This is a genomic window from Pantoea sp. AS142 (assembly GCF_037152305.1).
Lineage (GTDB): Bacteria > Pseudomonadota > Gammaproteobacteria > Enterobacterales > Enterobacteriaceae > Pantoea.
In genome coordinates this window covers 1-114,274 of sequence record NZ_JBBCMO010000013.1, presented here as the reverse complement: position 1 = coordinate 114,274, position 114,274 = coordinate 1, and the positions used below count along the sequence as shown (strand labels likewise).

110 protein-coding genes, 1 rRNA gene and 1 riboswitch are annotated in these 114,274 nt (G+C 53.9%); of the genes, 50 read left to right on the top strand and 61 right to left on the bottom strand.

Translation table 11 applies throughout. The annotated features are described in order from the left end of the window. Positions 1-109: ribosomal RNA gene (rrf, locus tag WFO64_RS20225) — 5S ribosomal RNA — on the top strand; the annotation flags it as partial. A gap of 85 nt (positions 110-194) precedes the next feature. Here the strand turns inward: rrf and mobB are convergent. Further along, the gene (mobB, locus tag WFO64_RS20220) at positions 195-701 is read right to left on the bottom strand and encodes a molybdopterin-guanine dinucleotide biosynthesis protein MobB (RefSeq protein WP_337013815.1); all 507 of its coding nucleotides are present in this window, start codon (positions 699-701) and stop codon (positions 195-197) included. Between the two features lies 1 nt (position 702). Beyond that, positions 703-1,272 (bottom strand): molybdenum cofactor guanylyltransferase MobA, encoded by a 570-nt coding sequence (mobA, locus tag WFO64_RS20215; protein ID WP_337013814.1) that lies wholly within the window; start codon positions 1,270-1,272, stop codon positions 703-705. Positions 1,273-1,316: 44 nt separating this feature from the next. On the opposite strand from mobA, the gene WFO64_RS20210 reads away from it, so the two are divergent. The 5 genes from WFO64_RS20210 to WFO64_RS22625 all read left to right on the top strand — a co-directional run bounded on the left by WFO64_RS20210 (position 1,317) and on the right by WFO64_RS22625 (position 6,775). Beyond that, on the top strand, positions 1,317-1,592 hold the full coding sequence (locus tag WFO64_RS20210) for a YihD family protein (RefSeq protein WP_337013813.1): 276 nt from the start codon (positions 1,317-1,319) through the stop codon (positions 1,590-1,592). A 45-nt stretch (positions 1,593-1,637) separates the two neighbouring features. Continuing rightward, entirely contained in the window at positions 1,638-2,624 is a 987-nt protein-coding gene (locus WFO64_RS20205; RefSeq protein ID WP_337013818.1) for a serine/threonine protein kinase, read from the top strand. 26 nt (positions 2,625-2,650) lie between these two features. Then, a complete protein-coding gene (dsbA, locus tag WFO64_RS20200; protein WP_337013812.1) occupies positions 2,651-3,280 on the top strand; it encodes a thiol:disulfide interchange protein DsbA in 630 nt (209 codons plus the stop codon). Between the two features lie 376 nt (positions 3,281-3,656). Then, entirely contained in the window at positions 3,657-6,443 is a 2,787-nt protein-coding gene (polA, locus tag WFO64_RS20195) for a DNA polymerase I (protein WP_337013811.1), read from the top strand. Positions 6,444-6,727: 284 nt separating this feature from the next. Then, positions 6,728-6,775, top strand: coding sequence for a spot 42 RNA, inhibition of DNA synthesis (locus WFO64_RS22625; RefSeq protein WP_071892919.1), 48 nt, complete (start codon positions 6,728-6,730; stop codon positions 6,773-6,775). Between the two features lie 85 nt (positions 6,776-6,860). On the opposite strand, the gene yihA is transcribed toward WFO64_RS22625, so the two are convergent. Continuing rightward, the gene (gene yihA, locus WFO64_RS20190; RefSeq protein WP_337013810.1) at positions 6,861-7,496 is read right to left on the bottom strand and encodes a ribosome biogenesis GTP-binding protein YihA/YsxC; all 636 of its coding nucleotides are present in this window, start codon (positions 7,494-7,496) and stop codon (positions 6,861-6,863) included. A gap of 550 nt (positions 7,497-8,046) precedes the next feature. On the opposite strand from yihA, the gene yihI reads away from it, so the two are divergent. Continuing rightward, a complete protein-coding gene (yihI, locus tag WFO64_RS20185; RefSeq protein WP_337013809.1) occupies positions 8,047-8,571 on the top strand; it encodes a Der GTPase-activating protein YihI in 525 nt (174 codons plus the stop codon). A 233-nt stretch (positions 8,572-8,804) separates the two neighbouring features. Beyond that, the gene (gene hemN, locus WFO64_RS20180) at positions 8,805-10,178 is read left to right on the top strand and encodes an oxygen-independent coproporphyrinogen III oxidase (protein WP_337013808.1); all 1,374 of its coding nucleotides are present in this window, start codon (positions 8,805-8,807) and stop codon (positions 10,176-10,178) included. A gap of 41 nt (positions 10,179-10,219) precedes the next feature. On the opposite strand, the gene glnG is transcribed toward hemN, so the two are convergent. The 3 genes from glnG to glnA all read right to left on the bottom strand — a co-directional run bounded on the left by glnG (position 10,220) and on the right by glnA (position 14,234). Beyond that, positions 10,220-11,629, bottom strand: a complete 1,410-nt coding sequence (gene glnG, locus WFO64_RS20175; protein WP_337013807.1) for a nitrogen regulation protein NR(I) — start codon at positions 11,627-11,629, stop codon at positions 10,220-10,222. A gap of 7 nt (positions 11,630-11,636) precedes the next feature. Next, complete coding sequence (gene glnL / locus WFO64_RS20170) at positions 11,637-12,686, bottom strand: nitrogen regulation protein NR(II) (protein ID WP_337013806.1); 1,050 nt, start codon at positions 12,684-12,686, stop codon at positions 11,637-11,639. 138 nt (positions 12,687-12,824) lie between these two features. After that, positions 12,825-14,234 carry a glutamate--ammonia ligase gene (glnA, locus tag WFO64_RS20165; protein ID WP_337013805.1) on the bottom strand — a complete coding sequence of 470 codons (1,410 nt, stop codon included), beginning with the start codon at positions 14,232-14,234 and terminating at the stop codon, positions 12,825-12,827. A 437-nt stretch (positions 14,235-14,671) separates the two neighbouring features. Here glnA and typA point away from each other — a divergent pair, with 437 nt between their 5' ends. From typA to fabY, 5 genes are all read left to right on the top strand, one after another. Continuing rightward, entirely contained in the window at positions 14,672-16,495 is a 1,824-nt protein-coding gene (typA, locus tag WFO64_RS20160) for a ribosome-dependent GTPase TypA (protein ID WP_337013804.1), read from the top strand. Between the two features lie 209 nt (positions 16,496-16,704). After that, positions 16,705-17,301, top strand: a complete 597-nt coding sequence (yihX, locus tag WFO64_RS20155; RefSeq protein ID WP_337013803.1) for a glucose-1-phosphatase — start codon at positions 16,705-16,707, stop codon at positions 17,299-17,301. A 3-nt stretch (positions 17,302-17,304) separates the two neighbouring features. Then, entirely contained in the window at positions 17,305-18,174 is an 870-nt protein-coding gene (locus tag WFO64_RS20150; RefSeq protein WP_337013802.1) for a virulence factor BrkB family protein, read from the top strand. After that, positions 18,171-18,608, top strand: a complete 438-nt coding sequence (dtd, locus tag WFO64_RS20145; protein ID WP_337013801.1) for a D-aminoacyl-tRNA deacylase — start codon at positions 18,171-18,173, stop codon at positions 18,606-18,608. Before WFO64_RS20150 ends, dtd begins: the two co-directional genes overlap by 4 nt. A gap of 59 nt (positions 18,609-18,667) precedes the next feature. After that, positions 18,668-19,615: a fatty acid biosynthesis protein FabY gene (fabY, locus tag WFO64_RS20140; RefSeq protein WP_337013800.1), complete on the top strand. Its 948-nt coding sequence runs from the start codon at positions 18,668-18,670 to the stop codon at positions 19,613-19,615. 32 nt (positions 19,616-19,647) lie between these two features. Here fabY and WFO64_RS20135 read toward each other — a convergent pair whose 3' ends face one another. From WFO64_RS20135 to gmk, 7 genes are all read right to left on the bottom strand, one after another. Further along, positions 19,648-21,327 carry an AsmA family protein gene (locus WFO64_RS20135; protein ID WP_337013799.1) on the bottom strand — a complete coding sequence of 560 codons (1,680 nt, stop codon included), beginning with the start codon at positions 21,325-21,327 and terminating at the stop codon, positions 19,648-19,650. A gap of 118 nt (positions 21,328-21,445) precedes the next feature. Continuing rightward, a complete protein-coding gene (locus tag WFO64_RS20130; RefSeq protein ID WP_337013798.1) occupies positions 21,446-22,819 on the bottom strand; it encodes a nucleobase:cation symporter-2 family protein in 1,374 nt (457 codons plus the stop codon). Positions 22,820-22,924: 105 nt separating this feature from the next. Continuing rightward, complete coding sequence (gene recG, locus WFO64_RS20125) at positions 22,925-25,003, bottom strand: ATP-dependent DNA helicase RecG (protein ID WP_337013797.1); 2,079 nt, start codon at positions 25,001-25,003, stop codon at positions 22,925-22,927. Beyond that, positions 25,000-25,698 (bottom strand): tRNA (guanosine(18)-2'-O)-methyltransferase TrmH, encoded by a 699-nt coding sequence (gene trmH / locus WFO64_RS20120; protein WP_337013796.1) that lies wholly within the window; start codon positions 25,696-25,698, stop codon positions 25,000-25,002. Before trmH ends, recG begins: the two co-directional genes overlap by 4 nt. Positions 25,699-25,701: 3 nt before the next feature. After that, complete coding sequence (spoT, locus tag WFO64_RS20115) at positions 25,702-27,810, bottom strand: bifunctional GTP diphosphokinase/guanosine-3',5'-bis pyrophosphate 3'-pyrophosphohydrolase (RefSeq protein ID WP_337013795.1); 2,109 nt, start codon at positions 27,808-27,810, stop codon at positions 25,702-25,704. A 20-nt stretch (positions 27,811-27,830) separates the two neighbouring features. Then, on the bottom strand, positions 27,831-28,106 hold the full coding sequence (rpoZ, locus tag WFO64_RS20110; RefSeq protein ID WP_003851346.1) for a DNA-directed RNA polymerase subunit omega: 276 nt from the start codon (positions 28,104-28,106) through the stop codon (positions 27,831-27,833). Between the two features lie 54 nt (positions 28,107-28,160). Then, positions 28,161-28,784, bottom strand: a complete 624-nt coding sequence (gene gmk, locus WFO64_RS20105; protein ID WP_337013794.1) for a guanylate kinase — start codon at positions 28,782-28,784, stop codon at positions 28,161-28,163. 239 nt (positions 28,785-29,023) lie between these two features. Here gmk and ligB point away from each other — a divergent pair, with 239 nt between their 5' ends. Continuing rightward, positions 29,024-30,775 carry an NAD-dependent DNA ligase LigB gene (gene ligB / locus WFO64_RS20100; protein ID WP_337013793.1) on the top strand — a complete coding sequence of 584 codons (1,752 nt, stop codon included), beginning with the start codon at positions 29,024-29,026 and terminating at the stop codon, positions 30,773-30,775. Here ligB and WFO64_RS20095 read toward each other — a convergent pair. The 7 genes from WFO64_RS20095 to WFO64_RS20065 all read right to left on the bottom strand — a co-directional run bounded on the left by WFO64_RS20095 (position 30,713) and on the right by WFO64_RS20065 (position 37,548). Then, complete coding sequence (locus WFO64_RS20095) at positions 30,713-31,354, bottom strand: trimeric intracellular cation channel family protein (protein WP_337013792.1); 642 nt, start codon at positions 31,352-31,354, stop codon at positions 30,713-30,715. The genes ligB and WFO64_RS20095 overlap by 63 nt on opposite strands. Positions 31,355-31,806: 452 nt before the next feature. After that, a complete protein-coding gene (locus tag WFO64_RS20090) occupies positions 31,807-32,451 on the bottom strand; it encodes an oligosaccharide flippase family protein (RefSeq protein ID WP_337013791.1) in 645 nt (214 codons plus the stop codon). A gap of 82 nt (positions 32,452-32,533) precedes the next feature. After that, on the bottom strand, positions 32,534-32,800 hold the full coding sequence (locus tag WFO64_RS20085) for a hypothetical protein (protein ID WP_337013790.1): 267 nt from the start codon (positions 32,798-32,800) through the stop codon (positions 32,534-32,536). 432 nt (positions 32,801-33,232) lie between these two features. Next, positions 33,233-33,628 carry a polyketide cyclase gene (locus WFO64_RS20080; protein ID WP_337013789.1) on the bottom strand — a complete coding sequence of 132 codons (396 nt, stop codon included), beginning with the start codon at positions 33,626-33,628 and terminating at the stop codon, positions 33,233-33,235. Positions 33,629-33,763: 135 nt separating this feature from the next. Then, a complete protein-coding gene (locus WFO64_RS20075; protein WP_337013788.1) occupies positions 33,764-34,906 on the bottom strand; it encodes an alanine racemase in 1,143 nt (380 codons plus the stop codon). A 234-nt stretch (positions 34,907-35,140) separates the two neighbouring features. Then, positions 35,141-36,064, bottom strand: coding sequence for a kdo(2)-lipid IV(A) palmitoleoyltransferase (gene lpxP / locus WFO64_RS20070; protein ID WP_337013787.1), 924 nt, complete (start codon positions 36,062-36,064; stop codon positions 35,141-35,143). A gap of 620 nt (positions 36,065-36,684) precedes the next feature. Further along, on the bottom strand, positions 36,685-37,548 hold the full coding sequence (locus WFO64_RS20065; RefSeq protein ID WP_337013786.1) for a YicC/YloC family endoribonuclease: 864 nt from the start codon (positions 37,546-37,548) through the stop codon (positions 36,685-36,687). A gap of 155 nt (positions 37,549-37,703) precedes the next feature. Here WFO64_RS20065 and WFO64_RS20060 point away from each other — a divergent pair, with 155 nt between their 5' ends. Further along, on the top strand, positions 37,704-38,129 hold the full coding sequence (locus WFO64_RS20060) for a DUF3574 domain-containing protein (protein ID WP_337013785.1): 426 nt from the start codon (positions 37,704-37,706) through the stop codon (positions 38,127-38,129). Between the two features lie 38 nt (positions 38,130-38,167). On the opposite strand, the gene WFO64_RS20055 is transcribed toward WFO64_RS20060, so the two are convergent. Continuing rightward, complete coding sequence (locus tag WFO64_RS20055; protein ID WP_337013784.1) at positions 38,168-39,352, bottom strand: NupC/NupG family nucleoside CNT transporter; 1,185 nt, start codon at positions 39,350-39,352, stop codon at positions 38,168-38,170. A 150-nt stretch (positions 39,353-39,502) separates the two neighbouring features. Here WFO64_RS20055 and rph point away from each other — a divergent pair, with 150 nt between their 5' ends. Together rph and pyrE are read left to right on the top strand one after the other, a co-directional pair. Further along, the gene (gene rph / locus WFO64_RS20050; protein WP_337013783.1) at positions 39,503-40,219 is read left to right on the top strand and encodes a ribonuclease PH; all 717 of its coding nucleotides are present in this window, start codon (positions 39,503-39,505) and stop codon (positions 40,217-40,219) included. A 49-nt stretch (positions 40,220-40,268) separates the two neighbouring features. Continuing rightward, positions 40,269-40,910, top strand: coding sequence for an orotate phosphoribosyltransferase (gene pyrE / locus WFO64_RS20045; RefSeq protein ID WP_337013782.1), 642 nt, complete (start codon positions 40,269-40,271; stop codon positions 40,908-40,910). Positions 40,911-40,946: 36 nt separating this feature from the next. Here pyrE and slmA read toward each other — a convergent pair whose 3' ends face one another. From slmA to coaBC, 3 genes are all read right to left on the bottom strand, one after another. Next, a complete protein-coding gene (gene slmA / locus WFO64_RS20040; RefSeq protein ID WP_010258372.1) occupies positions 40,947-41,543 on the bottom strand; it encodes a nucleoid occlusion factor SlmA in 597 nt (198 codons plus the stop codon). Positions 41,544-41,661: 118 nt separating this feature from the next. Then, positions 41,662-42,120, bottom strand: a complete 459-nt coding sequence (gene dut, locus WFO64_RS20035; protein WP_337013781.1) for a dUTP diphosphatase — start codon at positions 42,118-42,120, stop codon at positions 41,662-41,664. Continuing rightward, positions 42,098-43,318 carry a bifunctional phosphopantothenoylcysteine decarboxylase/phosphopantothenate--cysteine ligase CoaBC gene (gene coaBC, locus WFO64_RS20030; RefSeq protein WP_337013780.1) on the bottom strand — a complete coding sequence of 407 codons (1,221 nt, stop codon included), beginning with the start codon at positions 43,316-43,318 and terminating at the stop codon, positions 42,098-42,100. The genes dut and coaBC overlap by 23 nt, the downstream gene beginning before the upstream one ends. A 181-nt stretch (positions 43,319-43,499) precedes the next feature. Between coaBC and radC the strand changes: the two genes are divergently transcribed. The 4 genes from radC (at position 43,500) to mutM (ending at position 45,700) form a co-directional block, all read left to right on the top strand. Continuing rightward, positions 43,500-44,156 (top strand): RadC family protein, encoded by a 657-nt coding sequence (gene radC, locus WFO64_RS20025; RefSeq protein WP_337013779.1) that lies wholly within the window; start codon positions 43,500-43,502, stop codon positions 44,154-44,156. 241 nt (positions 44,157-44,397) lie between these two features. Next, positions 44,398-44,634, top strand: a complete 237-nt coding sequence (gene rpmB / locus WFO64_RS20020) for a 50S ribosomal protein L28 (protein WP_337013778.1) — start codon at positions 44,398-44,400, stop codon at positions 44,632-44,634. 19 nt (positions 44,635-44,653) lie between these two features. Then, complete coding sequence (gene rpmG, locus WFO64_RS20015) at positions 44,654-44,821, top strand: 50S ribosomal protein L33 (protein WP_003024094.1); 168 nt, start codon at positions 44,654-44,656, stop codon at positions 44,819-44,821. A gap of 69 nt (positions 44,822-44,890) precedes the next feature. Continuing rightward, the gene (gene mutM / locus WFO64_RS20010; protein ID WP_337013777.1) at positions 44,891-45,700 is read left to right on the top strand and encodes a bifunctional DNA-formamidopyrimidine glycosylase/DNA-(apurinic or apyrimidinic site) lyase; all 810 of its coding nucleotides are present in this window, start codon (positions 44,891-44,893) and stop codon (positions 45,698-45,700) included. Here mutM and coaD read toward each other — a convergent pair. The 11 genes from coaD to rfaD all read right to left on the bottom strand — a co-directional run bounded on the left by coaD (position 45,697) and on the right by rfaD (position 56,423). Then, positions 45,697-46,176, bottom strand: coding sequence for a pantetheine-phosphate adenylyltransferase (coaD, locus tag WFO64_RS20005; RefSeq protein ID WP_337013776.1), 480 nt, complete (start codon positions 46,174-46,176; stop codon positions 45,697-45,699). The two genes, mutM and coaD, sit on opposite strands and share 4 nt — an antisense overlap. Then, positions 46,173-46,949 carry a glycosyltransferase family 2 protein gene (locus WFO64_RS20000; RefSeq protein WP_337013775.1) on the bottom strand — a complete coding sequence of 259 codons (777 nt, stop codon included), beginning with the start codon at positions 46,947-46,949 and terminating at the stop codon, positions 46,173-46,175. The genes coaD and WFO64_RS20000 overlap by 4 nt, the downstream gene beginning before the upstream one ends. Then, complete coding sequence (waaA, locus tag WFO64_RS19995; protein WP_337013774.1) at positions 46,949-48,223, bottom strand: lipid IV(A) 3-deoxy-D-manno-octulosonic acid transferase; 1,275 nt, start codon at positions 48,221-48,223, stop codon at positions 46,949-46,951. Before waaA ends, WFO64_RS20000 begins: the two co-directional genes overlap by 1 nt. A gap of 92 nt (positions 48,224-48,315) precedes the next feature. Further along, on the bottom strand, positions 48,316-49,449 hold the full coding sequence (locus WFO64_RS19990; RefSeq protein ID WP_337013773.1) for a glycosyltransferase family 4 protein: 1,134 nt from the start codon (positions 49,447-49,449) through the stop codon (positions 48,316-48,318). After that, complete coding sequence (gene rfaQ / locus WFO64_RS19985) at positions 49,442-50,518, bottom strand: putative lipopolysaccharide heptosyltransferase III (protein ID WP_337013772.1); 1,077 nt, start codon at positions 50,516-50,518, stop codon at positions 49,442-49,444. Before rfaQ ends, WFO64_RS19990 begins: the two co-directional genes overlap by 8 nt. Positions 50,519-50,591: 73 nt before the next feature. Next, a complete protein-coding gene (locus tag WFO64_RS19980; RefSeq protein ID WP_337013771.1) occupies positions 50,592-51,041 on the bottom strand; it encodes a glycosyltransferase in 450 nt (149 codons plus the stop codon). Between the two features lie 324 nt (positions 51,042-51,365). Continuing rightward, positions 51,366-52,370: a glycosyltransferase family 8 protein gene (locus tag WFO64_RS19975; RefSeq protein ID WP_337013770.1), complete on the bottom strand. Its 1,005-nt coding sequence runs from the start codon at positions 52,368-52,370 to the stop codon at positions 51,366-51,368. A gap of 9 nt (positions 52,371-52,379) precedes the next feature. Beyond that, positions 52,380-53,456, bottom strand: coding sequence for a glycosyltransferase family 9 protein (locus WFO64_RS19970; RefSeq protein WP_337013769.1), 1,077 nt, complete (start codon positions 53,454-53,456; stop codon positions 52,380-52,382). Next, positions 53,453-54,430: a lipopolysaccharide heptosyltransferase RfaC gene (rfaC, locus tag WFO64_RS19965; RefSeq protein WP_337013768.1), complete on the bottom strand. Its 978-nt coding sequence runs from the start codon at positions 54,428-54,430 to the stop codon at positions 53,453-53,455. Before rfaC ends, WFO64_RS19970 begins: the two co-directional genes overlap by 4 nt. Next, positions 54,418-55,473 carry an ADP-heptose--LPS heptosyltransferase RfaF gene (rfaF, locus tag WFO64_RS19960; protein ID WP_337013767.1) on the bottom strand — a complete coding sequence of 352 codons (1,056 nt, stop codon included), beginning with the start codon at positions 55,471-55,473 and terminating at the stop codon, positions 54,418-54,420. The genes rfaC and rfaF overlap by 13 nt, the downstream gene beginning before the upstream one ends. A 17-nt stretch (positions 55,474-55,490) precedes the next feature. Then, positions 55,491-56,423: an ADP-glyceromanno-heptose 6-epimerase gene (gene rfaD / locus WFO64_RS19955; RefSeq protein ID WP_337013817.1), complete on the bottom strand. Its 933-nt coding sequence runs from the start codon at positions 56,421-56,423 to the stop codon at positions 55,491-55,493. A 230-nt stretch (positions 56,424-56,653) separates the two neighbouring features. On the opposite strand from rfaD, the gene WFO64_RS19950 reads away from it, so the two are divergent. Beyond that, positions 56,654-57,850 carry a glycine C-acetyltransferase gene (locus WFO64_RS19950; protein ID WP_337013816.1) on the top strand — a complete coding sequence of 399 codons (1,197 nt, stop codon included), beginning with the start codon at positions 56,654-56,656 and terminating at the stop codon, positions 57,848-57,850. A 10-nt stretch (positions 57,851-57,860) separates the two neighbouring features. Then, a complete protein-coding gene (tdh, locus tag WFO64_RS19945) occupies positions 57,861-58,889 on the top strand; it encodes an L-threonine 3-dehydrogenase (protein WP_337013766.1) in 1,029 nt (342 codons plus the stop codon). Between the two features lie 27 nt (positions 58,890-58,916). On the opposite strand, the gene WFO64_RS19940 is transcribed toward tdh, so the two are convergent. The 4 genes from WFO64_RS19940 to envC form a co-directional block, all read right to left on the bottom strand. Then, positions 58,917-59,828 (bottom strand): hypothetical protein, encoded by a 912-nt coding sequence (locus tag WFO64_RS19940; RefSeq protein ID WP_337013765.1) that lies wholly within the window; start codon positions 59,826-59,828, stop codon positions 58,917-58,919. Further along, positions 59,821-61,050 carry a glycosyltransferase gene (locus WFO64_RS19935; RefSeq protein ID WP_337013764.1) on the bottom strand — a complete coding sequence of 410 codons (1,230 nt, stop codon included), beginning with the start codon at positions 61,048-61,050 and terminating at the stop codon, positions 59,821-59,823. Before WFO64_RS19935 ends, WFO64_RS19940 begins: the two co-directional genes overlap by 8 nt. Positions 61,051-61,154: 104 nt before the next feature. Continuing rightward, positions 61,155-62,057, bottom strand: a complete 903-nt coding sequence (locus WFO64_RS19930; protein ID WP_337013763.1) for a divergent polysaccharide deacetylase family protein — start codon at positions 62,055-62,057, stop codon at positions 61,155-61,157. A gap of 3 nt (positions 62,058-62,060) precedes the next feature. Beyond that, positions 62,061-63,362, bottom strand: a complete 1,302-nt coding sequence (envC, locus tag WFO64_RS19925) for a murein hydrolase activator EnvC (protein WP_337013762.1) — start codon at positions 63,360-63,362, stop codon at positions 62,061-62,063. A 252-nt stretch (positions 63,363-63,614) separates the two neighbouring features. Between envC and WFO64_RS19920 the strand changes: the two genes are divergently transcribed. From WFO64_RS19920 to cysE, 5 genes are all read left to right on the top strand, one after another. Next, the gene (locus tag WFO64_RS19920; protein ID WP_337013761.1) at positions 63,615-64,046 is read left to right on the top strand and encodes a rhodanese-like domain-containing protein; all 432 of its coding nucleotides are present in this window, start codon (positions 63,615-63,617) and stop codon (positions 64,044-64,046) included. 19 nt (positions 64,047-64,065) lie between these two features. Further along, positions 64,066-64,320 (top strand): glutaredoxin 3, encoded by a 255-nt coding sequence (gene grxC, locus WFO64_RS19915; RefSeq protein ID WP_337013760.1) that lies wholly within the window; start codon positions 64,066-64,068, stop codon positions 64,318-64,320. 38 nt (positions 64,321-64,358) lie between these two features. Beyond that, entirely contained in the window at positions 64,359-64,829 is a 471-nt protein-coding gene (gene secB / locus WFO64_RS19910; protein ID WP_279772211.1) for a protein-export chaperone SecB, read from the top strand. Further along, on the top strand, positions 64,829-65,845 hold the full coding sequence (gene gpsA, locus WFO64_RS19905; protein ID WP_337013759.1) for an NAD(P)H-dependent glycerol-3-phosphate dehydrogenase: 1,017 nt from the start codon (positions 64,829-64,831) through the stop codon (positions 65,843-65,845). Before secB ends, gpsA begins: the two co-directional genes overlap by 1 nt. A gap of 68 nt (positions 65,846-65,913) precedes the next feature. After that, entirely contained in the window at positions 65,914-66,735 is an 822-nt protein-coding gene (gene cysE / locus WFO64_RS19900) for a serine O-acetyltransferase (RefSeq protein ID WP_090967199.1), read from the top strand. On the opposite strand, the gene trmL is transcribed toward cysE, so the two are convergent. The 3 genes from trmL to cpxR are packed head-to-tail and all read right to left on the bottom strand — an operon-like array spanning position 66,732 to position 69,315. Continuing rightward, positions 66,732-67,205 (bottom strand): tRNA (uridine(34)/cytosine(34)/5-carboxymethylaminomethyluridine(34)-2'-O)-methyltransferase TrmL, encoded by a 474-nt coding sequence (gene trmL, locus WFO64_RS19895; RefSeq protein WP_337013758.1) that lies wholly within the window; start codon positions 67,203-67,205, stop codon positions 66,732-66,734. The genes cysE and trmL overlap by 4 nt on opposite strands. Before the next feature lie 35 nt (positions 67,206-67,240). Beyond that, positions 67,241-68,620, bottom strand: coding sequence for an envelope stress sensor histidine kinase CpxA (gene cpxA, locus WFO64_RS19890; RefSeq protein ID WP_337013757.1), 1,380 nt, complete (start codon positions 68,618-68,620; stop codon positions 67,241-67,243). Beyond that, the gene (gene cpxR, locus WFO64_RS19885; protein WP_337013756.1) at positions 68,617-69,315 is read right to left on the bottom strand and encodes an envelope stress response regulator transcription factor CpxR; all 699 of its coding nucleotides are present in this window, start codon (positions 69,313-69,315) and stop codon (positions 68,617-68,619) included. The genes cpxA and cpxR overlap by 4 nt, the downstream gene beginning before the upstream one ends. A gap of 148 nt (positions 69,316-69,463) precedes the next feature. Between cpxR and cpxP the strand changes: the two genes are divergently transcribed. The 6 genes from cpxP (at position 69,464) to WFO64_RS19855 (ending at position 74,970) form a co-directional block, all read left to right on the top strand. Beyond that, positions 69,464-69,973, top strand: a complete 510-nt coding sequence (cpxP, locus tag WFO64_RS19880; RefSeq protein WP_337013755.1) for a cell-envelope stress modulator CpxP — start codon at positions 69,464-69,466, stop codon at positions 69,971-69,973. A 454-nt stretch (positions 69,974-70,427) separates the two neighbouring features. Beyond that, positions 70,428-70,583 (top strand): general stress protein, encoded by a 156-nt coding sequence (locus WFO64_RS19875; RefSeq protein ID WP_337013754.1) that lies wholly within the window; start codon positions 70,428-70,430, stop codon positions 70,581-70,583. A 240-nt stretch (positions 70,584-70,823) separates the two neighbouring features. Continuing rightward, complete coding sequence (gene fieF, locus WFO64_RS19870) at positions 70,824-71,726, top strand: CDF family cation-efflux transporter FieF (RefSeq protein WP_337013753.1); 903 nt, start codon at positions 70,824-70,826, stop codon at positions 71,724-71,726. A 207-nt stretch (positions 71,727-71,933) separates the two neighbouring features. After that, complete coding sequence (gene pfkA, locus WFO64_RS19865; protein ID WP_003851263.1) at positions 71,934-72,896, top strand: 6-phosphofructokinase; 963 nt, start codon at positions 71,934-71,936, stop codon at positions 72,894-72,896. Between the two features lie 143 nt (positions 72,897-73,039). Further along, on the top strand, positions 73,040-74,029 hold the full coding sequence (locus WFO64_RS19860) for a sulfate ABC transporter substrate-binding protein (RefSeq protein ID WP_337013752.1): 990 nt from the start codon (positions 73,040-73,042) through the stop codon (positions 74,027-74,029). 167 nt (positions 74,030-74,196) lie between these two features. Then, the gene (locus WFO64_RS19855) at positions 74,197-74,970 is read left to right on the top strand and encodes a CDP-diacylglycerol diphosphatase (protein WP_337013751.1); all 774 of its coding nucleotides are present in this window, start codon (positions 74,197-74,199) and stop codon (positions 74,968-74,970) included. Between the two features lie 28 nt (positions 74,971-74,998). On the opposite strand, the gene tpiA is transcribed toward WFO64_RS19855, so the two are convergent. Both tpiA and WFO64_RS19845 read right to left on the bottom strand, forming a co-directional pair. Further along, positions 74,999-75,766, bottom strand: a complete 768-nt coding sequence (tpiA, locus tag WFO64_RS19850; protein ID WP_337013750.1) for a triose-phosphate isomerase — start codon at positions 75,764-75,766, stop codon at positions 74,999-75,001. A gap of 120 nt (positions 75,767-75,886) precedes the next feature. Beyond that, positions 75,887-76,477 (bottom strand): DUF1454 family protein, encoded by a 591-nt coding sequence (locus WFO64_RS19845; protein WP_337013749.1) that lies wholly within the window; start codon positions 76,475-76,477, stop codon positions 75,887-75,889. Between the two features lie 98 nt (positions 76,478-76,575). Between WFO64_RS19845 and WFO64_RS19840 the strand changes: the two genes are divergently transcribed. Then, positions 76,576-77,010, top strand: coding sequence for a DUF805 domain-containing protein (locus WFO64_RS19840; RefSeq protein WP_337013748.1), 435 nt, complete (start codon positions 76,576-76,578; stop codon positions 77,008-77,010). On the opposite strand, the gene fpr is transcribed toward WFO64_RS19840, so the two are convergent. Further along, the gene (gene fpr, locus WFO64_RS19835) at positions 77,001-77,747 is read right to left on the bottom strand and encodes a ferredoxin--NADP(+) reductase (protein ID WP_337013747.1); all 747 of its coding nucleotides are present in this window, start codon (positions 77,745-77,747) and stop codon (positions 77,001-77,003) included. The genes WFO64_RS19840 and fpr overlap by 10 nt on opposite strands. Positions 77,748-78,019: 272 nt before the next feature. On the opposite strand from fpr, the gene emrD reads away from it, so the two are divergent. Continuing rightward, positions 78,020-79,213 (top strand): multidrug efflux MFS transporter EmrD, encoded by a 1,194-nt coding sequence (gene emrD / locus WFO64_RS19830; RefSeq protein ID WP_337013746.1) that lies wholly within the window; start codon positions 78,020-78,022, stop codon positions 79,211-79,213. Here the strand turns inward: emrD and glpX are convergent. The 3 genes from glpX to WFO64_RS19815 form a co-directional block, all read right to left on the bottom strand. Further along, positions 79,203-80,213 (bottom strand): class II fructose-bisphosphatase, encoded by a 1,011-nt coding sequence (gene glpX, locus WFO64_RS19825; protein ID WP_337013745.1) that lies wholly within the window; start codon positions 80,211-80,213, stop codon positions 79,203-79,205. The genes emrD and glpX overlap by 11 nt on opposite strands. Positions 80,214-80,308: 95 nt before the next feature. Next, the gene (glpK, locus tag WFO64_RS19820) at positions 80,309-81,820 is read right to left on the bottom strand and encodes a glycerol kinase GlpK (RefSeq protein WP_010672072.1); all 1,512 of its coding nucleotides are present in this window, start codon (positions 81,818-81,820) and stop codon (positions 80,309-80,311) included. A 30-nt stretch (positions 81,821-81,850) separates the two neighbouring features. Then, positions 81,851-82,705, bottom strand: a complete 855-nt coding sequence (locus WFO64_RS19815; protein WP_337013744.1) for an MIP/aquaporin family protein — start codon at positions 82,703-82,705, stop codon at positions 81,851-81,853. A 405-nt stretch (positions 82,706-83,110) separates the two neighbouring features. Between WFO64_RS19815 and zapB the strand changes: the two genes are divergently transcribed. After that, positions 83,111-83,350, top strand: a complete 240-nt coding sequence (gene zapB, locus WFO64_RS19810; RefSeq protein ID WP_003851242.1) for a cell division protein ZapB — start codon at positions 83,111-83,113, stop codon at positions 83,348-83,350. A gap of 58 nt (positions 83,351-83,408) precedes the next feature. Here the strand turns inward: zapB and rraA are convergent, their stop codons facing one another. The 6 genes from rraA to priA all read right to left on the bottom strand — a co-directional run bounded on the left by rraA (position 83,409) and on the right by priA (position 90,524). Beyond that, complete coding sequence (gene rraA / locus WFO64_RS19805) at positions 83,409-83,894, bottom strand: ribonuclease E activity regulator RraA (protein ID WP_337013743.1); 486 nt, start codon at positions 83,892-83,894, stop codon at positions 83,409-83,411. A 158-nt stretch (positions 83,895-84,052) separates the two neighbouring features. Further along, a complete protein-coding gene (gene hslU, locus WFO64_RS19800; protein WP_337013742.1) occupies positions 84,053-85,390 on the bottom strand; it encodes an HslU--HslV peptidase ATPase subunit in 1,338 nt (445 codons plus the stop codon). 10 nt (positions 85,391-85,400) lie between these two features. Next, a complete protein-coding gene (gene hslV, locus WFO64_RS19795) occupies positions 85,401-85,931 on the bottom strand; it encodes an ATP-dependent protease subunit HslV (protein ID WP_094119934.1) in 531 nt (176 codons plus the stop codon). A gap of 88 nt (positions 85,932-86,019) precedes the next feature. Next, positions 86,020-86,976, bottom strand: coding sequence for a cell division protein FtsN (gene ftsN / locus WFO64_RS19790; RefSeq protein WP_337013741.1), 957 nt, complete (start codon positions 86,974-86,976; stop codon positions 86,020-86,022). 151 nt (positions 86,977-87,127) lie between these two features. Continuing rightward, positions 87,128-88,165 carry a DNA-binding transcriptional regulator CytR gene (gene cytR / locus WFO64_RS19785; protein WP_337013740.1) on the bottom strand — a complete coding sequence of 346 codons (1,038 nt, stop codon included), beginning with the start codon at positions 88,163-88,165 and terminating at the stop codon, positions 87,128-87,130. 163 nt (positions 88,166-88,328) lie between these two features. After that, complete coding sequence (priA, locus tag WFO64_RS19780) at positions 88,329-90,524, bottom strand: primosomal protein N' (protein ID WP_337013739.1); 2,196 nt, start codon at positions 90,522-90,524, stop codon at positions 88,329-88,331. A gap of 225 nt (positions 90,525-90,749) precedes the next feature. On the opposite strand from priA, the gene rpmE reads away from it, so the two are divergent. Continuing rightward, a complete protein-coding gene (gene rpmE / locus WFO64_RS19775) occupies positions 90,750-90,965 on the top strand; it encodes a 50S ribosomal protein L31 (protein WP_003851227.1) in 216 nt (71 codons plus the stop codon). Between the two features lie 77 nt (positions 90,966-91,042). Here the strand turns inward: rpmE and metJ are convergent, their stop codons facing one another. Further along, the gene (metJ, locus tag WFO64_RS19770) at positions 91,043-91,360 is read right to left on the bottom strand and encodes a met regulon transcriptional regulator MetJ (RefSeq protein ID WP_009088019.1); all 318 of its coding nucleotides are present in this window, start codon (positions 91,358-91,360) and stop codon (positions 91,043-91,045) included. A 273-nt stretch (positions 91,361-91,633) separates the two neighbouring features. On the opposite strand from metJ, the gene metB reads away from it, so the two are divergent. Both metB and WFO64_RS19760 read left to right on the top strand, forming a co-directional pair. Beyond that, positions 91,634-92,794, top strand: a complete 1,161-nt coding sequence (gene metB / locus WFO64_RS19765) for a cystathionine gamma-synthase (RefSeq protein WP_337013738.1) — start codon at positions 91,634-91,636, stop codon at positions 92,792-92,794. A 2-nt stretch (positions 92,795-92,796) separates the two neighbouring features. Further along, positions 92,797-95,232, top strand: coding sequence for a bifunctional aspartate kinase/homoserine dehydrogenase II (locus tag WFO64_RS19760; RefSeq protein ID WP_337013737.1), 2,436 nt, complete (start codon positions 92,797-92,799; stop codon positions 95,230-95,232). Here the strand turns inward: WFO64_RS19760 and WFO64_RS19755 are convergent. Beyond that, the gene (locus tag WFO64_RS19755; protein ID WP_337013736.1) at positions 95,200-95,385 is read right to left on the bottom strand and encodes a hypothetical protein; all 186 of its coding nucleotides are present in this window, start codon (positions 95,383-95,385) and stop codon (positions 95,200-95,202) included. The two genes, WFO64_RS19760 and WFO64_RS19755, sit on opposite strands and share 33 nt — an antisense overlap. Positions 95,386-95,452: 67 nt before the next feature. Between WFO64_RS19755 and metF the strand changes: the two genes are divergently transcribed. Further along, complete coding sequence (metF, locus tag WFO64_RS19750; RefSeq protein ID WP_337013735.1) at positions 95,453-96,352, top strand: methylenetetrahydrofolate reductase; 900 nt, start codon at positions 95,453-95,455, stop codon at positions 96,350-96,352. 95 nt (positions 96,353-96,447) lie between these two features. Here metF and ppc read toward each other — a convergent pair whose 3' ends face one another. Both ppc and argE read right to left on the bottom strand, forming a co-directional pair. Next, on the bottom strand, positions 96,448-99,099 hold the full coding sequence (ppc, locus tag WFO64_RS19745) for a phosphoenolpyruvate carboxylase (protein ID WP_337013734.1): 2,652 nt from the start codon (positions 99,097-99,099) through the stop codon (positions 96,448-96,450). A 352-nt stretch (positions 99,100-99,451) separates the two neighbouring features. Further along, positions 99,452-100,600 (bottom strand): acetylornithine deacetylase, encoded by a 1,149-nt coding sequence (argE, locus tag WFO64_RS19740; RefSeq protein WP_337013733.1) that lies wholly within the window; start codon positions 100,598-100,600, stop codon positions 99,452-99,454. A gap of 167 nt (positions 100,601-100,767) precedes the next feature. On the opposite strand from argE, the gene argC reads away from it, so the two are divergent. The 4 genes from argC (at position 100,768) to argH (ending at position 105,269) form a co-directional block, all read left to right on the top strand. Beyond that, the gene (gene argC, locus WFO64_RS19735) at positions 100,768-101,772 is read left to right on the top strand and encodes an N-acetyl-gamma-glutamyl-phosphate reductase (protein ID WP_337013732.1); all 1,005 of its coding nucleotides are present in this window, start codon (positions 100,768-100,770) and stop codon (positions 101,770-101,772) included. Positions 101,773-101,786: 14 nt separating this feature from the next. Beyond that, positions 101,787-102,563: an acetylglutamate kinase gene (argB, locus tag WFO64_RS19730; protein ID WP_337013731.1), complete on the top strand. Its 777-nt coding sequence runs from the start codon at positions 101,787-101,789 to the stop codon at positions 102,561-102,563. A 24-nt stretch (positions 102,564-102,587) separates the two neighbouring features. After that, on the top strand, positions 102,588-103,805 hold the full coding sequence (locus tag WFO64_RS19725; protein WP_337013730.1) for an argininosuccinate synthase: 1,218 nt from the start codon (positions 102,588-102,590) through the stop codon (positions 103,803-103,805). Positions 103,806-103,895: 90 nt separating this feature from the next. Then, positions 103,896-105,269 carry an argininosuccinate lyase gene (argH, locus tag WFO64_RS19720; RefSeq protein ID WP_337013729.1) on the top strand — a complete coding sequence of 458 codons (1,374 nt, stop codon included), beginning with the start codon at positions 103,896-103,898 and terminating at the stop codon, positions 105,267-105,269. Positions 105,270-105,387: 118 nt separating this feature from the next. On the opposite strand, the gene WFO64_RS19715 is transcribed toward argH, so the two are convergent. Next, positions 105,388-106,122, bottom strand: a complete 735-nt coding sequence (locus WFO64_RS19715; RefSeq protein WP_337013728.1) for a glutathione peroxidase — start codon at positions 106,120-106,122, stop codon at positions 105,388-105,390. A gap of 125 nt (positions 106,123-106,247) precedes the next feature. Here WFO64_RS19715 and oxyR point away from each other — a divergent pair, with 125 nt between their 5' ends. Further along, a complete protein-coding gene (gene oxyR, locus WFO64_RS19710; RefSeq protein WP_337013727.1) occupies positions 106,248-107,165 on the top strand; it encodes a DNA-binding transcriptional regulator OxyR in 918 nt (305 codons plus the stop codon). Here the strand turns inward: oxyR and sthA are convergent. Continuing rightward, complete coding sequence (gene sthA / locus WFO64_RS19705) at positions 107,148-108,548, bottom strand: Si-specific NAD(P)(+) transhydrogenase (protein WP_337013726.1); 1,401 nt, start codon at positions 108,546-108,548, stop codon at positions 107,148-107,150. The genes oxyR and sthA overlap by 18 nt on opposite strands. Positions 108,549-108,740: 192 nt before the next feature. Between sthA and fabR the strand changes: the two genes are divergently transcribed. After that, the gene (fabR, locus tag WFO64_RS19700) at positions 108,741-109,385 is read left to right on the top strand and encodes an HTH-type transcriptional repressor FabR (RefSeq protein ID WP_337013725.1); all 645 of its coding nucleotides are present in this window, start codon (positions 108,741-108,743) and stop codon (positions 109,383-109,385) included. A 17-nt stretch (positions 109,386-109,402) separates the two neighbouring features. Continuing rightward, a complete protein-coding gene (locus WFO64_RS19695; protein WP_337013724.1) occupies positions 109,403-109,756 on the top strand; it encodes a YijD family membrane protein in 354 nt (117 codons plus the stop codon). A gap of 40 nt (positions 109,757-109,796) precedes the next feature. Here WFO64_RS19695 and trmA read toward each other — a convergent pair whose 3' ends face one another. Beyond that, positions 109,797-110,900 carry a tRNA (uridine(54)-C5)-methyltransferase TrmA gene (gene trmA / locus WFO64_RS19690; protein WP_337013723.1) on the bottom strand — a complete coding sequence of 368 codons (1,104 nt, stop codon included), beginning with the start codon at positions 110,898-110,900 and terminating at the stop codon, positions 109,797-109,799. A gap of 110 nt (positions 110,901-111,010) precedes the next feature. Then, positions 111,011-111,193: riboswitch (cobalamin riboswitch) on the top strand. A 69-nt stretch (positions 111,194-111,262) separates the two neighbouring features. Here trmA and btuB point away from each other — a divergent pair. Together btuB and murI are read left to right on the top strand one after the other, a co-directional pair. Then, positions 111,263-113,137, top strand: coding sequence for a TonB-dependent vitamin B12 receptor BtuB (gene btuB / locus WFO64_RS19685; protein WP_337013722.1), 1,875 nt, complete (start codon positions 111,263-111,265; stop codon positions 113,135-113,137). Further along, positions 113,082-113,933 (top strand): glutamate racemase, encoded by an 852-nt coding sequence (gene murI, locus WFO64_RS19680; protein ID WP_337013721.1) that lies wholly within the window; start codon positions 113,082-113,084, stop codon positions 113,931-113,933. The genes btuB and murI overlap by 56 nt, the downstream gene beginning before the upstream one ends. The last annotated feature ends 341 nt before the right edge of the window (positions 113,934-114,274 follow it).

Genomic DNA, 114,274 nt, shown 5'->3' with positions numbered 1-114,274 from the left:
GCTGTAGCGCGGTGGTCCCACCTGACCCCATGCCGAACTCAGAAGTGAAACGCCGTAGCGCCGATGGTAGTGTGGGGTCTCCCCATGCGAGAGTAGGGAACTGCCAGGCATTAAATAAGTGAAGAAGCCCCGCACTGCCGTGCGGGGCTTTTTTACGTCCGCAGATCGTGGAAAACTGCATCACAAAATCCATTTCAGCGTTTCTCAAGCCAGTCAGCAATGAAGTCTGCAACGCTGTCCGGACGATTTATATCCAGAACTGGCACGTTCAGAGTTAATTTCTGGTCACTGGCGACAGCGATCACCTGCTCATCAAGCAGTTCCTCGATTCCACCCTTGATTCCGACACGCCATAAAACAATTTTAGGTACATGTTCCTCTTTGAAGCCTTCGACCAGCACGACCTCAAGCGTAGAGTGATCCATGCGGCTGAGCAGATAAGGCAGATTAATCAACTGCTTTTCCGGCGTCTCACACATCAATGCCCATCGCTCTGAGCTGGCCACTATCACCTGATTTGCGCCCGCTTTTCTGAGCAGATAGCTATCTTTACCTGGCGTATCAACGTCCATCTGATGATGCGTATGCTTAATCAGCCCGGCGCGAATCCCTTTACTACTAAGAATCGGTATCACCTGCTGCAACAGCGTTGTTTTCCCGGTTCCACTCCAGCCCACAATGGCAAGTATAGGTAATGACATATCAGCAGCCTCTGTCGTTCAGGTCATCAGGCGTATTGATATTGCGGAAGGCAGCCTCATCATCATCCATCTGGACAGCATGGCCACCGTGGTCGCGCAGAAAATACATCAGACGCCGTTCACCAGCCTGAAGATAGTCATAAAGAGGAGCAGCCATCTCCCGATGAATCAGCGCCAGTGTCGGATGATCGCGCGACTGTGAACGTACCCAGACTGCCGGTGCCTCTCCGCGTTGATCGACCAGTTTTTCCACGAGGTTGAGAGGTATTGCAGGCGTATCACAGGAGCAAAAAGCGGCCCATTCACCATCGATGGCGAGCAACGCGCTGTAAATGCCAGCCAGCGGACCGGGATAATCATCAAAAACATCCTGAACAACCCGACACCCGCTTAACTGATAGCGATCAATATTACGATTCGCATTAATCATGACAATGTCGACTTGTGGCCTGAGCCGTTCAAGGACATGCTGATAAAGCGGTCTGCCATCCAGTTGTACTAACCCTTTGTCCTGACCACCCATACGGCGGCCCTGACCACCGGCCAGTATGATGCCGGTTAATATTGTCATGACGGTGCCCTCGCTGATGACGCACTGTGAAAGGAGAAATCTGAATGAAATGCCATCGTTTAAACGAGTTAATCGAGTTGCTACAACCCGCCTGGCAAAAAGAGCCTGATCTTAATCTGGTCACATTTTTGCAGAAACTGGCTCAGGAATCTGGTTTCCGTGGCCCGTTAAGTGAATTAACCGATGACGTATTAATTTACCATCTCAAGATGCGTGACTCAGCCAGTGATGATGAGATCCCTGGCCTGCAAAAAGACTATGAAGTGGATTTCAAAACAGCATTGCTCCGCGCACGAGGTGTCATTAAACAAGACGAGTAGTGTTATCCTTGGCAGCTAAATGCAAGGGCAACTACAGGTAACATGATGAGCGACGCTGCTTTTAACTTCCAGACATTGAATCCCGACGTATTACTTGATGCGCTCTGGGATACCGGAATTCGCGTCGAATCAGGTCTGACAGCCCTAAACAGCTATGAGAACCGGGTTTATCAATTCAGCGATGATGAAAAACGCCGCTATGTTGCGAAATTTTATCGCCCACAGCGCTGGCGTGTCGAACAGATTGCTGAAGAGCATCAGTATGCACTCGATCTGCTGGCTGACGAGGTGCCCATCGCGGCGCCGCTGCGATTGAAGGGTGAGACCTTACACAGCCACGCTGGCTTCTTCTTTGCCGTATTCCCCAGCCTGGGCGGACGGCAATATGAGACAGACAACGAAGATCAGATGGAGTGGGTAGGCCGCTTCCTGGGCCGCATTCATCAGACCGGGCGTAAAACGCTGTTCAGGCATCGGCCTGCCATTGGTCTGGATGAATATCTGCATGAACCCCGGCAGGTGCTGGAGCACTCTCTGTTAGTGCCTGCATCGCTTAAAGTCGCACTGCTACAGGCTATCGATAAGCTGGGAAACACGCTGCAACAACAGTGGCACACCACGTGGCAGCCGCTACGATTACATGGCGACTGCCATCCGGGTAATATCCTGTGGCGTGACGGACCGCTGTTTGTCGATCTGGATGACGCCCGTAATGGCCCTGCGATACAGGATTTATGGATGCTGATCAGCGGTGATCGACAGGAACAGCGTATTCAGTGGGATATCCTGCTGGAGGCGTACAATGAATTCAGTGATTTTGATATTAATGAATTGTCACTGATTGAACCTTTACGTGCCATGCGCATGGTTTATTATCTGGCCTGGGTTGTACGACGCTGGCAGGATCCCGCTTTTCCGCGCGCTTTCCCCTGGATGACAGATGAAGATTTCTGGCGCAGGCAAATTTCACTCTTTACCGAGCAGGAGAAGCTGTTGCAGGAACCTCCTCTGCAGCTGACACCGCAATATTAATAACGTAGTCAGGAGAATTTTTCACGATGAAAAAAATTTGGTTTGCACTGATGGGTTTAATGCTGGCATTCAGCGCGTCTGCTGCCCAGTTCACTGAAGGTAAACAATATGTGAGTCTGCCAAAACCTGTGGCTGGCGAACCTCAAGTGATGGAGTTCTTTTCCTTCTTCTGCCCGCATTGCTATCAGTTTGAACATATTTATCACGTCAATGACGCGGTGAAAAAGAATCTGCCTGCTGACACCAAAATGGTGAAATACCACGTCGACTTTCTCGGTGGCGAACTGGGGCCGGTCGTGACCCAGGCCTGGGCTGTGGCGATGGCGCTGGGCGTTGAAGATAAAGTGACGGTACCCATCTTTGATGGCATTCAGAAAACGCAGACCATCACTGATCCTGCCAGTCTGAAAGAGACCTTTGTCAAAGCGGCCGGTATTTCCGCTGCTGACTACGATGCTGCCTGGAAAAGCTTCGCTGTCAAAGCGTTGGTTGCCCAGCAGCAGAAAGCCGCTGCTGATGTGGATCTGCGCGGTGTGCCAGCTATTTTCGTGAATGGTAAGTACATGGTTAACAACGGCGGTCTGGATACCAGTTCTATGGATAATTTCGTCGCGGACTATGCGAACGTGGTTAAATTCCTGGTAAGCCAGAAGTAATCAGCCTCACACTTCAGTTAAACGCCAGTTTTGCTGGCGTTTTTTATGCCTTTGAACAATGGCACCCTTTTTGTCCATCTCCAGGGCATAAATTTAATATCCACACAAGAGATCGCGCTATTAAAAATAGCGATCGGGTCACGGAAATTAAATAACTAACTGAAATATATGTTTTTTATTGAAGGTTAAATTGTTTATTTTTCTGAGGAACAGCGCGTTATAATTTTTACGCACAAAGTTATCCACAGAACGATCATTGCGATCCTGGCCCTAAAAGCGTGAAAAGCGCCAGACGTGGCACGCCTTAGTTCACCATTCCTGCCAGGTTGTGGCATCCTTATAGTCCAATTCATAGCAACGAAGACTACACAGACTTATGGCGCAAATAGCAGAAAATCCTCTGATTCTGGTTGATGGTTCATCCTATCTTTATCGTGCGTATCACGCGTTTCCGCCGCTGACCAATAGTGCAGGTGAACCCACTGGTGCCATGTACGGCGTGCTCAACATGCTGAAAAGTCTGCTGGCGCAATACAAACCGAGTCACGTTGCTGTGGTATTCGATGCCAAAGGCAAAACCTTCAGAGATGAGCTGTTTGAGCATTATAAATCTCACCGTCCCCCTATGCCTGACGATCTGCGTGCACAAATTGAGCCGCTGCATGAGATGGTGCGGGCGATGGGCCTACCGCTGCTGGTTGTGAGCGGCGTTGAAGCCGATGATGTGATTGGTACGCTGGCACTCGAAGCGGAGAAAAAGGGTCTTTCAGTACTAATCAGTACTGGCGACAAAGATATGGCGCAACTGGTCACGCCAGCCATAACGCTGATTAACACCATGAACAATACCATTCTGGGACCGGAAGAGGTTGAGCAAAAATATGGTGTACCACCAGCCTTAATCATCGATTTTCTGGCTATGATGGGTGATAGCTCGGATAACATCCCTGGCGTGCCGGGTGTTGGTGAAAAAACTGCGCAAGCTCTGCTGCAGGGATTGGGCAGCATGCAGACGATCTATGACAATTTGGATAAAGTGACCGATCTCGGGTTTCGTGGCGCAAAAAACATGGCGACCAAACTTGAACAGAATCGCGATGTAGCGTTTCTCTCATATCAGCTGGCGACGATTAAAACGGACGTTGAACTAGCGCTGCCCTGTGAAGAACTCACGGTCACTGAACCTGATGTTGGAGCATTGCAAACCCTGTTCAGCCGTTATGAGTTTAAACGCTGGCTGAGTGATCTGCAGGACGGTACATGGCTGCAGGGTAAAAAGAGCAATACTCAGGCGCAAAAAGCGCTGTCCGGTGAGCCAGTTCCTGCGGTTGAAACCAGCAGCGTGTTACCGACCGAGGGCTATATCACCATCCTGGATCAGGCAGTCTTTGATAGCTGGCTGAAGAAGCTGAAAAAAAGCCCGGTCTTTGCTTTTGATCTGGAGACCGATGCACTGGATACCCTGAGCGCTAACATCGTTGGTCTCAGCTTCGCGGTGGCGCCCGGCGAAGCCGCCTATCTGCCGGTTGCCCATGACTATCTCGATGCGCCTGATCAACTTGATCGCGCGACCGTTCTGGCACAGCTCAAGCCCCTGCTGGAAGATGACAGCGCCTGGAAAGTTGGCCAGAACCTGAAATACGATCGCGGTGTGCTGAAGAACTACGACATTGAACTAGCCGGTATCAAATTCGACACCATGCTTGAGTCATATATTCTCAACAGCGTGGTGGGTAAACATGACATGGATAGCCTGGCTGCTCGCTGGCTTAACCATAAAACGGTCACCTTTCAGGAGATCGCCGGTAAAGGCAAAAATCAGCTGACGTTCAATCAAATCGCGCTTGAGCAAGCATCCCATTATGCTGCCGAGGATGCCGATGTGACCCTGCAGCTGCATCTGAAGATGTGGCCAGAGCTGGAGAAAGAAGCAGGTCCGAAAAAAGTCTTCGAACAGATTGAGATGCCATTACTGACCGTTATCTCCCGGATAGAGCGCAATGGCGTGTTGATCGATCAATCAATTCTGGCACAGCATTCGAAAGAGCTGACCACCCGACTGGCTGAGCTTGAGTTAACAGCGCATGAACTGGCGGGCGAACCCTTTAACCTCTCATCTACCAAGCAGCTACAGGTGATCCTGTTTGAAAAGCAGGGCATTAAACCCACTAAGAAAACACCGGGCGGGGCGCCGTCAACCAGTGAAGAGGTTTTAGCTGAGCTGGCACTCGATTATCCGTTGCCCAAAGTGATTCTGGAGCATCGCGGCTTATCTAAACTTAAGTCGACTTATACGGATAAATTACCGCTGATGATCAATCCGGTGAGCGGGCGGGTGCATACCTCTTATCATCAGGCGGTTACCGCAACCGGACGCTTATCCTCTGCCGATCCGAACCTGCAAAACATTCCGGTGCGTAATGATGAAGGGCGCCGTATCCGTCAGGCCTTTGTTGCGGCCAAAGGCCATCGCATTGTGGCGGCAGACTATTCACAAATCGAACTGCGTATAATGGCACATCTCTCTCAGGACAAAGGATTACTGGACGCTTTTGCCCAAGGCGAAGATATTCACCGCGCCACAGCATCCGAAGTGTTTGGTGTGTCGCTGGGTAAGGTGAGCGGCGAACAGCGTCGCAGCGCCAAAGCGATCAATTTTGGTCTGATTTATGGTATGAGCGCATTTGGCCTGTCGCGTCAGCTGAATATCGGTGCAGGAGAAGCGAAAAAGTATATGGACCTCTACTTTGAACGCTATCCGGGCGTACTTCGCTATATGGAAAACACGCGCCAGCTGGCTGCCAGTAAAGGCTATGTCGAAACGATTGAAGGGCGTCGACTGTGGCTGCCAGATATTAAATCCAGCAATGCCATTCGCCGTAAAGCCGCAGAGCGTGCCGCGATCAATGCGCCGATGCAGGGAACGGCAGCGGATATTATCAAGCGGGCGATGATCGCCGTGGATGACTGGCTTGAGCAGCAAAATGACAATGCAGTCAGAATGATCATGCAGGTTCACGATGAACTGGTGTTCGAAGTGAAGACGGAGGCGGTTGAAGAGGCCAGCCAGAAAATCCGTGCGCTGATGGAAGGTAGCGTGCAGCTCGACGTACCTTTACTGGTTGAAGTCGGTGTGGGTGACAACTGGGATGAAGCCCACTGATTCGCTACTTCTGGTCGGGTCGGAATCGAGAAATCGGCCCGGAATCAGTTATAAGTAAATCGTTGAGTTAACCGGTTTAGCGTAGTCAACGCTGGCACTGAGATAAGGCGCTTTCCTAACTGCTTATCGTCCAAACACTTTTTCCGTCATTTAACTACATCGCAACGCTATTTTTGTGACGAGTATGGTAAAAAAAGTCCTGTTTGATGTAAGTAAGCAACAAAAAAGCCTTTGTCACGCACAGAAAATCAGGTAAAGTTCGTCGCGTAGGGTACAGAGGTAAGATGTTCTATCTTTCAGACCTTTTACTTCACGTAATCGGATTTGGCTGAATTTAGCCGCCCCAGTCATTCTGTGACTGGGGCGTTTTTTATTGGGCTTTTTGTACCGCCCGCTTCAACGGCACAGGGGCGCCACTCACTCTTCCGCGTCCTGACCCTCAACCGCCGGTTCAAGCGTATTAAACCAACTGTCCAGCTTCTGACGAACCTTATCCACACCGATTTTCTTCAGCGATGAGAAGAGCTCTACCTGTACATCACCGACAAAACTCAGGGCGGCTTCACGCACAACGTTCAGCTGCGCTTTACGGGCGCCTGAAGCGAGTTTATCGGCTTTGGTAAGGAGCAACAGAACCGGAATGTCGCTTTCCACGGACCACTGAATCATTTGTCGATCGAGATCTTTCAGCGGATGGCGAATATCCATTAACACGACCAGCCCTTTCAGGGCCTGGCGTTTTTGCAGGTATTCCCCTAATGCACGCTGCCACTTCAGCTTCATCTCTTCCGGTACTTCGGCATAACCGTAGCCGGGCAGGTCGACCAGACGCTTACCTTCTTTTACTTCAAACAGGTTAATCAGCTGCGTACGTCCCGGTGTTTTACTGGTACGCGCCAGGCCCTTCTGATTGGTTAACGTATTCAGCGCACTCGATTTTCCCGCGTTTGAGCGGCCAGCAAAAGCCACTTCAATTCCGGTATCAGCAGGCAGATGACGGATATCCGGCGCGCTCATGACAAAGTGGGTAACGTGATAATTCAATTCAGACAAGGTGACACTCCAGAAAACGCATTAAGGCAATGGCGGCGATTATACGCGTTATGACGCGAAAGTGCCCAATCGTATCTCGGTAACAACGTTTGTAAGAGATTTGCCATTAACGCTGCGGGTTATTTCTCTTTTTACGTTAATTAATGAAAATAAAAAACAATATAATTCAAATAATTACTGATAAATGCTCTTTTTTTGAGCTAACTATTTTTGACGCTGACTTGAGGCTTTTACCCGTTGGTCTACATTAATGTGCAGTGCACGGCAGCACACATCAGGATGATGCGCTCAGGGATGTCAGGATGGCAATGAGCGGTGGAATGGAATAGGTCAGGGATACGGCCAGACAGGGATAAGGAAAAGCTCAGGAGTTGAGCAGGCGCGGGATTAACCGGGATGTTACGAGCCGAAAAGGATTTAAAACATGATTCCTTCTTGTGAAGGTATGAAATAAGGCGACAGCTTGAGCTGTCGCCTTTTTTCTTTGTCTACTTTCTGCTAGATTTCGCCGCAATTCTATACTGAATAAAAAAAGCCGGGACCGAATACTATGAAGCAACCTGCACGAGCTGCTCACGGCAAACCTGCCGTTAAAGCCAAACGCAAATCGCGTGACGATATCAACCATGAGGCACGCGATCGCAAACGTGATAAAAAGCATCGCGGACATGCATCGGGCAGCCGTGCTAATCCAGCTGCGCCCGAAAGTAACGGCGGACGTCAGGCTAACAGCCCTAAAGATCCGCGTATCGGGAGTAAAAAACCGGTGGCCTTGGTTGCTGACGGGAAAACCGCAGCCGTTAAGCCAAAGAAAAGCGCGGAAAAACCGGCAGCAGAAAAGAAAGTACGCCTGACACCAGAAGAAGAGCTGGCGAAGCTGGAAAATGACGAGCGTCTGGATATGCTGCTGGATCGGCTGGAAAATGGCGAAACGCTATCGGCAGAAGATCAGGGCTGGCTGGATGCCTCGCTGGATCGTATCGACGAACTGATGGAGCAGTTAGGCATTGTGATGGATGATGCCGAAGATGATCAGGCAGAAGAAGATATGTACCGTCTGCTAAAAGGTAACTAAGCAAATTTGATCGGCATGCGGGAACCGCATGCCGCGCTTATCAGATAAACAACAATGTTTTGGCCTGGATCAATTTTCGCGCTGCTGGCGACATTTTATCTGCTGTGGTTATTGTTTAAACTACGACGCCTGTCGCGTCTGAAGCAACGTTTACGTCGGGTCTCATCCCGCTCACCTTTCATCTCTTCTTCTTCGCGACCTTCTCTCAGACGATGTCACCGGAAGGAGTGAGCATGCCATCGCAGCAGATTGAGTGGGATCAGGCATTAATTGAAAAGTATAATTATGCTGGCCCGCGTTACACCTCTTATCCCACTGCGCTGGAGTTCAGCGAGCACTACGCGGAAACTGATTTCCAGCGTGCTGTGGCGCGTTACCCTGATCGTCCGCTGTCGCTCTATGTCCATATCCCCTTTTGCCATCGTCTCTGCTACTTCTGTGGCTGCAACAAGATTGTGACGCGTCAGCGCCATAAAGCTGATCGCTATCTGGATGTGCTTGAGCAGGAGATTATTCAGCGCGCGCCACTGTTTCGTCAGCGGCAGGTCATGCAGCTTCACTGGGGCGGCGGCACGCCAACCTTCCTCGACAATGCGCAGATTTCCAGGCTGGTGGGTTTACTGAAGCAGCATTTCAGCGTGGCCGATGATGCCGAAATGTCGATCGAAGTTGATCCCCGGGAGATTGAGCTGGATGTGATTGATCACCTGCGATCGCTGGGATTCAATCGTCTGAGCATGGGGGTGCAGGACTTCAACAAATCGGTGCAGGAGCGGGTCAACCGGGTACAGGATGAAGAGGTGATTTTCGGCCTGATGGCGCGTGCCCGTGAGCAGGGTTTCAGCTCGACCAGCATTGATCTGATTTATGGTTTGCCTCTCCAGACGCCCGCCAGCTTCGCCTGGACGCTGGAGCGGGTACTGGCGCTGAGCCCGGATCGTCTTAGCGTCTTTAACTATGCGCATCTGCCGGTGATGTTCGCGGCACAGCGAAAAATCAAAGAGGATGAACTGCCATCGGCTCAGCAAAAGCTGGATATTTTACAGCAGACCATCGCAACCCTGACTCAGCAGGGCTACCAGTTCATTGGGATGGATCACTTTGCGAAGCCGCAGGATGAACTGGCCATCGCGCAGCGCAAAGGGCAGCTGCATCGAAATTTCCAGGGATACACGACGCAGGGCGACAGCGATTTGCTGGGGCTTGGCGTCTCTGCCATCAGCATGATTGGCGACAGTTATGCGCAGAACCAGAAAGACCTCAACACCTGGTACAGTCATGTGGAACAGCAGGGAAATGGCTTGTGGCGTGGCATCGCCTTGACCGACGATGATTGCCTGCGTCGGGACGTGATAAAAACGCTGATTTGTAACTTCTCGCTGAATTTCGCCGCGACAGAAGCGCAATGGGGCATTCGCTTCAGCGACTATTTTTCTGAGGACCTGGCGCTGTTGAAACCGTTGATAGCCGATGGGTTGGTGGAACAAACCGCTACGGGGCTGGAGGTGACGGGCATTGGCCGGTTACTGATCCGCAATATTTGCATGTGCTTTGATCGCTATCTGCGTCAGAAAGCGCGTCAGCAGCAGTTCTCCCGCGTTATCTGAAGAAACGGGCTGGCAGACTACACCAGCCCGTATTGAACCGCTTATTCCATGCCCAGCTCTTTGAGCTTGCGCGTCAGCGTGTTTCGTCCCCAGCCCAACAAACGTGCCGCTTCCTGTTTGTGGCCCTGCGTATGACGCAGCGCAGTAGTGAGCAGCGTTCGCTCCATCTCCGGCTGTGCTTCTGACAGCAGATTCTGATGACCGGAACGCAGAGCGCGATCGGCCCACTGTGCCAGCAGCGTTGCCCAGCTGTCAGGCAGCGACTGCACCGGATTCTCCGGGGTGCTGGATTCAAATAGCTCCCCAGGCAGATCCTGAATCAGTACTTCCTGACCCGCAGCCATCACGGTCAGCCAGCGACAGGTGTTCTCCAGCTGACGCACGTTACCTGACCAGTGCAGCCGCGTTAACGCTGTTTCGGTTTCCGGATGCAGAATCTTCGCTTCCACACCCAGCTCTCGGGCCGCCACCTGCAGGAAATAACGCGCCAGACGCGGAATGTCCTCACGACGCTCACGCAGTGGCGGCAGATGCACGCGAATCACATTCAGACGGTGAAACAGGTCCTCACGGAACTTTCCTTCCTGAACGCGTAACTCCAGATTCTGGTGGGTAGCCGCGATAATACGCACATCCACTTTGACCGGCGCATAGCCACCAACGCGATAAAACTGGCCATCGGCCAGCACGCGCAGCAGACGCGTCTGCACATCCAGCGGCATATCACCGATCTCATCCAGAAACAGTGTACCGCCATCAGCCTGCTCAAAACGGCCCTGACGAATCTGGTTCGCCCCGGTAAAGGCACCTTTCTCGTGACCAAACAGTTCTGACTCAATCAAATCTTTAGGAATCGCAGCCATGTTCAGTGCAATAAAGGGTGCTTTGGTGCGCGGGCTGTGGCGATGCAGCGCATGGGCCACCAGCTCTTTACCGGTGCCTGACTCGCCGTTGATCAGTACACTAATCGAAGAGCGCGACAACCGCCCGATGATGCGGAACACATCCTGCATGGCGGGTGCTTCACCAATGATGTCGGTGGTCGGTCCGCTGACCGGCTGATTACGCGGCTGCTGCTGCTCCTGATAGTGACTGATAGCACGCTCTACCAGCGCAACGGCTTCATCGATATCAAACGGTTTAGGCAGGTAATCAAAGGCACCCTGCTGATAGGCGCTGACAGCGGCATCCAGATCAGAATGCGCCGTCATTATGATGACCGGAAGCATCGGGTGACGCTGTTTAATCTGTTTCAGCAGCGCCAGTCCATCCATACCGGGCATGCGAATGTCTGACAGTAAAACGTCCGGGGTTTTGGTTGAAAGGGCATCCAGCACTTCTCTTGCGCTGTCAAAGGTCGCACAGCTCAAACCGGCTCCAGTGAGCGCGCGTTCAAGCACCCAGCGGATGGAGCTATCGTCATCGACGATCCAGACTATCCCTCGTTGCATAGAAACCTCACTGGCGAATAGGCAGGTAAACCGAGAATTCGGTGTGTCCCGGCCAACTGTTAAACTCTATTTTTCCTGAATGTTGATCAATCAGGCTACGGGCGATGGAGAGGCCTAAACCGGTACCGCCTTCACGTCCGCTGACCATCGGATAAAACAGCGTATCCTGCAGCTGGGCCGGAATGCCGGGGCCATCATCTTCAATATCAATACGTGCCACCAGGCGATAACGCGAGCCGTGCAGCGTCAGCTGGAAAGCTGTGCGGGTGCGGATAACAATGGTGCCGCCATCGTCGCCCAGCGCCTGAAGCGCATTGCGGACCACATTAAGCAGCACCTGTTCGATCTGATCGGGGTCGTGCGGCAATTCCGGCAGGCTGGGATCATAATCCCGAACCAGTGAGACATTCTCCGGCAGTTCCATTGACACCAGATTGACCACCCGCTCGGCCACCTGATGAATGCTCTGGGTGATGTGCATGCCCGGCTGCTGTGGCCCTAACAGACGATCTACCAGATTCCGCAACCGGTCGGCCTGTTCAATAATCACTTTGGTATATTCGTTCAGCGAGGGATCGGGCAGGGCGCGAGATAAAAGCTGTGCCGCGCCGCGCAATCCACCCAGCGGATTTTTAATCTCATGGGCCAGGCCGCGAACCAGATCGCGAGCGGCGACCTGCTGGGCGTGCTGTAACTGCTCCTGACTGAGGCGACGCTGATTATCCATCGGCGCCATTTCCATCAGAATTAAGCCATCAGGTAACCGCTGGGCGGTCAGCGACATAATGTGTGCGCGACCATCTACCACCAGCGTGACTTCACTGTCAGTAAATCCCTGGCCAGCCTCAAGACTCTCGCGCATTACCTCGATATTCAGCGAAAAGTAGCCGGTTAACTCCGGTAACGGCGTGCCGAACAGTTTGCGTGAGCTTTGCGCCAGTAATTGCTGCGCCGCCGGGTTGGCGTAATGAATAACCAGATCGTTATCCACCAACAAAATACTGTTGATTAACGCGTTGAGAATCTGCCCTGCATCGGGCAGAGAGCCAGTTGCCATACAACGTTCCTCTGCACTAACCAGGTGCATTTTAGTCTTTAAGCCGGAAACAGGGTAAATGAACAGTGAATTCGCGGAGAAAAAAGCCCATCCGAAGATGGGCTAAAAGTTTCCACGGCAACAAAAACGTCTGACCAGTTAAACGCTGTAGTAGAGCTCAAACTCAACCGGGTGTGGCGTCATACGAACACGATCCATCTCTGCTTTACGCAGTTCGATGTAAGCATCGATCGATTCGTCAGTGAATACACCGCCGCGGGTCAGGAACTCGCGGTCTTCATTCAGTGCATTCAGCGCTTCTTCCAGAGAGCCTGCAACTTTTGGAATCTCAGCTTCTTCTTCCGGTGGCAGGTCATACAGGTTCTTGTCCATCGCATCGCCAGGATGGATTTTGTTGATGATGCCATCCAGGCCAGCCATCAGCAGTGCGGTGAAGGCCAGGTATGGGTTAGCCGCTGGATCCGGGAAGCGCGCTTCGATACGACGGGCTTTCGGGCTGGCAACAACCGGGATACGGATAGAGGCTGAACGGTTACGGGCAGAGTAAGCCAGCATAACCGGTGCTTCATAACCCGGGACCAGACGCTTGTAAGAATTGGTGGTCGGGTTCGCCAGGGCGTTGATCGCTTTAGCGTGTTTGATGATACCGCCGATGTAGAATAGCGCCATTTCAGACAGACCGCCGTACTTATCGCCGGCGAACAGGTTCTGGCCCCCTTTAGAGAGTGACATATGGCAGTGCATGCCTGAACCGTTGTCGCCAAATATCGGCTTCGGCATAAAGGTCGCGGTTTTGCCGTAAGCGTGCGCAACGTTGTGGACGACATATTTGTAGATCTGAATTTCGTCCGCTTTTTTGGTCATGGTATTGAAGCGGGTTGCCACTTCGTTCTGACCCGCCGTCGCCACTTCGTGGTGATGCGCTTCAACAACCAGGCCCATCTGCTCCATGGTCAGACACATGGCAGAACGGATATCCTGTGATGAGTCAACCGGTGGAACCGGGAAGTAGCCGCCTTTCAGCCCTGGACGGTGACCTTTGTTACCGCCTTCGTACTCTTTACCGGTGTTCCATGCCGCTTCGATATCGTCGATAGCAACGTGTGAACCAGAAGTCGAGGAACCGAAACGTATGTCATCGAACAGGAAGAATTCGGGCTCGGGTCCAAACAGCACGGTATCAGCGATGCCGGAAGAGCGCAGGAAATCTTCAGCGCGCTTAGCGATGGAGCGTGGATCGCGATCGTAACCCTGCATGGTGCCTGGCTCAAGAATGTCACAACGGATGATCAGCGTAGAGTCTTCGAAGAAAGGATCCATGACCGCCGTAGTGGCGTCAGGCATCAGCACCATGTCTGATTCGTTAATGCCTTTCCAGCCGCCGATAGACGAACCATCGAACATTTTGCCTTCTTCGAAGAAGTCAGCGTTAACCTGGTGAGCAGGTATCGTAACGTGCTGTTCTTTACCTTTGGTATCGGTAAAACGCAGGTCAACAAACTTAACTTCATGCTCGTTCATCATCGAGAGAACGTGTTCAGCGGACATACTCAACTCTCCTGGAAATGGTCTTTCATTATCTACATGGCGAGGAAACGTCGTTTCCGGCGTGTTGCGGGAAAATAACTCCCTGACCAACCTCATTCCGGTACGCTCTTCAACCGACATATGACTGGCGTTTGCGCTTATGTAAGACAAAGCGAATTCTGTGCCAACTTTTTTGATGTTGCTTAAATCGCCTTGTGATGCACCTTATTGTCATAAGGTGGCTGCACTACGATGGTTTTATTGCACCATAAAGGTGCTTTGTGATGATCCTTTGGCACTAAGTTGGTGCAAAAGACCAACTTAGTGCATTTTCTGCACCGGGAACAGAGCGAATTTGCGTCAATGCAATAAACTTGCAGTGAAAAGTGTGATCGTGTTCAGTCTTCCGCTTAATCCGTGTACAATAGCGCGCTATTTCTAATGCCTGAGGCAAAGCTGTGATCGAAAATTTGCGTAACATCGCCATCATCGCGCACGTTGACCATGGAAAGACCACCCTGGTTGACAAACTGCTGCAACAATCCGGTACTTTTGATGCCCGTACCGAAGCAACAGAGCGCGTGATGGACTCCAATGATTTGGAGAAAGAGCGTGGGATTACCATCCTCGCAAAAAACACCGCCATTAAGTGGAATGACTACCGTATCAACATCGTTGATACCCCAGGACACGCCGACTTCGGTGGTGAAGTTGAGCGCGTCATGTCCATGGTGGACTCGGTGCTGCTGGTTGTAGATGCGATGGATGGCCCTATGCCGCAAACCCGCTTCGTGACCAAAAAAGCGTTCGCGCATGGTCTGAAGCCGATTGTGGTTATCAACAAAGTAGACCGCCCTGGTGCGCGTCCGGATTGGGTTGTTGATCAGGTATTTGACCTGTTCGTTAACCTGGATGCCACTGATGAACAGCTCGACTTCCCTATCATTTTCGCCTCTGCGCTGAATGGTATTGCAGGCCTTGAGCATACCGACATGGCTGACGATATGACCCCGCTGTATCAGGCGATCGTTGACCACGTTGCGCCTCCGCAGGTTGAGGCTGACGCCCCACTGCAGATGCAAATCTCTCAGCTGGACTATAACAACTACCTGGGCGTGATCGGCATCGGCCGCATCAAACGCGGTAAAGTTAAGCCTAACCAACAAGTCACTATCATCGATAGCGAAGGCAAAACCCGTAACGGTAAAGTCGGTAAAGTCCTGACTCACCTGGGTCTTGAGCGTATCGACAGCGATCTGGCTGAAGCAGGCGATATTATTGCTATCACCGGTCTGGGCGAGCTGAACATCTCTGACACCATCTGTGATCCACAGAATGTGCAGGCGCTGCCAGCACTGAGCGTCGATGAGCCAACAGTAACCATGTTCTTCAACGTCAACACCTCACCGTTCTGCGGTAAAGAAGGTAAGTACGTGACTTCACGTCAGATCCTTGAGCGTTTGAATAAAGAACTGGTTCACAACGTGGCACTGCGCGTTGAAGAAACCGAAGATGCTGACGCGTTCCGCGTATCAGGTCGTGGTGAGCTTCATCTGTCAGTTCTGATCGAAAACATGCGTCGTGAAGGTTTCGAACTGGCGGTATCCCGTCCGAAAGTTATCTTCCGCGAAATCGATGGCCGTAAACAAGAGCCATTCGAGAACGTGACGCTGGATATCGAAGAGAATAACCAGGGTTCAGTCATGCAAGCCATGGGTGAGCGTAAGGGCGATCTGAAAAATATGGATCCGGATGGTAAAGGCCGCGTACGTCTCGACTACGTGATCCCAAGCCGTGGCCTGATCGGCTTCCGTAACGAATTCATGACCATGACTTCCGGTACCGGTCTGCTCTACTCGACCTTCAGCCACTACGATGATATTCGTGCGGGTGATGTAGGCCAGCGTCAGAACGGCGTACTGATCTCTAACGGTCAGGGTAAAGCGGTTGCGTTTGCACTGTTCAGCCTGCAGGACCGCGGTAAGCTGTTCCTGGGTCACGGTGCAGAAGTCTATGAAGGCCAGATCATCGGTATTCACAGCCGTTCTAACGACCTGACAGTTAACTGTCTGACCGGTAAGAAACTGACCAACATGCGTGCTTCAGGTACTGATGAAGCCACGACGCTGGTTCCGCCAATCAAGATGACTCTTGAGCAGGCGATCGAGTTCATCGATGATGACGAACTGGTAGAAGTTACACCACAGTCAGTGCGTATCCGTAAACGTCACCTGACTGAAAACGACCGTAAACGTGCATCACGTGGTCCTAAAGACGCATAATTGTGTTTTTAAACAATAAAGAGCCCCGCATGCGGGGCTTTTTTTTGCCTGAAATTCCGGCTTCTCCAGCCGGGCCAGCGAATATTCGTGTGTTATGCCGCGCTTTTTACCCGCCTTCTGGCGTTTACGCTTTTCTCTCCGCGACTGCCTGTTCAGCCTGCACTTTTGCCGCTAGAGTGAATACTCCAGGGAACAGAAGGAGACACACCATGCTGTATATCTTTGATTTGGGCAATGTGATTATCGATATCGATTTTAACCGCGTGCTGGGTGTCTGGAGTGACCTTAGTCGTGTGCCGCTGGCCTCGCTGCAAAGCCATTTCCAGATGGATGAGGTGTTTGAACAACACGAACGAGGCGAGATCAGCGATGAGGATTTCGCGCTGGCCCTGTGTGAAAGGCTGGAAATCGCGCTGAGCTATGAACAGTTTACCGCTGGGTGGCAGGCGGTATTCGTCGACGTGCGTACAGAAACACTGGCGCTGATGAACCGACTGCGGCTGGAAGGCCATCGGGTAGTGATCCTCTCTAACACCAACAAACTGCATTGCGAATTCTGGCCGACACAGTATCCGGACGTGCAGCAGGCGGCAGACAAGCTTTATCTGTCTCAGGAGTTGGGCATGCGTAAACCGGAAGCCCGGATTTATCAGCATGTGCTGGACGCAGAAGGTGTGACTGCCGATCAGTCGGTATTTTTTGACGATAATCCACAGAACATCGAGGCGGCCCAGGTGTTGGGTATTGAAAGTGTACTGGTTACTGACAGTAAAACGGTACTCAACTGGTTTGCAGGTCAACAGTAACTCATGATGTCACGTAAATTTCGTCCCGGGCTGCATGCCTTCTGGTTGTGGCTCAGGCTGTTGTGGAAACGCATTGATGAGGATGGCATGACGACACAGGCCGGTAATCTGGCTTATGTTTCACTGCTGGCGCTGGTGCCGCTGATTGCGGTGGTGTTTGCCCTGTTTGCGGCGTTTCCGGTCTTCTCTGATATCAGCGTGCAGCTGAAGCAGTTTGTCTTTAACAATCTGATGCCAGCCGCAGGTAACACGCTGCAACGCTATCTTGAGCAGTTTGTCGCTAACGTAAACCGGATGACGGCGGTCGGGGCGGTGGGCCTGATCGTTACCGCCTTACTGCTGATGCATTCGGTCGATACCGCGTTAAATACTATCTGGCGCAGCAACAAGAAGCGACCGATGGTTTACTCCTTTGCGGTCTACTGGATGATCCTGACGCTCGGCCCGCTACTGGCGGGAGCCAGTCTGGCGATCAGCTCCTATTTGCTGTCGTTGCGCTGGATTAACGCTACCGGTGTTACCAGCCTGGTCGATCAGATGCTGCGCCTTTTTCCGCTCCTGCTGTCGTGGCTCGCCTTCTGGTTGCTCTACAGCATTGTTCCCACCCAGCGGGTGCCGCCGCGCGATGCGCTGATTGGCGCGCTGGTGGCGGGAGCATTGTTTGAGCTGGGTAAAAAGGGCTTTGCGCTCTATGTTACTATGTTCCCCTCTTATCAGCTGATCTACGGTGTACTGGCCGTGATCCCCATTCTGTTCCTCTGGGTCTACTGGACCTGGTGTATTGTGTTGTTAGGCGCGGAAATTACCGTTGCGCTAGCCGACTACCGGCAGTTAAAACAGCAGCACAGAGAAGAACAACGCGAGGAAACATGATTGCATTGATTCAACGCGTGCAGCGCGCTAGCGTCAGCGTCGAGCAGGAAGTGACCGGTGAAATTGGTACTGGATTACTGGTTCTGCTGGGTGTGGAAAAGGGCGATGACAGCGCGCATGCGGAACGTCTGGCAGAACGCGTATTGGGCTATCGCATTTTTAGTGATGAGCAGGGGAAAATGAACCTGAGTATTCGCCAGGCGGGCGGAAGTGTGCTGGTGGTGTCGCAGTTTACGCTGGCCGCAGATACGCAAAAAGGGATGCGCCCCTCCTTTTCGGGTGGCGCTGAGCCTGCTGAGGCCGAACGTCTTTATGAATACTTCAGCGACTGCTGTCGCCAGCAGGGCATCACCACGGCGAACGGCCGTTTTGCTGCAGACATGCAGGTCTCGCTGGTCAATGATGGTCCTGTGACGTTCTGGTTGCAGGTGTGAGGTCGTCAGCTGAGCGGCAGGGAACAGGCCACGCAAGCTCCGAACGGGAGAAACATTATATGTATCACCTTCGCGTGCCACAGACGGCGGAAGAGCTGGATATCTATTATCAGTTCCGCTGGGAGATGTTGCGTAAACCTCTGCGTCAGCCGCAGGGGTCGGAACGTGACGCCTGGGATGCCCTGGCACATCATCAGATGGTGGTTGATGAGCAGGGTAATCCGGTCGCCATCGGTCGTCTTTATATTAATGCCGACAATGAGGCCGCTATCCGCTTCATGGCCGTTCACCCTTCTGTGCAGGGCAAAGGGCTGGGTACGCTGGTGGCGATGACGCTGGAGTCGGTGGCGCGTCAGGAAGGGGCTAAGCGGGTAACCTGTAGCGCCCGCGAAGATGCAGTCGCTTTCTTTGCTAAACTCGGCTACGTCAATCAGGGCGAGATTACCGCGCCGCAGACGACGCCGGTACGCCACTTTCTGATGATAAAACCAGTGGTGACGCTCGATGATATCCTGCATCGTGCTGACTGGTGCGGTCAGCTGCAACAGGCCTGGTATGACCACATCCCGCTTAGCGAAAAGATGGGTGTCCGTATTCTGCAATTTACCGGGCAGAAATTTATTACCACCATGCCTGAAGCAGGCAATCAGAATCCACATCAGACGCTGTTCGCTGGCAGCCTGTTCTCACTGGCAACGCTGACCGGCTGGGGGTTGATCTGGCTGCTGCTGCGCGAGCGCCATCTCGGTGGCACTATTATTCTGGCGGATGCGCACATTCGCTACAGCCACCCAATCAGCGGACGACCTGGCGCGATTGCCGACCTGGGCTCATTAAGCGGCGATCTCGACCGCCTGGCGCGCGGACGCAAAGCACGTGTGCAGCTTGAGGTGGAGCTTTTCGGCAATGATGAGTGCGGCGCTGTGTTTGAAGGGGTCTATATCGTCTTGCCCGCCGATCCAGACGGGCCGCTGGAAGAGGGCGGTTCTGGCGCGTGTATCAATTAATCATCAGGGCCGCACCCGCGGCCCTGATGTTGTTAACGTACTTCACCTGCCTGCATCGTCTGCTGCACCTGCTGATTGTCGGTTGTCACCGACAAACGGGCATTAATCGTGGGGCGCAGTGGCTGATCGGCGGTTAATGCTCCGCTCAGTTGCAACTGCATATTGCTGTCACCGGTTAATGGCAACGCGGGCCATCCCCAGTTCTGCAACACATTCACTGGCACAGCACGACCTGTCAGTTGCAGCGTCAGCAGACGGGCTGGTTGCTGGCCTAAGGTGGCAGTCCCTTCGAGCAGGCCCTTATTACTGAACGCACTCAGCTCGGTAACCTGAATCTGCTGGTGGTCAGCACTCAGCGCAATCGATGGATGACGCAGATCGGTGCGGTTAAAGGTCGACTCTGCCGCGTTCAGGCTGAGCTTACCCGACCAGATCCCCCACTGGTGCTGCTGCGCCAGCAGCAGGTTTTCGCCGGTGCCATCCAGTGAGGTCAGCTGGAAGGGAAATGCCGGATTAATGTCGATAATCAGGTTACGGTTAGAGGTGAGACGCATTACCTCTACGCTATCCAGCCACGCGGGCAGTGTCGCCTGCCAGCGGTCGCGCCAATCCTGCGGCAGGGTATATTCCAGTCCGGCAACGGCTAGATGTTTCAGCGTCAGGCGTTTATCGTTACGTGACCAGTCACCGTCAGCCCGAATCACCCCATTCGCCCAGCGTGAACTGAACTGCGTCAGCGCCACGCCCTGCGGTGAGAAATCCAGGTTAACGATGGGGTCATTAAGTTCGAATCCACCGTTGATAAAATTGCTGGCATTCAGCGCCAGCGAACCATCGTTACTCTGCCAGTCATCACCCTGCCAGTTAACGTTTCTCAGCGTCAGATCCAGATCCGTCACTGCCCAGTCAGGCCCCTGCAGTCGGGCATCGGTCATGTCAAGCCGTGTAATGGCAATCGAGGGGACAGCCTGCAGGCTACGCAGGAAATCTTTCAGGCTGCTGGCGGTCTGCAGACGAATGTCGTTCAGTCGCAGCTGATTAATTTTCCAGTTGCCCTGAGCATCGCGCTCACCATTGCCGGTCATGGAGCCACGCGCCAGATCAGCACCAATATTGTCAAAGCGCATCCGGCCCTGGGAAACGCTTCCCTGAATCAGGACGTTTTTACCCGGAACATTGTTCAGCGTCATGCTGCCTGCACTCATCTGGAAGCGGGCATCGCGACCCAACATATCTCTGGCGGTGGGCTTCCATGGCAGAATGCCGCCATTAACCTGCTGAGCAAACAGCGGTAACGCGCTGTTGGGACTGTCGATACGCACATTATTGAGTTGCAGGCGATCCGCCTGAATCGGTAGCGCGCTAGCGGGCGACAGATTGGCCAGATTCACTTCCCCATCGCGAAGCTCAAGGCTGCTGAAATGCAGCGGATCGCTGAACTGAATCAGTGCCAGACCGAGATCGACCCGTTTCGCCACCAAAACCGCAGGCTGTCCATCGTGACCAAAGCTGAAGTCATCCAGAATGATGTGAGAGGGAGAGGAGAAATTGTGTTCAATTTTACTCAGGGAGAGATGCCATTCGGTTTTGTCACTCACCCAACGGCTAAACCAGCCTGCACCCCACTGTGTCTGCAGCAGAACATAGATCACGACCAGGGTGAAAAGCAGCAGCAAAAGTAAGGTGAGGAAAAACTTTCCAAGAAATTTCATAGCATCCTTCCCGAGTTAAATCCGGTGAGAGGTTGTTATGCCTGAATTACCGTTACAGCTCAACAGCCTGGATGTAAATCCGAATAATTAGCAGGCAGGCCGAAGCCTGCCTGTGATCTTACTTCTCAGGCGGAAAAATCAGGTTGAGTACGATAGCGGTAATACCGCCCGCTGCAATGCCGGAAGAGAGCAGGGTTTTCAGCCAGTCAGGCGCAAACTGCAGGATCAGCGGCTGCTGAGAAACGCCCAGTCCAACAGCCAGCGACAGCGCGATAATCATGATGGCGCGACGGTTAAGCGGCTCGCGTGACACAATGCGAACACCCGAGGCGGCGATAGTGCCGAACATCACAATGGTGGCGCCGCCGAGTACCGGTTCAGGGATAAGCTGCACCAGCCCGCTGACCGCCGGGAACAGCCCCAGCACAATCAGCATCAGCGCGACAACAAAACCTACGTAGCGGCTGGCAACGCCGGTTAACTGAATCACACCATTGTTCTGACCGAAGCAGGAGTTAGGAAAGGTATTAAACAGCGCGGAGACAAAGGAGTTGAGGCCATTAGCCAGCACGCCGCCTTTCAGGCGTTTCATATAGAGTGGTCCGCTTACCGGCTGCTCTGACACATCTGAGGTAGCGGTGATATCGCCGATGGTCTCCAGGGAGGTCACCATAAACACCAGCATCAGCGGGATGAGCAGATTCCAGTCGAAGCCTAGTCCGTAATAGAGCGGGGCTGGCACCACGATCAGCGGCTGATCAGCGGGGATGCCAGCTGCAGGCAGCATGCCCATCGCCCAGGCCAGCAGATAGCCGACTGCCATGGCAATCACCAAAGACGCAACACGCAGGTAGGGATTTTTCTGCCGGTTAAGTAGCACGATCACCAGCAGCACGGCGCCTGCCAGCATCAGATTTTTCGGCGCACCAAAGGTATGATCGTTCATCGCGCTGAAACCGCCACCAATTGAGGTCAGCCCTACCTGAATCAGTGACAGACCGATAATCATCACGACGATCCCGGAAACCAGTGGCGTAATAATCCGGCGTGCCACGTGCAATACGCGAGACAGCACCATTTCGGTACAGGACGCCACCATCAGTGTGCCAAACAACGCCGCCATCATGGTGGGAACGTCAGCGCCACCATTTTTCAGCGCCATACCGCCCATAATCAAAGGCGTAACGAAGTTGAAGCTGGTGCCCTGAATTGACAGCAAACCTGAGCCCACTGGCCCCCAGGTTTTGATTTGCAGCAGTGATGCCACGCCCGATGCAAACAGCGACATGCTGATTACGTGGCGGGTATCCTCTGCGGGCAGGCCCAGCGCCTGACAAATCAGGATCGCTGGCGTAATGACCGCGACAAACATCGCCAGCAGATGCTGACCCGCGGCAAACAGCGTTTGCGGCAGGGGGGGACGATCTTCAAGACGGTAAATCAGTTCGCTTTGCGTGGCGGAAGGCTGGTCTGGCTGCGGATTGGTGGACATCTTCTGTTCTTCCCGAAAAATAGTGTGGCGATTGTAATCATCCGCAGGCTAAAAGCAATCGTTTGCCCGGCGAGGATAAAAAAGGCCGAATCAGATAGGGTTCACTCAGACGTTAGTATAGCGGGTGTTCTCCGGCAGCCAGCGTTCAATCAGTGCGCTGGCCTGCTCGGGATAGTGCTGGTGGATGTGGCGCGCCACACGCTGAACTTCTGGCACCATCGCCTGGTCGCGCAGCAGGTCGGCCACTTTAAATTCAGCGTTGCCGGTCTGACGCGTACCCAACAGTTCACCCGGCCCGCGAATCTCCAGATCGAACTGGGCAATGACGAAGCCGTCATTGCTGTCGCGCAGTACCTGTAAACGCTTCTGCGCCGTTTTGCTCAGCGGCGCTTTGTAGAGCAGCACACAGTGCGATGCCACGGCACCACGTCCAACACGGCCCCGCAGCTGATGCAGCTGCGCCAGCCCTAGCCGCTCCGGGTTTTCGATAATCATCAGGCTGGCATTGGGTACGTCCACCCCGACCTCAATCACGGTTGTCGCCACCAGCAGTTGCAGTTCATTTGCTTTAAACGCCTGCATCACTGCCTGTTTTTCTGCTGGCTTCATCCGGCCATGTACCAGTCCGATATTTAGATCGGGCAGTGCCGTTTTCAGAACTTCCCAGCTGGCTTCTGCCGCCTGTGCTTCCAGCAATTCTGACTCTTCAATCAGGGTGCAGACCCAATAGGCCTGGCGCCCTTCGCGGCAGGCATGCTCAACCCGCGCCACAATTTCATCGCGTCGGGTATCGGGGATTGCTACGGTAGTCACCGGTGTACGTCCCGGCGGCAGCTCATCGATGGTTGAGGTATCGAGATCGGCATAAGCGGTCATCGCCAGCGTGCGTGGAATCGGTGTGGCGGTCATGATCAACTGATGCGGGTGGAAACCCTGCTCTTCGCCTTTTTCCCACAGTGCCAGTCGCTGATGGACGCCAAACCGATGCTGCTCATCAATAATGACCAATGCCAGACCGTTGAAATGCACCTGCTCCTGAAACAGAGCGTGGGTGCCCACCACCATCGCCACCTGACCGCTGGCTATCGCTTCCTGCTGGGCCTGGCGGGCTTTGCCTTTCTGTTTTCCAGCCAGCCAGCCAACCTCGATGCCCAATGGCGCAAACCACTGGCGGAAGTTACTGGCGTGCTGTTCAGCCAGCAGTTCGGTCGGTGCCATTAGCGCGACCTGCTTACCATGTGCGATAACATTCAGCGCAGAGAGCGCGGCCACCAGTGTTTTACCCGAGCCGACATCACCCTGCACCAGCCGCATCATCGGAAAGTCATTCGCCAGATCTGTTTCTATCTCCGCCACCACGCGTTTCTGCGCATTGGTTGGTGAGAAAGGCAGCGCTGCCAGCAGCTGATCGCTAAGAGTGTGCCGCGGAGTCATCGGTAACGCGTAATAGCGTTGTGCGCCGGCGCGCACTGCCAGCATGCTGAGGTTGTGCGCCAGCAGCTCTTCCAGAATCAACCTGCGTTGTGCCGGATGACGACCACTCTCCAGCTCACTAAGTCTGAGATCGGGTGGTGGACGATGCAGCGTGCGGAGCGCATCCGGCAGGCTGATTAAACCGCTGCTCAGTTCCTGCGGCAGCAGTTCGGCAATCGGACAGCTCTCCAGCAGCGTCAGCGCCTGATCGGTGAGATTACGCAGCGTGGCCTGACGAATACCCTCGGTAGTGGGATAAACCGGGGTTAAGGTCTCTTCCAGCGTTACATTGCTCTGTTCGCCCTGAATCCGGTATTCGGGATGAATAATCTCGGCGCCGCGCTGACCACGTTTAATCTCACCATACGCGGTGACGCGACGGCCCGGCGACAGGTTGTTCTTCATCCCGGCATTGAAATTGAAGAAGCGCATCGTCAGTACGCCGCTGCCATCGCTTATCTGACACACCATCATCCGCCGGCGACCAAAAGTGATGTCAGTGTGCAGGACTTCGCCTTCTACTGTGGCCCAGATACCGGGCAGCAGATCATCAATGGCATAGAGTTGGGTACGATCTTCGTAGCGTAGCGGGAGATGAAGCAGGAGATCCTGAATGGTATGCAGGTCAATTTTGGCCAGTTTTGCTGTCTGGCTGGCACCGACGCCGGTCAGGGTACTGAGCGGGATGGCATCCAGCAGACGGCCTTTCATCGTCTTATACCGGTCGATTGCATGGTTGCCCACCAGCTGGGATCGGCGTCGACTTCGCCCTGCGCATTGATGCGCGGATAGGGTAAACCTTTTTGTTTTGCGACCCGCGCCAGCACCGGGAATCCGCCTTCGAACAGTAAGCGTTGCTGCTCATCGTCGTCCAGCAGACTATAGTCGCGCAGGTACAGTCCTGCGTTCTGCCGTTGCCGCTGTGCTTCATAGAGGATCAACGCGCAGGCGACCGAGACATTCAGCGACTGCACCATACCCACCATTGGAATCACGATCTGCCGATCAGCCAGCGCCAGTGCTTCCTCGGTAATACCGGTTTTTTCCTGCCCCATCAGGATGCAGGTCGGAAGGGTATAATCGATCTCACGGAAATCAACGGCATCAGCGGAGAGATGGGTAGCTAAAACCTGCATCTTCTGTTGTTTGAGCTGTTTTACGGCGTCACCGATAGTGGGATGAGTAACCACTTTCACCCAGCTGTTGCTCCCGGCAGAAGCGGAAGCCTGAGTGCGCATCCGCTGGCTCGGCCAGACCGCATGCACTTCGTGGATACCAACGGCGTCAGCCGTGCGGATCACCGCGGAAACATTATGCGGTTTATGCACCTGCTCCATACAGACCGTGAGATCGTGCTGGCGCAGTGCCAGCATCGCCTGAATTCGGGCAAAACGTTGATCGTTCATGCACTAATTACGGTTACGGTGGACTTTGATCACATCCGGCATCACGCGAATTTTCCGCATAATATTCGCCAGATGGATGCGATCGCGTGCGGTCAGGCGGATAAAAGCGCTATAGACGCGGCCATCACGCTCTTCGGTATTCAGGCTCTGAATATTGGAACCGGCAGTATTGATTGCAGCCGTCAGGTTAGCCAGCGCGCCCTGATGGTTAAACATGTCCACTTTGATTTCCGCCACGAACTCCTGCTCGGTGATTATGTCCCACTCGACCGGCATGAATTTCTCCGGCTCTTTCTGGTAGCCGCGAATATTCCGACAGGATTCGTGATGCACCACCAGCCCTTTGCCGGGACTGACATGGGCAACAATTGGGTCACCGGGAATTGGTCGGCAACATTTGGCGAAGGTAATCAACACACCATCTGCGCCTTTGATCGGCAGTTTACCGCGTTTGCTGTGACTGCTGATGGCGTTACTGTCAGCCTGCAGCAGATTTTTCGCCACCACCACGCTCATCGCATTGCCCAGACCGATTTCCGCCAGCAGATCGTCAAGCGAGGTCAGCTTCATGCGATCCAACTCCTGCTTGATATTCTCAGCCGGGATCTCAGCCAGTTTACGGCTACCGCCCAGCGCATGGCTGAGCAGGCGGCGACCCAAATTAACTGAGTCTTCGCGCTTGAGGTTTTTCAGAAGCTGGCGAATTTTGGCGCGGGCTTTGGAGCTGACGACAAAGTTCAGCCAGGCGGCGTTAGGACGGGCGCCTGGCGCGGTGATGATCTCAATTGTCTGACCGCTGGTCAGGGTCTGCGACAGCGGATAAGGCTGACGGTCAACGCGTGCGCCGACGCAGGCATGGCCGATATCGGTGTGAACCGCATAGGCGAAGTCCACCGGCGTCGCACCAGTTGGCAGCTCAACAATGCGGCCTTCAGGCGTAAAGACGTAGATCTCATCAGGGAAAAGATCGGACTTCACACTTTCAATAAATTCAAACGAACTGCCTGCACTTTGCTGAAGCTCCAGCAGGCTTTGCAGCCAGCGCTGGGCGCGGATCTGTGCGGTAGTGCCACTTTCGCCCGCCTGTTTATAAGCCCAGTGCGCAGCGACCCCCATTTCCGCCATCTGATCCATATCCTCGGTGCGAATCTGTACTTCGACCGGCACGCCGTGCGGACCGATCATTGAGGTATGGAGCGATTGATAGCCGTTGGCTTTGGGGATGGCGATGTAATCTTTGACCCGACCCGGACGCGGCTTATACAAGCTGTGCATCTGGCCCAGAACGCGATAGCAAGTATCCAGATCTTTCACAATGACGCGAAAGGCGTAGATATCCATGATCGAGTGAAAACGCTGCTCTTTCAGCGTCATTTTGCGGTAGATCGAGTAAAGGTGCTTTTCACGACCGCTGACGCGGCACGGAATGCCCGCTTCCTGCAAACGGCCATCGATCTCAGACAGAATCTTCTGGATCATCTCTTTACGATTACCGCGCGCGGCTTTCACCACCTCTTTAATCACCCGATAACGGTTCGGATAGAGGGCCTCAAAACCGAGCTCTTCCAGCTCTGTTTTAAGATGGTGAATACCCAGTCGGTGCGCCAGCGGACTATAAATCTCTAACGTTTCCAGCGCAATGCGGCGACGTTTGTCCGGGCGTAAAGATCCGAGGGTACGCATATTGTGGGTGCGATCAGCCAGCTTGATGAGAATGACGCGGATATCCTGCACCATCGCCATAATCATCTTGCGGAAGTTCTCTGCCTGCGCCTCTTTCTTGTCGCGGAATTTCAGCTTATCCAGCTTTGAAACACCTTCGACCAGCTCCGCTACGCTTTTACCGAACAGCTGTTCCATGTCCTGGTAAGTGGCGGGCGTATCTTCGATCACGTCATGCAGTAGCGCGGCCATGAGGGTTTCATGGTCGAGCTTCATTTCCGCCAGAATACAGGCCACGGCAACCGGATGGGTGATATAAGGCTCACCGCTGGAGCGTGTCTGTCCCTCGTGGGCATCACGTGCAACAAGGTAGGCTTGCTGGAGGCGCTTGATCTGCTCCTCTGGCAAGTATTTTTCAATCAGTTGATTGAGACTTTCAAACAGATACAAGGGCGACCTGCAGGTGGCTGTTAACGACGACCTTCAGCGATAGCGGTAACGGCCTGTAACTCAGCGGCTTCCTGCTCTTGCTGTTCCTGACGATCACGCACATCTAAAATCTGATTGGTGACCAGACCTTCTTCGATTTCGCGCAGGGCGATAACGGTAGGTTTGTCGTTCTCTTCCGGAACCAGCGGATCTTTGCCGCCTACCTGCATCTGACGTGCACGACGTGCAGCGACCAACACCAGGTCAAAACGATTACCAACTTTTTCTACTGCGTCCTGAACGGTTACGCGTGCCATAGGTGTGCTACTCCACAGATGAAGAAATGACTGCGCATCATACTGAAACTGTATTCAGACTGCCAACAGTTTGCTGATTAAAGCATCGTGACGCGCCTTCTGACGCGCCATACGCAGACGTTCTGCGCGAATAATGGTTTTAAGGTCGGACAGCGCCAGATCAAAATCATCATTCACAATTAAATAGTCATACTCGGCGTAGTGGCTCATTTCCGCTACTGCCTGAGCCATGCGGCGCGTGATCACCTCTTCGCTGTCCTGGCCACGACCGCGCAGACGGCGATCGAGCTCTTCTTTCGAAGGCGGCAAAACGAAGATGCTGCGCGCGCCAGGCATTTTGGTGCGGATTTGCTGCGCACCCTGCCAGTCGATGTCGAGAAACACGTCAACGCCGGTTGCCAACACCTGCTCAATAGCATGGCGCGAGGTACCGTAGTAGTTGTCGAAAACGTTGGCATGTTCGAGGAAAGCCTCTTCCGCGATCATCTTCTCAAACTCATGTTTTTCAACAAAAAAGTAATGTTCTCCATGGGTTTCACCCGGACGCATACTGCGCGTCGTGTGCGAAACAGAGACCTGCGTGTCATATAACGGCTGGGTCTTTAACAGTGCCTGAATCAGACTGGATTTACCTGCGCCGCTGGGAGCAGAAACAATATAGAGCGTGCCTTGAGCCATGGTTTTCTTGAATTGATTAAAAGCGGAGTCGATTTCCTGCACAGTATACACAGCTTCACGTGGCCACGCAGCGTTTGCGCAGCGGCAACACCCAACTTTTGCGCATCTTCGCGCAAAAGTCTGTTGGATCAATGTAATGACTCCCTGATTGCAACGGCACCTCTTCCGTAACTGCACATTATCTCTGGCTGACGCTAAAGCAGGCGTGTTGAATGCTGCAAAACGTCAGGAGAGAGATTATGACAGGATTCGGCTGGTCAATCTTTGCGGCTGCTCTGTGGATCGCTATATGGCCTGCGCATAGCGCCGTTTGTCCGGTCTGGACACCCACCCGCGCGACAGAGGAAATCCGCCGTCTGCAACAGCAACTGCAAGACTGGGATGATGCTTACTATCGTCAGGGGCAGAGTCCGGTGGCTGATGCGGATTATGACAGTCTGCAGCAGCGACTGAATCAGTGGCAGCACTGCTTTAGTCCTTCGCAGCCCGCTTACGCACCCCAACTGCCAGCCAATGGTGAGCACCTGCATCCAGTTGCCCACACTGGCGTAAAAAAGATGCGCGACAAGCTGACACTGGCTTACTGGATGCAGGGGCGGCGTGATCTCTGGGTCCAGCCTAAAGTCGATGGCATTGCCGTTTCACTGGTGTATCGCCATGGCAGGCTGGTCTCGCTGTTGAGTCGTGGCGATGGATTACGCGGTGAGGAGTGGCTGGCTAAAGCGGCCTGGATCCCTGCGATTCCTCTTAATATCGAAACCGGGCTCGATGAGGTTGTGCTGCAGGGCGAGCTGTTTCTGTCGATGACCGGTCATCGACAAGCGATTGATGGCGGTAAAAATGCGCGCTCAAAGGTGGCTGGGGCCATGATGAGCAAACAGCGGGTTTCTCTGCTGGATGCGCTCGATGTTTTTATCTGGGCCTGGCCTGATGGCCCCGCCACGATGACGGAACGCCTTCAGCAACTCAGCCGCTGGGGACTGGGCATTGCCGCAAAATGGAGCCACAGTGTTAAAGACGAAGAGGAAGTCGCCGCCTGGCGGGAGCGCTGGTTTCATGCTGCGTTGCCCTTTGTGACTGACGGTGTCGTGGTTCATCAAAGCCTGCGTCCTGCGGGCAAAAACTGGCTGCCGGGAGAGGGAACATGGGCCGCTGCCTGGAAGTATCAGCCTCCTGAAGTCAGCGCAGAAGTGCTCTCCGTCGATTTTCCAGTCGGCAGAACCGGAAAAATAGCCGTGGTACTTAACCTGCAACCGGTGCAGCTGGATGATAAGACGGTCAGGCGGGTCAATGTCGGATCGCTGCGTCGCTGGCAGGAGAGTGATATCGTCGCGGGCGATTTGATTACGTTGAGTCTGGCGGGCCAAGGTATTCCCCGCCTGGAACGGGTTATCTGGCGAGTAGCAGAACGGCACTATCCTCAGCCTCCCGACGCGTCGCGTTACACGCCGCTGAGTTGTTATACCTTCAGCGCAGAGTGCCAGAAGCAGCTAGTGGCAAAATTACGCTGGCTCAGCCAGAAAACGGTGCTGAACATTCCGGGCGTTGAGCGAAGTACCTGGCTGCGCTTACTGGAAAGCGGCAGTGTGACGCACCTGTTTGGCTGGCTGATGTTAACTCCGGAACAGATTGCCGTCGCAACGGGTCTCTCTCCGAAACGGGCTGGTCAGCTCTGGCACCGCTTTAATCTCACCCGTCAGCAGCCGCTTCGTCGTTGGGTGGATGCCTTAGGTGTTTCACTCCCACGCAAGGCCCTGAATACGCTTCCCGATCAGCAATGGGAGAGCTTAATGCAGCGGGATGTTGTGGCCTGGCAAGCTTTACCGGGTGTCGGCGCGGCGCTGGCTAAGCGCCTGGTTACGCAGTTTCATGATGCCCGATTACAGGCATTGATCGCGTTCCTGCAACAGCAGGGTATACCTGCATCCTCAATGCTCGGGATGGGGATAGTTGAAAATCGGCAAACCGAGACGGAAGCGCAGCGCCAGTAAACGGGCGAAAAATCCGAACAGCAGGGTAATGATGATTACTGCTTCATGCGCCAGCGTGGTTTTCAGCAGCAGGATATACATCCAGCCAGAGGCGAAAGCGATACCGGCGTAGAGTTCTTTCTGAAACACCAGCGGAATGCGATTACAGAACATGTCACGTAGCACGCCGCCAAAGACGCCGGTAATGACTGCGCTGATCGCAGCAATAATCATGGCGTGTCCTGAATCAAGCGCAACCTGGGCGCCGATAATGGAAAAGACCACGAGTCCCAACGCATCAAGCACCAGGAACACTTTGCGCAGGTGCGTCATGAGGGGCGCCAGGAAAGTGGTCACCACCGCCGCCAGGAAAGTGGTCACCACCGCCGCGACCGCCACAATCATGATGTATTCAGGATGTTTCACCCAGCCCAGCGGATAATGACCGAGCAGGATGTCACGCACTGAACCGCCACCAATGGCGGTCACTGACGCGATAATGATGACACCGAACAAATCCATTTTGCGACGACCTGCCGCCAGCGCACCAGTCATGGCTTCAGCAGTAATACCAATAATATAGAGAACAGTCAGTAACATAGCAGACTCCAGTAAGACGGCGGCAAGGATACGGCATTGCTTAAGAGACGGCGACTGAGGTTTTCTGGCGATCGACGTCCGGGATTAGCGCAGTTTATACCAGCCAGCCCCGGCGTCAGCATAGAAAGACTTTTTTGCAAAGGGTCTGCGATAGACGCATGAGAAAATTGAAAGTAAACAACGTCCAAAGAGTTTGCACATTCCTGCCTGGCGTTTTCCAGTTCAGGATTGACGGACGGTTGACTGAACGCGATCGCCAGACAGCGGCTGGCTGGCTGGAAACCAGTATATAAAGGAGATAAAAAGATTGGATGCTGCGGATTGCGGATGAAGAAATGAATCAAGCAGAGGAATAAAGCAATAGACGAAATAAAAAAGAAAAGGCGTGCTGGTTAACAGCACGCCAACGCATCGTTTCTGATGCTCAGAGCCCACCATACAGACTTATTTTATTATTTGTTTCTTGCACGAATTTTAGCAAATGTATTCAGGTTAAAGTGGTATTCCGGCTGGAACCATGAACGGCCATAATAGCAGTAAATGAGCATGCGAATGGAGGCCATCGCCAGATAACCCCAAATTGCACACAATACTGACGGTGTAAGCCATACGGTAAATAAGGTTACGGCAAGGCCGGCCAATACTGAAGAGGTTTCAGCAAAAGCGATACGGGTATATTGTTTTTCGCGCTGTAATATCGCCCGGTAATGTTGACCCTGTGGGATGATAATAAACACCACTGAAACCATTTGCAGCATTAATGCCAGTTCAGGTTGATTAAACAGGCTGTTCAGCAGGTTGCTGCCCGTAAAGAACAGACCAAACACCGCGACGCCCATCAACATATTACCCCAGTAGATCGTGGAGAGGTCGTTGATAGAGAGTATACAGCGGCGGATCAGCGTATTTGAGAAGCTGCGATCGGCCAGAGTGTCGATCGCCAGTAAGGCAATCACGGCGGTCGCCAGCAGGTTCAGTTCATTCGCCTGTAGGATCTGCGCCAGTAACGAGAGTTGCAATACGCCGATGCCAATAATTTTTATTGAAGAGAGCAGAGACCATTTTGCGCTATTAAGACTGCTTTCACGTATTGCCATAATATACTCGTTAGAGTCCATCGACCCTGTGAGAATTAAATAGTTGTGTAACGGCAAGGAGAGGTTGCTGTAACACCGTTCGTTAGTGCAATTTTTCCGGCCGAAGTCCTGAGATACCATTCCAGGCTTGCCATGTTATTATAGATTCGATCAAATGATGCTCGGATAAAAAATAGATACCCCGGGTAAAGCCCCTGTTTCGCGTCATGGCGGAATCCCCTGCAGCTAATAGGAATTCCGCCAGATCACGAATAAATCCTTTTGTAGTTGTATATTCTCCCGCCAGCATCCTTGCGGCAATCTCAACGAATTCTTTTTCTGATAACAAAGGATACGTTGAGCGGTCCATGACTTTTTTCCTGCTTTATCATTATGCGTATTACTGTGTGTGAAATGATTTATACATTGTTTTATTTAATTTAACACCATAAGAAAATTCTGATTATGCAACAACAGAAATAAATGGTTTCACTTTGTGCATGATAAATATTAAATCCTCAACGGAACGGTAATAAACGATTGTTAATGATTAATGTATGCGTTTGAAAGAAAGTGTTTACGCGGGAGGCAAAAAGGCATGAAATCAGGGAGATCGCTGCATGCTATGGGAGGTTGCCAGGAATTTTCCTGGCAACGATGCTTAAGCGGGGTTGGTGGTAAATACGTAAAGGCAGAGAGTAATCAGATAAGCGCTTTATGCTTTATCGTCGGAAGTTTTTCTATTTTTTTTCATTAACGGCCAGCGATAAGTACAGACAAGAAATCAAGCTAAGTCATTGATTTACTGTGTCAGAAGCTGGTTAAGTTTCTCAAGATCATTACTAACCCATTCAATATCCTGCTTAAATTTCTCATCTGAAGTAAATGGTTGGCGATAGACCGTTACCATCACCTCGGCACCCTGTTCGTTAGCTATCACACGCATCGGCACGTAGATTTCCTTTCCTGAGCCGCTATCAATCCAGTGATCCATTACGCCAAACGGATTATGTGGCGAGAACCGGAGCTTTACATTGCCCTGCGGGCCTTTAGCGCGCCAGCGATTACCATCAGGTTCTAACGCGCTGTGTGTCAGCCCGGAAGCCCACTTTGGGAAAAATTCCGGTTTCCAGATGGTTTCATAAAGATCTAACCAGTGACGTGGAATCGTCAGGCTCAGCGTGCGAGAGGAGAACATGTAACCTCCGATGAATAAGTGAAAAGGCATTAAAGCATGGGGCTGGGTTTGTTAAAACCTTGTAACATCAGAAGTGTGGTGTTGACAGGGTTTCGTACAAACGGCAGACAACTGATGAGGCTGTCTGCCGCAGACTTAGATGAAATTGCCACGCGCAGAGACTGCATGCTTTTCGCTATGGCCATTAGCGTGACGCAGAACAAAGCCATCCGACTGTGCCATCACTGCGCAACTGTGATTAGGGAAGATGCGCAGTAGCATGCCGACTTCAGGGCGGCGATTCTGATAAAGCAGAAAACCGTGCTCCTCAGATAATTTCGTCACCTCATAAGTGTGGCCCGCTTCGTCGGCTGCCACACCAAAGCCGCTGGCATTGGTGCCGTGTGGTCCTTTGTCCGAACTCAATATTTTTGATCCAGCATCCACAATCGCGAAATGATCGTTCACTGCAACCACGCGAGTAATGACGCTCATTGCCAGCTGATCGACGTGACTTAACCCGAGGCGGCAGGCGGTAAGATCCAGTAGGGCATAGTTGCCGGGCCGAATTTCACTAACGCAGGGCGCAATCTCTGCTGCCAGTGCAGTAGGCGTTGAACCCACAGAGAGCGGACAGTCAGTAAAACCCGCAGCCTGTAGTTTTGCCTGTAGTCGCTGCATCAATGCCGTTTCCTGCCGGGCGACATCAACAATCGCCGCGGCATTACCGGCACCATAAGCGTGACCGGCATGTGACACTAATCCGGCAAAGCGTAAGCCCCTATCCCGCAGCGCCTGAGCAATCAGTACAGCTTCGTCAGAATCGGGATTGACACCAATCCGATGTAATCCAACATCAACTTTAATCGCTACCGCCAGTTCACATCCCGGTTGCTGCTGACAGGCATCCGCAATCGCCGCCACGCCCTGCAGCCTGTCCGCGATCAGGGTGAGTTTTGCCTGATGAAGCACGGCAAGGCGCAACAATGCAGCCACGCTTTGCGGTTGCACAATCGGGTAAGCTAACAGCAGATCACGAACGCCACCCAGAATAAAGCTGATGCCTTCACTGGGTTTAGATACGGTGACACCCTGTGCGCCAGACTCAAGTTGACGCTGCGCAATCCAGACGCTTTTATGTGTTTTGATATGCGGACGTAACGCGACGCCTGCCGTACTGGCTTTGCGCTGCATATGCTGCAGGTTCTGCTCCAGTCGCGCTGCATCCACTTCAATATAGGGCGTAAGGTGGTCATCAATCAGCGGACGTTGCCACTGCTGTGTATCGTTGATATTCATAACAGAGTCCGGCGTTGACATGATAAGAGGGGTCATCATTCCTTAATTATCTCTCTGATACCAGCCTGCTAGCCGCAGACCGGCGTGCTGAATAGCAGAAACCGCAGCCAGAGCTATAAAGCCAGACGCATTAACAAAGCACGGCCATCGGGGAAGAGGGAGCGGACGCAAAGCAGGAGTGGACCAACAGGTTAAAACAATAAAGCAGGCTCGAGGCCCGCTTTATTCGTTAAATCAGACGTAGAGTGACTCTTCACCTGGTGGCCGGGTTTTGAATCGGCGATGCAACCAAAGGTATTGTTCGGGCGCGCGCAAAATCTGATTCTCGATCACTTTATTCATATAAGCTGCAGCAGCGGACTCGTCCGTATGAGGATAATTTTCCAGCATCGGTTCGATAATCAAATGATAACCATCATTATGCGGATTGCGAATCAGCATAATCGGCACCATCGCGGGCTTCGCCAGACGCGACAGAACAAAAGTCCCGTTAGTGGTAGCAGCTTTTTCTACCGCAAACAGCGGCGCAAAGGTACTGCCTTTAGGGCCGTAATCCTGGTCAGGCGCAAACCAGACAGACTCACCCTGTTTCAGGGCATTGACCATACCGCGCAAATCACGACGGTCGATCATCGCTTTATTCGAGCGCATACGGCCTTTGGTCTGCACATACTCCATCGCCTGATTATTATGCGGTCGATACATCGCCATCATTGGCTGACAGAGTCCACTGATGCGTCCACCCAGCTCCAGTGACATAAAATGCACGCCAATCAGCATCACGCCACGCTTTTCGTTCTGCGCGGCGTGGAGATTATCCATACCTGAGACTTTAAACAGACGTTTTACTGCACGGTCAGACCAGAACCAGGCAATACCCGTTTCAGCCAGCGCCATGCCTAATGACGCAAAATTACCGGCGATCATATGTTCGGTTTTTTCTTCACTGATGCCAGGAAAGCAGAGTTCGATGTTTCGCCGGGTAATACGTTCACGGCGTTGCAGGAAATGACGGGAGATTTTGCCGGCACCGGCACCGAGACGCATAAGAACAGGGTAAGGAAGCTGGACCAGAAGCCAGAGCACGCCCAGGCCAAACCAGGTAAACCAATAACGCGGATGCAGCAGCGAACTGCTAAATTTTCCGGTGTTTTTCATTAACAACCTTCATGGGATAGAGGGATGCATCGCATAAAGAGCACTTCCATGAGTCTTAAGGCGGTACAGCTGTACTGATTTCGACCAACACTTTATCAAAAAGTGCCTTTAAAGAAAGGGAAACTCAGTAATCTACAGGATTGACCCGTTTCATGGACCCAGCGCTTTGGGGGCAGAAAAGGGGGGTCACCAGAAAATATATAATAAATTCATAAGATTAAAAAAACAGTCCTGAATGGCTGAGTGTGAAAAACGGGCGTTCAGGAAGAGTCCGGAAATGATTATTTATCTATCTTTACGTAATATTGAGACCAGTCACACGACTAAAACGCCATTTGCGCTAATGAATGTCAAAAGACAGCGCCTGAAAATAGAACAAAGCGCCATCGCTGACCTGTGTGATTAGGTCTTACTTAATAGGGTGGATCTGAAAGTTGATTTATTATAAATTTATCAATTGTTTATGGTGTTTTTTAAGGCCAATTTCAAATTAACTCACCAAACCACTCTTCACAAAATTGTGGATTTTGGTGGAGAGTTATGTTCATTTCTGGAAAGTAAACTGAATAAAAAAGCCCATTTAACATGGGCTTATGGTTCTTCGTGGATGTGAGCGGAAATTATTCGATATTCTGAATCTGCTCACGCATCTGTTCAATCAGCACTTTCAGTTCGATCGCTGAGGTGGTGATTTCGGCATTAATCGACTTAGAGGCCAGCGTGTTCGATTCACGATTAAACTCCTGCATCATGAAATCGAGACGTCGGCCAACGGCCTCTTTCTTTTTCAGAATGTTGTAAGTCTCTTTAACGTGCGCATCCAGACGATCCAGCTCCTCGGAGACGTCAACACGCTGCGCCATCATCACCAGTTCCTGCTCGAGGCGATTATTTTCCAGCTGGACTTCAGCATCTTCCAGTTTGGCGACCAGGCGTTCGCGCTGCCATTTGATCACCTCAGGCATCTGCGCACGCACTTTGCTGACTTCCTGCGAAACACCTTCCAGACGCTGCTCAATCATCGCTTTCAGTGCTGTGCCTTCGCTTTCGCGTGCCGCAATAAAATTATCCAGCGCACTATCCAGTGCCTGTAACAACTGCGTGTTGATGGCATCCAGATCCTGTTCCTGCGCAGACATCACACCAGGCCAGCGCAGAATATCCAGCGGGTTGATAGCACCTTCGTCGCTCTGCATTTTTACCCAGTTGGCAGCCTGCACCAGCTGTTTCGCCAGGGTTTCGTTCAGCATCAGCTCGCCCTGAGCGCTGGGATCGGCATCATAACGCAGGTTGCACTCAATTTTACCGCGCGTCAGACGCTGCCGAATGCGCTCGCGGATAACCGGCTCCAGCCCACGAAACTGTTCCGGCAGGCGGATGTAGGTTTCCAGATAACGCTGGTTAACGGAACGCAGTTCCCATGCGGCGCTGCCCCATTCGCCTTTGGCTTCGCTACGGGCATAAGCGGTCATACTGCGGATCATAAGCGGTACTCATTTGCGGAAAGAGGGGTGAAGTATAGCGAGGCGAGCCACGGCATAACAGGCATAAGCGTCTCACAGGAAAATAACGAACCATTTCCGCTTTCATCGACAGCCACTTATGATGATCGCTAACCCCTTTTGAGGATGACTGATCTATGTCTCGCGCTATTATTCTTCCTGTTGTGATGGTTCTGCTGCTGGCCGGTTGCCAGACGCGCTACTCACCGCCCACTAAACCGCAACCCATCTGTGCGGGGGGTGACATGATGATGCAGACCACGTTGTGGTTTGGAATGAGCAAGCCAGATGGTGGCAGGGTGAGTTCACTCGACTGGATGAACTTTGTGGATCGTGAGGTCACGCCACGCTTCAAAGCGGGGCTGTCGGTTTATGACGCCAAAGGGCAATGGCTGGGCGAGAACGGTAAGCTGGCACGAGAAAACAGTAAAGCGTTGATGCTGATCCACGGCATCGATCCCGCCACCAACCAGAATATTGAGGCGTTACGCAGCCTCTATAAAAAACGGTTTGGTCAGGAGTCGGTGATGCGGGTGGATGCGCCCGTCTGTGTCGGATTCTAGGGCGAGAGCGGGCGGCAGCGCTGCCGCCCGCTAAATAATCAGATAAACAGACCGGCAAAGGCCGCAGAGAGCAGGCTTACCAGGGTGGAGCCATAGACCAGCTTCCAGCCAAACCGGGAAACCACATTTCCCTGTTTCTCATTCAGGCCTTTTATCGCCCCCGCCACAATGCCAATTGAGGCAAAGTTAGCAAAGGAGACCAGGAATACCGACAGAATACCCAGCCCACGCGCACTCATGCCCGCAGCGACTTTCTGCAGTTCAATCATCGCCACAAACTCATTCGCCACCAGCTTGGTCGCCATGATGCTGGCCGCCTGCAGCGCGTCGGCTTTGGGAATCCCAATCAGCCAGGCCAGAGGATAGAACAGGTAGCCGAGCAGTTGCTGGAAACTGTAGCCGAACACCGCCGCAAACAGCGCATTGATGGCAGCAATCAGGGCAATAAAGCCAATCAGCATGGCCAGAATGATCATCGCCACCTTGAAGCCTGCCAGGATGTACTCGCCCAGCATTTCAAAGAAACTCTGCTCTTCATGCAGTTTCTCCAGCGCGATAGGCTGCTCATCCTGGCTTTTCATCGGGTTAATGATCGACAGGATAATAAAGGTACTGAACATGTTAAGCAGCAGTGCGGCAACCACATACTTCGGTTCAATCATCGACATATAAGCACCGACAATCGACAGCGAAACGGTAGACATCGCGGTCGCCGCCATGGTGTAGAGCCGGCGCGGCGGAATATCACCCAGAATCCCTTTATAGGCGATGAAATTCTCTGACTGGCCGAGAATCAGCGTGCTGACGGCGTTGAACGACTCCAGCTTACCCATGCCGTTAATTTTCGACAGCAGCGTCCCGAAAATACGGATCAGCAGCGGCAGAATGCGCCAGTGCTGCAATATGCCGATCAGTGATGAAATAAAGACAATCGGGCAGAGCACGCCAAGGAAGATAAACGCCAGCCCCTGTTTGCTCATTCCGCCAAAAACGAATTCTGTACCCTGTGCGGCAAAGCCCAGCAGCGTCTCAAAGAAACCGGCGAACGAGCCGACCAGCGCCAGCCCCCCGGCGGAATGAAGGAAGAACCAACCCAGCGCGGCTTCTACCACAATCAGTTGAACAATAAAGCGCAGGCGAATCTGTTTACGGTCATGACTGACCAGCAGCGCAAGGGCGAAAATCACCACCAGCGCCAGCAGGAAATGAAGAATGGTGGCCATATGTCTTTTTTATCAGAGAGAAAGGAAAGCGCATTTAGCCACAGCTGGCGGGGAATTTCATCTGATGCCTGCGTCAGACCGGCGCAAGAGACAGCGGGCAAGGAAGTCCGTATAATGCGCAGCCAATCATTAGCAAGCCGGAGATTACCCATGCGTCCAGCAGGCCGTAGCGCACAACAGGTGCGTCCAGTCACATTGACCCGCAATTACACCAAACACGCAGAAGGTTCCGTTCTGGTGGAATTCGGCGAAACGAAAGTGCTTTGCACTGCCTCCGTAGACGAAGGGGTTCCGCGTTTCCTTAAAGGCCAGGGCCAGGGTTGGGTAACGGCCGAATATGGGATGCTGCCGCGCTCAACCCACAGCCGTATGGCGCGTGAAGCCGCAAAAGGTAAGCAGGGCGGCCGTACGCTGGAGATTCAGCGTCTGATCGCCCGCTCACTGCGCGCCGCGGTTGACCTTAAAGCATTGGGTGAATTTACCATTACGCTCGACTGTGACGTGATACAGGCCGATGGTGGCACCCGCACGGCATCCATCACCGGCGCCTGCGTGGCGCTGGCTGATGCGCTGAACAAGCTGGTGGCCAGCGGCAAACTGAAAGCGAACCCGATGAAGGGCATGGTTGCGGCGATTTCAGTCGGTATCGTCAAAGGCGAAGCGCTGTGCGATCTGGAGTACGTTGAAGACTCAGCCGCCGAAACCGACATGAACGTCGTGATGCTGGAAGATGGCCGCATGATCGAGGTGCAGGGTACTGCCGAAGGCGAACCGTTCAGCCATGAAGAGTTGCTGACGCTACTGGCGCTGGCACGCGGCGGAATTGAGGAATTAATTCAGGCGCAGAAAGCAGTGCTGGAAAATTGATATAACAGGCGACCACAGAGTCGCCTTTTCTTTATTTGAGGAGTGAGAAATGAAAGCCTGGCAGCGTCAGTTTATTGAATTCGCCCTGAATAAGCAGGTGCTGAAGTTCGGTGAGTTCACCTTGAAGTCCGGGCGTAAAAGCCCCTATTTCTTTAATGCCGGTCTGTTTAACAGCGGGCGGGATTTAGCGCTGCTGGGACGCTTCTACGCGCAGGCGCTGGTGGATGGCGCTGTCGATTTCGATCTGCTGTTCGGGCCGGCCTATAAAGGCATTCCCATTGCGACCACTACTGCGGTGGCGCTGGCAGATCATCATGACCGCGATGTACCTTACTGCTTCAACCGTAAAGAAGCCAAAGATCATGGTGAAGGTGGCCTGCTGGTTGGCAGCCCGCTGCAGGGCAAAGTAATGCTGGTGGATGATGTGATCACCGCGGGCACAGCGATTCGTGAGTCGATGGATATTATCGGCACACACAACGCCACCCTGGCGGGCGTGCTGGTTTCGCTTGATCGTCAGGAGCGTGGGCGCGGCGAAATGTCGGCGATTCAGGAAGTGGAACGTGATTACGGCTGCAAAGTTACCGCGATTATCACGCTGGCAGACCTGATTGCATGGCTGGAAGAGAAGCCCGAGATGGCCGATCATCTGGCCCAGGTATGTGCCTATCAGAAAGCGTACGGGATTTAATAGGGGCGGGCGTAATGCCCGCCTTCTTTTATTTTTTTACGCCAGCTGGGCGGCAATCAGCGGCCAGCGAGCCTCAAAGTCGGCGGTAGGACTGAAACGAAACTCAGAACGGACATACCGCGACAGTAAGCCTTCACAGAAGGCCAGCAACTGACTTGCCAACAGCGCCTCATCAGCCTGAAAAGCCTCGCCCTCACGCATTTTCCGCTCTCGCATCACTTGTCGCAGTTGCACTTCAATCCGCTCAAACAGCTGATTGATGCGCCCCTGCAGTCGGTCCTGCTCAAACATCAGCGCATGGCCGGTGAGAATGCGCGTCAGTCCCGGATTACGCTCACCAAATCCCAGAATCAGTTGCACGATCAGACGCAGGCGCGTCATGGTCTCTTTTTCATCCTTGAGGATCAGATTGATGCGGGTAATCAGACTGTCTTCGATAAACTCAATCAGGCTATCGAACATTCGTGTTTTGCTAGGGAAGTGACGATAGAGCGCCGCTTCGGATACCCCCACAGTGGCTGCCAGTTTGGCTGTCGTAATACGCTGACTGCCATCACCCGACTCCAGCATCTGCGCCAGCGCCTGCAAAATTTCTTCGCGACGATTCCGCTTCGCGACTTTTTTTTCTGCCATGACCTTAAAGACCCCTGAAATTCACCTAAAACAGGCAACACCTACGCATCTGCCACAAGAACGCGTCTCATGGCGATGAGGAAAAATAACGGGCGTAAGTGAAAGTCGGTAATGTGGGTTACTGGCGACCTGAGTGGCCGAAGCCGCCTTCGCCGCGCAGGCTGGCGTCGAAATCTTTTACCAGGTTAAATTCCGCCTGCACCACCGGTACAAAGACCAGTTGTGCCATGCGGTCGCCGGGCTGCAGCGAGAAGCTTTCCTGACCGCGATTCCAGACCGATACCATCAGCTGTCCCTGGTAGTCGGAGTCAATCAGGCCCACCAGATTGCCCAGCACGATGCCATGTTTATGGCCAAGGCCCGAGCGCGGCAGGATCACTGCGGCCAGATCGGGGTCGGCAATATGAATCGCCAGGCCGGTCGGAACCAGCGTAGTGGTGCCTGGTGTGATGTCGAGAACATCATCAATGCAGGCGCGTAAATCTAACCCAGCGGAACCTGAAGTGGCGTAGGTCGGCAGTGGAAACTCTTTGCCGACACGCGCGTCCAGGATTTTAACGTCTATTTTTTTCATCATAACGGCTGACAATCTCGTCTATTAATTGTTGGCCAAGAAGAGACTTATCGCTGAGCGGTAAGCGTTTTTCTCCATCCTGCCAAAAAAGGTGAAGAGCATTGGTGTCGCTATTAAACCCCTGTCCGGCTTTAGCGACGTCGTTAGCGCAGATCAGATCCAGATTCTTGCGCACTCGTTTTTGCCGGGCGTATTCTTCCACATTCTGTGTTTCAGCAGCAAATCCAACGACGAATGGCCGGTTTTCCTGAAGTGCGGCGACGGCGGCAACAATATCGGGATTCTTTACCAGGTTCAGCGTGACATTATCATCGCCGCCCTGTTTCTTGATTTTATCGGCCGCAATATCGGCTGCCCGGTAGTCTGCCACGGCTGCGCTTGCAATGAAAATATGTTGTTTATCTATCTCACTCATGACGGCAGCCTGCATTTCAAGCGCACTGGTGACATCAATTCGCCGCACACCCGCAGGCGCAGACAATGTGACCGGGCCGCTGACCAGGGTTACCTTTGCACCGCATCTGGCTGCGGCGGCGGCAATAGCAAAGCCCATTTTGCCAGAGCTGTGATTCGTGATATAGCGCACCGGGTCCAGCGCCTCATGAGTCGGGCCGGCGGTAATCATAATGTTGAGATGTTGCAGATCGTTGACGGGCGCGGCCCATTGCACCGCATGGTCAACAATCGCCAGCGGGTCGAGCATCCGGCCCGGCCCGATATCGCCGCAGGCCTGGCTGCCGCTGTCCGGCCCCCAAATCAGCACGCCACGCTCCTGCAGCCTCTGCAGATTGTGCTGTGTCACCGCCGCACGATACATCTGCTGATTCATGGCGGGCACCACCGCCACGGGTGAGGCCGTTGCTAACACAGCGGTCGTCACCAGATCGTTTGCCATACCGGCAGTAATACGGGCGATCAGGTCGGCAGTTGCCGGCGCAAGCACAATGAGCTCAGCCCATTTTGCCAGTTCAATATGACCCATCGCCGCTTCCGCTGCCGGATCAAGCAGATCGTCAAACACCGGATGGCCGGAGACAGCCTGCAGGCTGAGCGGGGTAATAAATGCTTTAGCGCTTAACGTCATCATCACGCGGACATCAGCGCCGCGATCGCGCAGGCGGCGCACCAGCTCTGGTGCTTTATACGCAGCAATACCGCCGCTCACGCCAAGAAGAATTTTTTTGCCGGCTAATCCCATCATGATGTTGGCCTCATTTAAGCTCTCTGCCGCTCGCGGCGGCGAATGCACGGACTTTATCACAAAAGCGCAGATGCGCCTTTTCACAGACTGCGTTTGCGAGCCGCCTCGTAGATTGTTGTTTCACTCATAGCGGGACTCTTCAGGATGGGGCATTCTGATGCTCATCTCAGGGAGAGCGAACATGAAAATCAAGGGACCACGGGAAAAACTTCAGAAGCTGGGCGCGCATTCGCTCAGCGATACCGAACTACTGGCCATTTTTCTCCGCACCGGATCGCCTGGGCAGAACGTCATTGAACTGGCCGGACAGATGCTGCAGGATTTTGGCTCGCTTTATCAGCTCATGACGTCAGGCAAAGCGGCATTCAGTGAAATTAAAGGTGTTGGCGATGCCAAGCTGGCGCAACTGCACGCGATTGTCGAACTGGCGAAGCGCTTTTTCGCCAGCAAGCTGGTTCGCGAAAGCGCAATGGAAAATCCACAGATCACGCGCCAGTATGTGCAAAGTATGCTCGCCCATCAAGAGCGGGAAATTTTTATGGTACTGTTTCTGGATAACCAGCATCGGGTGCTGCGGGCACAAAATATGTTCTCTGGTTCCATTAATAGCGTAGAAGTTCACCCACGCGAGGTCGTCCGGGAAGCGCTGAGGCTCAACGCAGCAGCCTTGATACTGGCACATAATCACCCGTCGGGCATGGCGGAACCGAGCCGGGCAGACCGCGAAGTGACTCATAAAGTGAGAGAAGCCTGTCAGCTACTCGACATCCGCTTGCTCGATCATCTGGTGATTGGGCATGGCGAATATGTCTCCTTTGCTGAACGAGGATGGCTCTGATACCGGGTAATTTGGCGCCAGGTGGCGGCTTTTTGCCCGATCATTCGGGATCTTTATCTGTTCGGGACTTGAGCACTTGGGCTGAGCGGCGTATACTACGCCACCTTTGAGAATCTCGGGTTTGGCGGTTAGGCCAGCTTAGCGGGTTCCATGGAACTCGCCTGGCGGGCTGCAAGCCTGACGAGGCGGCCAAAACCTAATTTTTAAAGCTCGAGCTGATTTGATTTTTGGAGATATAGACATGTCACGAGTCTGCCAGGTAACTGGAAAGCGTCCGGTGACGGGTAACAACCGTTCCCACGCAATGAACGCGACGAAACGCCGTTTCCTTCCGAACCTGCACTCACACCGTTTTTGGGTTGAGGGCGAGAAGCGCTTCGTTACTCTGCGTGTATCTGTTAAAGGTATGCGTATTATTGATAAAAAGGGCATTGATACGGTGTTAGCCGACATGCGTGCCCGTGGTGAGAAGTACTAAGGTACTAAGGAACTGAATCATGGCTAAAGGTATTCGTGAGAAGATCAAGCTGGTTTCCTCTGCTGGTACAGGTCACTTCTATACCACCACGAAGAACAAACGTACTAAACCAGAGAAGCTGGAACTGAAAAAGTTCGATCCGGTTGTACGTCAGCATGTGCTCTACAAAGAAGCTAAAATTAAGTAATTTTAGTGTTCTGCTAAAAACCCGGCTCCGGCCGGGTTTTTTGTTTGTGTAAAACGCTGAGGAGAGGGTATGCCAGAGTTGCCAGAGGTTGAAACCAGCCGTCGCGGTATTGAGCCGCATTTGGTTGGTGAAACCATCCTTCACGCCGTGGTGCGTAATTCACGTTTGCGCTGGCCCGTTTCGCAGGAGATCCTGGCGCTGAGCGATCAGCCGGTGCTCAGCGTACAGCGCCGGGCAAAATATCTGCTGCTGGAGCTGCCGCATGGCTGGATTATTATCCACCTTGGCATGTCCGGCAGCCTGCGCGTATTGTCAGAAGAGCTGCCCGCGGCGAAGCATGACCATGTTGATTTGGTCATGAGTAACGGCAAAGTGCTGCGCTACACCGACCCGCGCCGCTTTGGTGCCTGGCTCTGGAGTCGCGACCTGGCGGGCAGCAGCGTGCTGGCACATCTCGGGCCTGAGCCGCTTAGCGAGCAGTTTGACGGGACTTACCTGTTTGAAAAGTCACGCGGCAAGCGGACGCTCATCAAGCCGTGGCTGATGGATAACAAAGTGGTGGTGGGCGTGGGCAACATTTACGCCAGTGAGTCACTGTTTACCGCCGGGATCATTCCCGATCGTGCTGCCGGAAGCCTGTCGCAGGCTGAAGCGGAGCTGCTGGTAAACACCATCAAAGCGGTGCTGTTACGCTCCATTGAGCAGGGCGGAACCACGCTACGTGATTTCTTACAAAGCGACGGTAAGCCGGGCTATTTTGCACAACAGTTGCAGGTTTATGGCCGGGCGGGTGAACCCTGTCGGGCATGCGGCACGCCAATTGTCAGCGGCAGGCATGGGCAGCGTAGCACCTACTGGTGCCCGAAGTGCCAGCATTAAGCCAGTTTAGCCAGCAATGCCTGATGCACCGGCGCGGGCAGGAAGGCGGTAACATCGCCGCCATGACGCGCCACCTCTTTAACCAGCGAAGACGAGATAAACGAGAAGCCCTCAGACGGCATCAGAAAAACACTCTCCAGCGTCGGCAGAAGGTGACGATTCATCTGCGCCAGCTGCATTTCATATTCAAAGTCTGATACCGCACGCAATCCACGGACCAGCACATTTGCCTGTTGATCGCGGGCAAAATTCGCCATCAGGTCGCTGAAGCCGATTACCTCAACGTTGGGCAGATGATCCACCACCTGACCGGCCAGCGCCACGCGTTCATCCAGGCTGAACATCGGTTTTTTGCTGGGGCTGGCGGCAATGGCCAGAATGAGCTGATCAAACATTTGCGCTGCCCGCATCACGATGTCGAGATGGCCAAGCGTCACAGGGTCAAACGTACCGGGATAAATGGCTTTAGTGGTCATAATCGCCCTTTTGCCGAAGCATGATTCAGCGCCCAGAGGGCTGAATATTTATTGAAGGTATATTGCGCGTTGACCACCGCCAGAATCCAGCCCTGCTTACCATCAAGAAAACCGGCACGTAGCAGCAGCGTTTTCATAAACGCGCCCAGCGTGTGGCCGAACAGAGAAAAAAGGCTGCAACGCTTACCCCGCTGATGGCGTTCCGTAGCCCAGGCCTCGGCATAGGCCAGCTGCTTGCGCTGAAAGGCGATTAAATCGCGGCAGGTCAGATGCTGCAGATCGCCGGGCAACGCCACCACCGGCGCGCCGTCACTCTGCAATGATTCATGCACCAGATTGTCATTGTAGCGGAAGGTGCGCGGATAGAGGCGCATCACGCGGTCGGGATACCAGCCGCTATGGCGCATAAAGCGGCCGAGGAACAGATTACTGCGGCCCAGGCTATAAACCGTAGGGCTGGGTGGGGCGACCAACACCTGCTCAATCGCGGCGCGCAGTTCAGGTGAGACGCGCTCATCTGCATCGATCATCAGAATCATGTCGCCGGTGGCATAGCGCTGCGCGCGCTGGCGCTGGATGCCATAGCCCTGCCAGTCATCATTGTGGTAGACCTGCGCCCCGGCTTGCGTGGCGATTTCGACACTGTCGTCATTGCTGCCAGAGTCCAGCACGATAATTTCATCGGCCCAACTGACTGAGGCCAGGCAATCGGGCAGCAGTTGCGCTTCATTTTTGGCGATCATCACCACAGAAAGACGTTGGCGTACTGACATTAGTGGGCCCGGGGTGGCAGATGCGGTTCGAGTAACTGTAGCAAACGCTGTAGCGCACCCTGGTTTTGGTGCAGCACGTCTACCGCATGGCGTCCGTAATAACGGCGGTAATCATCATCCTGTAACAGGTTGGTGACCTCTTTTTCCAGCGAAATCACGTCGGTGACGGTAATGAGTCCCTGGCCTTCCTGCAACTTGCTGCAGATATCTTTGAAGTTCCAGATATGAGGTCCCATCAGAACCGGAAGAGCGTGGGCAGCAGGTTCCAGTGGGTTATGTCCACCCCGTTCAACCAGGCTGCCACCGACAAAGGCCAGATCGGCAATGCCGTAGAGCAGCATCAGTTCGCCCATTGAATCGCCGATGACCACCTGCGTTGAACCAGAAGGTATCTCGCCGCTGCTGCGCAGGATAAAACTGAAGCCGCGCTCGTGCGTCAGTTCACGTGCATCGTTAAAGCGTTCAGGATGACGGGGAACCAGAATTAGCAGTAGATCCGGAAACGTCTGCAGCAGGCGGCGATGGGCATCCAGCACAATGGCCTCTTCACCTTCGTGCGTGCTGGTGGCGATCCACACCGGACGGCGTGGCGCCCACTGACGACGCAGCGTTACCGCTCTGGCGGCCAGTTCTGGTGTCACGGAAATATCAAACTTCAGGCTGCCGGTAATCGCCAGTTGTGAACGTTTCAGCCCCAGCCCCAGGAAGCGGTCACCATCTTCCAGGTTTTGCGCCGCGATTAACGTGATGCTCTGCAACAGCTGGCGCATGAATTTACCCAGCTTGCGGTAGCCTTTGGCGGAACGGGCGGAGAGACGAGCATTGGCGATCACCAGCGGAATATTACGCTGGTGGAGAATACGGATAATGTTCGGCCACAGTTCGGTTTCCATGATGATTACCAGCCGTGGATTGACCGTATCCAGAAAACGATTAATCGAACCCGGCAGGTCATAAGGCAGATAGACGTGATGCACATCTTTGCCAAAAGCAGATTGTGCCCGTTCAGAGCCGGTAGGCGTCATGGTGGTGACGGTAATCGGCAGGGTCGGATAACGATGACGTAGTGCGCGCACCAGCGGAATCGCAGCCAGGGTTTCACCTACAGAGACCGAGTGCAGAACAATACCGTCGGGCTTAACTTTGCCGGCACAATAGCCATAGCGTTCTGCCCAGCGTTTGCGATAGGCAGGCGCTTTACGACCGCGCAGCCACAGGCGCAGCCAGATCAGTGGCTGAATTAAGTAGAGCAAGGCGGTGTAAATGGTCGTCATAGTTACCGTTACAGCAGGTTCGCGTCTGAAAACAGATTAAAATAAGATGGCGGCATGTTATCAGAAACACCGCATGCACTCATCCCACATTGTCAGTTGCTGCTCAGTACCTGTTGATAAAGCGAAGTCAGCGCCTGCGCCAGGCGTTGTGGGCCGTAAGGTTCAATTTTTCGCCGCGCTGCGTTGCCCATTTGTGAATCGATGGAAAGCGCCGGGATAGCGTTAACAGCCTGATTTAACCCATTGATATCCAGTGCATCGCAGACGAAACCTTCCTGACCAGCAGTAATAAATTCTGCACCGCCGCAGCCCGTGCTGGTAATCACCGGTAGGCCGCAAGCCATCGCCTCCAGCACCACATTAGGGAATGGATCGTAGAGCGTGGGCAGCAGCAGGCCATCTGCCGCGTGATAGAACTGCTGAACATCCTGTTGTACGCCAACAAAGCGCAGACGATCCAGGCAGTTAAGCTGGTTTGCCAGCTGCTGATAACGTTGCAGTTGCTTATCCTGTCCCACCACTATCAGATAACGATCGCTGGCGGCCAGCGCCTGTATCGCCGCTTTTAGCCCCTTGCGCTCAAAACCGGAGCCGACATAAATCAGTACGGTAGCGGCATCGGGCAGCGCCAGCTGCTGACGGGTCGCATGACGGGTCGCTTCCGTGGCGGGCTGGAAACGGCGGGTGTCGATAGCGTTATGGATAACGTGGATTTTCCGGGCGTCGAGTGAGAAACAGCGCAGGATATCCCGCTTTACCATGTCAGAGTTGCAGATCACCGCTTTCAGCGTCGGGGAGTTAAACATCTCCGCTTCTGCCTGCAGAACATAACGGTGATAAGGACTGAGTGCAGCACTCAGCCGTTGCCACGATGAGACGATACGCGCGCGCTGTTCCAGCCAGACGCGATGAACACCATCACCCGCGCGAAAAATGTCACAGCCAGCGATGCGTTCATGGCTTTGCACAATATCGAATTTTTCGCGCTCCCAGCAGGCGCGGGCTGCACGGGCAAAACCGCGCTCGCGGGAAACCCGTCCCAGCTTTGCGGGATTACAGATATGCAGATGCCAGTCAGGATTGGGCGCGCCCTGCCAGCTGCGGGTAATGATATTGAGATCGAGCTGTTCACTGCCCAGCGCCTCCAGTGCGCGTGAGATAAAACGCTCGGCACCCCCATCCGGACGATATTTCTGCCTGACAATCGCCAGCCGTAACTTACTCATTCAGGTAGCTCCTCGCTGCCGCGACCACATCCTTCACCGGAATGGCCGAGAGATAACGCTGGTCAGTTTTGGTGTCGATAGAATCGGGTGAGGGCAGCGGGCCATAATCGCCCGCCCAGATAACATGATTGTTGTCGCCCCAGGGCCGCCAGTGCTGCAGTTTGGTCGGGCCAAACAGCGCAATACAGGGTGTTTCAAGCGCGGCGGCCATATGCATCGGTGCGGAGTCGACACCAATAAACAACCGGGCATGATCGATAAGCGCCGCCAGCTGCGGCAGAGTAAACTGACCCGCCAGCGAAACCACATCCGGCGACGCACATAGCGCCCGGATGCGGTTAATCATTGCCAGCTCCTGTTTGTCCGGCCCGGCGGTCAGCACCACTTTCCGGCCCGGCTGTGCCAGCTGATCAAGTGTGGCAGCCACGCTCTCCTCTTCCCAGCATTTAAAGCCCCAGCGTGAGGTCGGCTGCACCACAATATAGGATGCGGTGACATGATGTTCCGCCAGTCTGGCCAGCACAATTTGCTGGTCAGAGTCGCTGTAGTGCATTGAGACGCGGGCGCCGTCGCTGCTAATTCCGAGGGGGGCCAGCGCCGACATATTCTGCTCAACGGTATGCAGTTTGCTGTGATTGTGTGTGGGGACGAGTCGGTTATGACACCATTGCCACAGGATGTTATCCCGTTTTTTAAAAGCGAAACCGATGCGAACTGGCGCCGCGGAGAGCCGGGTAATCAGAGCAGCGCGCCACTGATCGGCCAGATTAATCACCAGATCATAATGTGCGTCACGTACGGCGCGAATTAATGCACGTTCATGGCCCAGCTTGCGCCAGGTGCCCTCCTGTTTCCATTTGCGATCGATGACGTGCAAATGGCGGATAGCCGGATGAGCTTCCAGTATCGGGCGCGTCTCCTGATAGAGTAATACGTCGATGCAGGCCTGCGGATAGCGCTGGCGAAGCGCGTTGATGGCGGGCGTTGTGAGCAGCATGTCACCATGATGGCGCAGCTTAATAAGTAATATATTTTTTGGAGAGATGTTTGCTGGAGTCAGGCTGGCCATAAACAAGAGTTCTCAGAATTCAGTGAACCGATTGTAGGGCAAACCCTTTTTAGGATAAAGCCAGCCTCAAAGGTTATTTAGCACGCCAGCGATAGAGCCGGGCCAGCCACAACAGCAACTGATACCACTGCTTAATCCCCCGGGCATTGCGTAACATACGCAGGTGGGTTCGGGTCGCATCCAAATCATCTGCTTCCGCCAGCGTCACCAGCGTCTGATACATATCGGGTTGCAGGGTGTCATCCGCATCCGGGAAGGTGACATATTTCCCGCGGGCTATCGCCAGACCGCTGTTACGGGCGCGCGACACGCCGCCATTTTCCTGATGAATCACACGAATGTGAGAATAGTGTTGTGCAAACTGGTCGGCGCGCTCGCCTGATCCGTCGGTAGAACCGTCATCGACAATAATGATCTCCAGCGCGGTCAGCGTCTGCGCCAGCAATGACTGCATGAACTCATCAAACATGCTGCCCGCGTTGTACATCGGCGTAATGATACTCAGCAGAGGAGAAGTACTCATGACATCTGCACCAGCGTTGTATTCACTGCGAAAGGGCCTGGCCTCGTCATAAATCATTTCCAAAACAGCAGAATGAAATCAGGACGTTCACGATTATAAAACGGTGTGGCATCCCTGCTTTACTAAAAACCACGCCCGGCAGTGATAGGGCGTGATATGTGCTTTTTTTAGGCAAAGTGGTCTTGCAGGTAAACGGATTATTATGCCGGTTTTCTGTCAGTGTCGTTTTTATGAAGGCTGTGGCAAAGTGCAGGCGGGATGAATTGCGGGAAAGTCAGGCGCTGAAATAACAGCGCCTGCATCAATCTGATAAGCCCGTGAGCGCTATTGCTCGCTCTGTTTAAAAAACTTTAGCCTGACATAATTCATCATCCAGCTGATGCTTTCAGCATACTGTTTCTGATGCCATTTTATGCGGGCGAATCGCTTCATCTCTTTATAATGTTTTGGTGTGTCAAGGGGTTGTGAAGCCCAGGGTGAGCGTTGGTAATAGCTGTAGTAGTGCTGGGAAAGATCGCTGCCGGCCCATGCATGCCAGGGTTTGCATTTACCGGTGTAATGAATCATCACAGTGTCCTGAGGCACGCCAGAGTGATCCCAGACTTTATTGGCGATGATGTCGTAAATGTGGTTATAGCGGTCCGGCAGGATCAGGATCTCCTCCTCCAGCACGATATTCAGCGCATCCTGATCGGGAAAGCTAAACTCTGCGCCCCGCGTCACCAGCACGTCGGTAATGCGCGCGGTAGTCTGCCTGGAGAGCCAGCGGGGAATATTAATCAGCATAAAGCCGGAGTTGAAATAGTGATGATGCTTCAGTCCCAGCCTTGCGCACTGGTTCTGCCGCGCACGCGGTGTGTCATTACAGGCCGCCAGCGTGTAATCAGTGATATCCAAAGTGAACAGAGGAGAGTAGTCGCCCACCACCAGAGTATCAGAATCAATATAGATCACCCGATCGCTGTAGCTCGCCACGGTTTCAGGGATCAGGAAACGATAGTGGATACTTTTGGGGTAGCGACCGACCGCAGGCAGCTGATCAACCCAGGCACTGTTAAAGATATGCAGTGTGATCGCCAGACGGTGGCCCGTGCCCAGCGAACGCAGTTTCTCCACATCCTCTTCGCGTAGCGAGTCTGAGAAAATATGGGCATGGAAAGCGGTATCAGGATGATGGCTGAGAAGTGAAAACAACGTAATGCCCAGACCGCGTGCGTAGGCATGGTTTATGCCAAACGCAACGTGAACCGGATTGTCATCCGTGTCAGCAAGCGTATTAACCAGTAGCTGACTTTGCTGAACGGCGTCAGCAAGAGGGGAAATTGCCATTACGCTTCACTATTCCAGATTATGAGTAATAAACGTTTGTATTCTAGTCAGTTTGTCGTGATCCAGCCCAAATAATTTTTCAGCAGGCTGATCAAACTGAAAACGGGTGGCAAAAACGAACGTCGACGCAGTAATATTATCCGGTCCGATGAACAAAACGTTATTGACCGGACGCTGTTCCCTGACTTCACATGGCCCATAAAGCATGATCACCGGTACCCGCTGTGCGTCAGCAATATACGCATTGCCAGAGTCAGATGAAATATAGAAATTCATCTGCGCAATTGCCCACGGAACCTCTTCCAGTTTTAGCTCACCAATCAGACTGACGATATTTTCTGTTGGGCCGGTCAGATTCAGTAATTCATCCAGCCACGGCTGCTCAGCTGGGGGGCCAAAAACATAAAAGGTGCAGGGCAGGTCAGCCAGCGACGCCATTAGCTGCTGCCAGATACTGGCAGGAATGGTTTTGGCGCGATTACCGGCCGAAATACTGATGCCTATTTTAATGCCGTTGCGCGGATTCAGCAGAACGGCGGGCGGCGAGGGCGGCTGCCAGAGTGGTGAGGTCGCATGCTTGGGAAAATCGGTGTAGCGGTAGTCGCGGTTAATCAGCTTCAGGTAACTGTCGAGCGTTAAATCCGTTTTAGCGTGGTCGACGATGCCGCTGGCGCTGCGATAAAAGGTCGCATGGTAGGATTTACGCACATAGGTACGCAGAAACTGCTTGTTTGGTGCGTTGCATAACGCTGCAAAAAACAGGTTTATGCTGTTTGGCTGTACCAGATAGACGTTGTCATAACGGTTCATCAGGGTAAATGCGAGCTTCAGTTTGGCAAAAAAGCTGCGCTTTGCTTCTTCAATCAGAAAATAGCGGCTGACTGTGTCATCGTGACGCGCCAGCGGTTCCACCGCTTTGCTGATCAGCAGTTCAGACTGACCCAGCGCGCGCAGCATCGGGGTGATATTAATAAAATCACCGATCTTCGCCGTCTGAATGATCAGGCTGCGGCCGGTTGGCCGGTAGAACAGCCGTATCAGGGTCCGCAAAGGCAGCAGGAGCAGGTAGATCAGCACATAGTTCATGGCATATTTTCCGTAATAACGGCCTGCAGTTTTTCTGCCACCGTGTCCGCAGTCAGCTCCGCCAGATTATGATTCGGGGCGCTCAGTGCCCGTTGGTTCTGGCCATAACCGCCAATCAATCCGGGATCGGTCGGGCCATACAGCGTGAGGTTGGGTCGATCCAGTGCCGCCGTCAGATGGCTTAATCCGGTGTCCACCGAGACTACCGCTCGTGTGCCCGCCAACTGCTTTGCTATCGCTTCCAGCGTTAGCTTAGGCAGCACATCGACATGGTCGAATCCTTCAGCAAGGCGCTGCGCACGCTGATGCTCATGTTCAGTACCCCAGGGCAATTTCACCCGTAGCCCGTTGGGCTGCATCTGCTCAATCAGCTGTCGCCAATGCGATTCCGGCCAGTGCTTGTTGTCACGTGTCGTGGCATGCAGAAAGACCAGGTAACGATGGGCGTCAGCGGGCAGATGAGGCAGGAAGTGCCCGGCAATCGCATAGTCACCCTGGTTTTGCGGCTTTTCATAGCCCAGGCTTTTGGCGAACAGTTCGCGCGTTCGTTCAACCGCGTGTTGTTGCTTACTGATCTCATGGCGGACGTCATACCACCAGCTGGCAAACGGCTCACGGGCGCTGCGGCTGTCCTGCCCATGCTTCACCCCTTTCGCTAAGCGGGTGACCAGCGCGGCACTTTTGATCAGCCCCTGAGCATCAATCACAATATCGTACTTACGTGACTGTAACGCGCGCTTAAACAGCACACGCTCTTCACGCTGCTGGCTGCCAAACCAGTGTTTGCGCCAGCGGCGAATTGCGACCGGTAATACCTGATCTACCGCGGGATGCCAGCCTGGGATCTGTGCGAAATTCTCTTCCACCACCCAGTCAAAACGGATGCCGGGAATGGCATGCATCGCATCGGTCAGTGCCGGGAGCGAATGCAGCACATCACCCATTGAAGAGGTTTTAATAATCAGGACGTGCATGGCACCTCCTGTAGCGCGAGCAGTTCGCTCAGTGTCTGATGCACGCGCTCAGGCTGAATCGCGATCAGGCTCTGGTGATAACCCTGTTCGGCATCGCCTTTACGCACTTTGTGATAGCCGGTAATCAGGCGAATAATACGCGCCTGGCGCGCCAGCGGTGGCGTAAAATCAGGGCTGCTTGGTCCATAGAGCGCCACCAGCGGACGTTCCAGCGCTGCGGCGATATGCATCAGGCCAGAGTCGTTGCTGACTACGGCACGGCATTGCGCCAGCAGAATCACCGCCTGTTCGAGCTGGGTTTCACCGGCCAGATTTCGGCAGTGGCCGCGAGCCTCTTCGGGAAGCGCCGCGATTATCTCTTCGCCGGTCGGGCGATCCCTGGCTGAGCCAAACAGCACAATCTGGAAGCCTTCAGCAATCAACTGACGGGCTAGCGTGGCATAGTGGTAGTGAGGCCAGCGTTTAGCCGGGCCAAATTCAGCACCCGGACAAAAACCGATGAGCGGACGGGTCGCCGCAAGCTGAAACTGTGCGGCCGTTTCAATCTTTTCCTGCTCTTCAACCCGCAGTTTTGGCCACAGCAGCGGCTGTGGCAGCTGTGCTGCTGAGGCAATGGGGGTGTCGTAGCCCAGTGCGATGTAGCGCTCAACCATCAGCGGAAACGCGGCTTTATCCAGCGCCCGCATATCATTCAGCAGGCCGTAGCGCATTTCACCGCGCCAGCCGACGCGGCGTTTTATGCCAGCAAAGAAGGGAACCAGTGCCGACTTAAAGGAGTTAGGCAGTACATAAGCACGGTCATAGTGACTGGCGCGCAACACGTTGCCCAACCGGCGACGCTCACCAATTTGCAGCGCGCCATGCCCAAGCGGCATCGCCAGCGCCTGATTCACCTCCGGCATGCGTGACAGCAACGAACGGCACCACGCCGGTGCCATCACGTCAATCACTGCATCAGGATGTTCGGCCTTGAGTGTGCGATAGAGACTTTGCGACATCATCATATCGCCGACCCACGACGGGCCAATTACCAGAATTTTCATCGCCGGAGCAGCTTCCTTTATGCGTTACGGTTCAGCCAGACCATATATTCAGCGACGCCTTGCGCCACCGTTTTGAATGGCTTGTCGTAGCCGGTGGCACGCAGTTTAGTGAGATTGGCCTGGGTATAGGCCTGATAGCGTCCTTTGAGTTTTTCCGGGAACGGGATGTACTCGATCTGACCCTTTTGATGGAACTTCAGTACCGCGTCAGCCACTTCCTGGAAAGATTCGGCGCGGCCTGTGCCACAGTTGTAAATCCCTGAGACGCCATTTTCCCAGCACCACAGGTTCACTTCCGCAACATCATCAACGTGAATGAAATCACGTTTGAAGCCGTCGCTGCCTTCAAACAGTTTTGGATTTTCATCATTGCTGATCTGAGTGTTCAGATGAAAGGCAACGCTTGCCATGCTGCCTTTGTGGGCTTCATGCGGGCCGTAGACGTTGAAATAGCGGAAGCCGCATACCGGCGAATTCGCTTCCGGCAGCATCTGACGGACATAATGGTCGAACAGCATCTTGGAGTAGCCATAAACATTAAGCGGCTGCTCATACTGACGCTCTTCAATGAAATTCTCGTTGCGTCCGCCGTACGTTGCCGCGGAAGAGGCGTAGAGGAATGGAATCTCGCGCTCAAGACAGAAGTGGAGCAGCTCTTTGGAGTACTGATAGTTGTTCTCCATCATGTACTTGCCATCCCACACGGTGGTGGAGGAGCAGGCGCCCTGATGGAATACGGCTTCGATCGGGCCTAAATCATCGCCCGCCATCACGCTCATCAGGAACTCTTCTTTGTCCATGTAATCGACGATATCGAGGTCGACTAAATTGGCAAACTTGGTGCCATCCTTCAGATTATCCACCACCAGAATATCGGTGTGACCGCGATCGTTCAGCGCTTTGACGATGTTGCTGCCAATCATTCCTGCGCCGCCAGTTACGATAATCATGTTGTTACCTTCAACGTTGTAGGGTGAAACAGGAGGTTTCACACACGAATACCTCACATCATAACATTTCATCAGAGTGCAGACAGCCAGATGACTCTGTAACGCTGTGTGCATACATCCTCGTGGCGTGAACTATGCTGCAAAAATGACATTATGTTGGGTGATTTATCGTGAGGAGGCGATCTGTTCAGTAAGATATGCCAGGTTTTTGCCATCTGAGGAGAGCAATGATGCCTGCGCAATTTTATCAACAACTTCGTCAGCAACTTGATGACGCACGTCAGGAAGGACTGTTTAAACAGGAGCGGATCATCACCTCTGCCCAGCAGACGGATATAGCGGTTGGCAGCGATCCGGCAGTGATTAACTTCTGCGCCAATAACTACTTAGGTTTAGCGAACCATCCGGCGCTGATTCAGGCGGCAAAAGAAGGGATGGATTCGCATGGCTTTGGCATGGCGTCGGTGCGTTTTATCTGCGGTACGCAGGACAGCCATAAGCAACTGGAAAAAAGGCTGGCAAAATTTCTCGGTATGGAGGATGTCATTCTCTACTCCTCCTGTTTCGATGCCAACGGCGGCCTGTTTGAAACCCTGCTTGATGCGCAGGATGCGGTAATCTCTGATGCGCTGAACCACGCTTCCATTATTGATGGCGTCCGGCTATGCAAAGCGCAGCGTTACCGCTATGCCAATAACGATATGGCGCAGCTGCGCGCCTCGCTGCAGGAAGCGCGTGATAAAGGTGCCCGTCATATTCTGATCGCTACCGATGGTGTGTTCTCAATGGATGGGGTGATTGCTAATCTGCCAGCCATCTGCGATCTGGCCGATGAGTTCTCCGCGCTGGTCATGGTGGATGATTCCCATGCGGTTGGCTTTGTCGGGAACGCCGGACGCGGAACCCATGAGTATTGCGACGTCATGGGCCGGGTCGACATTATTACTGGCACGCTGGGTAAAGCGCTGGGTGGCGCGTCCGGTGGCTACACTGCAGCAAAAGCAGACGTAGTGGAGTGGCTGCGCCAGCGTTCACGTCCTTATCTCTTCTCTAACTCGCTCGCCCCAGCCATTGTTGCCGCCTCGCTGCGGGTGCTGGATCTGCTCAGCGAAGGCGACGGACTGCGTCAGCGCCTGTGGAACAACGCCCGTTACTTCCGGGAGCAGATGACGGCGGCGGGCTTTACCCTGGCCGGTGCCGATCACGCCATTATCCCGGTGATGCTGGGTGAAGCCAGCATTGCCCAGGAGTTTGCGCGCCTGCTGCAAAAGGAGGGCATCTACGTTACCGGCTTCTTCTATCCGGTAGTGCCAAAAGGTCAGGCCCGCATTCGCACCCAAATCTCTGCGGCGCACACCCAACAACAGTTGGAACGTGCGGTGGCGGCCTTTACCCGTATCGGCAAACAACTGGGCGTCATCGCCTGAGGAGGCCGTCATGAAAGCACTCGCCAAACTGAAGAAGGAAGCGGGCATCTGGATGGTGACTGATGCGCCGTTTCCTGAGCCGGGTCACAACGATCTGCTGATTAAAATTCGTAAAACCGCCATCTGCGGCACCGATGTCCATATCTACAACTGGGATGACTGGTCGCGTAAAACCATTCCGGTGCCGATGATTGTCGGTCATGAATATGTGGGTGAAGTGGTCGCGATAGGACAGGAAGTGAAAGGCTTTACGATTGGGGATCGGGTCTCGGGCGAAGGGCATATCACTTGCGGACATTGCCGCAACTGCCGCGCCGGACGAACGCATTTATGCCGTAACAGTATGGGCGTGGGCGTTAACCGCCAGGGATGCTTCGCGGAGTATCTGGTCATCCCGGCCTTCAATGCGTTCAACATTCCCGACAACATTTCCGATGAGCTGGCGGCAATCTTTGATCCGTTCGGCAACGCCGTACATACCGCACTATCGTTCGATCTGGTGGGTGAGGATGTGCTGATCTCCGGCGCGGGTCCTATCGGCATCATGGCCGCTGCGGTCTGTCGCCATGTCGGTGCCCGTAACGTGGTGATCACTGACATCAATGAGTATCGACTGGCCCTGGCGCGGAAAATGGGCGTCACGCGCGCAGTCAATGTGGCGAAGGAAGACCTTCGTGAAGTGATGCATTCGCTGGGCATGACGGAAGGATTTGATGTTGGGTTGGAAATGTCCGGTACGCCCCCCGCGTTCCGTTCGTTGTTGGAGGTGATGAATCATGGTGGACGGATTGCACTGCTAGGCATCCCGCCAGGGGAAATGGCGATTGACTGGAACCTGGTGATCTTCAAGGGGCTTTTTATTAAGGGAATTTATGGCCGGGAGATGTTTGAAACCTGGTACAAAATGGCGGCGCTGATACAGTCCGGTCTCGATTTAACGCCGGTTATTACCCATCGCTATGGGATTGACGATTTTCAGCAGGGTTTTGATGAGATGCGTTCTGGACGCTCGGGAAAAGTGATACTGAGCTGGGATTAAAGCAACGGCCGCCGGGCGGCCGCAGGATCAGCTTTGCTTTTTCTCTTCGTCGGTCAGGTAGCGCACTTTGCGCGTGTAATCCTGGCCTTTAAAGTTCAGTGGCTGTTGTGGATCGGCAAGGTATTTTTGCCATTCCGACAGTGGAAAGCCGCCATGTGCGCCTACCACTTCAGGCGGGATCACCGCTGACTGACCGCCAATTTTCTTTGAGACCGGCCAGTTAGCCCATTCCCCCAGATTGACAGTTTTAATATCCAGCATGTCCAGCAACGCCGCGAGCGGCAGCTGGTCAGTAGGCGGCTGGCTGTCGTTCATTAAATTCCAGGTATCATTAAACAGCGTCAGCCACAGCGGTGAAATGCGCTGCCAGACTTCACGCGTGGCAGCCAGGTAAGCCCCATTAACGTGATCCACCAGATACGGTCGGATGCTGTGCGGGTAGTAGGCGGGAATCGCCTCTTCCGGCGTATCAGCCAGCTTGGCAATCATTTTCCCCTGGCGAAAGCTGGAATAGAGATGGCCTGGCTTCATCATGATCTCAGGCATCTTAAGCAAATTGAGGTCGGAATCGATCATCAGAATGCCGTTACCTTTTGCCTGTAAGGGTGCCTGCAATTTGATCAGGCGACTGCGATAGATCTGTTTGTAACGATAACTCTCCTCCCGATGCGGAACATCCAGCGTCGCAACGCGGGTTTTTACTGGCAGGCTGCCAAAGGCATGAGCTGGCTGATCGCTGACAATCACGATCTCGTCTACCAGTGTCGCAAAGCGCGCCGCAAAATCGGCACTGAGCAAGGCTTCTTCAATATAGTCCGCGCCAGTGCAGGGAATCACGACAGACGTGACCGGCACAGTACCCTGAACTGCTGTATTCGAATAAGGCAGGTTATGGCTCGCCCTGATGTGGCGATGACGGGGATTTAAAAAATTAAGCATGAGGTCTCTGTTTGACGACGCTTTGCAAAATATTCTCGACGCCGCTGATATAGGTTTCGATGGCGTACTGTTCACGTACGCGTTTTGCTGCCGAAATGATCAGGCTTTGACGTAAATCCGCATCCTGCCACAGCGCGGTTAGCTGCTGGGTAAGCTGCACCACGTTGCCATAATCAAACAGCAGCCCGGTTTCGCCATGACTGATCAATTCGGCAGTGCCGACCACACGGGATCCCACTACGGCGGTATTGACCAGCATCGCTTCCAGCACAACCCGGGGTAAGCCTTCACTGCGTGAGGCAAGAATAAACGTATCAAAGGCAGTGAGGTAATCCAGCGCATTGTTCTGAAAGCCCGTAAAGACTACGTGATGCTGGATGTTCTCCGCGGTCGCGAGTTGCAGCAGATGCTGAAGTTCCGGACCCGCTCCGACAATCACCATCCTCCAGTCTGCGTCGGGGTTAGCGCGTTTAAAACGGCCCAGCGCCTGCAGAATATGGTGATTTGATTTACGTAGTATCAGGGAGCCTATCGTGCCAAACACAAAGGTCGAAGGAAACAGCTTAAAACGTTGGCGTACTTCAAGGCGGTCAGGCAGAGGCTGGTGGATATCGATAGCGTTATTGACAGTAAAACAACGTTCAGCATCAATACCATGGCTGCGCAGGGTGTTATTCACGCCCTGCGACACAGCAATGACCGCCTGGCAATCCTGATTGACCATGTTTACCAGTCGCGGTTCCAGTTCTGGATCGATACGGCAGTGTTGTACCACCGCGACCTCCAGGCTGCGCGCCGCCAGATAACCTTCCACATTGGTGCTGGGCTGGTTATTCATATAGAGCGTGTCAAACTTTCCCAGCTGCAGCAGTGAATTGATTTTGCTGGCATTGGGCATGATACGCCAGCGTGTATCAATCTGGTCGATGGCGAGCTTCTTGAGCCTTTTATTGAAAAACAGCAGTGCCCGCGCCGTCTCTTTAACAAATTTTGCCCAGCGTGGCTGTTTAATTTGCGGAATAAAAAAGACCGGAATGGCCAGCGCATTCAGCGTGGCCTCGATGGTTTCGTCGTTGCCACGCCTGTAGTTGTGATAGAAGCAGCAGGTGATATCAAACTTTTGACGATCGATACGCTTCAACAGCTCCAGCATACTGTTGGTGCCGCCGCCCCACTCTCTGCCGTTATCCAGCAGCAGGATTTTTTGTTTATTAATCGTCATCCCTATCACTGTTCCCGCAGAGCCCGTTGTTGTCTGACCCAGGATTATAGTAATTTCTGCGTATAAATGAACGCTAAGCTGAATACTTAGCATTCGTAGCAAATTCAGAACAGATTTTTTAGCGTGTTAAATAGCGGGCTGTGATTCACGCTTTCAGCAATGACTGTTAAGGCTCTGGTGGCAGGAACAGGCGCCAGCGGTTGTTTCGCTTTACACAGCCCAGCAGGCTGGAAGCGCGGTGTCACCGGTTTTGCCGGAGCAACAGGCATCCGGGGGCTGTTGCGGAGCGATTCGTTCAGCAACTGGCTGGGGCGAACCAGTGTAATGTCGGCTGGCAATGTGGGTAACATCTGCTGCAGTACCCGCACGGTCGTAGGGTGGGGATGACCAATGGCAATGGCGTAACCGTCGCGCTGTGCCAGCTTCACCGCCTGACTGAACTGCTGGCGGATGGCGTTAATATCCTGGATGTCATCGAGGAAGACCCGGCGTTTGAGTACTTTGACCTGGGTACCCTGCGCAGCAGGAATAGCCTGACTGTTGGCGATTGTCATGCTATCCAGAAAGTAGAGATTGTAATGGTTCAGCGCCTGCATCACCTTTTGCATTCCGGGCAGGCTTGAGGTCATCCTGCTGCCCATATGGTTGTTCAGACCCACTGCATAAGGCACGTTGTTAACCGCATTACGCATGATGCGGGTAACCTCTTCGCTGCTCATCTCCGGTGTTAACGTATCTTTTTCCAGTGGCTGTTTGCTCAGCGGCGCCATCGGGAGATGGATCAACACTTCGTGACCACTCTGATGTGCTTTAGTCGCCATTTCACGGGCATGGGGCGCGTTGGGCAATACAGCCACTGAAATGGCCTGCGGCATCTGTAGGACCTTGTTCTCTTCGGCAGGGCGATAGCCTACGTCATCGATGACAATGGCCAGTTTGGCAGCCTGAGCCGCGTAGCTGAACAGCAGGGCGCTCAACAGCACGGGAATTTTTCGACGTTGTAGCAAAATCTATTTTCCTAACCACGGGAGTGGATTGACGGCCTGTCCCTGACGTCGGATTTCAAAATAGAGCGACGGGGTGCCACGGCCACCACTGGTGCCGACCAGCGCGATAGGCTGTCCTGCCTTCACCTGAGTACCCACGCTCACCAGCGCACTTTGGTTATAGCCATACAGGCTCATATCGCCTTTACCATGCTCCAGCACAACCACCAGACCATAGCCCTGTAACCAGTCGGCCATCAGCACACGACCATCGGCGATAGCTTTTACCTCGGTACCTTCGCGTGCATCAATTACCAGCCCTTTCCAGCGCAGTTCCCCCTGCAGCTGTTCACCAAAGCGATGTTCAATGCGCCCGTGTACCGGCCACAAGGCCTGTCCGCCCGCGCGACCAAGTCCACCGGTGCGGGCCACCAGTTCGCGTTCGCTCTGGGTCGGCTGATAGCTGGAGCCTTTAGCTTTCGCCTGCGCCTGGCGCTGACGCACTTTTTCCGCCTCACGCGCTTCACGGGCTGCGCGCTCACGCGCCTCGCGTTCCGCCCGGGCGATCTTATCCTGCAGACGGCTTTCATTCTGACGCATCTCGACCAGATCGGCCTGATCTTTTTCCAGCGCGCTTTCCAGTGAAGCCAGGGTCTTTTTACGCGCGTCGCTCGCCTGTTGCAATTTCTGTTGCTGGCCCTGCTGCTGCGCCAATAAGCCCTTCTGCTGCTGCTGCTTCAGCTCCAGCGTGGCGCGTTGCTGATCTAAGTCCTGGCGTGTCTTTTGCAGCGATTCGATACTTTTCTGGCGGGCAGCATTAAGATAGCCGAAGTAGGCCAGAATACGCTCACTACGCTGACTCTCTTCACCGCCCATCAAAAGCTGTACGCCGTTGTGCTTCCCTTGACGAAACGCCGCATCAAGTTGCTTTGAAAGCAAGCTTTCCTGCTGGGTTTGCTGTTTTTCAAGCCGGACGATGGAGGTGGCGAGCTGTTTGATCTCGTCATTCAGCGCGGTAAGACTGTTGCGGGTGTCACGCAGTTGACGGCTTGCCTGAGCGATGATTTTTTCCTGGCTTTGCAGTTGATCCAGTAATTTGCTGCGCTGCACCTTCTGCGTTTTGACGCTTTTCTCTTTTTCAGCAATGTTTTGCTGAATAGATTGCAACTGAGATTTGCTATCTTCTGCACCAGGGGCGGCGATGGGCAATAACAATGCCCCCGCACAAAGCAGGCTAAGGGAGAGGCTGGACAAGTGTGTGAACAACGGCAGGTTATGGCCGTTGGGACGGGTCCTTGTGTGCGAAACGGTTGTTTTTCCCTTCATAGGCCAATGATTATTCCACGATGAACCGCCGCTTACCAGTGCTCCCCACGGGCATTTGCTTTTCCAGTTATGTCCACTTTCGCCATGAGATGGATTAAGCCTTACGCCATTTTTGCTATTCAGCCACTTTTTTTGGAAAATGGCGCACAAATCGATACTCTGGCCGCATAGCATCTGTACATGCGAAGTGGCGCAGGTATACTCAGAACCCTTGTTTTAGCTTATTAGCCCGGTCTGGAGTCGTTACCCCTCATGCAAGAAATTATGCAGTTTGCAAGCAATCACCCCATCCTGAGTCTGGCATGGGTCGTTTTACTCGTTCTGGTGATTGTGACTACCGTTAAAGGAATGTTCTCTAAGGTAAAAACGATCAGCCGCGGTGAAGCCACCCGCCTGATTAACAAAGAGGACGCGGTAGTGGTAGACGTGCGTTCGCGCGACGATTTCCGCAGGGGGCATATTTCAGGTGCGCTGAATGTGGCAGCCGCTGAGATTAAAAAAGGCAACGTAGACGAACTGGCAAAGCATAAAGCGCAGCCCATAATTGTGGTATGTGCAACCGGACAAAGCGCGGGTGATTCTGCTGCGCATTTGAGCGCTGCAGGCTTTGAGCAGGTTTCAGTGCTGAAAGAGGGTATCAGTGGCTGGAGCGGTGAAAATCTGCCCTTAGTTCGCGGCAAATAATTTTACAGAGGTGCTGATCATGGCAAATGTTGAAATGTATACCAAAGCCACCTGTCCCTACTGCCATCGGGCGAAGGCGCTGTTAACGCAAAAAGGCGTTACGTTTCAGGAGATCCCCATTGATGGAGACACGGCAAAACGCGAAGAGATGATCAAGCGTAGCGGCCGTACTACCGTACCTCAGATTTTTATTGATGCGCAGCACATTGGTGGCTGCGATGACTTATTCGCACTCGATAATCGCGAAGGTTTAGATCCCTTACTGCAGGCGTAATTTTACGCCGGACAATCTCATATATAGGATTTGGTCACATGTCAGAACATAACACCAACGAAATGCAATTCCAGATTCAGCGCGTATTCACTAAAGATATCTCTTTTGAAGCGCCAAATGCACCGCAGGTTTTCCAGAAAGAGTGGGAACCGGACGTTAAACTGGATCTGGACACTGCATCTTCTCAGCTGGCTGACGAAGTTTATGAAGTGGTACTTCGTGTGACTGTAACCGCCACCGTGGGCGAAGAAACCGCTTTCCTGTGTGAAGTTCAGCAGGCCGGTATTTTCACTATCAGCGGTATTGAAGGAACGCAGATGGCACATTGCCTGGGTGCATACTGCCCGAATATCCTGTTCCCGTACGCACGTGAATGCATTACCAGCCTGGTATCACGTGGTACCTTCCCGCAGCTGAACCTGGCACCGGTTAACTTTGATGCGCTGTTCATGAACTACCTGCAGCAGCAGCAAGGTGAAGAAGGTGCTGAACAACATCAGGATGCCTGATGACAACTCACGCTTCGATTAGCGTCATCGGTGCCGGCTCCTACGGCACCGCTTTGGCGATTACGCTGGCCCGTAACGGCCATCCGGTGCTGTTGTGGGGACATAACCCGGCGCATCTGGCACAACTCCAGACTGACCGCTGCAACACTGCTTTTCTGCCCGATGTACCGTTCCCCGACAATCTTTCCCTTGAACCTGATCTGACCAAAACCATTGCTGCCAGCCGCGACTTATTAATCGTGGTCCCGAGTCATGTGTTTGGCGATGTGCTGCAGCAGATCAAGCCTCATCTGCGGTCAGACTCGCGTATTGTCTGGGCGACCAAGGGTCTGGAAAAAGAGACCGGCCGTCTGCTGCAGGATGTGGCGCGTGAAATTGTGGGCGATGCTATTCCGCTGGCAGTGATCTCCGGACCAACCTTTGCGAAAGAGCTGGCCGCAGGCTTACCCACGGCCATCGCGCTAGCCGCCACGGATGCCCAGTTTGCTGACGATCTGCAACAGAAGCTGCACTGCGGTAAAAGTTTCCGTGTTTATAATAACCCTGACTTCATTGGCGTACAGCTGGGCGGCGCGGTGAAAAATGTGATTGCTATCGGTGCCGGGATCTCTGACGGGATTGGTTTTGGCGCGAATGCTCGTACCGCATTGATCACGCGTGGTCTGGCTGAAATGAGTCGGCTGGGCGCAGCACTGGGTGCCGACCCCACGACCTTCATGGGTATGGCGGGTCTGGGCGATCTGGTGCTGACCTGTACTGATAATCAGTCACGTAACCGTCGTTTTGGCATGATGCTGGGCCAGGGCGAGAATGTCGATAGCGCGCAACGCATTATCGGACAAGTTGTAGAAGGTTACAGAAACACTAAAGAAGTCAAAGCGTTGGCTGCGCGTTTTGGTGTGGAAATGCCGATTACCGAGCAGATTTATCAGGTGTTGTATTGCGAAAAACCGGCGAGAGATGCAGCATTGAGTCTGCTGGGACGCACAAGGAAGGACGAAAACAGCACTGGCTAACGCAGGACGCGTAGCATCATCACCTGCAGCGCCCATTCAGGCGCTTTTTTTATCGGGAGAAAACAGCAATGTCGTCTGATGAGTTAGAACTGGTCTGGAATAATATCAAAGCAGAAGCGCGAGCCTTGGCTGATTGTGAGCCAATGCTGGCCAGTTTCTTCCACGCGACATTGCTCAAGCATGAAAATCTCGGTAGCGCACTGAGTTATATGCTGGCCAACAAACTGGCTAACCCGATTATGCCCGCCATCGCCATTCGTGAAATTGTTGAAGAAGCCTACCGTGAAGATCCGTCGATGATTATGTCTGCGGCTTACGATATTCAGGCAGTACGCCAGCGCGACCCGGCAGTCGATAAATATTCCACGCCGCTGCTCTACCTCAAAGGTTTTCACGCCTTACAGGCCTACCGCATTGGCCACTGGCTGTGGAATGAAGGCCGACGCGCGCTGGCGGTTTATCTGCAAAATGAAATCTCCGTTTCCTTTGCAGTCGATATTCATCCTGCCGCCAACATAGGCCACGGCATCATGCTCGACCATGCCACAGGCATTGTGATTGGTGAAACTGCCGTCGTTGAGAATGATGTTTCGATCCTGCAATCGGTGACGCTGGGCGGTACCGGCAAAACCAGCGGCGACCGTCATCCGAAAATCCGTGAAGGGGTGATGATTGGTGCCGGTGCAAAAGTCCTGGGCAATATTGAAGTCGGCAGGGGAGCAAAAATCGGCGCCGGTTCCGTGGTGTTACAGCCAGTGCCGCCGCACACCACGGCAGCAGGCGTACCCGCGCGCATCGTCGGTAAGCCAGGCAGTGAGAAGCCGTCGATGGATATGGACCAGCACTTCAATGGCAGCCTGGCGGGTTTTCAGTTTGGCGACGGCATCTAGTCTTTAATCAGCGCGCCCCCGTAATCCAGCTGGCGCCACGCTTCATAGACCACCACCGATACAGCGTTCGACAAATTCATACTGCGGCTTTCCGCTCTCATCGGGATACGGATTTTCTGCTGAGCCGGTAACGCTGCCAGTATTTCCGTTGGCAGTCCACGGCTCTCCGGCCCAAACAGCAGATAATCGCCAGCCTGATATGCGACAGCACTGTGTGCAGGCGTGCCTTTGGTCGTCAGTGCAAACAGACGCTCAGGTGACTCTGAGGCGATAAACGACGGATAGTCGTGGTGGAATTTAATGGCAGTGAATTCGTGGTAATCCAGTCCGGCACGGCGTAAGCGCTTGTCATCCCAGGCAAAGCCGAGCGGCTGAATCAGATGGAGTTGAAAGCCTGTATTGGCGCACAGGCGGATGATATTGCCGGTATTAGGCGGAATTTCTGGTTCAAACAAGACAATATTAAGCATAAGGCCCCCGGTGACAGGGGCCGAAGCATAGCAAATTATTGACGACCAGAGGAGTAGAGCGGCAACCAGAGGGTCAGACGCAGGCCGCCCAATGGACTGTCATCGGCTTTAACCCAGCCGCGATGTTGCTGCACTGCCGTTTCGACAATGGCCAGGCCGAGACCGGTGCCGCCTGATTCGCGATCGCGCGCTTCATCGGTACGGTAGAAGGGACGGAAAATCTGTTCACGATCTTCCGGACTCACGCCTGGACCATCATCATCAACATGTACCGTGATGCCGGAAATATCGACAGAGAAGCTGACGCTAATATGTGTGTGTGAATAACGCAGCGCATTGCGAACGATATTTTCCAGCGCACTCTCCAGCGCATGAGGATTGCCATAAAGCGGCCACGGGCCTGGCGGATAGGGAATGTCCATTTTCTTGCCCATCTGCTCAGCTTCGAAACGGGCGTCTTCCAGCACCCCACTCCACAACTGATTAGCCTTCATCGCTTCGCTGACCAGCGCATTTTTATGCTGGGTGCGCGACAGCACCAGCAGATCGTTAATCATGCCATCGAGACGCTGTGCTTCCATTTCAATGCGGCCCAGCTCTTTACCTTCGCCCTGACGCCGACGCAGTAGCGCGGTAGCAAGTTGCAGACGGGTAAGCGGGGTACGAAGCTCATGGCTGATATCAGATAACAGGCGTTGCTGACCGGTCATCATCCGTTCCAGCGCACTGACCATCTGGTTAAAGCTGGAACCTGCAGCCAGAAATTCCTGTGGGCCAGATTCCAGTTCCGGATGCTGGCGTAGGTTCCCGCTTGCGACTTCATCGGCGGCATATTTCAGCTTACGCGCCGGACGTGCCAGGCTCCAGGCCAGCCAGAGCAGCAGCGGTGAGCTGATGAGCATGGTGACGATAAGCAGCAGCAACGGACGGTCAAACAGCAGATTGACGAAATCGAGCTGGGAACTGTTGGCGGGACGGATCATGTAAAGCTGGTAATTATCTTCGCCATCGCGAACGGCAAAAGGCCCTACCAGCTCAACACGACCATATTTCTTTTTCTGCGGATGATCGGCATTGTCAGACTGGCCGATAAAATTGCGGATAACCTGCATTTCATTGTGTTGCGCGCCGATCACCCGACCTTCACTGGTCACTAACAGTAGCCGCTGACCCGGCGGTGCCCACTTTTCCACGGCCCGAAACAGACGACGCCACCACATCAGATCATTAGGGGGATCCTGCGACAGCTCTGCTTCGACGTGTTGCTCAATCATAATGCCTTGCCGCTCTTCACTCTCCAGCAGCGAGGTCATCTGTCGTGAATCGAGCTTCGGCACCATTAGCACCAGCATCAACACCAGCGCCAGCGTTAACCAGAAGATGGCGAAGATACGGGTGGTCAGACTTCCAATCATGATGCCGAAACCATCAGGTAGCCGCGGCCACGTAAGGTTTTAAACCAGGGATGACCGTCGCGGCGCTCAGGGAGCTTGCGACGCAGATTCGAGATATGCATATCAATCGCGCGGTCAAAAGGTGTCAGGCGTTTGCCCAGCACTTCCTGACTCAGATGTTCACGCGACACCACCTGACCCAGATGCTGTGCCAGCAGATAGAGCAGGGTGAACTCAGTACCGGTAAGATCCAGCGTAACATCATCAAAACTGGCCTCCTGACGGCCGGGATTGAGACGCAGGTAGTCCACTTCCAGCGTGGGGGAGCTATTGTCTTGTTGCTGCTGCTGTTCACTCCAGTTTGAGCGCCGCAGAATAGCGCGAATACGCGCCACCAGTTCGCGATCGTTAAACGGCTTAGGTAGATAGTCATCTGCACCCAGTTCGAGGCCCAGCACGCGATCCAGCTCGCTGCCACGCGCCGTTAGCATGATGACGGGAGTTTGATGTTGCTGACGCAGTTCTTTCAGGGTGTCGATACCGTTTTTCTTCGGCATCATGACATCCAGTAAAAGCAAATCAATAGAGTTATTAAGCAGGTTCAGCGCTTGTTCACCATCACTGGCTACCACCACTTCAAACCCTTCCATTTCTAACAGTTCTTTTAAAAGCGAAGTTAATTCGCGGTCGTCATCTACCAACAGGATTTTATTCATTTTTGTAGCCCTCCGCAGGCAAAATACCGTGTTCCTGGCGCACCTATCCATCGCTTTACGTAGTTTTACACCCCCTGACGGATGTTTGCAGCTGTCGCCGTACACTGGCTCCCGTTGAATCGCAAAACGGAACGAACTGGAGTACACGATGCGCAAATTAACCGCCGTCGTCCTTGCCTCAGCGATGGTTCTGAGTGTCGCCAGCGCAGATGCTAAAGATGCGACGACGATTGGCGAGATGCATCACGGCGGATTGCCGACAGGCAGTATGACGCAAAATCCGCAAAGCCACATGTTCGATGGCATCGAGTTGACGGAAGAGCAACGTCAGCAGATGCGTGACCTGATGCAACAGGCCCGACACGAACGCCCGGTAGTTCATATTGACGATATCGCAGCCCTACACGAGTTAGTGACTGCAGACCAGTTTAATGAAGCGGCCATCCGCGAGAAGGCGGAAGTCATCGCCAGAGTTCAGGTTGAACAGCAGGTCGAGATGGCGCGCGTACAGAATCAAATGTTTCAACTGCTAACGCCAGCTCAGCAGTCGGCGTTACATAAGAATTACCAGCAGCGACTTAATGAGCTGCGACAGTTTTCGAATTTGCAGTCGGTGTCATCGCTGCAGGCAGTGAGTAGTACCAGCAGTAACCAGTAACATAGTATCCCTGTTTTCCTTGCCATAGACACATCCCTGTCTTCCCCCACCATGATGGTGGGGGTTTTTTTTATCTTTTTTTCACTTTTTTTATTTTGACTGGAATCATCACCGCGCAACAAAACCCCTGTTTTATTAGCGCTTGATGATCTTTAATTCGTCAGGCCCGCCGATTCCTTACTATTCAGGTCATCGCTTAGATTTAAGCGTACCGGCAAGAGTTTTGCAGAGATTTAAATATTATAACTGTCTGAAAATAAAAGATTTCCAGTCATGCTTCATAAGCTTTGTTTTGATTTTCAGGGAGATAGAACCACCGCGTTACGCTTGCTGGTTCATGCGTACCCTCTATACTTAATTCTGTCACTGCAGGGAAGTTTAGTGTCTTTGCGAAGTCTCAGGGAGCAACAACCACATTATGTCGTCCTGAATGAATCTATTAACGGAGTAAGTTATGGCAGAGCATCGTGGTGGTTCAGGTAATTTCGCAGATAATCCGCAAAAAGCGTCTGAAGCCGGTAAGAAAGGCAGCCAGAACAGCGGTGGCGGAAACTTCAAAAACGATCGTGAAAAAGCATCAGAAGCCGGGAAAAAAGGCGGCAAAAAGTAATCGCTGACCCTTTCTCAACATAAGCCAGAGCCTGAATGTGTTCTGGCACTGATGTGTATGACACTTTGCCCCGTCCTCCTACAGAGGCCGGGGCTTGTTTTTTTACCTGCCGCGCTTTCGCGAAAGAAACTGAACCGTTCAATGACCCGCTAAGCACTGCCCGCCTCACGGTGTTAAACTTCAGCCATACATTCATTCATTTAGTGCGCATCCTCACTGATGTTGCCCAAGGAATCTGGCATGCAACCCTCTTATGGCCGACTGGTAAAGCGCGCTGCGATCGCCGCCACCATTCTGGCGTCTATGCTGCTACTCGTGAAAATTTTTGCCTGGTGGTACACCGGTTCAGTGAGTTTACTGGCCTCTCTGGTTGATTCACTGGTAGATATCGCCGCATCGCTGACCAATCTGCTGGTGGTGCGTTATGCGCTTCAGCCTGCCGACGAAGATCATACGTTTGGACACGGTAAAGCGGAGTCGCTGGCGGCACTTGCGCAAAGTATGTTTATTTCCGGCTCGGCGCTGTTTCTGTTTCTGACCGGCCTCCAGCATCTGGCGACGCCCAATGTGCTGCGGGCACCCGGCATCGGCATCGTGGTGACCGTTGTCGCGCTGAGTTCAACGCTGGTACTGGTGGCCTTTCAGCGCTGGGTGGTTCGTAAAACCCGCAGTCAGGCGATTCGGGCTGACATGCTTCACTATCAGTCTGACGTCATCATGAATGGCGCTATTTTGATTGCGCTGGTGCTGAGCAGCTATGGCTTTGCCCGGGCGGATGCCCTGTTCGCGCTGGGGATTGGCATTTTTATTCTCTACAGCGCATTGCGTATGGGCTACGAGGCGGTTCAGTCATTGCTGGATCGTGCGTTACCGGAAGAGGAGCGGCAGCAAATCCTGACACTTGCGACAAACTGGCCGCAGGTGCAGGGCGTTCACGATCTGCGAACCCGACAGTCCGGGCCGACCAAATTTATACAGCTTCATCTGGAACTGGAAGATCAGCTGCCACTGGTGCAGGCACATCGTGTGGCAGATCAGGTTGAGAAAGCGTTACGTAAAGAATTTCCCGGCTCAGACGTAATTATTCATCAGGATCCTTGTTCTGTGGTACCGTTCGAGAGAGAGGATTCCCTGGGTTTTTAACTTAAATGAATCAAGTCGATACGTAAGGGATGACGTAACGCTAACATTGCTGCAAAAAATAGTGAAAAGTTGTCTGACCTGAATCAATTCAGCAGCAAGCCTTTGATATACTATCTGCCATCACGTGTCGCGCGAGTCGTAAAATGATCTTCAGCAGCGATCGACAGGCAGGATTAACCCTTAGTTTTGAACAATCCAGAGGTTGTCATGATCAAAAAAATTGGTGTATTAACCAGCGGCGGTGACGCCCCAGGCATGAACGCAGCTATTCGTGGAGTGGTACGTTCCGCGCTGAGTGAAGGACTGGAAGTTTTTGGGATCTATGACGGCTATCTGGGACTGTACGAAGATCGCATGATCAATCTTGATCGCTATAGCGTCTCCGACATGATTAACCGCGGTGGCACTTTCCTGGGCTCAGCGCGTTTCCCTGAATTCCGTAATGAAGATGTACGTCAGGTTGCCATTGAAAACATGAAAAAACGCGGCATCGATGCGCTGGTTGTTATTGGTGGTGACGGTTCCTACATGGGTGCTAAGCGCCTGACTGAAATGGGCTTCCCCTGCATTGGTCTGCCAGGCACCATCGATAACGACGTTGCCGGAACGGATTACACCATCGGCTATTTCACTGCGCTGGAAACTGTAGTTGAAGCGATTGACCGCCTGCGTGACACCTCTTCATCGCATCAGCGTATTTCAATTGTTGAAGTGATGGGCCGCTACTGTGGCGATCTGACACTGGCTGCGGCGATTGCCGGTGGTTGTGAGTTTATTGTACTGCCGGAGTTCCCGTATACCCGCGAAGAGCTGGTAGCAGAAATCAAAGCGGGCATCGCCAAAGGTAAAAAGCACGCTATCGTTGCGATTACTGAGCATATCTGCGATATCGACGATCTGGCGCGTTTCATTGAAACAGAAACCAAACGTGAAACTCGTTCTACCGTTCTGGGCCATATTCAGCGAGGCGGTGCACCCTGCGCGTATGACCGTATTCTGGCGTCACGCATGGGAGCTTACTCTATTGAACTGCTGATGCAGGGTTACGGCGGCCGTTGCGTCGGTATTCAGAACGAGAAGATGGTGCATCACGACATCGTTGACGCGATTGAAAATATGAAGCGTCCGTTTAAACGCGACTGGCTCGACACCGCGAAAAAACTCTATTAATTCCTCCGTGGGGTGTGCTGCGCAGCGCGCCCCGGCATTTCGCTTATATATTCCCCGTGGTTATAACAGCTTATTTTTAATTCTTTTAGCTCTGTATTGGTTTATGTCACGCTTAGCCCATAACGACATTGGGAGAGTGCTTAATGAACAAGTGGAGTATTGGCGTTACCCTGTTGCTGGCCTCAACCAGCGTTCTGGCGAAAGACATTCAACTGTTAAACGTTTCCTACGATCCAACGCGTGAGCTTTACGAACAGTACAACAAAGCGTTCAGTGCGCACTACAAACAGGAAACCGGCGATAATGTCGTTGTCCGTCAGTCTCACGGCGGTTCCGGCAAGCAGGCGACTTCAGTGATTAACGGCATCCGTGCGGATGTGGTCACACTGGCGCTGCAATCGGACGTTGATGCTATTGCAGAACGCGGTCGTATTGATAAAAACTGGATTCAGCGTCTGCCCGACAACTCCGCGCCTTATACCTCGACCATTGTTTTCCTGGTGCGCAAAGATAATCCTAAAGGCATCCATGACTGGGGCGACCTGACGAAGCCAGGTGTATCCGTTATCACTCCTAATCCAAAAACTTCCGGCGGTGCCCGCTGGAACTATCTGGCGGCATGGGGCTGGGCACTGGATCATAACAATGGCGATCAGGCGAAAGCCCTGTCTTACGTCAGAGCGCTGTTTAAAAATGTTGAAGTGCAGGATTCCGGTGCTCGCGGCGCAACCAACACCTTTGTTGAGCGTGGGATTGGTGATGTACTGATCGCCTGGGAAAACGAAGCCTATCTGGCGGTAAACAAACTGGGCAAAGACAAGTTTGAGATTGTCACCCCAAGCGAATCCATTCTGGCTGAACCGACTGTGTCGGTGGTCGATAAAGTGGTGGATGAAAAGGGAACGCGCAAAGTCGCAGACGCTTATCTTAAATATCTCTACTCGCCAGAAGGCCAGACTATTGCTGCACAGAACTACTATCGTCCGCGTGATGCTGAAGTCGCGAAGAAATTTGCCAGCACCTTTGCGCCAGTGAAATTGTTTACCATTCAGGACAAGTTTGGTGGCTGGACGCAGGCTCAGAAAGCGCATTTCGCCGATGGCGGCAGCTATGATCAGGTTATGAAACCGTAATTCATTGCGGCCAGCGCGTCCTGCGCTGGCCGCTTATCGTTTTGTCCGCCACCCTCACGCCTTTCTCCTTTCTGTCCAGTCGCTGGGTTATCTGCCCGAATTCTCCGTGACATTCTTTTCTCACCAGGCGAGGATGCAGGCTACTAAGCCTTTCAGGAAGCCTTGTTATGCCGACAAATCGTCGTGCAGCCAGCCGGGTTGCGATTCTGCTGGTGCTACTCATAGTGGGGATGCTGGCTGCCGCAATACATTTCAAAAAGAACAGTGACGCGCTGTGGCAAATCGTCAGCGAAAAATGCGTGCCTCACCAGCAGAGCCGTGGAGAACCTGGGCCCTGTCAGCGTGTCGATCTGCCGCATCGCTATGCTATGTTGAAAGACCTGCACGGGCCGTTGCAGTATCTGCTTATCCCACTCGACAGGATCACCGGCATCGAAAGCCCGCAGTTACTGCAACCCGCTGCGCCCAACTACTTTGCCCTTGCCTGGCATGAGCGAACCCTGCTTGCACAGCGACGCGGCTCACCTGTTGATGATTGGGCCCTGTCACTGGCTATCAATGCACAGTATGGCCGTACGCAGAACCAGCTCCATATTCATCTCTCCTGTCTGCGACCCGATGTGCGTCAGCAGCTTGATCATCTGACGCCGCAGCTTACTGCGCAATGGCAGAGCACTACGCTGCGTAAACACCGCTACTGGCTGCGTGCCTTGACGCCAGCCGAACTGACTCAGCAGAGTGCATTTATCCGCCTGGCAGATGAGCGGCCAGAGGCACGTACAGAGATGGGGAAATATGGACTGGCGCTGGCTGAATTGGGGGACGGGCGACTGGTGATGATGGCGATCGAACGAAACTGGCTGCTGCTGAACAGCGGTTCGGCGGAGGAGTTGCAGGATCACGCCTGTCAGCTGATTCCGCCCATAAAAAAGGCGGCTTAAGAGCCGCCCTTAACCTGTACGTTAATGCTTAGGCGCTTTTTGCCGCCGCCGCAGCTTTAACGATTACCGAGAAAGCGTCCGCTTTCAGTGACGCGCCGCCAACCAGCGCGCCATCGATGTCAGGCTGGGTGAACAGCTCAGCAGCATTCTTATCGTTAACAGAGCCGCCGTACTGAATGATGACCTGTTCCGCGATAGCCGCATCTTTCTTCGCGATATGATCACGAATGAATTTGTGGACGGCCTGTGCCTGAGCAGGAGTTGCTGATTTACCGGTACCGATGGCCCAGACTGGCTCATAAGCGATGACCGCATCTTTAAACGCTTCAGCGCCCTGCGTTTCCAGTACGGCATCCAGCTGACGTGCGCAGACTTCTTCGGTTTTACCCGCTTCGTTTTCCGCTTCGGTTTCACCAATGCACAGCACTGGTATCAGACCCACTGACTTCAGCACGGCGTATTTCTTTGCAATGAATTCGTCGCTCTCTTTGTGGTAAGTGCGGCGTTCTGAATGGCCGATGATGATATATTTCGCGCCGATATCTTTCAGCATTTCTGCAGAAACCTCACCGGTAAACGCACCAGACAGGTTAACGTCTGTGTTCTGTGCACCCAGTGCGATGTGGCTACCGGAGAGGGCGTGTTTTGCCTGCTCGAGATAGAGAGCTGGCGGTGCAATGGCAACGCCACAACCCTCAACGCCAGACAGTTCCTTGCGCAGACCGGCGATCAGTTCAGTTGTGATCTGCTTGCTGCCATTCAACTTCCAGTTACCCATAACCAGTGGATGTCGCATTCTATCCTCCGCATAACGCGATACATGAAAAATCGCTGCCATCTGGCAGCGTTGTCTGCCAGACAGTATAGAGATCAAATGTAGTGATGGCTTTGCTTTTCGTCATTTTCAGCCACATCCTCAGGGGGGCGCGAGCGCCAGTTTTACCGGCTCAACGGCGAAGGTTAGCCCCTTGTCGCCGTTGTCAGCTACCACAAAACGGAGCGCGCCTTCGACCTGTGCAAAATAGGGTAAATCCTTACCCTGCTTCAGCAAAGCCTCCAGCTTTTTACGTCCCTCATCAGCGCTTAACCCCGGTACAAAGAAGCGCAACATGGCTGTCATGTAGGTCAGTGCTTTTTGCTGCGAGGCATTCTGATCCGGGCCAGGCAATGGCAGCCAGGTAATCTGCAGCGTTTTGATTTTGCCGGTACCGGGCTCCAGCGCGGTAGACGCATAGAGGGTTTCGTTGATTTTGCTGGCGGCGCGCGTCAGGTTGCTTTTATCGCCCCGATTATCAATGGCGCGATATTCTGGCAGCATTAGCGCCATATTGGTCAGATTATACTTTTCGCGAAACTGGCCGATAGTCATATCAAAGGTAGGCGCACCCGCCAGCAGATAAGGTGCGGTGGGCAACGCATCAGCCTGTTCCTGCGGTGGCGGATCGGCGGCAAATACCGGAACCGTCAGCGCAAACGATAATAGTAGTGCGCCAGGCAAATTCTTCATTTTGTCGATCCTAACCCGTAAACTCAGGCGCAAATTAAAACGGTTTTTATCCGCCAGGTCAAAAGCGCGGCGGTTTTCTTCTCTCTGGATGATAATGCATGACGTTACAACAATGGTGTTTTTCCTGGCGCGGTCGGCTGGGACGACGTGATTTCTGGATCTGGCAGGCGGTTTGGTTGCTGACAACGACACTGTTATTCGCCTTAGCGGCAAACGACTGGCTCGATACTCAGATGGCGGCCTTTGGTGTGGTCTGTCTGCTGTGGCCCGCCAGTACAGTCATCGTAAAACGGCTGCACGATCGCAATCGTCGCGGCTACTGGGGTTTACTGGTGATTGTTGTCTGGTTGCTGGTGGCAGGGAACTGGAGCATGCTGGACGGCATTCTGCCCTGGGTGCTGGGTCGCGCCATTCCGTTCGTGTTACTGTCCGGTCTGCTGCTCGATCTCGGTGTCTTTCGCGGTACCTCCGGCGCTAACCGGTTTGGTACCGCGACCCAGCCGGTGCGATACCGGCAAACAGGTCACCAGTAATGTTCGCTGGTGATATGACCTGGCTTGCGCTTCAGGTGCTTGCGCATTTCGCGCGTCTCTTTCAGCAATTGCTGGGTATCTCGCACCATCTGCGGGTTGCCGCACAACATCACATGGCTGCTTTCGACATCCAGCGTTAATCCGGTGGCACGCTCCAGCTCACCATTTTCGATCAGCGCCGGGACCCGGCCAGTCAGCGAACCGGCGATCTCCTCACGGCTCACAACCGTCTGGATGTGCAGCTTGCCGTAATAGCGCTGTTGCAGTTGCTGCATCAGAGGCAAAAAGCTCAGGTCTGCAGCATAGCGTGCGGCATGCACCAGCACGATGTTTTCAAAGCGATCCAGACCTTCGCCCTGCTGTAGCATGGAAAGATAGGGGCCAATAGCGGTGCCGGTTGCCAGCATCCATAAGGTTTTGCACGTCGGGACTTCATCCAGCACAAAGAATCCTGCGGCTTCTTTGGTGACTATCACCTGATCGCCAGGCCGAAGTGCCTGCAGATACGGACTCAGCTTGCCCTCTGGCACGGTGACCAGGTAAAACTCCAGCAGGTCATCTTTCGGCGCATTGACGTAAGAGTAAGCGCGCTGTACCCGCTCACCGTCGATTTCCAGTGCCAGTTTGGCAAATTGCCCGGCGATAAAGGGATCGATGGGCGCTTTTACCCGGAGACTGAACAGCGCATCCGTCCAGTTTTTCACTTCCTTTACTTCAGCATTGACCCACTCAGCCATAATCACTCCCTGGTTGTAGATTATTCAGGCAGGTCACTATTTTCGCGGCTGACCGGTGAGATTGCCAGTCTGCAGCCAGGCAAAGGCTCTAATCGACAAACTGTTGCTTTGTCTTTACAGGCTGGTGCGTAAACTTGACAGATGCAAGTCGGGACCTTTTCGTTCACCTCTCGCTTTGTCATCTAATCCTGATATTTTGCCCGGCATAACAAGATGACTGGCGGGTGAACCGCTGTTTTAACCTCCTTTCACAGAAAGAAATTTTGCATATTATGATTAGTAAACTGGAAAACCGCCCGCTGCTGGTGATGCTCATTGTACTGGTGGCAGTAGGTCAGATGGCACAGACTATCTACGTCCCGGCAATGTCGGTGATGGCGGACGCACTGAATGTGCGGGATGGCGTGCTGCAGCGTGTGATGGCGGCCTATCTGATGACCTATGGCGGCTCCCAGCTGATTTACGGCCCGCTGTCAGACAGCGTGGGTCGGCGTCCGGTGATCCTGACGGGCATGGTGATCTTTATGATCGGCGCAATCACGGCACTGATGGCAACATCGCTCGATATGCTGGTGCTCGGCAGCGCTATTCAGGGACTGGGAACCGGCGTGGCAGGTGTGATGGCCCGCACCATGCCGCGTGATCTCTACGAGGGGCACGCACTGCGTCGCGCTAACAGTCTGCTTAATATGGGCATTCTGGTCAGCCCGCTGCTGGCGCCAGTGATTGGCGCACTGCTGACTCAGCTCTTTGGCTGGCACGCCTGCTTTGCTTTTCTGCTGCTGCTCTGTCTGGCGGTAACCGTATCCATGGCGCGCTGGCTGCCTGAAACCCGGCCACAGAGTGCGGAAGTGACACCTTTCTTTAAGCGCTACGTTCGCCTGCTCAGCGACGTAAATTTTGTTCGCTACATTGTGCTACTGATTGGTGCGCTGGCGGGCATTGCGGTATTTGAATCAAGCTGTGGCGTTCTGCTGGGCGGCGTGCTGGGCCTGCACAGTCTGACCGTCAGCATCCTGTTCATCCTGCCGATTCCTGCAGCATTTTTTGGTGCCTGGTTTGCGGGGCGCGAACAGGGTTCATGGCACAGTCTGATGTGGTGGGGGGTCAATAGCTGCCTGCTGGCGGGCATTCTGATGTGGATCCCGGCGTGGTTTGGCGTGATGAATACCTGGACGCTGCTGGTTCCGGCCGCGCTGTTCTTTTTTGGTGCCGGTATGCTGTTCCCGCTGGCAACTTCAGGCGCGATGGAGCCTTATGCCTGGCTGGCTGGTAGTGCGGGGGCGCTGATTGGCGGGATGCAGAATCTGGGATCGGGACTGGTGGCGTGGCTGTCAGCCATGATGCCACAGCGCGATCAGTTCAGCCTTGGCATGCTGATGTTCTTCACAGCGCTGGTGATGCTGCTCTGCTGGTTGCCGCTCTCACGTCAGCCGGAGCGCGGCAACCAGCCGGTTACAGGATAAACGGATGGAGCACTGAATCTTTGCGGTCGAGATAGTGAATAGACTGAATTCGGCGAATGGTGCCTGATTTACCGCGAATCAGCAGAGTTTCGCTGGTGGCGATAGTGCCCTGACGCGTAATGCCTTTCAGCAACTCGCCACTGGTAATGCCGGTGGCGGCAAACACAACATTGTCGTTGCGCGCCATCTCACTCAGCGTTAGCTTTTTACCCGCTTCAATCCCCATCTCTGCACAACGCTGCAGTTCCTGCTCGCCGAGCAGACGGTTTTCAGCGCTGTCGCCTTTTACATGATGACGGGCCAGTAACCGACCCTGCATATCGCCATCCAGCGCGCGGATAACCGCCGCAGAGACCACGCCTTCCGGTGCGCCGCCGATGCCATACATCACATCCACTTCGCTGTCCGGCATGCAGGTCAGAATCGAGGCGGCGACATCGCCATCCGGGAAGGTAAATACCCGTACGCCCAGTTGCTGCAACTGGCTGATCACCGCATCATGGCGTGGCTTTGCCAGAATCGATACGGTTAGCTGTGACAGCGGTTTATTCATCGCTATCGCGATTTTACGCAGGTTAGTTTCTAGCGGCAGGTCGAGATCGATCTCTCCACGGGCAGCCGGGCCAACAATCAGTTTCTCCATATACATGTCGGGAGCATGCAGAAAGCTGCCTTTATCACCCACGGCCATCACGGCCAGGGCATTAGCCTGGCCAAGCGCCGTCATGCGCGTGCCTTCAATCGGATCGACCGCAATGTCGACCGCATCGCCGCGACCAGTACCGACTTTTTCACCAATATAGAGCATCGGGGCTTCGTCGATTTCGCCTTCACCGATCACAATCTGACCGTCGATTTCAATGGAGTTCAGGACATGGCGCATGGCATGCACAGCTGCGCCGTCAGCCGCATTTTTGTCGCCGCGTCCTAACCAGTGGTAGCCTGCCAGGGCGGCGGCTTCGGTTACGCGGGAAAATTCAATGGCAAGTTCTCGTTTCATGGCATCTACCTGACAAAAACAGGCAGGCAGTGTAACACAGCGGGGCAGAGGGGCGGGGAAAAGGCCCGCGACAGTCAGCGTCGCGGGCATTGATATTACTCTTGTTCTTCCCACGCTTGTGCGCGGGCAACCGCTTTTTTCCAGCCGGCATAACGGAAGTTACGCTCGGTGGTTTCCAGGCTTGGACGGAACTCACGCTCAATAACCGCTTTAGAACGCACTTCATCCAGATCCTGCCAGAAGCCGACAGCCAGACCAGCCAGATACGCAGAACCCAGCGCGGTCACTTCACGCACTTCCGGACGCTCAACCCGGGTGCCGAGGATGTCAGACTGGAACTGCATCAGGAAGTTGTTGGAAACCGCGCCACCATCCACACGCAATGCCTGCAGGCGGGTGTTGGCATCATTCTGCATCGCTTCCAGCACATCACGCGTCTGATAAGCGATCGACTCCAGGGTGGCGCGGATGATGTGGTTGGCGTTTGCGCCGCGCGTCAGACCGAAGATCGCGCCACGGGCATAAGGGTCCCAGTAAGGTGCGCCCAGGCCGGTGAAAGCAGGCACCATGTAAACGCCGTTTGTATCTTTCACTTTCATCGCAAAGTATTCAGAGTCAGCGGCTTCGCTAATTAGCTTCATCTCATCGCGCAGCCATTGAATAGAGGCACCCCCGATAAACACGGCACCTTCCAGCGCATAGTTTACTTCACCGCGCGGGCCACAGGCGATAGTGGTCAGCAGGCCATGCGTCGAGGTCACCGCTTCAGTCCCGGTGTTCATCAGCATAAAGCAGCCGGTGCCGTAGGTATTCTTCGCCATGCCAGGCTGTACACAGAGTTGGCCATACAGCGCGGCTTGCTGGTCACCAGCAATACCGGCGATAGGAATACGTGTACCACCTTTACCGCCGATGTTGGTCTGACCGTAGACTTCAGAAGAAGACTTCACTTCTGGCAGCATTTCGCGCGGAATATCCAGGATATCCAGCATGCGCTGATCCCACTCCAGCTTGTGAATGTTAAACATCATGGTACGGGAGGCGTTGGTATAATCGGTGATATGCACCCGGCCCTGGGTCATTTTCCAGACCAACCAGGTATCGACGGTACCGAATAGCAGCTCGCCACGTTTCGCACGCTCACGCGAGCCTTCAACGTGATCCAGGATCCACTTCACTTTAGTACCGGAGAAGTAGGGGTTAATCACCAGACCGGTGGTGTGCTGGATATACTCTTCCAGTCCCTCTTTCTTCAGTTTGTGACAGTAGTCGGCAGTGCGGGGATCCTGCCAGACGATGGCGTTATAGATCGGCTTGCCGGTCTCTTTTTCCCAGACGATAGCGGTTTCGCGCTGGTTGGTGATACCGATTGCCGCAATCTCATCAGAGCGGATGTCGGCATGTGCCAGGACTTCAACCAGCGTAGAGCTTTGTGAAGCCCAGATATCCATCGGGTCATGCTCAACCCAGCCCGCTTTCGGGTAGATCTGGGTGAATTCGCGCTGCGATACCGCGACGATATTGGAATCGTGGTCGAGAACGACGGCGCGTGAACTGGTTGTGCCCTGATCGAGCGCGACAATATATTTTTTATCTGTGGTAGTCATAAATTCAGTCCTGATGATAAAAGGTGAAACTTACGCTTTACGCTGCTGAGCGCGTGCAACCGGTTTGTCTGCTGGAACGCTTGCAGGTTCCTGTGCGGTCCCTGGCAGGTAGCGGCCAATCAATGTGCGATAACCTACAGCCCCCAGGCAGGCACCAACGAGCGGGCCAAAAATCGGCACGAGGAAGTAAGGGATGTCACGACCACCGGTAAAGGCCACGTTACCCCAGCCTGCCAGCCATGCGAAGATCTTCGGTCCGAAATCACGAGCTGGGTTAAGGGCGAAGCCGGTCAGAGGACCCATTGAGCCACCGATAACCGCGACCAGCAGGCCAATCAGTAGAGGAGCCAGTGGACCACGAGGAATGCCGTTACCGTCATCCGTCAGACCCATAATGACAGCCATTAATACTGCCGTGATGACCATCTCAACCAGGAACGCCTGGCCTACACCGATGTGGGGGTTAGGGTAGGTTGAGAAGATGCTTGCCAGGTCGAGACTTTCAACCGTGCCGCGCACCATCTGGTGGCTCTGCTCGTAATCAATAAACAGGCTGTAGTAGAGACCGTATACCAGCGCCGCTGCACAAAAGGCACCGGCAATCTGCGATACGATATAAGGCAGAACTTTACGTCCTTCAAAATTAGCAAACAGGCAGAGTGCAACGGTAATTGCCGGGTTCAGGTGCGCACCCGAAATGCCTGCGGTAAGGTAGGCGGCCATGGAAACGCCCAGACCCCAGATAATGCAGATTTCCCACTGACCGAAAGCGGCACCGGCGAGTTTCAGTGCAGCCACACAGCCTGCGCCAAAGAAAATAATCAAGCCTGTCCCCAGAAATTCGGCAATACACTGACCTTTGAGCATGTTAGTTGTCTGACTCATAATAGTGGTTCCTGAAGCGAGGTTAAATTTTATCAGTTTTTGTTCTCATTCCATGAGGCACCCGGCTTTAATGTAGGGCTGATGTGAATTTATCGTTAACGAACATAAACGAGAAATAGCGAAATCGTTTTTTGTGTACTGCGTCATAAAAATGCGCGTTTTCGCGTATTCTGGTTTTCTTTAGCCATTATTCGCGCCTCATGACAGGGATCACGGGCCAATGCCAAAACACAGCCGCAGTAAGCGCAGCGTAAATTCAGGGATTGGCTGAAAAGTGTTACAGACTGCGCCCGCAGCGGCCGCGTTGCTGGACTTGCGGGGTGAGGCTACATACAATCGGGACAACGTTGCTGGCTTAAGCTGGCATCATCAACGCCTTGCAGGAATTTAGGAGAGGTCAGAAAGATGTCATTTGAAGTGTTTGAGAAACTGGAAGCGAAAGTACAGCAGGCGATTGATACCATCACCCTGTTGCAGATGGAAATCGAAGAGCTGAAAGAGCAGAACAACTCATTGCGTAACGATGCGCAACAAGTCGCGGGCAACCACGATGCACTGATGCGTGAAAATCAGCACCTGAAAGAAGAGCAACACGTGTGGCAGGAACGTCTGCGTGCTTTGCTGGGAAAAATGGAAGAGGTTTGAAGCCTCAGCTGATGTGAAAAACGGGTGCTCTGGCACCCGTTTTCATTTCTGGTCTGGCCTATTCGAAGTCCAGCGCATCCTCTGACAGAATGATACCGGTGTTATCGGCATAGAGATGGTCGCCGGAGAAGAAGGTGACGCCGCCGAAATTGACGCGCACATCGCTTTCCCCAATCCCTTCACCCGCAGCCCCTGCAGGAATTGCCGCAATTGCCTGAATGCCAATCTCCAGCTCTTCCAGCTCATCAACCTGGCGTACTGAACCGTAAATCACCAAACCTTCCCACTCGTTGGTGGCTGCCAGGCGTGCCAGCTGCGCATCCACCAGCGCACGACGCACTGAGCCGCCCCCATCAATCACCAGTACCCGACCCCGGCCATTCTCTTCCAGCAGGTCGTAGAGTAAGCCGTTGTCTTCAAAGCATTTCACTGTGGTAATCTGACCACCAAATGAAGTGCGCCCACCAAAATTTGAAAAAAGCGGCTCAACAACATTCACTTCTTCATGGTAGATATCGCAGAGTTCAGATGTATCGTATTTCATAAGGGTTTCGTCTGTTTGCCACAGGAAGGGTAAGTATATCGCTATATGCAGATTGTTGGCAAAATCATCAGTATGAAAAAAGCATCGTTCGATCAAGAACATGCATAAAAAAGCCCAGCCAGTTAAGGTGGGCTTCTGAAATGCGCTGAATCAGTGAATCAGAGAATGAAGCGGCTAAGGTCTTCGTCAGCCACCAGTTCATCCAGATGTTTACCGACATAATCAGCATCGATGGTGACAGATTCACCGTGACGATCGCTGGCGTCATACGAAATATCTTCCATCAGACGCTCTAGTACGGTATGCAGGCGGCGCGCACCGATATTTTCGGTAGTTTCGTTGACCTGCCATGCTGCTTCAGCAATCCGGCGAATACCTTCTTCGGTGAACTCAATGTTCACGCCCTCGGTATTCATCAGTGCTTTATACTGCACGGTAATCGAGGCATTGGGTTCTGTCAGGATGCGCTGGAAATCATTTACGGTCAGCGCCTGCAGTTCGACACGGATAGGCAAACGCCCCTGCAGTTCCGGAATCAGATCGGAAGGGCTGGCAACCTGGAATGCACCTGAAGCGATAAACAGGATGTGGTCTGTTTTCACCATGCCATGCTTAGTCGAGACGGTACAGCCTTCAACCAGCGGCAGCAGGTCGCGCTGAACGCCTTCGCGTGATACATCCGGGCCGCCGGCATTCTGGCCACCGCGCTTACAGATTTTGTCGATCTCATCGATAAACACAATCCCGTGCTGCTCAACGGCATCAATGGCGTCCTGCTTAAGCTCTTCCGGGTTAACCAGCTTTGCCGCTTCTTCTTCAATCAGCAGCTTCATTGCCTCTTTGATCTTCAGCTTGCGGGCTTTCTGCTTCTGGCCGCCGAGATTCTGGAACATCGACTGCAGCTGACTGGTCATCTCTTCCATACCTGGAGGCGCCATAATTTCGACACCAGGGCCGCTGGCGGCGAGGTCGATCTCAATCTCTTTATCATCCAGCTGGCCTTCGCGTAGCTTCTTGCGGAACGACTGGCGTGCCGCAGAAGGTTCGGCACTCTGCTCTGACTGGCCCCAGTTGTTTTTCGCTGGCGGAATCAGCACATCAAGAATGCGCTCTTCTGCCATCTCTTCGGCACGGTATTTGTTCTTTTCAATTGCCTGACTGCGCACCATCTTAATGGCCGAATCTGTCAGATCACGAATGATAGAGTCCACTTCTTTACCGACATAACCCACTTCGGTAAATTTAGTCGCCTCTACTTTGATAAATGGCGCATTGGCCAGCTTAGCCAGACGGCGAGCAATTTCGGTTTTACCGACACCGGTCGGACCGATCATCAGGATGTTTTTTGGGGTCACTTCATGGCGCAGCTCCTCGTCAAGCTGCATGCGGCGCCAGCGGTTGCGCAGTGCAATAGCCACGGCGCGCTTGGCGCTATCCTGGCCGATAATAAAGCGGTTCAGTTCGCTGACGATTTCGCGTGGAGTCATCTCAGACATATTAATACCCTTACGCCCTGGAAGTTAATTCTTCGAAATTAACGTTATGGTTAGTGTAAATGCAGATATCACCCGCGATATTCAGCGACTTCTCGACGATGTCGCGCGCGCCCATCTCGGTATTCTCCAGCAGCGCACGTGCCGCTGCCTGGGCGAAAGGCCCACCGGAGCCGATGGCGATCAGATCATTTTCGGGCTGGATGACGTCACCGTTACCGCTGATGATCAGTGAGGCTGACTCATCCGCTACTGCCAGTAAGGCTTCAAGGCGACGCAGCATACGGTCAGTACGCCAGTCTTTGGCCAGTTCCACCGCAGCTTTCACCAGATGGCCCTGATGCATTTCCAGTTTACGTTCGAAAAGTTCAAACAGGGTGAAGGCGTCTGCGGTGCCGCCAGCAAATCCGGCAATCACTTTATCGTTGTATAAACGACGCACTTTTTTAACGTTGCCTTTCATTACGGTATTGCCGAGCGTAGCCTGGCCATCACCACCAATCACTACCTGGCCGTTGCGTCGTACACTTACTATTGTTGTCACGGGCAGACCCCTTGTTGCCGTCGGAAAGGGACTCCGCGCACCGGGCGCGGAGTATCATGCAACAGATATGGGGCGGCTTTGGCGGGTTTCAACCCCCGACGGAGAGTGGAATACAGCTGGAGTGTCCGGAACTACGCAGACGTTTCAGGGTGCTGTCGGCGGAAGCGCGGTCTTTATAAGGACCGATAACCACACGATTCCAGCCGCCACCGGTGGTAATACGGCTTTCAAATCCTTCAAAGGCTAAGCCTGCGCGCACCGATTCAGCCTGGTCAGTTCCCTTAAACGAACCACACTGTACCATCCAGCGCTGCGAAGAGGCTTTCTCAGCCGGTTTCGCCTTCGCGGTCTCCTGCGGTTTTGACTGCACTTCCGGTTCCCGCGTGATGGGCGCAGGCTGCGTCTGGCGCTGTACGTTCTGCTGCTGACGCTGTTGTTGCTGCAACTGCTGCTGGCGTTGTTGTTGCTGCTGAGCCTGCAACTGCTGACGTTGCTGCTGCTGAACTTGTTGCTGCTGGCGTTGCAGCTGTTGCTGCTGCTGCTGAACTTGTTGCTGCTGGCGTTGCAACTGCTGCTGATGTTGCAGCGTCTGTTGACGTTGCGCCGGCGTCTGTTCGTTCCACGGCACTTCGTTGAGCTGTGTTGGCTGCTGACGCATATCAGCCTGCATCTGCTCGAGCAATTGACGCTGCTCGTCGGTCAGTTGTGTCTGCGACTTCACTTCGCCACCTGAAGAGGGTTCGATAGGCGTCGGAACGGTGACCTGACGGTTCTCCAGCTCTTTGATATATTTCCAGCGCTCTTCTGGTTTCGGCGGTAAGCCATTGCCGTTGGCTTTATGATCCGTAATGACCGGCACGTCCTCTTTTTTGTGATGTGCCAGGAACCATAAACCACCGGCAAAGGTCACCAACACTGCGACCGCCAGTACAATCATCAATTTAGATGTTCCCGAACCGCCTTTGCTCTTCTTGCCGCGGCTCGGGCTTTTTTTGCGACGCGTCCCTGTTGAACGCCCGCGGCCTACGTAATCTTTTTGTGCCACTCTCGTTCTTATACCCTTCAAAATAGTGCCAGATGGGCGAAATAATAATTTTTACGCGCCCGGCAAGGAGTCCGCCATGTTACTTAAGGGCCGGAACTTTGACCAGCAGTGTTCGCTTTAAGAATCTACTGAAAAAATCAGAGGAATACGCTTATTTTTCACGCTTTTTAGCGCGCGCAGTACTGCCACGAATGGTTAAACCTGCATCCAGCAGTCGCGATCCGCTGATGACCCGTTGACCATTTAACTCATCCAGCAGCAGAAGCATCGCTTCCCGACCGATCAGGTAACGTGGCTGTGTTACCGTTGTCAGCGGCGGCTCGCAGTAGCGGGATAACTCAATGTCATCAAATCCGACTACAGAGAGATCCTCTGGTATTCGCAGTCCGCAGCGTCTGGCCTGATTCATTGCGCCAAGCGCCATAATATCGCTGTGGCAGAACAGCGCGCGCGGAGGTTGCGGTAGGGTCATTAGCTGATTCATGGCGGCAACGCCCGCTTCAAACGTGAAGTCACCGCGCACTATATAGGTGGGATCGACCGTCAGCCCGCTGCGACGCATCGCCTGTACATATCCCTGCAGTCGATACTGACAGAGCGGCATCTCTTCCGGCCCGGCGATACAGGCGATCTGCGTGTGACCTAACTGCAGTAAATGATTTACCGCTTCAAACGCGGCGGTCAGGTTATCAATGTGGACCGTGGGCAACGACATTTCCGGCGCAAACTCATTCGCCATCACCATGGGCGGTAAGTTGCGTTGCTCATCAATGCTGGCATCAAAAGGCAGTTGTGAGCCGAGCAGCACCATGCCATCGATCTGTCGCGTAACCATCAGGTTGAGAAAGGTTCTCTCCTGCTGATTCTGATGGGCGCAATCACCAATCAGCACCAGGTAGCCCTCTTCGGCTGCCGTGACTTCGACGCCACGAATGATTTCACTAAAGAAGGGATCGCAGATGTCAGGAACAATGACCAGTATGGTACGCGTCTCATTACGACGCGCATTGCGCGTGGGGCCATGTGCTGCATAGCCGATGGCGGCAACCGCCTGTTCGACTTTCTGGCGAGTAGCCGCAGAAACCTTCTCCGGATTCATCAGCGCACGCGATACGGTGGCGGTTGAGACGCCCGCATGTTCCGCGACATCCTTCATCGTGGCAGCGGACGGTTGTTGATTCTGCTCCAACACATGCTCCTGACGCGTTATGGCGCGTTCGATTCTGTTTTTGCCTGACCTGAAGGCAAACCGGGTACATTGTTAACGATTGGCCAGCTGGTTGTTACTTAATTTGCATAAAAATTGTGACTTATGCGACATTTTTCGATCTGGCTCGCAGTGTCAGTTTAAATCAGCTCTCGGTAGGGTCGATATCCAGCGTCCATTTCACTTTGCGCGCGGCGGGCAGTGTTGAAACCAGCGGCAACGAACTGCTCAGCAACTGTTGCAGACGCTGGCGGGAAGGATGCTGCAGTAGCAGTTGCCAGCGCCAGCGTCCACTGCGCTTTGGCTGCAAGGCAGGTAATGGACCCATAAACCACATCGCCTTATCGTTCAGCGGGCTTGCCTCCAGCAAATTACGGAGTTGTTGCAGGAATTCCGCCGCCTGCTGGTTATCCATATCTTCAGCGCGGAACAGAGCATGGCGGCTCCAGGGCGGCAGGTGAACCGCCTGTCGCTCCAGCAGCGCCTGTTGGGCGAACGCTGAATAGCCCTGGTGCAGCAGTGTCTGCAGTAGCGGATGTTCCGGGTGGTGAGTCTGAAGCAACACTTCCCCCTGTTTGCCAGCTCGACCAGCTCGACCAGCGACCTGGGTATAGAGCTGAGCAAAGCGTTCCGCCGCACGAAAATCGGCTGAGAACAGCGCGCCATCGACATCCAGCAGCGACACCAGCGTGACATCGGGGAAGTGGTGGCCTTTGGCCAGCATCTGGGTGCCGACCAGGATGCGTGCGCCGCCGCGATGGACGTCAGCCAGATGCTGCTCCAGCGCGCCTTTGCGGCTGGTGGTATCACGATCAATTCGCGACACCGGCACGCCAGGGAAGAGCGTGCCAAGCTGCTGCTCCAGTTGCTCAGTGCCAACGCCTACCGGCAGCAAATGAGTTGAACCACACTGCGGGCATTGATTGGGAAGCGGACGCTGGCTGTCGCAATGGTGGCAGCGTAGCTGGCGATGGTGCTGATGCAGCGTGTAGTAGCGGTCACAGCGGGTACACTCGGCAATCCAGCCGCAATCGTGACAGAGCAGGACGGGCGAAAAGCCGCGGCGGTTAAGAAACAGCAGCACCTGATTATTGGCCTGCAGATGCTGTCGCATTTTACCAATCAGGCCAGGAGCCAGGCCGCCCGTCAACTGCACACCTTTTAAGTCGATAAGCTGTTGCAGTGCCGGTCTGGCGTTGCCGGCGCGCTTTGTCAGGTCAAGTTGGCGATACTTGCCGCTACGGACATTGTGCAGCGTCTCCAGAGCGGGCGTCGCCGATCCCATGACAATCGGGATATCCTCTTCATGCGCGCGGAAGACGGCCAGATCGCGCGCCTGATAGCGCCAGCCTTCCTGCTGTTTATAGGAGCTATCATGTTCTTCATCAATAATGATTACGCCAGGGCGGGCCAGCGGCGTAAACAGCGCCGATCGGGTTCCAATCACAATCGCCGTTTCGCCACGCCGCGCACGTAACCAGACCGCCAGCCGCTCACTGTCGTTTAATGCCGAATGCAGCACATCGATGGGTGCATCAAAACGTTCGCGAAAACGGGCGATAGTTTGCGGGGTTAAGCCAATCTCGGGCACCAGCACCAGCGCCTGTTTACCGCGTGCCAGTACATTTTCCAGCACGCTGAGGTAAACTTCCGTTTTGCCAGAGCCGGTGATGCCCGCCAGCAGCCAGGCTGCATAATGTTCATCATCTGCCCGAATCGCACCCACGGCCATCGCCTGATCGGTATTCAGTCGCAGGCGTTCACCTTTTACTGCATACGTGGTACGCCAGTCGTGCATCTGCGGCTGATGCTCATGCAGTTCGCATAACGCTTTGGCCCGCAGTGCCTGCAGCGTCGCATCCGTGAGGTCGTGTTCGCTGACCTGATGACGATAGAGCGGTTGCTGACGCAGTGTAGCCAGCGCCTGCTGCTGTTTGGGTGCCCGCTTTAAACTTTCCGGCCCGGTTACCCGGCCCTGCTCGGTGATTTCCCAGCGCCATAAAGGATTGTCCTGCGCCGCTTTGCCCTGACGCAGCAGCACCGGAATAGCATGGCTCAACACTTCTCCCTGCGGCGAGTGATAGTAGCTGGCGGCCCAGTTAAGAATGCGCCACAGCGACGGGGGATAGAGTGACTCACTATCCAGCACCTCGATCACGTGCTTGAGTTGTGCTTCTGGCAGATCGCTGCTGTCACGAAAGGCGACCACAATCCCGATCATCCTGCGATTGCCAAAGGGCACACTTACGCGACCACCAATGACCGGCTGCGCGCCCAGTGGCGGCAGATAATCAAACAGGCGGGGCACAGGGACGGGCAGGGCAACCTGGACTACGGGCATAACTCTCTCTTTCCGGCTCAATCATCGGGGAAGCTAGTGTACACGCAGACCCTGACGGCGGGTATCTCAGGAGATATTTGCAGCAATCAGAAGTTACCTGTATTATATGCCGCCTTCGGTAAGAAAGATCTGGCCGGAGTACACCCTATAATGTTCAACAGCGTGTGGTGCTGTGCAGGTTAATGCCTGGCACGGAGAGCGACACGGCCTTCTATGAGGTTTCCCATGAAACAAGGTATTCACCCGAAATACGAAGCAGTTACTATCAAATGTACCTGCGGCAACGAGATCCACACCCGTTCAACACTGACTCACGAACTGAACCTGGACGTTTGTGGCAAATGTCACCCGTTCTATACCGGTAAGCAGCGTGAAGTGGCAACAGGTGGCCGTGTTGACCGCTTTAACAAGCGTTTCAGCGTGCCAGGCGCTAAAAAATAAGATTAAAAGGCACCTGAACCTGCGGGTTCGGCGGCAAAAAAACCCAGCTTCGGCTGGGTTTTTTTATGGCTGGGGCATTAATACTCCCAGGTATCGGGATCAACACCCATCTGGCGCATGATTGCTTTTGCTTCTTCCGGAATCTCATCACTGCGCTCTTTGCGCAGGTCAACGTCATCCGGCAGCGGCTGACCCGTAAAAGCATGTAAAAAGGCTTCGCAAAGCAGTTCGCTGTTGGTGGCGTGACGCAGGTTGTTCACCTGCCGACGGGTACGCTCATCCGTTAAAATCTTCAGCACGCTCAATGGGATAGATACTGTAATCTTCTTGACCTGCTCGCTCTTCTTACCGTGCTCAGCGTACGGGCTGATATATTCGCCGTTCCATTCAGCCATGGGTTACCTTAATTAATAAACGTTAAATGTGAGGAAATCAGCGGATTATGCCTGATTTTTTCCTGCCTGGCCCCTGATAAGGCGGGTTTTCTTCGCTCATTGCCTCTGCATGACAGAGGGGAACGCCAGGCGATGACGCATAATTTTAGCGGTTATTGCGTTTTTGCTCAATCTATACGCAAAGACATTTAGATGTCCAGATGTATTGACGTCTAATTAGGGGGTGATATCCTGTGGACTACATTTTATTCACTCTTCAGGAACAATTCGCTCATGACGCATAAACCGGCAACCATCGCAGTGCGCAGCGGTTTGAATGATGACGAGCAGTATGGCTGCGTTGTCCCGCCAATCCACCTCTCGACGACCTATAACTTCCTGGATTTCAATGAGCCTCGTGCGCATGACTATTCCCGTCGAGGTAACCCCACTCGTGATGTCGTACAGCGCACGCTGGCGGAACTGGAAGGTGGAGCGGGTGCGGTATTAACCAATACCGGGATGTCAGCGATTCACCTGGTCACAACAGTGTTCCTGAAGCCTGGCGATCTGCTGGTTGCACCACACGACTGTTATGGCGGCAGTTATCGGCTGTTTGACAGCCTGAGCAAGCGCGGCGCTTATCGGGTGAAATTTGTCGATCAGGGCGACCCGGTGTCGTTGCAGGCAGCACTGGATGAAAAACCCAAACTGGTGCTGATTGAAAGCCCCAGCAATCCGCTGCTGCGTGTGGTGGATATCCGTGCGATTTGCGCCGCTGCGCGCGCTGCGGGTGCCATTAGCGTGGTGGACAACACCTTTATGAGTCCGGCGTTGCAGAATCCTTTGGCGCTGGGTGCAGATCTGGTGATCCACTCCTGTACCAAATACCTCAACGGCCACTCTGATGTGGTGGCGGGCGCAGTGATTGCCAAAGATCCGCAACTGGCCACCGACCTGGCCTGGTGGGCGAATAACATTGGTGTGACTGGCGCGGCGTTTGACAGTTATCTGCTGCTGCGCGGAATTCGTACGCTTTCGCCGCGCATTGCGGCCGCGCAACGTAACGCACTCGCGATTGTGGCGTATCTGAAGCAGCAGAAGCGGGTGAAAAAGTTGTATCATCCTTCGCTGCCGGAAAACGCCGGACACGAACATGCAGTACGTCAGCAGCGCGGCTTTGGCGCCATGCTGAGTTTCGAGGTCGACGGTGATGAGGCGCTGCTGCGCCGCTTCCTGAAAGCGTTGCGGCTATTTACGCTGGCGGAATCGCTGGGTGGAGTAGAGAGTCTGATCTCCCATACCGCCACCATGACGCACGCGGGGATGTCGGCAGAAGCACGCGCGGCAGCAGGCATTTCCGATACGCTGCTACGGGTTTCTGTCGGCATTGAAGATCACGAAGATTTAATTGCCGATCTGGATAATGCATTCCGGGTCGCAGCTGAGGGTTAAGCATGACGATTTCAGCAGGCGCGGGAACGCCGAACATCAGGCAGTTGCATAAGTTTGGCGGCAGTAGTCTGGCCGATGCGCGCTGCTATCAGCGCGTTGCCAGCATTATGGCGGACTACAGCCAGCCGGGCGACCTGATGGTGGTCTCTGCCGCAGGTTCAACCACCAATCAGCTGATTAGCTGGCTGAAGTTAAGCCAGAACGATCGGCTTTCTGCGCACCAGGTGCAACAGACCTTACGGCGCTACCAGAGCGAACTGATCAGTGCGCTGCTGCCTGCTGACATGGCGGAACCTTTAATCACCGCGTTTATTCGCGATCTGGAAAAGCTGGCCGCACTGCTGGATGCGCCGATAACCGATGCGGTCTATGCCGAAGTGGTCGGGCACGGTGAAGTCTGGTCGGCACGCCTGATGTCTGCGGTACTGAGTCAGCGTGATATGCAAGCCTGCTGGCTGGATGCGCGTGAGTTTCTGCGGGCTGAACGTGCTGCTCAACCGCAGGTGGATGAGGGTAAATCCTGGCCCCTGCTGCAGACTTTGCTGGCGCAGCATCCACATAAGCGCATCGTGGTGACCGGATTTATCAGCCGTAACAACGCCGGTGAAACCGTTTTGCTTGGCCGCAACGGCTCCGACTATTCCGCTACCCAGATTGGCGCACTGGCGGGTGTTGGACGTGTGACCATCTGGAGCGATGTGGCGGGCGTTTACAGCGCCGATCCCCGCAAAGTCTCTGACGCCTGTCTGCTGCCGCTGTTAAGGCTGGATGAAGCCAGTGAGCTGGCGCGCCTGGCTGCACCGGTGCTGCACACCCGTACGCTACAGCCGGTTTCAGGCAGCGATATCGACCTGCAACTGCGCTGCAGTTATCAGCCGGAGCAGGGCTCAACGCGCATTGAGCGCGTGCTGGCCTCCGGTACCGGCGCGCGTATCGTGACCAGCCATGATGATATTTGCCTGATTGAGATTCAGCTGCCAGAGCAGCATGACTTCGCCATTCTGCACAAAGAGATAGACCTGCTGCTGAAGCGGGCGCAGCTGCGCCCGCTGGCGTTTGGCGTCCATCCTGACCGTCAATTGTTGCAGCTTTGCTACACCTCCGAAGTGGTCAACAGCGCCTTTACACTGCTACAGGATGCCGGTTTACCGGGCCATCTGCAGCTACGCGACGGTCTGGCGCTGGTGGCACTGGTTGGCGCTGGTGTTACCCGCAATCCGTTGCATACCCATCGCTTCTGGCAGCAGTTAAAGGATCAGCCAATTGAGTTCATCTGGCAGTCAGAAGAGCACATCAGCGTGGTCGCGGTGCTACGTTTCGGCCCGACTCAGCATCTGATTCAGGGACTGCATCAGTCGCTGTTCCGGGCCGAAAAGCGTATCGGTCTGATGCTGTTTGGCAAAGGTAATATCGGCTCACGCTGGCTGGAACTGTTTGCCCGCGATCAGGATACGCTGTCAGCGCGTACCGGCTTTGAATTTGTGCTGGCGGGCGTTGCGGACAGCAGTCGCAGCCTGCTGAGCTATGAAGGACTGGATGCCAGCCGTGCACTCGCCTTCTTTGATGATGAAGCGGTAGAACGTGATGAAGAGTCACTGTTCCTGTGGATGCGTGCTCACCCGTTTGATGACCTGGTCGTACTGGATGTCACTGCCAGCACACCGCTGGCGCAGCAATATCTCGACTTCGCCAGCCACGGTTTTCACGTTATCAGCGCCAATAAGGTCGCGGGTGCGTCTGACAGTCAGACCTGGCGGCAGATTCGCGATGCTTTCACCAAAACCGGGCGTCACTGGCTCTATAACGCCACCGTTGGCGCAGGTCTGCCAATCAACTACACGGTGCGCGATCTGCGTGACAGCGGTGATACCATTCTGGCGATCAGCGGGATCTTCTCCGGAACGTTATCGTGGCTGTTCCTGCAGTTTGATGGCACGGTGCCTTTTACCGAGCTGGTAGATCAGGCGTGGCAGCAGGGTTTAACCGAGCCCGATCCGCGTGCCGATCTCTCGGGTCAGGATGTGATGCGCAAACTGGTGATCCTTGCGCGGGAGGCAGGCTACAACATTGAGCCGGATCAGGTGCGGGTTGAATCGCTGGTGCCCAATAACTGTCAGCAGGGATCAGTTGACCACTTCTTTGAAAATGGCGAAGAACTCAATGAGCAGATGCTGCAGCGGCTGGAAGCGGCGCAGGAGATGGACCTGGTGCTGCGTTACGTTGCCCGTTTTGATGCCAATGGCAAGGCGCGCGTAGGCGTTGAGGCGGTGCGTCCGGAACATCCTTTGGCCTCGCTGCTGCCCTGCGACAATGTCTTTGCGATTGAGAGTCGCTGGTACCGCGACAACCCGCTAGTGATCCGCGGGCCGGGCGCGGGCCGGGATGTCACCGCAGGCGCTATCCAGTCAGATATTAATCGCCTCGCGCAACTGCTGTAATTCCTCATCCTCATCCTCATCCTCATCCTCAGGCGCTTCGGCGCCTGTTTTCAATGCGTTATCTCTGCCCTGTTGAAACGCCTTCATGTTGATTGAAAAATGATCACGGCCGTTGACCTTTTTTGCGTTGACGGCACACTCAGATTGCGTCACTTTGAACATCTGGACGTCTAAACGTGTAGATGTTCGCAGGCCGATTATTAATCGATGAGGATGCAGGATGAGTTTCTTTCATGCCAATCAGCGCGAAGCGCTAAACCAGAGCCTGGCTGAACTGAACGGGCAAATAAACGTTTCATTTGAGTTCTTCCCACCTCGTACCAGCGAAATGGAAGAGACCCTGTGGACCTCAATCGATCGCCTGAGCAGTCTGAAACCGAAATTCGTTTCTGTTACCTACGGCGCGAACTCCGGCGAACGTGATCGCACCCACAGCATTATCAAAGGTATTAAAGATCGTACCGGCCTGGAGGCTGCACCCCACCTAACCTGTGTCGATGCTACGCGGGAAGAACTGCGCACCATCGCTCAGGATTACTGGAACAACGGCATCCGTCACATTGTGGCGCTACGTGGCGATCTGCCTCCAGGCAGCGGTAAGCCAGACATGTACGGCAGCGATCTGGTTTCGCTGCTGAAAGAGGTCGGAGAGTTTGATATTTCCGTCGCCGCTTATCCGGAAGTGCATCCTGAAGCAAAAAGCGCTCAGGCCGATCTGATTAATCTGAGGCGAAAAGTTGATGCAGGCGCAAATCGGGCCATTACCCAGTTTTTCTTCGATGTTGAAAGCTATCTGCGTTTCCGCGATCGCTGTGTCGCGACCGGCATTGACGTGGAAATTGTGCCGGGCATTCTGCCGGTCTCTAACTTCAAACAGCTGCAACGCTTTGCTACTTTAACCCATGTTCGCGTGCCGGGCTGGATGAGCGCGATGTTTGCTGGTCTGGATGATGACCCGGAAACACGCAAAATGGTGGGGGCTAATATTGCGATGGATATGGTGAAAATCCTGTCACGCGAAGGGGTGAAAGATTTCCATTTTTACACGCTGAACCGTGCCGAAATGAGTTACGCGATCTGCCATACCTTAGGGGTGCGTCCTGCAGCAGCAGCGGCTTAACGCCTCCGCTTCAGCCAATAAAAAAGTCGGGAGAGGCCCGACTTTTTTGTTTTTGCTGGCTGGCGCCGCTGACGATTGTCAGCGCCTGACCACAGTTAACCGGTGTTACGCATGCCTGCCGCCACACCTGCAATGGTGACCATCAGTGCCTGTTCAACGCGGGCATCCGGTTCATCGCCACGTGCTTCCTGCTCGCGTGAACGATGCAGCAGTTCCGCCTGAAGTACGTTGAGCGGGTCAGTATAGACGTTACGCAGCGCAATCGACTCGGCAATCCACGGCTGGTCAGCCATCAGGTGTGAGTCGTTGGCAATGGTGAGTACCGCTTTGATATCCGCATCAAGCTGATCGCGCAACTGCTTGCCCAGCGACCAGAGTGATTTGTCGACCAGGCGCTGATCGTAATATTCCGCCAGCCACAGGTCCGCTTTTGAGAACACCATCTCCAGCATACCCAGACGGGTGGAGAAGAATGGCCAGTCGCGGCACATCGCTTCCAGCTGATCCTGATGACCCGCCATCATCGCCTGCTGCAGGGCAGCCCCGGCACCCAGCCAGGCGGGCAGCATCAGACGGTTTTGCGTCCAGGCGAAAATCCACGGAATGGCACGCAACGACTCCACGCCGCCGGTGGGGCGGCGCTTTGCCGGACGTGAGCCGAGCGGTAATTTACCCAGTTCCTGCTCCGGCGTCGCCGAGCGGAAATAAGGCACGAAGTCAGCATTTTCACGCACATAACCGCGATACATCGCACAGGAGTCAGTAGAGAGCTGATCCATGATGTCGCGCCATTCGCGTTTTGGCTCCGGCGGCGGCATCAGGTTTGCTTCCAGAATCGCACCGGTATAGAGCGACAGACTGGCGATGGTTACAGCAGGTAAGCCATACTTAAAGCGTATCATCTCCCCCTGTTCGGTCACGCGCAAACCGCCGCGCAGGCTGCCGGGCGGTTGTGACAGCAGTGCGGCATGGGCGGGGGCGCCGCCACGGCCTATGCTGCCACCGCGTCCGTGAAACAGCGTCAGTGAAATACCGGCCTTCTCACAGGTTTTAATCAGGGCATCCTGCGCCTGATATTGCGCCCAGCTGGCGGCCATCACACCGGCATCTTTCGCCGAGTCAGAATAGCCAATCATCACCATCTGTTTGCCCTGAATAAAGCCACGATACCAGTCGATACTCAGCAGCTGGCTCATCACGTCATTAGCGTTGTTAAGGTCATCAAGTGTTTCGAATAGCGGTGCGACCGGCATGGCGTAGCCGATACCTGCTTCTTTCAGCAGAAGATGCACGGCCAGCACGTCAGAAGGCGTTTTCGCCATGGAGATAACATAGGCGGCGATAGAACCCTGTGGCGCTTCAGCCGCGACGCGACAGGTCTCCAGCACTTCACGCGTTTCATCGCTGGGTTCCCAGCTGCGAGGCAGCAGCGGGCGCTTGGAGTTCAGTTCACGGATCAGGAAGGCCTGCTTGTCCGCCTCGGACCAGCTTTCATAATCGCCAAGACCCAGATAGCGGGTCACCTCAGCGATCGCTTCAGTGTGACGGGTACTCTCCTGACGCAGATCGATACGTACCAGCGGCACACCGAAGCATTTCACGCGGCGCAGCGTATCGAGCAACTGACCGTTGGCGATAATGCCCATGCCGCACTTTTGCAGTGACTGATAGATGGCAAACAGCGGATCCCACAGCTGATCGTTGGAGACCAGCAGATCGGCCGGACGCGGCAGACGTTCACCTTTCAGGCGATGTTCCAGGAATGACTGGGTAGTCATTAACTGGCTGCGCAGACGTTTCAGGATCACACGATAGGGTTCAAGCGCTTCCGGGTCGCCGCTGAGCTCGCGAATCTCTTCAGTGCATTCGGACATCGACAGCTCGGAGATCAATACGCCGATATCGCGCAGGAACAGGTCAGTGGCTTTCCAGCGACTCAGTTGCATAACATGGCGGGTAATCGCCGCCGTAACGTTAGGATTACCGTCGCGGTCGCCCCCCATCCATGAAGTGAACTGAACCGGCACGAAATCGACTGGCAACTTGATGCCGAATGCCTCTTCGACCTGCTCGTTCAGCTCACGCAGGAAGGCGGGCACGCCTTCCCACAGGCTGTTTTCCACCACCGCAAAGCCCCATTTGGCTTCGTCGATAGGGGTCGGACGATATTTGCGGATCTCATCGGTGTGCCATGCTTGTGCGACCAGCTGACGCAGACGGCGCATAATCTGATTACGTTCGTAGTCGGAAACGTCGCTGTGATCGAGCTGTTTCAGGCAGCTGTTAACCTCGACCAGCTTGTGAATCAGCGTACGGCGGGTGATTTCGGTCGGGTGCGCAGTCAGCACCAGCTCCAGTGACAGCGACTCAATGGCCGCAAGGATGTCGCTTTCGCTGATATCTTTCTGCTGCTTCAGGGTATCAAAAGTCTTTTTCAGCAGTTCAGGATGGTTCGCACCCTCGCCACTCTGCGAGATGGTCTGATACTGCTCAGCCACGTTAGTGAGGTTCAGAAACTGGCTAAAAGCGCGTGCAACCGGTAAGAGCTCCTCGTTGGAGAGGTTCTGCAGCGTATTAAGCAGTTCTTTACGATGAGTGTCATTTCCTGCACGGGATGACTTGGAGAGCTTACGGATGGTTTCAACCTGGTCGAGGATGTTCTCTCCAAGTGTATCCTTAATCGTATCCCCGAGCAGTTTGCCGAGCATACTGACATTACTTCTCATTGCGGAATATTGTTCGTTCATTGGACCCTGACACCCTTATCGTCTTGGAAAACTTCTACACCCGCCCTTTAAGGCAGCAGAAAATCAGCAACATTGTGTTCCCGATAATCTATAGGGAACCGACTTCGTTGCTGCCTGTCCGCATTCTGAAACGCTCAGGATAATCACCCGATGGGCATAACATCGTCTTTTATCTAGCCACGTAAAGTTGCGTTCGTCAAATGCGTTAAAGTGCGCTGAAGATGTAGCTAACTAACGGAAATTCGTAGAATTTATCGGGAAGGAAGTGGGATAAGTTATTCTTATTGTTAAATCCCACAGAATGAGGGGGCATTTTACTGTTAATGCAGTGAAATGCCCCATTTACTGTTAATCAGTGACAAAAATGCTGCACAACCTGAGTGATAAGCGCCTGCGTAGGCTTAATAAATGCAGTATCAATAAATTCATCTGGCTGATGTGCCTGATTAATCGAACCCGGACCCAGTACCAGCGTCGGGCAGAGCTGCTGAATAAAGGGCGCTTCAGTGCAGTAGTTGACCACCTCGGTTGGTGTACCAAGCAATTTCTCTACCACACTGACCAGTTTATGGTTGGCCGGGCACTCATAGCCAGGAATCGGAGGATGCAGTTCGGCCACCGTTACACGACCTGGCCAGCGTGCACTGACCGGGGCCAGCGCCTCATTCAGTAGCCCATCGAGATCGACCAGCGACAGGCCCGGCAACGGACGGATATCCATATGCAGTTCACAGCAGGCGCAGATACGGTTAGCGGCGTCTCCGCCATGAATATGGCCGAAATTCATGGTGGGGTAGGGAATGGCAAAGCCGTCATGGTGATAACGCTCCTGCAGCGTATTGCGCAGTTGCATCAGATGGGTGATCGACTCATGCATCAGTTCAATGGCATTGACGCCTCGCGCCGGATCGCTGGAATGGCCCGATTTCCCTTCAATACGGATCACATTCGACAGATGACCTTTGTGCGCGCGCACCGGTTTAAGCGAGGTCGGTTCACCGATGATGGCGCAGTCGGGACGCAGTGTTGTCGATTCAGCGAAATATTTGGCTCCAGCCATCGTAGTCTCTTCATCAGCTGTAGCGAGAATATAGAGCGGCTTACTCAGCATGCTGACATCCACATCGCGCAGCGTATCAAGAATAAAGGCGAAGAAGCCTTTCATGTCTGCCGTACCCAAGCCATAGAGCTTGTTGTCGTGCTCGGTCAGGGTAAAGGGATCGCGCGTCCAGCGGCCATCATCAAAGGGAACGGTATCGGTATGACCGGCCAACAGCAGGCCGCCCGCACCAGTACCGCTACGCGCCAGCATATTAAATTTATTGCGGGTGCCGGGCACTGGCTGCACTTCAACGCTAAAGCCGAGGTCGCGGAACCAGCCGGCCAGCAAATTGATTAAAGTTTCATTACTCTGATCCAGTGCGGCATCGGTTGCGCTAATCGACGGTGTGGCGATTAACTGGCGGTACAGTTCAATAAAAGGCGGTAATTTTGTCTTCACTGTTGGCGGTCCTTGGGTTAGGATGTATCCATATTCATGCATTAATAGTGAATAAAAATACATTAACGTCCTCTGCAAGGGAACCTTAAATCACTGCAGATGACAGGGTGGGTAACGGGGCAAGGCCGCGACCCGGAACGTGCGACTGTAAAAAGGGTTACAGCCTGATGTTGAATACGCTGATCGTGGGTGCCAGTGGTTATGCTGGTGTAGAGCTTGCCACCTTTCTGAATCGCCATCCACATATCAACATAACCGCTTTGGCGGTTTCGGCGCAAAGCCCTGATGCTGGCAAGCGCCTGTCCGATCTCCATCCGCAACTGAAAGGCGTCGTGGACTTACCACTGCAGCCGCTGAGCAGCGCCGCCGAGTGGGGAGACAAAGTGGATGTGGTGTTCCTGGCGACGGCCCACGAAGTCAGCCACGATCTGGCTCCGGAATTTCTTAAGGCCGGTTGTGTGGTGTTCGACCTGTCAGGCGCTTTCCGCGTCAATGACGCTGATTTTTATACCCGCTTTTATGGTTTCACCCATCAGCATGGCGACTGGCTGGATAAAGCCGTGTACGGCCTGGCGGAATATCAGCATGAGAAAATCCAGCAGGCGCAACTGGTGGCGGTGCCGGGTTGTTACCCAACCGCTGCTCAGCTGGCATTGAAGCCACTGGTGGATGCCGGCCTGTTAAACGATGCGCAGTGGCCGGTGATCAACGCCACCAGCGGCGTGAGCGGGGCCGGACGTAAAGCCAATGTCGGTACCAGCTTCTGCGAAGTGAGCCTGCAGCCTTATGGCCTGTTCAATCATCGTCATCACCCGGAAATCGTCGCGCACCTCGGGACACCGGTGATCTTCACGCCGCATCTGGGCAGTTTCCCGCGCGGTATTCTGGCGACAATTACCTGTCGCCTGAAAGCGGGGGTCAGCCGCGAAGATATCGCTACGGTTTTCCATCGCGCTTATGACAACAAACCATTGGTGCGGCTCTACGAGCAGGGCGTACCGGCGCTGAAAGCCGTTGTGGGTCTGCCTTACTGCGATATCGGTTTTGAAGTGCAGGGTGAGCATTTGATTGTCGTGGCAGCCGAAGATAATCTGCTGAAAGGTGCAGCATCGCAGGCGGTACAGTGCCTGAACATCCGGTTCGGCTTCTCTGAAACGCAGTCACTGCTTTAACGGACAAATAAACCATGACCAATCCATTGATTATCAAACTGGGCGGTGTGCTGTTAGACAGCGAAGAAGCGCTAGCCCGCTTATTTGAAGCGTTGCTGAACTACCGTAGCGCCCATCAGCGTCCGCTGATCATTGTCCACGGCGGCGGTTGTCTGGTGGATGAACTGATGAAAAAGCTGGCGCTGCCGGTGAAGAAGAAAAATGGCCTGCGTGTCACGCCAGCCGATCAGATCGACATCATTACCGGTGCGCTGGCGGGAACCGCAAACAAAACACTGCTGGGCTGGGCAAAAAAATCGGGCATTAATGCAGTAGGCCTCTGCCTCGGCGATGCGGGCATTGTGAATGTCGCCCCGTTTGATGAAGAACTTGGCCACGTTGGTCACGCAATGCCGGGCGATCCGGCATTGCTGAACACCCTGCTGGCGGCCGGCTACATGCCGGTAGTGAGCTCAATCGGCATTACTGACGACGGTAAACTGATGAACGTCAACGCTGACCAGGCTGCGACGGCACTGGCCTCGACGCTGGGTGCTGATTTAGTTTTGTTGTCAGACGTCAGTGGCATTCTCGACGGCAAAGGTCAGCGCATCGAAGAGATGACCGCCGATAAAGCTGAGCAGCTGATTACTCAGGGCATTATCACCGACGGCATGATTGTGAAAGTACACGCTGCGCTTGATGCGGCGCGTACGCTAGGCCGCCCGGTGGATATTGCCAGCTGGCGTCACGCTGAGCGGCTGCCTGACCTGTTTAACGGTGTGTCGATTGGCACCCGGATTCTCGCTTAACGACTCTGATTCAAGGATTACGAAATGCAAACGCAAAACATCAAAAAAATCGTTCTGGCTTACTCCGGTGGTCTTGATACTTCGGCCATCATTCCATGGCTGAAAGAGAACTACGGCGGCTGTGAAGTGGTCGCTTTCGTAGCTGATATCGGTCAGGAGCGCGGCGATCTGGAAGGTGTGGAGAAGAAAGCCCTGCAGTCCGGCGCGTCTGAATGCCACGTGGTTGACCTGCGTGAAGAGTTCATCAGCGACTACGTTTATCCGGTGCTGCAGACCGGCGCTCTGTATGAAGGCACCTATCTGCTGGGCACCTCTATGGCGCGTCCTATCATCGCTAAAGCGCAGGTTGAACTGGCGCTGAAAGTGGGCGCGGATGCACTGTGTCATGGCGCGACCGGTAAAGGGAATGACCAGGTGCGTTTCGAAACCACCTACACCGCGCTGGCACCGCAGCTGAAAGTGGTGGCACCGTGGCGTGAATGGAACCTGCGTTCACGTGAAGCGCTGCTGGATTACCTGAAAGAGCGCAACATCCCGACGACTGCGTCACTGGAGAAAATCTATAGCCGCGATGAAAACGCCTGGCACATCTCTACTGAAGGTGGCGTGCTGGAAAGCCCGGCCAATGCACCGAATAAAGATTGCTGGGTCTGGACTGTCGATCCGCTGGAAGCGCCTGACCAGCCTGAAGACGTGACTGTGTCCGTAGAGAAAGGTCGGGTTGTGGCGGTTAACGGCGAAAAACTGAGTCCGTTCCAGTGTCTGGAAAAACTCAATGTGCTGGGCGCAAAACATGGCGTCGGTCGTATTGATATTGTTGAAAACCGTCTGGTAGGGATTAAATCCCGTGGCTGCTACGAAACTCCTGGCGGCACCATCATGGTTAATGCACTGCGTGCGGTTGAGCAGCTGGTGCTGGATCGCGATAGCTTCAAATGGCGTGAGCAGCTTGGCCACGAAATGTCCTATGTGGTGTATGACGGTCGCTGGTTCGCCCCGCTGCGTAAATCGATTCAGGCTGCTGCCGAAGCGCTGGCGGAAGAGGTTAACGGTGAAGTGGTGCTGCAGCTCTACAAAGGCCAGGCGACTGCTACCCAGAAGCGTTCCGCGAATAGCCTCTACTCGGAAGAGTTCGCCACCTTCGGTGAAGATGAAGTGTACGATCACCGGCATGCGGGCGGCTTTATTCGTCTGTTCTCGCTCTCTTCGCGTATCCGCGCCCTGAACGAGCAGAAGAAGTAATTTTCAGGCGGGGTGCGCCTCGCCTTACAGTTTCACTACAGGGGCGGCATTTATGCCGCCTCTTGTTTAACGATTCAGAGGAGTTTTCACATGGCACTTTGGGGTGGACGGTTTACTCAGGCAGCGGATCAACGTTTTAAACAGTTTAATGACTCGCTGCGCTTCGATTACCGCCTGGCAGAGCAGGACATCATTGGCTCTGTTGCCTGGTCCAAAGCGCTGGTGACGGTCAATGTCCTGACTCAGGATGAGCAGCAGCAGCTGGAAGCGGCCCTGAATACGCTACTGGACGAAGTGCGCGCCAGTCCTGAGCAGATTCTGCAGAGCGACGCCGAAGATATCCACAGCTGGGTTGAAGGTCAGTTGATCGACAAAGTGGGTGCGCTGGGCAAAAAACTGCACACAGGCCGTAGCCGTAACGATCAGGTTGCTACCGACCTGAAACTCTGGTGCAAGGTGCAGATTGAGGCGCTGCTGGGTGCCACACGTGATCTGCAGCAGGCGCTGGTGGTCACCGCCGAAGCCAACCAGGATGCGGTGATGCCGGGCTACACCCATCTGCAGCGTGCGCAGCCGGTGACGTTTGCACACTGGTGTCTGGCCTATGTTGAAATGTTGGCGCGTGACGAGAGTCGTCTGCAGGATACCCTGAAGCGGCTTGATGTCAGCCCGCTGGGCTGTGGCGCACTGGCTGGTACAGCTTACGAGATCGATCGCCAGCAACTGGCTGGCTGGCTGGGCTTTGCTTCCGCTACGCGCAACAGTCTGGATACCGTATCAGACCGCGACCACGTGCTGGAACTGCTCTCTGATGCTGCTATTGGCATGGTGCATCTGTCGCGCTTTGCTGAAGATATGATCTTCTTTAATACCGGCGAAGCGGGCTTTATCGAGCTGTCAGATAAAGTGACCTCTGGATCATCGCTGATGCCGCAGAAGAAAAACCCAGATGCGCTGGAGCTGATACGCGGCAAGTGTGGCCGGGTGCAGGGTGCGCTGACCGGCATGATGATGACGCTGAAAGGTTTGCCGCTGGCGTACAACAAAGATATGCAGGAAGACAAAGAGGGGCTATTTGACGCGCTCGATACGTGGCTCGACTGTCTGCATATGTCAGTGCTGGTGCTGGATGGCCTGCAAGTTAAACGTCCGCGCTGCCAGGAGGCCGCTGAACAGGGTTACGCAAACTCTACTGAACTGGCCGACTATCTGGTCGCCAAAGGCGTGCCGTTCCGTGAAGCACACCATATCGTTGGGGAAGTGGTGGTTGCCGCCATCGGGCAGGGCGTGGCACTTGAAGCGCTGTCGCTGGCGCAGTTGCAGCAATTCAGCACGGTAATTAGCGATGATGTCTATCCGATTCTGGCGCTGCAATCCTGTCTGGACAAGCGTAATGCGCGGGGCGGTGTTTCACCACAGCAGGTTGCTCGTGCCATCGGTGATGCAAAGCAGCGTCTGGCGTAATCAACAGGCAAAAAAAAGCGGGCATATTATATGCCCGCCAACCTCTAGCTTCAGAATTACTCATTTTTATAGGCACATCATCAAAGCGCCAGCTCTCCCGGCTGACACTCAGACTCTCTTAAGCTGACAGTAAGTATTGTTGCAGGTCATCGTTGCCGCCAATGTGACGGCCACCCATGAATATCTGCGGTACCGTCGTCCGGCCTGATACGGCTCGAAGGCTCACGGTTGTCGCATCCTGTCCCAGCACAATCTCTTCGTACTGAATACCATGATCCATCAGCATCTGTTTTGCCTGGGTGCAGAAGATGCAGCCAGGTTTAGTGAAGATGGAGACCGACTCCTGGGCTTTACACGCCGGCGCCAGATAGCGCAGCATAGTGTCGGCATCGGAGACTTCAAACGGGTCGCCGGGTTTATTGGGTTCAACAAACATTTTTTCTACCACCCCGTTACGCACCAGCATTGAGTAGCGCCATGAACGTGGGCCAAAACCGAGATCGGCTTTCTCAACCAGCATCTCCATGCCACGGGTGAATTCCCCGTTGCCATCAGGGATAAAGGTAATATTGTCTGCACGCTGTTCTGCTTTCCAGGCGTTCATCACAAAGGTGTCATTCACCGAGACGCACAGAATATTGTCCACACCCTGCTGTGCAAACAGGCCCGCTAATTCGTTGTAACGCGGCAGATGGCTTGAGGAGCAGGTCGGTGTAAATGCACCCGGCAGTGAAAAAACGATCACTGTTTTGTTTTTAAACAGCGCTTCCGTGGTCACGTCGACCCAGCGATCGCCCTGACGCGTGTGAAAAGTCACTGGCGGGATCGCTTTACCTTCCTGACTTGCAAACATTTTTTCTCCTGACATACCCGTTCCCTTTAATGCGTTTATTATTCCTGACCACCCTTGATAGGGCCAACCGTTTATTGCTATTCTATCTATCGCCACGGGCTATCATGGTTTGTTGGAGGGTAATAATGAATATTCGTGATCTTGAATATCTGGTTTCGCTTGCTGAACACCGTCATTTCCGCCGTGCCGCGGATGCATGTCATGTCAGTCAGCCAACGTTAAGCGGGCAGATCCGAAAGCTGGAAGATGAGCTGGGTGTGATGCTGCTGGAGCGCACCAGCCGTAAAGTGTTGTTCACGCAGGCAGGTTTGCTGTTGGTGGATCAGGCGCGAACGGTGTTGCGTGAAGTGAAAGTGCTGAAAGAGATGGCCAGTCAGCAAGGGGAAGCGATGTCAGGTCCGCTGCATATCGGTCTCATTCCGACCACCGCGCCCTACCTATTGCCACAGATTATCCCGATGCTTCACCAGACGTTCCCGAAACTGGAGATGTATCTGCACGAGGCGCAGACGCAGCAACTCCTGGCGCAGTTAGACAGCGGTAAGCTGGACTGCGCGATTGTGGCACTGGTTAAAGAGAGCGAGGCCTTTATCGAAGTCCCACTGTTCGATGAGCCGATGAAGCTGGCGGTCTATGCCGATCACCCCTGGTGCGATCGCGATCGGGTACCGATGTCCGATCTGGCTGGCGAAAAATTACTGATGCTGGAAGATGGGCACTGTCTGCGTGACCAGGCGATGGGGTTTTGCTTTGAGGCAGGTGCCGATGAAGATACCCATTTCCGGGCGACCAGTCTCGAAACGCTGCGCAATATGGTGGCGGCAGGCAGCGGTATCACGCTGTTACCTGCGCTGGCGATACCTGCGGAACGTGTCCGCGATGGTGTCTGCTATCTCACCTGCTACAAACCGGTGCCGCAGCGTACGATTGCGCTGGTCTATCGTCCGGGTTCACCTCTGCGCAGCCGTTATGAACAGCTGGCAGAGGCGATTAAAACCCATATGCAGCACTATCTCGACACCACGTTAAAACAGGCGGTTTAAGCCGTTTAACGCCGCGACGCGATAGGCTTCGGCCATAGTCGGATAGTTAAAGGTGGTATTCACGAAGTATTCAATCGTGTTGCCACCGTTTTTCTGCTCCATAATCGCCTGACCGATGTGAATAATCTCGGCGGCCCGTTCGCCAAAGCAGTGAATCCCCAGAATCTCTTTAGTTTCCCGATGGAACAGAATTTTCAGGCTGCCAACGTTCATGCCAACGATCTGCGCCCGCGCCAGATGTTTGAACTGCGCGCGACCCACTTCGTAAGGCACCTTCATGGCCGTCAGCTGCTGCTCGGTTTTACCCACGGAGCTGATTTCCGGAATGGTGTAAATACCGGTCGGGATATCTTCAATCAGGTGCGCTGATGCTTCCCCTTTGATAATTGCCTGAGCGGCAATACGCCCCTGATCGTAGGCGGCTGAAGCCAGGCTAGGGTACCCGATCACGTCACCGACGGCATAAATGTGCGGCTGAGCCGTCTGATACATGCTGTTCACTTTCAACAGGCCACGGCCATCCGCTTCCAGACCGACATTTTCCAGCGACAGCGAATCCGTGTTACCGGTGCGGCCGTTGGCGTAAAGCAGGCAGTCCGCTTTCACTTTCTTGCCCGACTTCAGATGCATAATGACGCCATCTTCCACCCCTTCGATTTTCTCAAACTCTTCGTTGTGACGAATCACCACGCCGTTGTTCCAGAAATGGTACGAGAGAGAGTCAGACATCTCCTGATCAAGAAACGCCAGCAGGCGATCGCGGGTGTTAATCAGGTCAACTTTGACGTTGAGGCCACGGAAAATCGACGCATATTCACAGCCAATCACGCCGGCGCCATAAATAATGACGTGGCCAGGTTCGTGGTGCAGGTTGAGAATAGAATCGGAGTCATAGACGCGGGGGTGGTTAAAGTCGACATCGTCAGGATGATAAGGCCGTGAACCACAGGCGATAACAAATTTCTCTGCTGTCAGCGTCTCACGTGTGCCATCGGGTTGCTCAATCTCAATAGTATTGGCATCAACAAAATGCGCATCGCCCTGATAAAGTTCACAGCGGTTACGCTCATAGAAGCCCTGACGCATGGCTGTCTGCTGGCTGATCACGTTTTCTGTATGATTGAGAATGTCGGCAAAAGAGGAGCGAAGCAGTCGGGTATGATCGCTGTAGAGTGGATTCTGGTTGAATTCAATAATGCGACTGACGGCGTGGCGAAGCGCTTTAGAAGGGATGGTGCCCCAGTGCGTACAACCGCCGCCGATGTTGTGGTAGCGTTCGATCACGGCGATGCGCGCTCCCTGTTTTACCAGCCCCATTGCCGCCCCTTCACCGCCGGGCCCTGAGCCAATCACAATGGCATCGTAATCGTAAGACTTTTGCATACCGATACGTCCTATTATTTATACATTTTTACAACGAGATTCTAACATCTCATCGCGCACTTCTGAATTCTATCAGCGATTTTCATCACAATTTGGTAAAGAGTGAGGTTCACAGGTGATGACAAAGATTGCCAATCTGTACGCTGAAAATTTTGATATAGTGCCCGCTCAACACCGCTAAAGGCAGAGAGAATGGGCGTCAGAGCGCAACAAAAAGAACGTACACGACGTACACTGATTGAAGCTGCTTTCAGTCAGCTCAGCGCCGAACGCAGTTTTGCCAGTCTGAGTTTGCGGGAAGTTGCCCGTGAAGCGGGAATCGCACCTACCTCGTTTTATCGTCATTTTAAGGATGTCGACGAACTTGGCCTGACCATGGTGGATGAAAGCGGGTTGATGTTGCGACAGCTGATGCGCCAGGCGCGGCAGCGTATCGCCAAAGGCGGCAGCATCATTAAAACATCGGTGGCGACCTTTATGGAGTTCATCGGCAATAATCCCAACGCTTTCCGCTTGTTATTGCGTGAACGTTCCGGCACCTCTGCCGCTTTTCGTGCCGCCGTAGCGCGCGAAATTCAGCACTTTATCGCTGAACTGGCCGATTATCTTGAGGTCGAAAATCGCATGCCGCGCAGTTTTACTGAAGCGCAGGCTGAAGCGATGGTGACCATTGTCTTCAGCGCCGGTGCAGAAGCACTGGATGTTGATGCTGAGCAACGACGCAAGCTTGAAGATCGGCTGGTGCTTCAGCTGCGTATGATCGCCAAAGGCGCCTATTACTGGTACCGCCGGGAGCAAGAGCGACTGGCGGTCACCCTGGAAAAACCCGAAGAGTAATGAGTAAGGATTAGTCCATGACCCACCCAGGTTTGCGCGATAAAAGTACACTGGCACTGGCTTTTATAACCGGCTTAGCGATTAACGGCTCATTTTCTGTGCTGTTCAGTGCCTTTGTTCCCTTTTCGATTTTTCCACTGATTGCGCTGGGCCTGGCGGCCTGGTGTCTGCATCAGCGTTATCTCAACACCAACATGCCGGAGGGTATGCCAGGACTGGCGGCCGCGTTTTTCCTGCTGGGGATTCTGGTTTATAGCGCGCTGGTGCGGGCAGAATACCCGGACATTGGCTCAAACTTCGTTCCCACCGTTCTGATGGTGGCGCTGGTGTTCTGGATTGCGACGCGTTTCAAGCGTAAGCGTAATCAGTAGGGATAAAAGAAAACGGGAACCTCAGAGTTCCCGTTTTTGTTTACGCTTTGCGCGTCAGCAGGACGCCGCATTCCATATGGTGGGTATAAGGGAACTGATCAAATAGCGCCAGCCGCGTCACGTCGTGCGTTTCCGCCAGCGTCTGCAGATTGTCGCTCAGAGTCTGCGGGTTGCAGGAGATATAAAGGATACGCGGATAAGCCTGCACCATTTTCACCGTCTCTTCATCCAGTCCGCTTCGCGGCGGGTCGACAAAAATCGTCTCACACTCGTAGCTGGTCAGGTCAATCCCTTCCAGACGATTAAAGCTGCGTACGCCATTCATCGCCTGAGTAAACTCTTCCGCCGCCATACGAATGATCTGCACGTTATCAATCTGGTTCGCAGCAATATTGTATTGCGCCGACGCGACAGAGGGCTTGGCAATTTCAGTCGCCAGAACGCGACGGAAATTGCGCGCCAGCGCCAGCGAGAAGTTGCCATTGCCGCAGTAAAGCTCCAGCAAGTCGCCCTGTGAATCCTGGGTCACATCCAGTGCCCACTCCAGCATCTGAATATTCATCGCCGCATTGGGCTGGGTAAAACTGTTCTCGACCTGACGATAGATGATCTCCCGACCTGCTACCGGCAGACATTCATCCACATAGTCACGTTCCAGACAGATTTTTGTCTTGGTGGCGCGGCCAATCAGTTGTACATCCAGTCCTTCAGCGCGCAGCTGGTCACGCAGCGCCGCTGCTGCCTGCTGCCACTCATCATCCAGCTTGCGGTGATAGAGCAGCGAAATCACAACCTGATTGCTCAGGGTCGACAGGTAGTCGAGCTGGAAGAGTTTATGGCGCAGGGTGCGGTTATCGCGGATCGCGGCGATCATCTTTGGCATCAGTTTGTTGATCAGCTGGCTGGCCGCCGGGAACTGATCAACGCGGATCCGCTCACGTGTCTGCTGATCAAAGATGATGTGGTAGATATCATCGCCGTCGTGCCACAGACGGAATTCGGCGCGCATCCGATAGTGGCTGACCGGCGAACGGAACACCTCCACGTCGGGCGCAGCAAACGGCGTCATCATCGTCTCTAAACGACTGACTTTTTCCGCCAGCTGTGCGTCATAATCTTCAATGGGGAGATGTTCGGGTGTCATGAGCAATCCTGATTAATAGCTTACCAGCGGGCGATTGTAGGCATTCACTTGCTGATGTCCAGCCCTGCAGCGAGAAGATGTTTAGCAGTCTGGACTTCCGTATCTCCACTCCGTAGACTGCAGACGCCGGCCTCAAGCCCGAGTTAATAGGGAATCCAGTGTGAATCTGGAGCTGACGCGCAGCGGTAAGGAATGTCGTGATGAATGCCATTGCAGACACTGTCCTGTGGGATGGGAAGTCATCATCACTTATGGTTCCCAGCCCGAAGACCTGCCGGTGTAACGTCGCTACTCGTACAATCATCGCGTGTTATCGATTGTCGGCCTGCGGCATCCTGCTTCGTCTTAAGGATGCGATTAAAATGACAAAAAAAACTGTTTCGCTGTTCGCTCTGAGCGCAACGGCGATTTCTCTCTGGGCGCAAAATGGTTTTGCTCAGGGGAATGATGATACACAAATAGTAACCGCCAATCGTTTTGCTGAACCCGTTTCCGGTGTGTTGGCACCGACCACCATCGTCACCCGTGATGAAATTGATCGCTGGCAGGCCAAAAGTCTGACGGATGTGATGCGCCGTCTGCCCGGTGTTGATGTCGCGCAAAATGGCGGGTTAGGGCAGCAGAGTTCGCTGTTTATCCGAGGAACCGAGTCCAGACATGTGCTGATCCTGATTGATGGCATCCGGCTGAATCAGGCGGGCATCACTGGATCGTCTGACCTCAGCCAGATCCCCCTGTCGCTGGTGCAGCGTATTGAATATATTCGTGGTGCGCGGTCTGCAGTCTACGGTTCTGATGCGATTGGCGGCGTGGTGAATATCATTACGGGCCGCACACAACCGGGCACCACGCTGACGGCGGGCATGGGGTCCAACGGCTATCAATCCTACGATGGCTCAACCCAGCAGAGGCTGGGCGACGCGACAAAACTGACGCTGGCTGGCAACTATACCTATACCAAAGGGTATGATGTGGTGGCGGGTTATCCTAATGACTACGGCCCGGCGCAGCCCGATCGCGACGGCTTCATGAGCAAAACCTTGTACGGCAACCTTGAGCATCAGTTCAGCGATGAGCTCAGTGGTTTTGTGCGCGGCTATGGGGTTGATAACCGCACCGCCTACGACGGATCATACGGCTACGATAGCAACAACATCAGCGGAGTAGCGGATACCCGTCAGCTCTACAGCCAGACCTGGGACACCGGGTTACGCTTTAATCGTGATTTTTACTCTACCCAGCTTATCGCCAGCTATGGCCGTACTAAAGACATCAACTACGATCCACGCAATGGCCGTTATGGCGCGGTATCTACTTTTGATGATGTCACCCAGTACAATCTGCAGTGGGGTAATACTGTGCAGGTGGGGCAGGGGGCGATCAGCGCGGGTGTCGACTGGCAGAAAGAGACCACCGAGCCGGGCACCAACTATTTGTCAGATGGTTATGCGCAGCGTAATGCCGGTCTCTACCTGACCGGCCAGCAGCAGTTTGGCAGCATCACGCTTGAAGGTGCGGTACGCGGTGACGACAACAATCAGTTTGGCTGGCATAACACCTGGCAGACGGCGGCCTCATGGGAGTTTATCTCCGGCTACCGCGCGTTCGCTTCTTATGGCACCGCCTTTAAAGCGCCCAATCTGTCGCAGGTTTACAGCCCGATCTATGGTAATCGTGACCTTGATCCGGAAAAAAGTCAGCAGTGGGAAGGCGGCTTTGAAGGGCTAAGCGGACCGGTGAACTGGCGCATTTCGGGCTACCGTAATGACATTGATAACCTGATTGATAGTGATCCACAGACCTTCCAGTACTACAACATTAAGCAGGCGCGCATTAAAGGTATTGAGGCCACTGCAGGATTTGATACCGGGCCGCTGGCGCATCAGCTCTCTTATGATTATGTCGACGCCCGGGATGGCAGCACCGATCAGCCGCTCGTACGCCGGGCTAAGCAGCAGGTGAAATACCAGCTCGACTGGACGCTGTATGAGTTTGACTGGTCAGTCACCTACCATTATCTGGGTGACCGTTATGATACGGACTTTAACAGCTCTCCCAGCCGTCGTGTGAAGTTAGGTGGCGTCAGCCTGTGGGATCTCGCCGTCTCATATCCTGTCACTTCGCAACTCACGGTTCGTGGTAGAATTGCCAACCTGTTCGATAAAGATTACGAGACAGTGTATGGCTATCAGAGTCCAGGACGAGAGTATTACCTCAGCGGCAGCTACAACTTCTGATTTTCGCCCCACCGTGCTGGTGTTTGATTCCGGCGTCGGTGGGCTTTCTGTCTATGATGAGGTCCGTCAGCTGTTGCCGGATCTTCATTATCTCTACGCCTTCGATAACGCCGGCTTCCCTTATGGTGAGAAAAGCGAAACCTTCATTGTGGATCGGGTGGTCGCCATCGTTGAGGCTATTACCCAACGTTGTCCTCTCTCGTTAGTCATCATCGCCTGTAATACGGCCAGCACCGTGTCGTTGCCCGCTCTACGTGAACGTTTTGCGTTTCCTGTCGTGGGTGTGGTTCCGGCGATTAAACCGGCCGCGCGCCTGACGCGTAATGGGGTGGTAGGATTGCTGGCAACGCGTGCTACGGTGCGCCGTCCTTATACCCATGAGCTAGTGGCACAGTTTGCCGGTTCCTGCAACATTGAGATGCTGGGCTCAGCGGAGCTGGTGGAACTGGCAGAAGCGAAGCTCCACGGTGCGGAGGTTGCACTGGATGAGGTGCGTCGTATTGTTCAGCCATGGCTGAAGATGGCTGAACCACCGGACACGGTCGTTTTAGGTTGTACGCACTTTCCTTTACTGCGCGAAGAGCTACAGCTGGTTTTACCTGAAGGGACGCGCCTGATTGATTCTGGTGCGGCAATCGCCCGACGCACCGCCTGGCTGCTGGAGCATGAAGCGCCTCAAGTACAATCATCGCAGCAGAACGGCGCATTTTGTACGGAGCTGGATGGCGAAGCGGGACAATTATCACCCGTCTTGCAGCGTTATGGCTTTCCATTGCTGGAAAAACTGGCGCTTTAGCGGCCTTTAGCTGAAAAAACCAGCACTCGGAATTTTATTTGAAATTAGCACTTGTCAGCCTCCGAGAACTCCCTATAATGCGCCTCCACTGACACGGCACAACGGCTTACGAAGCGCCGGGTTGAGTAGGTTCGAAATCATACGAACCAGTGAGTTAAGTGAAAATAAATGCTTGACTGACAACGCGGAAAGCGTAATATACGCAGCCCGCGCCGCAGTAAATCGCGGCATGCTCTTTAACAATTTATCAGACAATCTGTGTGGGCACTCGCAGGATTGATATCAGCGTCTCCGGACGTAAAAAATATCAAGTCTCACGAGTGAACACATAATGAAATTCA

Excerpts from the sequence above, each read along its gene's own strand:
- mobB (WP_337013815.1), bottom strand. The coding sequence starts at position 701 with ATGTCATTACCTATACTTGCCATTGTGGGCTGGAGTGGAACCGGGAAA.
- mobA (WP_337013814.1), bottom strand. The coding sequence starts at position 1,272 with ATGACAATATTAACCGGCATCATACTGGCCGGTGGTCAGGGCCGCCGT.
- WFO64_RS20210 (WP_337013813.1), top strand. The coding sequence starts at position 1,317 with ATGAAATGCCATCGTTTAAACGAGTTAATCGAGTTGCTACAACCCGCC.
- WFO64_RS20205 (WP_337013818.1), top strand. The coding sequence starts at position 1,638 with ATGAGCGACGCTGCTTTTAACTTCCAGACATTGAATCCCGACGTATTA.
- dsbA (WP_337013812.1), top strand. The coding sequence starts at position 2,651 with ATGAAAAAAATTTGGTTTGCACTGATGGGTTTAATGCTGGCATTCAGC.
- polA (WP_337013811.1), top strand. The coding sequence starts at position 3,657 with ATGGCGCAAATAGCAGAAAATCCTCTGATTCTGGTTGATGGTTCATCC.
- yihI (WP_337013809.1), top strand. The coding sequence starts at position 8,047 with ATGAAGCAACCTGCACGAGCTGCTCACGGCAAACCTGCCGTTAAAGCC.
- hemN (WP_337013808.1), top strand. The coding sequence starts at position 8,805 with ATGCCATCGCAGCAGATTGAGTGGGATCAGGCATTAATTGAAAAGTAT.
- glnG (WP_337013807.1), bottom strand. The coding sequence starts at position 11,629 with ATGCAACGAGGGATAGTCTGGATCGTCGATGACGATAGCTCCATCCGC.
- glnL (WP_337013806.1), bottom strand. The coding sequence starts at position 12,686 with ATGGCAACTGGCTCTCTGCCCGATGCAGGGCAGATTCTCAACGCGTTA.
- glnA (WP_337013805.1), bottom strand. The coding sequence starts at position 14,234 with ATGTCCGCTGAACACGTTCTCTCGATGATGAACGAGCATGAAGTTAAG.
- yihX (WP_337013803.1), top strand. The coding sequence starts at position 16,705 with ATGCTGTATATCTTTGATTTGGGCAATGTGATTATCGATATCGATTTT.
- WFO64_RS20150 (WP_337013802.1), top strand. The coding sequence starts at position 17,305 with ATGATGTCACGTAAATTTCGTCCCGGGCTGCATGCCTTCTGGTTGTGG.
- dtd (WP_337013801.1), top strand. The coding sequence starts at position 18,171 with ATGATTGCATTGATTCAACGCGTGCAGCGCGCTAGCGTCAGCGTCGAG.
- fabY (WP_337013800.1), top strand. The coding sequence starts at position 18,668 with ATGTATCACCTTCGCGTGCCACAGACGGCGGAAGAGCTGGATATCTAT.
- WFO64_RS20135 (WP_337013799.1), bottom strand. The coding sequence starts at position 21,327 with ATGAAATTTCTTGGAAAGTTTTTCCTCACCTTACTTTTGCTGCTGCTT.
- WFO64_RS20130 (WP_337013798.1), bottom strand. The coding sequence starts at position 22,819 with ATGTCCACCAATCCGCAGCCAGACCAGCCTTCCGCCACGCAAAGCGAA.
- recG (WP_337013797.1), bottom strand. The coding sequence starts at position 25,003 with ATGAAAGGCCGTCTGCTGGATGCCATCCCGCTCAGTACCCTGACCGGC.
- trmH (WP_337013796.1), bottom strand. The coding sequence starts at position 25,698 with ATGAACGATCAACGTTTTGCCCGAATTCAGGCGATGCTGGCACTGCGC.
- rpoZ (WP_003851346.1), bottom strand. The coding sequence starts at position 28,106 with ATGGCACGCGTAACCGTTCAGGACGCAGTAGAAAAAGTTGGTAATCGT.
- gmk (WP_337013794.1), bottom strand. The coding sequence starts at position 28,784 with ATGGCTCAAGGCACGCTCTATATTGTTTCTGCTCCCAGCGGCGCAGGT.
- ligB (WP_337013793.1), top strand. The coding sequence starts at position 29,024 with ATGACAGGATTCGGCTGGTCAATCTTTGCGGCTGCTCTGTGGATCGCT.
- WFO64_RS20095 (WP_337013792.1), bottom strand. The coding sequence starts at position 31,354 with ATGTTACTGACTGTTCTCTATATTATTGGTATTACTGCTGAAGCCATG.
- WFO64_RS20090 (WP_337013791.1), bottom strand. The coding sequence starts at position 32,451 with ATGGCAATACGTGAAAGCAGTCTTAATAGCGCAAAATGGTCTCTGCTC.
- WFO64_RS20085 (WP_337013790.1), bottom strand. The coding sequence starts at position 32,800 with ATGGACCGCTCAACGTATCCTTTGTTATCAGAAAAAGAATTCGTTGAG.
- WFO64_RS20080 (WP_337013789.1), bottom strand. The coding sequence starts at position 33,628 with ATGTTCTCCTCTCGCACGCTGAGCCTGACGATTCCACGTCACTGGTTA.
- WFO64_RS20075 (WP_337013788.1), bottom strand. The coding sequence starts at position 34,906 with ATGAATATCAACGATACACAGCAGTGGCAACGTCCGCTGATTGATGAC.
- lpxP (WP_337013787.1), bottom strand. The coding sequence starts at position 36,064 with ATGAAAAACACCGGAAAATTTAGCAGTTCGCTGCTGCATCCGCGTTAT.
- WFO64_RS20065 (WP_337013786.1), bottom strand. The coding sequence starts at position 37,548 with ATGATCCGCAGTATGACCGCTTATGCCCGTAGCGAAGCCAAAGGCGAA.
- WFO64_RS20060 (WP_337013785.1), top strand. The coding sequence starts at position 37,704 with ATGTCTCGCGCTATTATTCTTCCTGTTGTGATGGTTCTGCTGCTGGCC.
- WFO64_RS20055 (WP_337013784.1), bottom strand. The coding sequence starts at position 39,352 with ATGGCCACCATTCTTCATTTCCTGCTGGCGCTGGTGGTGATTTTCGCC.
- rph (WP_337013783.1), top strand. The coding sequence starts at position 39,503 with ATGCGTCCAGCAGGCCGTAGCGCACAACAGGTGCGTCCAGTCACATTG.
- pyrE (WP_337013782.1), top strand. The coding sequence starts at position 40,269 with ATGAAAGCCTGGCAGCGTCAGTTTATTGAATTCGCCCTGAATAAGCAG.
- slmA (WP_010258372.1), bottom strand. The coding sequence starts at position 41,543 with ATGGCAGAAAAAAAAGTCGCGAAGCGGAATCGTCGCGAAGAAATTTTG.
- dut (WP_337013781.1), bottom strand. The coding sequence starts at position 42,120 with ATGATGAAAAAAATAGACGTTAAAATCCTGGACGCGCGTGTCGGCAAA.
- coaBC (WP_337013780.1), bottom strand. The coding sequence starts at position 43,318 with ATGATGGGATTAGCCGGCAAAAAAATTCTTCTTGGCGTGAGCGGCGGT.
- radC (WP_337013779.1), top strand. The coding sequence starts at position 43,500 with ATGAAAATCAAGGGACCACGGGAAAAACTTCAGAAGCTGGGCGCGCAT.
- rpmB (WP_337013778.1), top strand. The coding sequence starts at position 44,398 with ATGTCACGAGTCTGCCAGGTAACTGGAAAGCGTCCGGTGACGGGTAAC.
- rpmG (WP_003024094.1), top strand. The coding sequence starts at position 44,654 with ATGGCTAAAGGTATTCGTGAGAAGATCAAGCTGGTTTCCTCTGCTGGT.
- mutM (WP_337013777.1), top strand. The coding sequence starts at position 44,891 with ATGCCAGAGTTGCCAGAGGTTGAAACCAGCCGTCGCGGTATTGAGCCG.
- coaD (WP_337013776.1), bottom strand. The coding sequence starts at position 46,176 with ATGACCACTAAAGCCATTTATCCCGGTACGTTTGACCCTGTGACGCTT.
- WFO64_RS20000 (WP_337013775.1), bottom strand. The coding sequence starts at position 46,949 with ATGTCAGTACGCCAACGTCTTTCTGTGGTGATGATCGCCAAAAATGAA.
- waaA (WP_337013774.1), bottom strand. The coding sequence starts at position 48,223 with ATGACGACCATTTACACCGCCTTGCTCTACTTAATTCAGCCACTGATC.
- WFO64_RS19990 (WP_337013773.1), bottom strand. The coding sequence starts at position 49,449 with ATGAGTAAGTTACGGCTGGCGATTGTCAGGCAGAAATATCGTCCGGAT.
- rfaQ (WP_337013772.1), bottom strand. The coding sequence starts at position 50,518 with ATGGCCAGCCTGACTCCAGCAAACATCTCTCCAAAAAATATATTACTT.
- WFO64_RS19980 (WP_337013771.1), bottom strand. The coding sequence starts at position 51,041 with ATGAGTACTTCTCCTCTGCTGAGTATCATTACGCCGATGTACAACGCG.
- WFO64_RS19975 (WP_337013770.1), bottom strand. The coding sequence starts at position 52,370 with ATGGCAATTTCCCCTCTTGCTGACGCCGTTCAGCAAAGTCAGCTACTG.
- WFO64_RS19970 (WP_337013769.1), bottom strand. The coding sequence starts at position 53,456 with ATGAACTATGTGCTGATCTACCTGCTCCTGCTGCCTTTGCGGACCCTG.
- rfaC (WP_337013768.1), bottom strand. The coding sequence starts at position 54,430 with ATGCACGTCCTGATTATTAAAACCTCTTCAATGGGTGATGTGCTGCAT.
- rfaF (WP_337013767.1), bottom strand. The coding sequence starts at position 55,473 with ATGAAAATTCTGGTAATTGGCCCGTCGTGGGTCGGCGATATGATGATG.
- rfaD (WP_337013817.1), bottom strand. The coding sequence starts at position 56,423 with ATGATTATCGTAACTGGCGGCGCAGGAATGATTGGCAGCAACATCGTC.
- WFO64_RS19950 (WP_337013816.1), top strand. The coding sequence starts at position 56,654 with ATGCCTGCGCAATTTTATCAACAACTTCGTCAGCAACTTGATGACGCA.
- tdh (WP_337013766.1), top strand. The coding sequence starts at position 57,861 with ATGAAAGCACTCGCCAAACTGAAGAAGGAAGCGGGCATCTGGATGGTG.
- WFO64_RS19940 (WP_337013765.1), bottom strand. The coding sequence starts at position 59,828 with ATGCTTAATTTTTTAAATCCCCGTCATCGCCACATCAGGGCGAGCCAT.
- WFO64_RS19935 (WP_337013764.1), bottom strand. The coding sequence starts at position 61,050 with ATGACGATTAATAAACAAAAAATCCTGCTGCTGGATAACGGCAGAGAG.
- envC (WP_337013762.1), bottom strand. The coding sequence starts at position 63,362 with ATGAAGGGAAAAACAACCGTTTCGCACACAAGGACCCGTCCCAACGGC.
- WFO64_RS19920 (WP_337013761.1), top strand. The coding sequence starts at position 63,615 with ATGCAAGAAATTATGCAGTTTGCAAGCAATCACCCCATCCTGAGTCTG.
- grxC (WP_337013760.1), top strand. The coding sequence starts at position 64,066 with ATGGCAAATGTTGAAATGTATACCAAAGCCACCTGTCCCTACTGCCAT.
- secB (WP_279772211.1), top strand. The coding sequence starts at position 64,359 with ATGTCAGAACATAACACCAACGAAATGCAATTCCAGATTCAGCGCGTA.
- gpsA (WP_337013759.1), top strand. The coding sequence starts at position 64,829 with ATGACAACTCACGCTTCGATTAGCGTCATCGGTGCCGGCTCCTACGGC.
- cysE (WP_090967199.1), top strand. The coding sequence starts at position 65,914 with ATGTCGTCTGATGAGTTAGAACTGGTCTGGAATAATATCAAAGCAGAA.
- trmL (WP_337013758.1), bottom strand. The coding sequence starts at position 67,205 with ATGCTTAATATTGTCTTGTTTGAACCAGAAATTCCGCCTAATACCGGC.
- cpxA (WP_337013757.1), bottom strand. The coding sequence starts at position 68,620 with ATGATTGGAAGTCTGACCACCCGTATCTTCGCCATCTTCTGGTTAACG.
- cpxR (WP_337013756.1), bottom strand. The coding sequence starts at position 69,315 with ATGAATAAAATCCTGTTGGTAGATGACGACCGCGAATTAACTTCGCTT.
- cpxP (WP_337013755.1), top strand. The coding sequence starts at position 69,464 with ATGCGCAAATTAACCGCCGTCGTCCTTGCCTCAGCGATGGTTCTGAGT.
- WFO64_RS19875 (WP_337013754.1), top strand. The coding sequence starts at position 70,428 with ATGGCAGAGCATCGTGGTGGTTCAGGTAATTTCGCAGATAATCCGCAA.
- fieF (WP_337013753.1), top strand. The coding sequence starts at position 70,824 with ATGCAACCCTCTTATGGCCGACTGGTAAAGCGCGCTGCGATCGCCGCC.
- pfkA (WP_003851263.1), top strand. The coding sequence starts at position 71,934 with ATGATCAAAAAAATTGGTGTATTAACCAGCGGCGGTGACGCCCCAGGC.
- WFO64_RS19860 (WP_337013752.1), top strand. The coding sequence starts at position 73,040 with ATGAACAAGTGGAGTATTGGCGTTACCCTGTTGCTGGCCTCAACCAGC.
- WFO64_RS19855 (WP_337013751.1), top strand. The coding sequence starts at position 74,197 with ATGCCGACAAATCGTCGTGCAGCCAGCCGGGTTGCGATTCTGCTGGTG.
- tpiA (WP_337013750.1), bottom strand. The coding sequence starts at position 75,766 with ATGCGACATCCACTGGTTATGGGTAACTGGAAGTTGAATGGCAGCAAG.
- WFO64_RS19845 (WP_337013749.1), bottom strand. The coding sequence starts at position 76,477 with ATGAAGAATTTGCCTGGCGCACTACTATTATCGTTTGCGCTGACGGTT.
- WFO64_RS19840 (WP_337013748.1), top strand. The coding sequence starts at position 76,576 with ATGACGTTACAACAATGGTGTTTTTCCTGGCGCGGTCGGCTGGGACGA.
- fpr (WP_337013747.1), bottom strand. The coding sequence starts at position 77,747 with ATGGCTGAGTGGGTCAATGCTGAAGTAAAGGAAGTGAAAAACTGGACG.
- emrD (WP_337013746.1), top strand. The coding sequence starts at position 78,020 with ATGATTAGTAAACTGGAAAACCGCCCGCTGCTGGTGATGCTCATTGTA.
- glpX (WP_337013745.1), bottom strand. The coding sequence starts at position 80,213 with ATGAAACGAGAACTTGCCATTGAATTTTCCCGCGTAACCGAAGCCGCC.
- glpK (WP_010672072.1), bottom strand. The coding sequence starts at position 81,820 with ATGACTACCACAGATAAAAAATATATTGTCGCGCTCGATCAGGGCACA.
- WFO64_RS19815 (WP_337013744.1), bottom strand. The coding sequence starts at position 82,705 with ATGAGTCAGACAACTAACATGCTCAAAGGTCAGTGTATTGCCGAATTT.
- zapB (WP_003851242.1), top strand. The coding sequence starts at position 83,111 with ATGTCATTTGAAGTGTTTGAGAAACTGGAAGCGAAAGTACAGCAGGCG.
- rraA (WP_337013743.1), bottom strand. The coding sequence starts at position 83,894 with ATGAAATACGATACATCTGAACTCTGCGATATCTACCATGAAGAAGTG.
- hslU (WP_337013742.1), bottom strand. The coding sequence starts at position 85,390 with ATGTCTGAGATGACTCCACGCGAAATCGTCAGCGAACTGAACCGCTTT.
- priA (WP_337013739.1), bottom strand. The coding sequence starts at position 90,524 with ATGCCCGTAGTCCAGGTTGCCCTGCCCGTCCCTGTGCCCCGCCTGTTT.
- rpmE (WP_003851227.1), top strand. The coding sequence starts at position 90,750 with ATGAAACAAGGTATTCACCCGAAATACGAAGCAGTTACTATCAAATGT.
- metJ (WP_009088019.1), bottom strand. The coding sequence starts at position 91,360 with ATGGCTGAATGGAACGGCGAATATATCAGCCCGTACGCTGAGCACGGT.
- metB (WP_337013738.1), top strand. The coding sequence starts at position 91,634 with ATGACGCATAAACCGGCAACCATCGCAGTGCGCAGCGGTTTGAATGAT.
- WFO64_RS19760 (WP_337013737.1), top strand. The coding sequence starts at position 92,797 with ATGACGATTTCAGCAGGCGCGGGAACGCCGAACATCAGGCAGTTGCAT.
- metF (WP_337013735.1), top strand. The coding sequence starts at position 95,453 with ATGAGTTTCTTTCATGCCAATCAGCGCGAAGCGCTAAACCAGAGCCTG.
- ppc (WP_337013734.1), bottom strand. The coding sequence starts at position 99,099 with ATGAACGAACAATATTCCGCAATGAGAAGTAATGTCAGTATGCTCGGC.
- argC (WP_337013732.1), top strand. The coding sequence starts at position 100,768 with ATGTTGAATACGCTGATCGTGGGTGCCAGTGGTTATGCTGGTGTAGAG.
- argB (WP_337013731.1), top strand. The coding sequence starts at position 101,787 with ATGACCAATCCATTGATTATCAAACTGGGCGGTGTGCTGTTAGACAGC.
- WFO64_RS19725 (WP_337013730.1), top strand. The coding sequence starts at position 102,588 with ATGCAAACGCAAAACATCAAAAAAATCGTTCTGGCTTACTCCGGTGGT.
- argH (WP_337013729.1), top strand. The coding sequence starts at position 103,896 with ATGGCACTTTGGGGTGGACGGTTTACTCAGGCAGCGGATCAACGTTTT.
- WFO64_RS19715 (WP_337013728.1), bottom strand. The coding sequence starts at position 106,122 with ATGTTTGCAAGTCAGGAAGGTAAAGCGATCCCGCCAGTGACTTTTCAC.
- oxyR (WP_337013727.1), top strand. The coding sequence starts at position 106,248 with ATGAATATTCGTGATCTTGAATATCTGGTTTCGCTTGCTGAACACCGT.
- sthA (WP_337013726.1), bottom strand. The coding sequence starts at position 108,548 with ATGCAAAAGTCTTACGATTACGATGCCATTGTGATTGGCTCAGGGCCC.
- fabR (WP_337013725.1), top strand. The coding sequence starts at position 108,741 with ATGGGCGTCAGAGCGCAACAAAAAGAACGTACACGACGTACACTGATT.
- WFO64_RS19695 (WP_337013724.1), top strand. The coding sequence starts at position 109,403 with ATGACCCACCCAGGTTTGCGCGATAAAAGTACACTGGCACTGGCTTTT.
- trmA (WP_337013723.1), bottom strand. The coding sequence starts at position 110,900 with ATGACACCCGAACATCTCCCCATTGAAGATTATGACGCACAGCTGGCG.
- btuB (WP_337013722.1), top strand. The coding sequence starts at position 111,263 with ATGACAAAAAAAACTGTTTCGCTGTTCGCTCTGAGCGCAACGGCGATT.
- murI (WP_337013721.1), top strand. The coding sequence starts at position 113,082 with ATGGCTATCAGAGTCCAGGACGAGAGTATTACCTCAGCGGCAGCTACA.